The organism is Paenibacillus riograndensis SBR5, assembly GCF_000981585.1.
Classification (GTDB): domain Bacteria; phylum Bacillota; class Bacilli; order Paenibacillales; family Paenibacillaceae; genus Paenibacillus_AQ; species Paenibacillus_AQ riograndensis.
This window is the reverse complement of record NZ_LN831776.1, coordinates 418,701-534,043: the sequence shown is the minus strand read 5'-3', so window position 1 is coordinate 534,043 and position 115,343 is coordinate 418,701. Positions and strand designations below refer to the sequence as shown.

General features: G+C 52.3%; 103 protein-coding genes (1 of these 103 only partly in view). 21 read left to right on the top strand and 82 right to left on the bottom strand.

The features are described 5' to 3' along the window. The 7 genes from PRIO_RS02405 to tnpB all read left to right on the top strand — a co-directional run. Window positions 1-260, top strand: the final stretch of a protein-coding gene (locus tag PRIO_RS02405) for a TPM domain-containing protein (protein ID WP_020430829.1). Its footprint begins 2,002 nt before the window's first position; the window shows 260 of its 2,262 coding nt (coding positions 2,003-2,262); the start codon falls outside the window, past its left edge; the stop codon is at window positions 258-260. A 375-nt stretch (window positions 261-635) separates the two neighbouring features. Beyond that, the gene (locus PRIO_RS02400; protein ID WP_039790235.1) at window positions 636-1,820 is read left to right on the top strand and encodes an acetyl-CoA C-acetyltransferase; all 1,185 of its coding nucleotides are present in this window, start codon (window positions 636-638) and stop codon (window positions 1,818-1,820) included. Window positions 1,821-1,865: 45 nt separating this feature from the next. Beyond that, the gene (locus PRIO_RS02395; protein ID WP_020430831.1) at window positions 1,866-2,606 is read left to right on the top strand and encodes an acetoacetate decarboxylase; all 741 of its coding nucleotides are present in this window, start codon (window positions 1,866-1,868) and stop codon (window positions 2,604-2,606) included. A gap of 46 nt (window positions 2,607-2,652) precedes the next feature. Continuing rightward, the gene (locus PRIO_RS02390; protein WP_039790240.1) at window positions 2,653-3,321 is read left to right on the top strand and encodes a CoA transferase subunit A; all 669 of its coding nucleotides are present in this window, start codon (window positions 2,653-2,655) and stop codon (window positions 3,319-3,321) included. Then, complete coding sequence (locus PRIO_RS02385) at window positions 3,314-3,970, top strand: 3-oxoacid CoA-transferase subunit B (protein ID WP_020430833.1); 657 nt, start codon at window positions 3,314-3,316, stop codon at window positions 3,968-3,970. Before PRIO_RS02390 ends, PRIO_RS02385 begins: the two co-directional genes overlap by 8 nt. Window positions 3,971-4,161: 191 nt before the next feature. Then, the gene (gene tnpA, locus PRIO_RS02380) at window positions 4,162-4,560 is read left to right on the top strand and encodes an IS200/IS605 family transposase (RefSeq protein ID WP_144412082.1); all 399 of its coding nucleotides are present in this window, start codon (window positions 4,162-4,164) and stop codon (window positions 4,558-4,560) included. A 9-nt stretch (window positions 4,561-4,569) separates the two neighbouring features. Then, window positions 4,570-5,643: an IS200/IS605 family element RNA-guided endonuclease TnpB gene (gene tnpB, locus PRIO_RS02375; protein WP_020430835.1), complete on the top strand. Its 1,074-nt coding sequence runs from the start codon at window positions 4,570-4,572 to the stop codon at window positions 5,641-5,643. A 101-nt stretch (window positions 5,644-5,744) separates the two neighbouring features. Here the strand turns inward: tnpB and PRIO_RS02370 are convergent, their stop codons facing one another. The 28 genes from PRIO_RS02370 to PRIO_RS02240 form a co-directional block, all read right to left on the bottom strand. Further along, window positions 5,745-6,551 (bottom strand): formate/nitrite transporter family protein, encoded by an 807-nt coding sequence (locus PRIO_RS02370; RefSeq protein ID WP_020430836.1) that lies wholly within the window; start codon window positions 6,549-6,551, stop codon window positions 5,745-5,747. Between the two features lie 333 nt (window positions 6,552-6,884). After that, entirely contained in the window at window positions 6,885-7,985 is a 1,101-nt protein-coding gene (locus PRIO_RS02365; protein ID WP_020430838.1) for a toxic anion resistance protein, read from the bottom strand. A gap of 14 nt (window positions 7,986-7,999) precedes the next feature. Beyond that, on the bottom strand, window positions 8,000-8,701 hold the full coding sequence (locus PRIO_RS02360) for a hypothetical protein (RefSeq protein ID WP_046506323.1): 702 nt from the start codon (window positions 8,699-8,701) through the stop codon (window positions 8,000-8,002). 24 nt (window positions 8,702-8,725) lie between these two features. Continuing rightward, the gene (locus PRIO_RS02355; RefSeq protein WP_020430840.1) at window positions 8,726-9,799 is read right to left on the bottom strand and encodes an ATP-grasp domain-containing protein; all 1,074 of its coding nucleotides are present in this window, start codon (window positions 9,797-9,799) and stop codon (window positions 8,726-8,728) included. Further along, the gene (locus PRIO_RS02350) at window positions 9,796-10,629 is read right to left on the bottom strand and encodes an HAD family hydrolase (RefSeq protein ID WP_020430841.1); all 834 of its coding nucleotides are present in this window, start codon (window positions 10,627-10,629) and stop codon (window positions 9,796-9,798) included. Before PRIO_RS02350 ends, PRIO_RS02355 begins: the two co-directional genes overlap by 4 nt. After that, entirely contained in the window at window positions 10,626-11,780 is a 1,155-nt protein-coding gene (locus tag PRIO_RS02345; RefSeq protein WP_020430842.1) for a cysteine protease StiP family protein, read from the bottom strand. The genes PRIO_RS02350 and PRIO_RS02345 overlap by 4 nt, the downstream gene beginning before the upstream one ends. Continuing rightward, on the bottom strand, window positions 11,777-13,072 hold the full coding sequence (locus PRIO_RS02340) for a phosphoribosyltransferase family protein (protein ID WP_039790248.1): 1,296 nt from the start codon (window positions 13,070-13,072) through the stop codon (window positions 11,777-11,779). The genes PRIO_RS02345 and PRIO_RS02340 overlap by 4 nt, the downstream gene beginning before the upstream one ends. Before the next feature lie 76 nt (window positions 13,073-13,148). Continuing rightward, a complete protein-coding gene (locus tag PRIO_RS02335; protein WP_020430844.1) occupies window positions 13,149-14,357 on the bottom strand; it encodes an HpcH/HpaI aldolase/citrate lyase family protein in 1,209 nt (402 codons plus the stop codon). Window positions 14,358-14,592: 235 nt separating this feature from the next. Next, on the bottom strand, window positions 14,593-15,336 hold the full coding sequence (locus tag PRIO_RS02330) for a TerC family protein (RefSeq protein ID WP_020430845.1): 744 nt from the start codon (window positions 15,334-15,336) through the stop codon (window positions 14,593-14,595). A gap of 25 nt (window positions 15,337-15,361) precedes the next feature. Next, window positions 15,362-16,666: a TerD family protein gene (locus PRIO_RS02325; RefSeq protein WP_020430846.1), complete on the bottom strand. Its 1,305-nt coding sequence runs from the start codon at window positions 16,664-16,666 to the stop codon at window positions 15,362-15,364. 82 nt (window positions 16,667-16,748) lie between these two features. Next, window positions 16,749-17,330, bottom strand: a complete 582-nt coding sequence (locus PRIO_RS02320; protein WP_020430847.1) for a TerD family protein — start codon at window positions 17,328-17,330, stop codon at window positions 16,749-16,751. A gap of 51 nt (window positions 17,331-17,381) precedes the next feature. Beyond that, window positions 17,382-17,957, bottom strand: coding sequence for a TerD family protein (locus PRIO_RS02315; RefSeq protein WP_020430848.1), 576 nt, complete (start codon window positions 17,955-17,957; stop codon window positions 17,382-17,384). A gap of 29 nt (window positions 17,958-17,986) precedes the next feature. Then, on the bottom strand, window positions 17,987-18,583 hold the full coding sequence (locus tag PRIO_RS02310; protein WP_020430849.1) for a TerD family protein: 597 nt from the start codon (window positions 18,581-18,583) through the stop codon (window positions 17,987-17,989). A 122-nt stretch (window positions 18,584-18,705) separates the two neighbouring features. After that, window positions 18,706-19,152, bottom strand: coding sequence for a tellurite resistance TerB family protein (locus PRIO_RS02305; protein WP_020430850.1), 447 nt, complete (start codon window positions 19,150-19,152; stop codon window positions 18,706-18,708). Between the two features lie 157 nt (window positions 19,153-19,309). Beyond that, window positions 19,310-20,032 carry an amino acid ABC transporter ATP-binding protein gene (locus PRIO_RS02300; RefSeq protein WP_039790254.1) on the bottom strand — a complete coding sequence of 241 codons (723 nt, stop codon included), beginning with the start codon at window positions 20,030-20,032 and terminating at the stop codon, window positions 19,310-19,312. A 15-nt stretch (window positions 20,033-20,047) separates the two neighbouring features. Continuing rightward, the gene (locus PRIO_RS02295; protein ID WP_020430852.1) at window positions 20,048-20,695 is read right to left on the bottom strand and encodes an amino acid ABC transporter permease; all 648 of its coding nucleotides are present in this window, start codon (window positions 20,693-20,695) and stop codon (window positions 20,048-20,050) included. A gap of 99 nt (window positions 20,696-20,794) precedes the next feature. Then, the gene (locus PRIO_RS02290; protein WP_020430853.1) at window positions 20,795-21,610 is read right to left on the bottom strand and encodes a transporter substrate-binding domain-containing protein; all 816 of its coding nucleotides are present in this window, start codon (window positions 21,608-21,610) and stop codon (window positions 20,795-20,797) included. Between the two features lie 562 nt (window positions 21,611-22,172). Continuing rightward, window positions 22,173-23,048, bottom strand: coding sequence for an N-carbamoylputrescine amidase (gene aguB / locus PRIO_RS02285; protein WP_046501024.1), 876 nt, complete (start codon window positions 23,046-23,048; stop codon window positions 22,173-22,175). Between the two features lie 18 nt (window positions 23,049-23,066). After that, window positions 23,067-24,104, bottom strand: a complete 1,038-nt coding sequence (locus PRIO_RS02280) for an agmatine deiminase family protein (RefSeq protein ID WP_020430856.1) — start codon at window positions 24,102-24,104, stop codon at window positions 23,067-23,069. Between the two features lie 153 nt (window positions 24,105-24,257). Next, complete coding sequence (yfcE, locus tag PRIO_RS02275) at window positions 24,258-24,800, bottom strand: phosphodiesterase (RefSeq protein ID WP_020430857.1); 543 nt, start codon at window positions 24,798-24,800, stop codon at window positions 24,258-24,260. Between the two features lie 118 nt (window positions 24,801-24,918). Next, window positions 24,919-26,403 carry a glutamate synthase subunit beta gene (locus PRIO_RS02270; RefSeq protein ID WP_020430858.1) on the bottom strand — a complete coding sequence of 495 codons (1,485 nt, stop codon included), beginning with the start codon at window positions 26,401-26,403 and terminating at the stop codon, window positions 24,919-24,921. A 218-nt stretch (window positions 26,404-26,621) separates the two neighbouring features. Continuing rightward, window positions 26,622-26,828, bottom strand: a complete 207-nt coding sequence (locus PRIO_RS36360; RefSeq protein WP_020430859.1) for a hypothetical protein — start codon at window positions 26,826-26,828, stop codon at window positions 26,622-26,624. Between the two features lie 15 nt (window positions 26,829-26,843). Next, complete coding sequence (locus PRIO_RS02265) at window positions 26,844-27,632, bottom strand: permease prefix domain 1-containing protein (RefSeq protein WP_020430860.1); 789 nt, start codon at window positions 27,630-27,632, stop codon at window positions 26,844-26,846. Window positions 27,633-27,638: 6 nt separating this feature from the next. Then, window positions 27,639-27,965: a PadR family transcriptional regulator gene (locus PRIO_RS02260; RefSeq protein WP_020430861.1), complete on the bottom strand. Its 327-nt coding sequence runs from the start codon at window positions 27,963-27,965 to the stop codon at window positions 27,639-27,641. Between the two features lie 589 nt (window positions 27,966-28,554). Then, entirely contained in the window at window positions 28,555-29,847 is a 1,293-nt protein-coding gene (gene ltrA / locus PRIO_RS02255) for a group II intron reverse transcriptase/maturase (protein ID WP_020425999.1), read from the bottom strand. Window positions 29,848-30,476: 629 nt separating this feature from the next. Then, a complete protein-coding gene (gene pulA, locus PRIO_RS02250; RefSeq protein WP_020433561.1) occupies window positions 30,477-32,450 on the bottom strand; it encodes a type I pullulanase in 1,974 nt (657 codons plus the stop codon). A 73-nt stretch (window positions 32,451-32,523) separates the two neighbouring features. Further along, window positions 32,524-33,132, bottom strand: coding sequence for a C39 family peptidase (locus tag PRIO_RS33635; RefSeq protein ID WP_020433560.1), 609 nt, complete (start codon window positions 33,130-33,132; stop codon window positions 32,524-32,526). Then, the gene (locus PRIO_RS02240) at window positions 33,129-36,275 is read right to left on the bottom strand and encodes a PAS domain S-box protein (protein WP_020433559.1); all 3,147 of its coding nucleotides are present in this window, start codon (window positions 36,273-36,275) and stop codon (window positions 33,129-33,131) included. Before PRIO_RS02240 ends, PRIO_RS33635 begins: the two co-directional genes overlap by 4 nt. 293 nt (window positions 36,276-36,568) lie before the next feature. Here PRIO_RS02240 and PRIO_RS02235 point away from each other — a divergent pair, with 293 nt between their 5' ends. The 3 genes from PRIO_RS02235 to PRIO_RS02225 all read left to right on the top strand — a co-directional run bounded on the left by PRIO_RS02235 (window position 36,569) and on the right by PRIO_RS02225 (window position 39,102). Then, the gene (locus PRIO_RS02235) at window positions 36,569-37,384 is read left to right on the top strand and encodes a hypothetical protein (RefSeq protein ID WP_020433558.1); all 816 of its coding nucleotides are present in this window, start codon (window positions 36,569-36,571) and stop codon (window positions 37,382-37,384) included. 86 nt (window positions 37,385-37,470) lie between these two features. Further along, window positions 37,471-38,571 (top strand): glycosyltransferase family 4 protein, encoded by a 1,101-nt coding sequence (locus tag PRIO_RS02230; protein WP_020433556.1) that lies wholly within the window; start codon window positions 37,471-37,473, stop codon window positions 38,569-38,571. Window positions 38,572-38,775: 204 nt separating this feature from the next. Further along, window positions 38,776-39,102, top strand: coding sequence for a P-II family nitrogen regulator (locus tag PRIO_RS02225; RefSeq protein WP_020433554.1), 327 nt, complete (start codon window positions 38,776-38,778; stop codon window positions 39,100-39,102). Between the two features lie 160 nt (window positions 39,103-39,262). Here PRIO_RS02225 and PRIO_RS02220 read toward each other — a convergent pair whose 3' ends face one another. Beyond that, window positions 39,263-40,504, bottom strand: a complete 1,242-nt coding sequence (locus PRIO_RS02220; protein WP_039790980.1) for a DUF445 domain-containing protein — start codon at window positions 40,502-40,504, stop codon at window positions 39,263-39,265. A 475-nt stretch (window positions 40,505-40,979) separates the two neighbouring features. Here PRIO_RS02220 and PRIO_RS02215 point away from each other — a divergent pair, with 475 nt between their 5' ends. Beyond that, window positions 40,980-41,852 (top strand): Cof-type HAD-IIB family hydrolase, encoded by an 873-nt coding sequence (locus tag PRIO_RS02215; protein ID WP_020433550.1) that lies wholly within the window; start codon window positions 40,980-40,982, stop codon window positions 41,850-41,852. A gap of 169 nt (window positions 41,853-42,021) precedes the next feature. On the opposite strand, the gene PRIO_RS34585 is transcribed toward PRIO_RS02215, so the two are convergent. After that, window positions 42,022-42,189: an aspartyl-phosphate phosphatase Spo0E family protein gene (locus PRIO_RS34585; RefSeq protein ID WP_020433547.1), complete on the bottom strand. Its 168-nt coding sequence runs from the start codon at window positions 42,187-42,189 to the stop codon at window positions 42,022-42,024. Window positions 42,190-42,442: 253 nt separating this feature from the next. Beyond that, complete coding sequence (locus tag PRIO_RS02210; protein WP_046501016.1) at window positions 42,443-43,831, bottom strand: transcriptional regulator; 1,389 nt, start codon at window positions 43,829-43,831, stop codon at window positions 42,443-42,445. 202 nt (window positions 43,832-44,033) lie between these two features. Here PRIO_RS02210 and PRIO_RS02205 point away from each other — a divergent pair, with 202 nt between their 5' ends. After that, window positions 44,034-44,483, top strand: a complete 450-nt coding sequence (locus PRIO_RS02205; RefSeq protein ID WP_039790977.1) for an Imm30 family immunity protein — start codon at window positions 44,034-44,036, stop codon at window positions 44,481-44,483. A gap of 27 nt (window positions 44,484-44,510) precedes the next feature. Here PRIO_RS02205 and PRIO_RS02200 read toward each other — a convergent pair whose 3' ends face one another. Continuing rightward, entirely contained in the window at window positions 44,511-44,999 is a 489-nt protein-coding gene (locus PRIO_RS02200) for a hypothetical protein (protein ID WP_020433543.1), read from the bottom strand. A 198-nt stretch (window positions 45,000-45,197) separates the two neighbouring features. Here PRIO_RS02200 and PRIO_RS02195 point away from each other — a divergent pair, with 198 nt between their 5' ends. Then, complete coding sequence (locus PRIO_RS02195) at window positions 45,198-47,525, top strand: UvrD-helicase domain-containing protein (RefSeq protein WP_020433542.1); 2,328 nt, start codon at window positions 45,198-45,200, stop codon at window positions 47,523-47,525. Window positions 47,526-47,705: 180 nt separating this feature from the next. Here the strand turns inward: PRIO_RS02195 and PRIO_RS02190 are convergent, their stop codons facing one another. The 13 genes from PRIO_RS02190 to PRIO_RS02125 all read right to left on the bottom strand — a co-directional run bounded on the left by PRIO_RS02190 (window position 47,706) and on the right by PRIO_RS02125 (window position 60,835). Continuing rightward, window positions 47,706-47,942 (bottom strand): DUF6953 family protein, encoded by a 237-nt coding sequence (locus tag PRIO_RS02190; protein ID WP_020433541.1) that lies wholly within the window; start codon window positions 47,940-47,942, stop codon window positions 47,706-47,708. 916 nt (window positions 47,943-48,858) lie between these two features. After that, a complete protein-coding gene (locus PRIO_RS02180) occupies window positions 48,859-49,740 on the bottom strand; it encodes an alkaline phosphatase family protein (RefSeq protein WP_020433540.1) in 882 nt (293 codons plus the stop codon). 227 nt (window positions 49,741-49,967) lie between these two features. Further along, window positions 49,968-51,011: an ABC transporter ATP-binding protein gene (locus PRIO_RS02175; protein WP_020433539.1), complete on the bottom strand. Its 1,044-nt coding sequence runs from the start codon at window positions 51,009-51,011 to the stop codon at window positions 49,968-49,970. 80 nt (window positions 51,012-51,091) lie between these two features. Next, a complete protein-coding gene (locus tag PRIO_RS02170) occupies window positions 51,092-51,892 on the bottom strand; it encodes an ABC transporter permease (protein WP_020433538.1) in 801 nt (266 codons plus the stop codon). After that, window positions 51,889-52,812: an ABC transporter permease gene (locus PRIO_RS02165; protein WP_020433537.1), complete on the bottom strand. Its 924-nt coding sequence runs from the start codon at window positions 52,810-52,812 to the stop codon at window positions 51,889-51,891. The genes PRIO_RS02170 and PRIO_RS02165 overlap by 4 nt, the downstream gene beginning before the upstream one ends. Window positions 52,813-52,909: 97 nt before the next feature. After that, on the bottom strand, window positions 52,910-54,022 hold the full coding sequence (locus tag PRIO_RS02160; protein ID WP_020433536.1) for an ABC transporter substrate-binding protein: 1,113 nt from the start codon (window positions 54,020-54,022) through the stop codon (window positions 52,910-52,912). Between the two features lie 242 nt (window positions 54,023-54,264). After that, window positions 54,265-55,407 (bottom strand): alpha/beta hydrolase family protein, encoded by a 1,143-nt coding sequence (locus tag PRIO_RS02155; RefSeq protein WP_020433535.1) that lies wholly within the window; start codon window positions 55,405-55,407, stop codon window positions 54,265-54,267. Between the two features lie 116 nt (window positions 55,408-55,523). Further along, window positions 55,524-55,961, bottom strand: a complete 438-nt coding sequence (locus PRIO_RS02150; protein ID WP_020433534.1) for a MarR family winged helix-turn-helix transcriptional regulator — start codon at window positions 55,959-55,961, stop codon at window positions 55,524-55,526. A 99-nt stretch (window positions 55,962-56,060) separates the two neighbouring features. Then, on the bottom strand, window positions 56,061-56,837 hold the full coding sequence (locus PRIO_RS02145) for an ABC transporter permease (RefSeq protein WP_020433533.1): 777 nt from the start codon (window positions 56,835-56,837) through the stop codon (window positions 56,061-56,063). A 19-nt stretch (window positions 56,838-56,856) separates the two neighbouring features. Continuing rightward, a complete protein-coding gene (locus PRIO_RS02140; RefSeq protein ID WP_020433532.1) occupies window positions 56,857-57,633 on the bottom strand; it encodes an ABC transporter ATP-binding protein in 777 nt (258 codons plus the stop codon). Between the two features lie 22 nt (window positions 57,634-57,655). After that, on the bottom strand, window positions 57,656-58,684 hold the full coding sequence (locus tag PRIO_RS02135; RefSeq protein WP_020433531.1) for an ABC transporter substrate-binding protein: 1,029 nt from the start codon (window positions 58,682-58,684) through the stop codon (window positions 57,656-57,658). A 38-nt stretch (window positions 58,685-58,722) separates the two neighbouring features. Further along, complete coding sequence (locus tag PRIO_RS02130) at window positions 58,723-60,177, bottom strand: aryl-sulfate sulfotransferase (protein ID WP_046501004.1); 1,455 nt, start codon at window positions 60,175-60,177, stop codon at window positions 58,723-58,725. A 115-nt stretch (window positions 60,178-60,292) separates the two neighbouring features. Continuing rightward, window positions 60,293-60,835, bottom strand: coding sequence for a MarR family winged helix-turn-helix transcriptional regulator (locus PRIO_RS02125; protein WP_020433522.1), 543 nt, complete (start codon window positions 60,833-60,835; stop codon window positions 60,293-60,295). A gap of 357 nt (window positions 60,836-61,192) precedes the next feature. On the opposite strand from PRIO_RS02125, the gene PRIO_RS02120 reads away from it, so the two are divergent. Both PRIO_RS02120 and PRIO_RS02115 read left to right on the top strand, forming a co-directional pair. Beyond that, window positions 61,193-61,714, top strand: a complete 522-nt coding sequence (locus PRIO_RS02120; RefSeq protein WP_020433521.1) for a hypothetical protein — start codon at window positions 61,193-61,195, stop codon at window positions 61,712-61,714. Continuing rightward, window positions 61,715-62,296 (top strand): PIN domain-containing protein, encoded by a 582-nt coding sequence (locus PRIO_RS02115; RefSeq protein ID WP_020433520.1) that lies wholly within the window; start codon window positions 61,715-61,717, stop codon window positions 62,294-62,296. It begins immediately after the preceding gene. A 57-nt stretch (window positions 62,297-62,353) separates the two neighbouring features. Here the strand turns inward: PRIO_RS02115 and PRIO_RS02110 are convergent, their stop codons facing one another. The 3 genes from PRIO_RS02110 to PRIO_RS02100 form a co-directional block, all read right to left on the bottom strand. Continuing rightward, window positions 62,354-63,475 (bottom strand): TolB family protein, encoded by a 1,122-nt coding sequence (locus tag PRIO_RS02110; RefSeq protein WP_020433519.1) that lies wholly within the window; start codon window positions 63,473-63,475, stop codon window positions 62,354-62,356. 94 nt (window positions 63,476-63,569) lie between these two features. Further along, the gene (locus PRIO_RS02105; RefSeq protein WP_020433518.1) at window positions 63,570-65,036 is read right to left on the bottom strand and encodes a sensor histidine kinase; all 1,467 of its coding nucleotides are present in this window, start codon (window positions 65,034-65,036) and stop codon (window positions 63,570-63,572) included. Next, window positions 65,033-65,728: a response regulator transcription factor gene (locus PRIO_RS02100; protein WP_020433516.1), complete on the bottom strand. Its 696-nt coding sequence runs from the start codon at window positions 65,726-65,728 to the stop codon at window positions 65,033-65,035. Before PRIO_RS02100 ends, PRIO_RS02105 begins: the two co-directional genes overlap by 4 nt. 373 nt (window positions 65,729-66,101) lie before the next feature. Between PRIO_RS02100 and PRIO_RS02095 the strand changes: the two genes are divergently transcribed. Then, window positions 66,102-66,491: an SHOCT domain-containing protein gene (locus PRIO_RS02095; protein ID WP_020433514.1), complete on the top strand. Its 390-nt coding sequence runs from the start codon at window positions 66,102-66,104 to the stop codon at window positions 66,489-66,491. 557 nt (window positions 66,492-67,048) lie between these two features. Here PRIO_RS02095 and PRIO_RS02090 read toward each other — a convergent pair. Next, entirely contained in the window at window positions 67,049-68,077 is a 1,029-nt protein-coding gene (locus PRIO_RS02090) for an AI-2E family transporter (protein ID WP_020433510.1), read from the bottom strand. Window positions 68,078-68,257: 180 nt separating this feature from the next. Between PRIO_RS02090 and PRIO_RS02085 the strand changes: the two genes are divergently transcribed. Then, window positions 68,258-69,097: an SDR family oxidoreductase gene (locus PRIO_RS02085; protein ID WP_020433508.1), complete on the top strand. Its 840-nt coding sequence runs from the start codon at window positions 68,258-68,260 to the stop codon at window positions 69,095-69,097. Window positions 69,098-69,251: 154 nt separating this feature from the next. On the opposite strand, the gene PRIO_RS02080 is transcribed toward PRIO_RS02085, so the two are convergent. The 7 genes from PRIO_RS02080 to PRIO_RS02045 all read right to left on the bottom strand — a co-directional run bounded on the left by PRIO_RS02080 (window position 69,252) and on the right by PRIO_RS02045 (window position 76,749). Then, window positions 69,252-70,148: an MBL fold metallo-hydrolase gene (locus PRIO_RS02080; RefSeq protein ID WP_020433507.1), complete on the bottom strand. Its 897-nt coding sequence runs from the start codon at window positions 70,146-70,148 to the stop codon at window positions 69,252-69,254. Between the two features lie 639 nt (window positions 70,149-70,787). Beyond that, window positions 70,788-71,234: a hypothetical protein gene (locus PRIO_RS02070; RefSeq protein ID WP_020433505.1), complete on the bottom strand. Its 447-nt coding sequence runs from the start codon at window positions 71,232-71,234 to the stop codon at window positions 70,788-70,790. An 83-nt stretch (window positions 71,235-71,317) separates the two neighbouring features. Continuing rightward, window positions 71,318-72,247: an ABC transporter ATP-binding protein gene (locus tag PRIO_RS02065; protein ID WP_039790970.1), complete on the bottom strand. Its 930-nt coding sequence runs from the start codon at window positions 72,245-72,247 to the stop codon at window positions 71,318-71,320. Further along, window positions 72,219-73,232: an ABC transporter ATP-binding protein gene (locus PRIO_RS02060; protein WP_020433503.1), complete on the bottom strand. Its 1,014-nt coding sequence runs from the start codon at window positions 73,230-73,232 to the stop codon at window positions 72,219-72,221. The genes PRIO_RS02065 and PRIO_RS02060 overlap by 29 nt, the downstream gene beginning before the upstream one ends. A 16-nt stretch (window positions 73,233-73,248) precedes the next feature. Beyond that, complete coding sequence (locus tag PRIO_RS02055) at window positions 73,249-74,094, bottom strand: ABC transporter permease (RefSeq protein WP_020433502.1); 846 nt, start codon at window positions 74,092-74,094, stop codon at window positions 73,249-73,251. A gap of 4 nt (window positions 74,095-74,098) precedes the next feature. Then, the gene (locus PRIO_RS02050) at window positions 74,099-75,049 is read right to left on the bottom strand and encodes an ABC transporter permease (protein WP_020433501.1); all 951 of its coding nucleotides are present in this window, start codon (window positions 75,047-75,049) and stop codon (window positions 74,099-74,101) included. 83 nt (window positions 75,050-75,132) lie between these two features. Beyond that, a complete protein-coding gene (locus PRIO_RS02045; protein WP_020433500.1) occupies window positions 75,133-76,749 on the bottom strand; it encodes an ABC transporter substrate-binding protein in 1,617 nt (538 codons plus the stop codon). A gap of 284 nt (window positions 76,750-77,033) precedes the next feature. On the opposite strand from PRIO_RS02045, the gene PRIO_RS36355 reads away from it, so the two are divergent. Next, window positions 77,034-78,860, top strand: coding sequence for a glycosyltransferase family 2 protein (locus PRIO_RS36355; protein WP_020433499.1), 1,827 nt, complete (start codon window positions 77,034-77,036; stop codon window positions 78,858-78,860). Between the two features lie 81 nt (window positions 78,861-78,941). Then, a complete protein-coding gene (locus PRIO_RS02035; RefSeq protein WP_039790972.1) occupies window positions 78,942-80,186 on the top strand; it encodes an MFS transporter in 1,245 nt (414 codons plus the stop codon). A gap of 159 nt (window positions 80,187-80,345) precedes the next feature. Here PRIO_RS02035 and clpB read toward each other — a convergent pair whose 3' ends face one another. From clpB to PRIO_RS02010, 4 genes are all read right to left on the bottom strand, one after another. Continuing rightward, window positions 80,346-82,991, bottom strand: a complete 2,646-nt coding sequence (gene clpB / locus PRIO_RS02030; RefSeq protein ID WP_020433497.1) for an ATP-dependent chaperone ClpB — start codon at window positions 82,989-82,991, stop codon at window positions 80,346-80,348. A 380-nt stretch (window positions 82,992-83,371) separates the two neighbouring features. Continuing rightward, complete coding sequence (locus tag PRIO_RS02025; RefSeq protein WP_020433496.1) at window positions 83,372-84,358, bottom strand: DnaJ C-terminal domain-containing protein; 987 nt, start codon at window positions 84,356-84,358, stop codon at window positions 83,372-83,374. A gap of 492 nt (window positions 84,359-84,850) precedes the next feature. Continuing rightward, entirely contained in the window at window positions 84,851-85,318 is a 468-nt protein-coding gene (locus tag PRIO_RS02015; protein ID WP_020433494.1) for an Hsp20/alpha crystallin family protein, read from the bottom strand. A 163-nt stretch (window positions 85,319-85,481) separates the two neighbouring features. Beyond that, window positions 85,482-86,048 carry a GNAT family N-acetyltransferase gene (locus PRIO_RS02010; RefSeq protein WP_020433493.1) on the bottom strand — a complete coding sequence of 189 codons (567 nt, stop codon included), beginning with the start codon at window positions 86,046-86,048 and terminating at the stop codon, window positions 85,482-85,484. A 102-nt stretch (window positions 86,049-86,150) separates the two neighbouring features. Between PRIO_RS02010 and pdxR the strand changes: the two genes are divergently transcribed. Further along, window positions 86,151-87,563: a MocR-like pyridoxine biosynthesis transcription factor PdxR gene (pdxR, locus tag PRIO_RS02005; protein WP_020433492.1), complete on the top strand. Its 1,413-nt coding sequence runs from the start codon at window positions 86,151-86,153 to the stop codon at window positions 87,561-87,563. 130 nt (window positions 87,564-87,693) lie between these two features. Here pdxR and PRIO_RS02000 read toward each other — a convergent pair whose 3' ends face one another. The 10 genes from PRIO_RS02000 to PRIO_RS01955 form a co-directional block, all read right to left on the bottom strand. Next, window positions 87,694-88,527: a protein phosphatase 2C domain-containing protein gene (locus PRIO_RS02000; protein WP_231869922.1), complete on the bottom strand. Its 834-nt coding sequence runs from the start codon at window positions 88,525-88,527 to the stop codon at window positions 87,694-87,696. A gap of 31 nt (window positions 88,528-88,558) precedes the next feature. Further along, a complete protein-coding gene (locus PRIO_RS01995) occupies window positions 88,559-89,122 on the bottom strand; it encodes a GNAT family N-acetyltransferase (protein WP_020433489.1) in 564 nt (187 codons plus the stop codon). A gap of 2 nt (window positions 89,123-89,124) precedes the next feature. Then, a complete protein-coding gene (locus PRIO_RS01990; protein ID WP_020433488.1) occupies window positions 89,125-90,339 on the bottom strand; it encodes a Gfo/Idh/MocA family protein in 1,215 nt (404 codons plus the stop codon). A gap of 23 nt (window positions 90,340-90,362) precedes the next feature. Continuing rightward, the gene (locus PRIO_RS01985; RefSeq protein ID WP_020433487.1) at window positions 90,363-91,193 is read right to left on the bottom strand and encodes a carbohydrate ABC transporter permease; all 831 of its coding nucleotides are present in this window, start codon (window positions 91,191-91,193) and stop codon (window positions 90,363-90,365) included. A 12-nt stretch (window positions 91,194-91,205) separates the two neighbouring features. Next, window positions 91,206-92,078, bottom strand: a complete 873-nt coding sequence (locus PRIO_RS01980; protein WP_020433486.1) for a carbohydrate ABC transporter permease — start codon at window positions 92,076-92,078, stop codon at window positions 91,206-91,208. Window positions 92,079-92,097: 19 nt separating this feature from the next. Continuing rightward, window positions 92,098-93,459 (bottom strand): ABC transporter substrate-binding protein, encoded by a 1,362-nt coding sequence (locus PRIO_RS01975; RefSeq protein ID WP_020433485.1) that lies wholly within the window; start codon window positions 93,457-93,459, stop codon window positions 92,098-92,100. A gap of 30 nt (window positions 93,460-93,489) precedes the next feature. Continuing rightward, window positions 93,490-98,568 (bottom strand): LamG-like jellyroll fold domain-containing protein, encoded by a 5,079-nt coding sequence (locus tag PRIO_RS01970; protein ID WP_020433484.1) that lies wholly within the window; start codon window positions 98,566-98,568, stop codon window positions 93,490-93,492. A gap of 193 nt (window positions 98,569-98,761) precedes the next feature. Then, window positions 98,762-100,336: a response regulator gene (locus tag PRIO_RS01965; protein WP_020433483.1), complete on the bottom strand. Its 1,575-nt coding sequence runs from the start codon at window positions 100,334-100,336 to the stop codon at window positions 98,762-98,764. After that, entirely contained in the window at window positions 100,333-102,165 is a 1,833-nt protein-coding gene (locus PRIO_RS01960; RefSeq protein ID WP_046500991.1) for a sensor histidine kinase, read from the bottom strand. The genes PRIO_RS01965 and PRIO_RS01960 overlap by 4 nt, the downstream gene beginning before the upstream one ends. Window positions 102,166-102,326: 161 nt before the next feature. Next, window positions 102,327-103,352, bottom strand: coding sequence for a helix-turn-helix transcriptional regulator (locus PRIO_RS01955; protein ID WP_020433481.1), 1,026 nt, complete (start codon window positions 103,350-103,352; stop codon window positions 102,327-102,329). A 113-nt stretch (window positions 103,353-103,465) separates the two neighbouring features. Here PRIO_RS01955 and PRIO_RS01950 point away from each other — a divergent pair, with 113 nt between their 5' ends. Beyond that, window positions 103,466-103,891 carry a VOC family protein gene (locus PRIO_RS01950; RefSeq protein WP_020433480.1) on the top strand — a complete coding sequence of 142 codons (426 nt, stop codon included), beginning with the start codon at window positions 103,466-103,468 and terminating at the stop codon, window positions 103,889-103,891. A gap of 92 nt (window positions 103,892-103,983) precedes the next feature. Here the strand turns inward: PRIO_RS01950 and PRIO_RS01945 are convergent, their stop codons facing one another. The 12 genes from PRIO_RS01945 to PRIO_RS01890 all read right to left on the bottom strand — a co-directional run bounded on the left by PRIO_RS01945 (window position 103,984) and on the right by PRIO_RS01890 (window position 115,268). Beyond that, window positions 103,984-104,757 carry a glycerophosphodiester phosphodiesterase gene (locus PRIO_RS01945; protein ID WP_020433479.1) on the bottom strand — a complete coding sequence of 258 codons (774 nt, stop codon included), beginning with the start codon at window positions 104,755-104,757 and terminating at the stop codon, window positions 103,984-103,986. A gap of 38 nt (window positions 104,758-104,795) precedes the next feature. After that, window positions 104,796-105,788: a CehA/McbA family metallohydrolase gene (locus PRIO_RS01940; RefSeq protein ID WP_020433478.1), complete on the bottom strand. Its 993-nt coding sequence runs from the start codon at window positions 105,786-105,788 to the stop codon at window positions 104,796-104,798. Continuing rightward, the gene (locus PRIO_RS01935) at window positions 105,785-106,258 is read right to left on the bottom strand and encodes a hypothetical protein (protein ID WP_020433477.1); all 474 of its coding nucleotides are present in this window, start codon (window positions 106,256-106,258) and stop codon (window positions 105,785-105,787) included. Before PRIO_RS01935 ends, PRIO_RS01940 begins: the two co-directional genes overlap by 4 nt. Continuing rightward, the gene (locus PRIO_RS01930) at window positions 106,255-107,100 is read right to left on the bottom strand and encodes an ABC transporter permease (protein WP_020433476.1); all 846 of its coding nucleotides are present in this window, start codon (window positions 107,098-107,100) and stop codon (window positions 106,255-106,257) included. The genes PRIO_RS01935 and PRIO_RS01930 overlap by 4 nt, the downstream gene beginning before the upstream one ends. Continuing rightward, window positions 107,097-108,269, bottom strand: a complete 1,173-nt coding sequence (locus PRIO_RS01925) for an extracellular solute-binding protein (protein ID WP_020433475.1) — start codon at window positions 108,267-108,269, stop codon at window positions 107,097-107,099. The genes PRIO_RS01930 and PRIO_RS01925 overlap by 4 nt, the downstream gene beginning before the upstream one ends. A gap of 52 nt (window positions 108,270-108,321) precedes the next feature. Continuing rightward, complete coding sequence (locus PRIO_RS01920) at window positions 108,322-109,353, bottom strand: ABC transporter ATP-binding protein (protein ID WP_020433474.1); 1,032 nt, start codon at window positions 109,351-109,353, stop codon at window positions 108,322-108,324. A gap of 38 nt (window positions 109,354-109,391) precedes the next feature. Further along, entirely contained in the window at window positions 109,392-110,216 is an 825-nt protein-coding gene (locus tag PRIO_RS01915; protein WP_020433473.1) for an ABC transporter permease, read from the bottom strand. A gap of 39 nt (window positions 110,217-110,255) precedes the next feature. After that, window positions 110,256-111,266 (bottom strand): LacI family DNA-binding transcriptional regulator, encoded by a 1,011-nt coding sequence (locus tag PRIO_RS01910; protein ID WP_020433472.1) that lies wholly within the window; start codon window positions 111,264-111,266, stop codon window positions 110,256-110,258. A gap of 224 nt (window positions 111,267-111,490) precedes the next feature. Beyond that, a complete protein-coding gene (locus tag PRIO_RS01905) occupies window positions 111,491-112,477 on the bottom strand; it encodes an alpha/beta fold hydrolase (RefSeq protein WP_039790967.1) in 987 nt (328 codons plus the stop codon). A 151-nt stretch (window positions 112,478-112,628) separates the two neighbouring features. Next, a complete protein-coding gene (locus PRIO_RS01900) occupies window positions 112,629-113,549 on the bottom strand; it encodes a hypothetical protein (RefSeq protein WP_020433469.1) in 921 nt (306 codons plus the stop codon). A 17-nt stretch (window positions 113,550-113,566) separates the two neighbouring features. Then, window positions 113,567-114,733 carry a DUF4179 domain-containing protein gene (locus tag PRIO_RS01895; RefSeq protein WP_020433468.1) on the bottom strand — a complete coding sequence of 389 codons (1,167 nt, stop codon included), beginning with the start codon at window positions 114,731-114,733 and terminating at the stop codon, window positions 113,567-113,569. After that, a complete protein-coding gene (locus PRIO_RS01890) occupies window positions 114,726-115,268 on the bottom strand; it encodes a sigma-70 family RNA polymerase sigma factor (protein ID WP_020433467.1) in 543 nt (180 codons plus the stop codon). Before PRIO_RS01890 ends, PRIO_RS01895 begins: the two co-directional genes overlap by 8 nt. Window positions 115,269-115,343: the final 75 nt, after the last annotated feature.

Genomic DNA, 115,343 nt, shown 5'->3' with positions numbered 1-115,343 from the left:
TTTCCTCCTTCGTGGAAGAAGCGAACCGGCTCATACGCCAGAAGGAAGAAGAGGGGCGCCTGGCACAGCTGGCCATCCTGCGGGAGCAGCAGCGCCGGGAGGAGGCGCGCAAGCGCACCTCCTCTTCGGGCGGCTTTGGCGGCGGCAGATCATCGGGCGGTTCCTCTTGGGGAGGCGGCGGCCGCTCGTCCGGCGGGTCATCCTGGGGCGGGGGCGGCGGCAAATCCGGCGGAAACTCCTCCGGCGGCTCCAAGTGGTAGCAGCAAACATATCTTATGCAAAACGCCTCCGGTCCAGAATAACTGGCCGGGGGCGTTTTTGAGTTGAACTCTTTTCTCTTTTTATTCGTATTTTCTGAAATAACCAGAAATAATCAGAAAAAGAAAGAAAATGAGAGAACGACTTCATTATGTGAGTATACAAGGCCTTACACATATCGATTTGTAAATTTTTGTATTTATTTGAACATTGAGTAAAATAAACATTAGACTTACGATTAATCTGTTAATAAATTCCATAAAAGGCCGAAAGAAGGCGATCACATCGTAACACTCACCCTCTCATGCACCATGATCTATACCCGCATGTAATCATGTAAAGGTTTCTTAAACACAGGGAAAGGAATGTGAGGTTTTGTGAAAAAAGTTGCATTAGTGAGCCCATTAAGAACAGCTGTGGGTTCTTTTAACAACGGACTTTCAACATTAAGCGCTACAGAACTGGGAGCAGACGTGATGACGGCATGCCTTCAGCAAAGCCGCTTAGAGCCTGCATTGATTGATCAAATTTATTTAGGAAATGTCCTTCAAGCGGGCATTGGCCAAAATCCTGCCAGACAGGCGGCCCTAAAAGCCGGCATCCCTATTGATGTACCTGCATCAACAATAAACACGGTTTGCGGTTCAGGGCTTCATGCCGTCGCTTTAGCTTACAACTCTATTTTGGCAGAACAAGGCAGCGTCCTACTGGCTGGAGGTATGGAGAGCATGTCGAACGCCCCTTATGTGCTAAAGAATGCACGAAATGGCTACAAGCTTGGCAACGGTGAATTGATAGACAGCGTGGTAGCCGACGGCCTTACATGTCCCATCAATAAATATCATATGGGAATTACCGCAGAAAACATTGCCGCGAAATATAACATTTCAAGACTTGAGCAGGATGAGTTTGCCTATGGAAGCCAGATCAAGGCCAGGGAAGCCAAAAACAAGCAGGTTTTTGCAGAGCAGATTGTTCCCGTTTTGACCAAAACCAAAAAAGCAGAGATTTGGTTCTCGGAAGACGAACATGTAAGAGCAGATACAAGCAAAGAAAAACTTTCTAATCTAAAACCTGTATTTAAGGAAAACGGATCAGTTACTGCCGGAAATGCCTCGGGGATCAATGATGGGGCGGCGGCTGTACTTGTTATGTCGGAAGACAAATGCAAGGAGCATGCGGTACAACCGTTGGCCTATATCAAGGGTTATTCCCTTGTCGGCGTTGACCCTGCATATATGGGGATGGGTCCGGTGAAGGCCATTTCGTCACTGCTTAGGGAACAGGGAATTCCTCTTGAGGCCATCGATCTGTTTGAGATTAATGAAGCCTTCGCTGCACAAGCATTAGCGGTATTGAAAGAGCTGGGGATCAACCCGGAGAAGGTGAATGTCAACGGCGGCGCAATCGCGATTGGACATCCTGTCGGTGCAAGCGGAGCCAGAATATTGGTTACGCTCGTGCATGAAATGGTACGGAGATCTTCACGTTACGGCATAGCCTCATTATGCATTGGAACGGGTATGGGAATCGCGATGCTGGTTGAGAATGCACTCATCTAACACTCATCTAACACTCATCTAAAGGAAAGGGAGATTAAGATTGTTATGAATCCAAAAGAGGTTCTTTCACTGCAGTCCATGCCTGCGGCCAGCGCTAGTTACGGTCGTCCCCCCTACCGTTTCATCGACCGGGAATTTTTTATAATTACCTATGAATCCGACCCCGCTGCGATTAGACAGGCGGTCCCGGAACCTCTTCAGCCGGATGGAAGCAATACCGTTTCCTATGAATGGATCAAGATGCCTGATTCATCCGGTTTAGGAAGCTATGAGGAGAGCGGTATTGTCATCCCGTGTACCTTTCAGGGGGAACCCTGCAATTTTGTTGCCCAAATGTACTTGGATAACGCGCCTGCTATTCTTGGAGGACGTGAAATTTGGGGGTTCCCCAAAAAATGGGCGAATCCCCGCCTGAGTGTTGAAGGTACGGAGACGCTGACCGGTACATTACACTATAACCATGTCCTTGTGGCCATGGGAACCATGCCTTTCAAACATAACCTTCTCGATCAAGCGGACACGGCTGCAGCCATCGCAAAAACCCAAGTGAATTTAAAATTAATTCCCGATGTTGATGGTAGCCCTAAAATTGCGCAATTAGTGGCGTATTCTCTCGAGAATGTTACAGTAAAAGGCGCTTGGTCGGGGCCGGCCCGGTTAAACCTGATCCCCCATGTCAATGCTCCTGTAGCAGATTTGCCCGTTAAGGCGTATATCGGCGGCAAACATTTTATTGCCGATTTAACGCTGCCATACGCAAGAGTCATTCATGATTATCTCCAATAAACTTAGTTTTTTCAAAAAAAAAAAAATGTACAAGGAGTCAGAAACCATGAATAACAAGTTAATCTCCGCAGAAGACGCCGTTAAGAAGGTCAAAGACGGAGACACGGTGATGGTCGGCGGTTTTCTGGCCGGAGGCCACCCGGAACAGCTCGTGCGGGCGCTTGTCGAGACCCATTCGGCCGGTAATCTCACCATTATTTCCAATGATACAGGCACCACGGAATTATCTATATATAAGCTTGTAAAAAGCGGCAGAGTCAAGCGGATTTATGCATCCTATATCGGCTCCAATCCGGAAACGGGAAGGCTCCTTATGACCAAAGAAGCTGAGGTTAGCCTCTTCCCGCAAGGCACGTTAGCTGAAAAAATACGTGCAGGAGGTGCGGGTTTGGGCGGTGTTTTAACACCTGTAGGTGTAGGTACCATTGTAGAGGAAGGCAAAAGGAAAGTAGATATTGACGGAAGGGAATATCTGCTCGAACTGCCGCTCAAAGCGGACGTGGCGCTAATCCGAGCCCATAAGGCAGATGAAGCGGGGAATCTTGTGATCAACGGCTCCTCACGCAACTTCAATTTCGTTATGGCTATGGCGGCAGATTATGTAGTTGCCCAGACAGACGAATATGTAAAGCTTGGGGAGATTGATCCCAACCATGTCAACGTACCGGGAATATTTATCGACGCTATTGTAAAGGTAGGGGATATGCATGAATAACCGGGAATTTATTGTGAGAAGAATCGCCCAGGAATTCAAAGACGGCGATGTGGTCAACCTGGGGATTGGCTTGCCTACCATGGCGGTAGACTATATTCCGGATAATGTTCATATTATGCTGCAGGCTGAGAACGGAATCCTCGGTGTTGGCCCCAAAGCCGCAAAGGAACAAGAAAATATCGATTGTATCGATTCTGGCGGAAGTTATGTTACAACAATGAGCGGAGCTTGCTATTTTGACAGTGCGCTTTCCTTCTCCATCATCCGTGGCGGGCATGTGGACATCACCGTTTTGGGTGCCTTGGAGGTGGATAAGAACGGCAACCTTGCAAGCTGGATGATTCCAGGAAAAAAAGTGCCGGGCATGGGGGGAGCCATGGATTTGGTGGTCGGGGCCAAGCGTGTCATTGTAGCCATGGACCATGTGAACAAAAATGGGGAACCGAAAATATTAGAAAAATGCAAGCTTCCCCTGACTGCTGTAAATGTGGTGAAAACCATTGTAACCGAAATGGCTGTCATCGATGTGATTCCGGGCACAGGGCTGATGCTGAAGGAAATTGCGCCGGGCCTGTCGGTGGAAGACGTTCAAAAGGCAACCGGGGCGAAGCTGCTGGTCTCGCCAAATTTGAAGGCCATTGCCGTCTAAGCAAACCAAGCCCACCCTCCCAAATCCGGGGGAGCGGGCTTGGTTTGCCTTCTGTTTAACATTTAGCTGTCAGAATCCCCCCACTTCTCTAAGTGGGGGATGAATGTCAGCGGTCTTTCTCATCGACAATTATAACCCATAATATTACAATAAAACTATTCAGTCGTATAAAAAAATAGGTAGTGATATCAGTGGATTTGGACACAAATAATCATTCAGTATTCTCTCTTCATTATCACCTTGTTCTAGTCGTAAAGTACCGTAGAAAAGTAATAGACGGTGAAATATCTGATCGGTTAAAAGTGATTTTTGAGTCTATTCAGATGAATTACAATATCACTTTGCAGGAATGGAATCATGATAAGGATCATGTCCACATTCTTATGAAAGCTCACCCCAATAGCGATATTTCCAAGTTTCTGAACGCTTACAAAAGCGCTTCCTCTCGACTAATTAAGAAAGAATTTCCTATTATTCGTCAACAGTTATGGAAAGAATATTTTTGGTCAAGAAGTTATTGTCTGCTAACGACTGGCGGTGCACCTATTGAAGTCATCCGAAAGTATATTGAATCGCAAGGTCAGAAATGAGGTGAGCATGTGTTAAGGGCTTACAAATATCGAATCTACCCCACCCTTGAGCAGAAACACTACTTCGCTAACGTATTCGGATGCGTTCGCTTCATCTACAATAGAATGCTTGCAGATAAGATTGAGCACTACAAGCAGACCGAAACCATGCTTAACAATACACCCGCTCAATACAAAAAAGATTTTGACTGGCTGAAAGAAGTGGATAGCCTTGCTTTAGCTAATGCCCAGCTTAACCTGGACAAGGCTTATAAGAACTTCTTCCGCGATAAGAAAGTGGGATTTCCTAAATTCAAGAGTAAGAAAACAAATAACCATAGCTTCACAACCAATAATCAAAATGGAACCGTTGCGATTGAAAATGGAACGATCAAAATTCCAAAACTGAAAACTAAAATCAAAATCAAGTTGCACCGTCAACTCGTGGGACTTATCAAATCATGCACGATATCCAAAACACCAACAGGAAAATATTATGCTGCCGTATTGGTGGAAACGGGTGTCATCTCCTTGCCCAAATTAGAATCTAAGATTGGTGTTGATCTTGGACTGAAAGACTTTGCTATTACTTCACATGGCGAAATCATACCTAATCCTAAATATTTGCGAACGTCTGAAAAGCGATTAGTCAAGCTGCAAAAGGACTTGGCACGGAAGAAAAAGGGGAGCCACAACCGATATAAAGCAAGGCTAAAAGTGGCTAAGCTGCATGAAAAAATAGCGAATCAACGTAAAGATTTTTTGCACAAACTGTCCACCCAAATGATAAACGATAACCAAGTGATCGTTATGGAAGACTTGCGTGTAAAGAACATGATGCAAAATCACAAGTTGGCTAAAGCCATATCCGAAGTCTCTTGGAGCATGTTCAGAGAAATACTTACCTACAAATCTAAATGGTACGGTAGAGAATTAATCATTGCTCCTAAAAACTTTGCAAGCAGCCAGCTATGTTCATGCTGTGGCTACAAAAATGCAGAGGTAAAGAACCTGGGTGTACGTCAATGGACTTGTCCTGAATGTACTACACTACATGATAGAGATGTGAACGCAGCAAAAAACTTACTTAAATTAGCAATGTAATCTTGCAAAGATTAGGCTAGGAACTAGCCTATAAGCTTGGGTAGACTTGGAGCAGTAGCTCTATTGACCAAGAAGCACCCACCTCTTAGGTGGTGTGTAGTTCACTGCGTATCCTTGGGTTCATCATGCGGCTCATCCAGAAACGGCTTGTTCACATAATAATACATCACGCCCATCAGCACGCCTCCACCGATCAGATTCCCGAGCGTGACTGGCACCAGATTGTGCACCACACCGCCCCAGGATATCGTACCGGGATGATCCAGCACGAGGGCAATCGCAAACGTACACATATTGGCGATACTGTGCTCATAACCGGAAATAAAAAAGCAGAAGACGAACAGAACCATGGCGAACATTTTGGCTCCATCGCTTTTCATCGACATCGGGACAAAAAAGGCCAGACATACCAGCCAATTACACAGAATCGCGCGGAAGAACAGCTGCATTGCCGGGGCTTCCATCTTGTGGGCCACCACGTTCAACAGGAATCCGTTCACACTGGAGTCATAGAACAATCCTGTTAAAAAAATCAGCAGCGCAAAAGCTGTGGCCCCGAGAATATTGCCGATGTAGCTGATGACCCACATCCGCACCACCTCGGTCCACTGCAGCTTGCGTCTTAAGGCGGCATATGTGTAATAAAAGGTATCTCCGGTGAACAAATCGCCTCCACCGTACGAGATCAAAATGATGGCTGCGCCGAACGTAATGGCAGCCATCGGATACGTCATCGGCGAATGCTCCATGTAGAAGAAATTGCCGGTCTTAAACGCTACAATGACGCCGAATCCAATAAACATACTGGCCAGCATTGCCCGGGCGATGTAACGGAAAATACTTTGCTGATAGATCTTCTGTTTCTTTAGAGCTAATTTCTCAACCTGCAGCAGTGCCTCGTTCTCCATGTGACCTCCGATTTAGCTTATATTTTCAGCGGTGTGAGGCTATGTGCAGCCTCCGGGTTATTATACCCAATAAACCGCTGGAAATTGCTTGAACCACGGACTGCCTAAAAATTGTGGAGATTCCACCGGAGAACCCCGCCCTTGCCGATTCAGCTGTCATTGCCCGGATCGTTCAGCTTGACAATCGCTTCTGCCTTTTCACTGCTGGCTACGACGATAAGCACCAATACCAAACATCCCAGAATCATCCGCTTATCCTCACTTCCTCCATATGCCGCCTCAGTGACAACTTATGTGGAGGATCAGGGGATTATGAGTGGGAAGGCCGGTTTCTTAATTCAGGAAGCTGCTAAGCTCGCTGTCGTTGCCGGCCTGCTTCAAGGCCTGCGGCTGCGAGGCTTCATTGAGTCCGAGGCGGTTGTTCAGCTGCGTGTTGATGGCTGTCATTTTGGACGTATAATCCTGGCAGCTCTCAATAATCCGGCGGTTGGACTGTTCGGAAGTATCCAGGGCGCTCAAGAGATCGCCAATGGCCTGATTAACCGCCTCAAGCGACATAGAAGGCTTGGAGAGCAGCTCCGTCGTTTTTTCCGTAGTGGTACGCAGCAGACGCGCATTTTCCTTGAATTGATCCTCGATGGTCTTATTTGTTGCTTCCACCGCAGAGATGACATTCTCCTGATCCGCCAGGGACATGGCGATCATCGCCGAGACGGTAATTAGGTTCGAAGTCTTATCAATCGCGTTGTTTACAGAATCGATCAGCTTGTCGTTGTTGTCATTGATGATATCCGTAGCGGCAATCGCCTGGTTGTAGAGGAGAATCATTTCCGTCATGGACTGGATACGGACCATTACCTTGCGCAGGCCGCGCTCCAGGTACGCCTTGCGGAACTCATTCTCCGGCTTGGCGATTTCAACCTCGAACAGCTCCTTCAGCTTGTTGCCGAAGGCGATTTTGGTCTGCAGGTTGTAAATCTCCTCCATGGAGGTGCGTTTGAGCTGCCGCATATTGACGATGCTTTCTTCCAGTGTATCCCGGCCGTCACGCAGCCCCGTTACGATGGCATCGATGTTGGTGCGGACCGACTGATACTTGTATACATAATTCTTGAGCGGGCTCTTGCGCAGCATTTTGCCAAAAAAGCTGACGTTCTTGCTCTGCTGAAGCGTCTCGCACTCATTGCGCAGCTTCATAATCATGTTCGGCACTTCCACCCGTTTGCCGGACATCAGATCATTCACCGGGCGGTCCAGCAGCTTCAGGGTTTGCCCTGCCTTCTCCTGCGTCTTTACTCCCAGCTTGCCGATATCATCCATCAAGGAATCCAGGGCAACGGTATCCGTTTTGGCGACCTTCTCAATCAGCTGCGAGGCTTCTTCGACAACCTTCTGCTCATCTTCTTTTTTGAGCTCAATCAACTGCGTGGACATGGGTTTCCCTCCTCCTATAATTCGGAACTGCTGTACCGCTGATGAATCAGCTCCGCCTTGGTCTGAAGTTCCATCAGGTCTTTATGCTCGATCGTTGAGGCGATTTCCGATATCTTGGAATCAACATCCCGCAGGCCGTTCAGCAGCATTCTCCGGTTTCTTGTTTTGGCTTCTCCGCCCAGGCGCAGAAACGGATTGATCACACCATTAAGATCCTTAAGCACCAGCCTGCGGACTGTATGGTTAATCTCGCCGTTGCCCAGCTCCTGTAGCAGCGGAATTACGCGCTGGAGCCTGGCGAACAGCGCCAGCGACTTCTCGACAATCTCATTGTCGAGCGTATCCTTCTGCCCTTCGGAGATGATCATATCCTCCAAGATGCTCAAATACTCCACTACCGGAGCGAACTCCGCGCTGACCCCGGCGCTTCCCTGCCCGGCAGGAGCCTGTCCTCCGGCAGCAGCGGCCCCGCTTGCGGAACCACCCCGTTCCGGGTTCCCCGCTGCGGAAGACAGGGCGGGCGCTTCCTGCTCCTGGCCGGCAGGAAGCACCTCTGCCGGCAGATTGATGCGGTTCCGCCCCCCGCCGATCACCGCTGCACCAGCACCGGCCACCGGCAGCAGCAGAGAGATTAGCTCGGGTACAAAAGCGCTCGTCACCAAAGCAACTACATAACCAGCTCCAGTGTACAACAATACTTTCCATTTCAATTGAATTGTTCTCACCTCTTGTGAGCGGGCCTATGAACTGCTGCCGCTCAGGTTCACGGCATCCGTGACCACGGACTCGCCGTCTATTCTCATAATCAGCGGCTGCTCAACATGGCTGGCCAGCACATTGCCGGTGAATTCCGCTGGCTGCACCTCGCCGCCCAGCGCGCTTTTGACCGCCAGATAAGGAAAATTAATTCCGGACAGGCAGGAGATATGCAGCCCCCCGGACATCCGGGGATTAATCTCCAGCAGCTTCGGAACCCCGCCGGTGTATTTCATTTGGATATTGTAATTGAAGGGAATGCGGTAAACCCCGGCCACCCGGGAAGCGATATCCTCCAGCTCCGGGATATGCTCCATCAGCCGCAGGCGCCCGCCCGCCTTGCGGCGCGGCACCGCCGCCAGCAGTCTGCCGTTCTCATCGGCCAGGCAATCAATGCTGTACTCAAAGCCTTCGAGAAGCTCCATCACCATCAGATTCGGAAAAGAATCCACGCTGGAGAGTATGCGGCGGGCTTCCTCAAAAGATATGTACGGCGTAACATGGCCAAAAAGATCCTGCAATGGATTGCGGTCATTATTAATAATACGGAAGCCCAGCCCGCCTTCGGTTTCGGTCGGCTTGAAGCAGACCTGATGTCCCCGTGCTGCAAGATCCTCGTAAGCCGCCTGGAATTGCTCCGCTGTGCTGACCACATGGTAATCCGGGATCGTCATGATTCCGGTTTCTTGGACACTCTCATAGAATTTGCCCTTGTCCATAATCTTCTCCAGCAGGTCCAGATCACGGCAGACCAGCACTTTCGTGCCTATGGCGTCAAACATAGAGGCATGTAAGGCAATATCCAGCATGTGCAGATGAGGGATAAAAATATCGATCTCATTGCTGCGGCAGAAGTCTACACAGAATTGCACATATTCAATTCCTTCAAGCGCAGGCTCCGTTCCGGCAACATCAGCGCCCTGCAGCGACATATGCCGGATATCCGGATGGGTGGCAAAGATTTGAACAGGGATACCATCCTCGTTATTGCGGATGAGGTTCATATAATGAAAAGCCACGGAAAACCAGCGGTTAAAATAGATGTTTACCTTTTTCATTGTGGCCCAACTCCTAGTGCTGCCAAATTATTATACACCCTCTGCACATATTCCATAATCTCATCCCCGGCAAATACACCGGCCTGCTTCGTAAAGGGATACGCTAATTTTACTAGACCTGCCTGCTGTTCGGCAAATATTTCTCCATGGCAAGGAGCGATTGCGTAATCGGCGCTTGCCAGCAGACTCTTGTCCAGCAGAGAGTCGCCTGACGCAACCATCGGCCCGGAATCGGCTGTGCGCCGCACATGGAGGATGGCATCGCTTTTGTTGACTGCCTCCGGAACCACGTACAGCTTGCGGCCCTGAAGCGAAAGCTTCCACCCCCATCCGTTCAGATGCTCCGCCAGCCGTGTAATTTCATCCATAGGCAGCAAATCACGGTGAACAACAAACGTGTAGAACAGCTCGTCGCAATACCGCTCACTGATGATCCATCCGGTCCGGACCACCGACCGTACCAGCCTTCCGGCTTCCTCAGCCGGAGCAGAGCCCCGTTCCACCAGTCTGCCTACAGCAGCGCGCCATTCCTGGTCCACAACACCGTTCACCAGAATATTTCCGCCGTTGCTGGTTATCGCATAATGAGGAATAACCGTCTCCTGGAACAGATTAATTCTTCTGTACTGAGCCATGGTACGTGTAGTAACCGGCATAAACACGATTTTTGCCGCAAGCTCCTTAAGAAGGTCCAGCGCATGCTGTGAAATATAGGAGACCGTCCTCCCGTCTACAACCTCTGCCGGGACAAGACCCGGAGAATCCCCGGGAACACCAATTGCACTCGGGGAGTAGATCAGGGTGCGGTCCAGATCGCTGGCGTAGATCATTCGCCCTCTCCCTTCAGCGGCTTGATAATCCCGCAGCAGGAATACGTAAGGCCAGGGAAAACCTCCACCGGAACGCCACGGTCCTCCGCCAGCAGCAGAATATGGCGCAGATTCGGATTATCCATAGTATCGACAAGAATTTTCCAGGGTACTCTGCGGAGCAGCACGCGGGTGGTCTCGCCGACCCCGGGCTTCACCAGATTAATGTCTGCTATGCCGAACGTTTCCTGAATCTTCTGAATATCACGCAGGCCCTGCCAGGTAATCTCAGGGGGAGATGCCAGCATTCCCGCTGCGATAGCCACAGCCTCTTCACTAACTGAAGGATAATACGGTGTAATGGCATCGATAAACACATTGGATAGATCTGTTTCCAGCCACTCCCTGTAGAATTTTGCCCCATGGAATTCATCAGGCCCGATGAGGTCGTCCCGCAGAACGGTGCGGCTCATCAGGCCGGACACCGTGGAGTTCAGACACGCGCTCGGAATCAGATAATCTTCCCGGGTGCCGAAGGTACCCGAGCAGTGGCCCGGATCGGCAAGCACTGCCAGATCATCGCTAAGCACAATACCATATTTCTTATACATGCTGCGGCAGGCTTCTATCAAGACCTGGCGGATAGCCCCTTTGCCGGTCCAGCCGTCGATGAATTGCAGCTTCGCATCCATTCCATGCTGCTGCAGCATATAGAGGATAGCGTTCTCATCGATGCCTTTGCCCCGGATAATCGATATGCTGTAATGAGGCAGCTCCACCCCGTAACGCGCAGAGATATAACGTTTGACCAGCACACCAATGGGAGTGCCGGCTCTCGCCAGAGATACCAGGACCGTACCTTCGGTTCCCCTCTGAGCTACAATCATTTCTGAGACCGCAGCGACCGCCAGTGCTACCTTCTCTGCCGATTGCTGAAGCGTCTCATGGAACAACTCAATATATTGAGCGGTCGGCTGATATTCAACAGGAAGCATTTCAGAATAATGCACACCGGACTGGATGGCTGCTTCCCGCTCTGTGGTCCCGCGCTCCAAATGCACATCACTGAGATCCTTAAGCAAAAAAGTGACATCAGACGGGGGATAGCTGCCTAGCGCCACAGGCGGGGCAATTTTTTTATTCATGATGTTATCCGGATCTGTTCCCTTCATCCGGTCAACCCTCCCTCTTCCGAATCAGAGGCCAGGACGACGAGATGCACCTTGCTCCCCGCCAGCCGTTTCAAAATATCCGTCATTGGATCAATCCTCCGGCGGGGCACGTCACGCTCAAGAAGCACAAAAATCTCATCATACTGGCCGGGTTCGACATTGTAGATATAATTGGTAATCCCCGGGTCCACTGCTGACGGATAGGCTGCCGCGCAGTGGACACCGTAATCGGAACGCCGATTGGGGTGGATCGGGCTGCGGGTAGAGGACTGGTACCTGACCCCTTCGCCCATCTCCGCCGCAATTCTCATCGGCAGATACATGAACTCGCCGACACCAAGCACGAGTGCAGTTCGCCCTTCACGCAGTCCGCGAAGCTGTGCGGCCGCCTGCGCAATTCCTTGATCCAACCGCTTGTTATCCTCTGACCCTAATCCGAACCGTCCGCTATGCTTCAGATAGGGCGACGGGTTAATCTCGCCAGAGGAATCAACGGAGGTCACATTCAGCCGTTCAAGACCATCCTGCACATAGGTGAGGATCACCGGGGCTTCAATGGCAACGGAAGGCTTTCCTCCAGTCTCCACCAGGCTCAGCTGAGGCGTACCTTTTACTTCAATCGTCCCCTGCAGCAGACTCAAAGCCCTGATGCGGATACCCAGCTCCTGCTCCAGATCACGGTAGGCCTGAATGTTGGCGCTGCTGCGCCAATCGAGAAGGGAGGCAACCACATATTCCTTGCGCGGGAACTTGGACTGGATGTCACGAATGGTATTGATCGCTGTATTGCCGGTAGTAATTTCATCATCTACCAATACAACAGGCTCTTCCCCGGACAGCAGCTCAGCATTCAGGGCATAGCATAAATGATCAACCGCATGGGAATGCTCTTCTTCAAAGCTGACCGCCGATACAAGCTCCGGTATGTCTTCACGGGTAGTATGAATATAGGATGCATCCTTGGCAAACATGTGGTACATGCTGTGGCCCAGGGCCGTTGCCGTCTCGGCAAAGCCGATGAACAGAACACGCTCCGGGAGCACCAGCCGGGCACCCAGCAGATCACGGTAAGCCGCCTCTGCATACTCCGGATGAATCAGTCCGTGAACGGCTTGATTTAGCAGCTTGTCCATCTGTCCGCCGTCCGCTGCCTCTCCGCCCATCTCTTGATAGAGCAGCAGTGCCAGCGCGGCACCGCTGAGCAGCGGAGTATACGGATGGACAGGGATGTGCTTTCCGAGCACTTTGCTGACAAAAAGAAAGGAGCGTTTCTTGTTAATCCGTGCCGCCATCGCGAACAAGGCATGGACCGGAATATGAAAAGGGTTGGAGGTTTCAGTAACCGTAACCTGCAGGTTCTCAACAATATTAAACGTGTGTATATTCGTTCTCGGGCAATAATCCGACAAAATGCTGTTGTTCATGTAACACCCCGTATATTTGAGATCGTAGTAAGACACGTTTCGCCCAGTTCAAATGGGGCTTAATTTCATTCATCTTGTTGTAATACTCGCTTTTGAACACACCACGGCTGCCGTCATTGCTCCCGACAATACTTAAGGCGTCCACATATTCCTCATGCATCACCGTATACATAGCCTGCACAGGTCTCAGGTGGGAGGGGTGAATGATCGTCTTGCCGACAATCCCGTTCTCCTTATCCAAAAGCACTTCACGAAAAAGCCCGTCCATTGCGCTGGTAATATAGTGATTGCGGATTTCGCGGCCCTGCTTGCCATAGGTGTCCTCAAAAGGAGTCTGCCGGAGCTGCGGGCGCAATACCCGGTGTCCCTTGTTAGCGAAATATTCCCATACCGGTCCCGAGATGACATAACCCTCATCCACCCGGCCGAACACATTGATAATATCGGAGATGCAGTCACGGATCGGTGTCAGATCATAAATGCTGATATCCGGACTGCGCCGCAGCCCGAACAGACTGGAGAAATCCGTTGCCCCGATGCGGACATTCAGTACATACTCACGATATTCATTCAACAAATCGCGGATACCCAGCAGCGTGTCGAGCCGGCTTTCCCGGTAGATGACCGGTGCACTCTCCAGGATCGGCATGCCGTACAGCACAGGAGCCGAATAGCTGCGGGAGCTGTTATAATCCGCTATCGACTCGAAGTATTCCACTCCGTTCTCCAAGGTGAATTTGGGAAATACAAAGCCGGTCAGCATGGTAATTAAGGTGCCCAGACGGAAAATCAGCTGCTGCAGCTGCTCCGGATTACGCACACGGACAAACAGCAGCGGGAGACTATTCCTTAAATCCGGCTCATTGTCAGCATAGGCCGAGAGGAACGCAAGATGTCTCACAATAGATTCCTCGGCAAAATCAACTTCACCGTCGCCAATGGCATCCTCCAGATCCATGATCACGGTTACCAATCCCGAAGACTTAAGCTTCAAAATATCTTCAGCGACACTGGGACGGGTAGCCGGCATATATAGGGCTGCTCCAACGGCATACGCCAGGAGCTCCTTATCCGTGGCAGGGTTAAATGAGACAGGCGGAGAGTAGAATAAGGACATTTCTTGTTCTTTGGTCAGGTAATCGAAGTATCTCAAGGCCTTTCCCCCTTATCGGTTCACGAAGAAGCGCTGCAAAAAAACGAATAACCTCTCCTTATAGAGAGCAGTAGAACCGGCTGCGCCGTCCTCTCGGGGACGGCATCCGGCTTTCTCAAATACAAGCAAAGGCCATGCTATTATCTATACGATTACCAGGCAGAGGAGATCCACCTTCCCTGTGGACGTCTCCCTTGCCTATAAAACTATACTGGAACCGGGACTGCCGCTTCAGTTAAACCTTACGGTTAGCCTCTCTTTTTTTCTTGCCGGAGCTGTACAAAATTGTTCCTACAAAGACCGCAATCAGAATCGTGAAGAACACCACATGCGGCATTTCATAGCCAAAGGCTCCAGCCAGCATCTTGCCGGCAATTATAGCGATCAGCAGAAACGCCGTCTGCTCCAGTTCAGGGAATCTGGCAATGAGCTTCAGGAACAGCTGAGCCACACCGCGCATCATCAATACACCGAGTATACCGCCCAGGAAAAGTACCCAGACTTCATTGCTAAGACCAAATGCAGCAATGACACTATCGATACTGAACGCAATATCCATTAATTCAACCAAGAGTACAGTCTTCCAGAAAGAGGCGCCTCTGTTCTTCGTCTCGCCTTCCTCGCCACCGCCTTTAAATAATCCTTTGTAGGCAATATAGAAGAGGTACAGCGCGCCTGCAACCTTAACCTCCCAGAATCCAATCAGATAGGTCCCGAGGCCAATAGCCAGGAATCTGAATAAATACGCACCCAGAATCCCGTAGAACAACGCCTTCTTTTGCTGCTCTTTGGGTAAATGCTTAACCATAACCGCCAGTACGAGTGCATTGTCTGCGGAGAGCAGGCCTTCCAGCAGCACCAGACTCCCAATGATTCCCCAGCTTACAGGGTCAGAGAGGGTGCCTACAATATCGCTCCACGAGAAGAAGTGCCCGTAGTTGTCACTTATACTCCTAAAAAAATCGCTGAACCAGTCCATTCCATCTTGCCTCCGGTAAAATAGTTTATTTACTGCCTGCTACCCAGTGCAGGCCCCATCCATATGCCTGGTCCATTTCGCGATGCCCGCTGAAATATTGCACGAGCCTTTCAATACTGAACGTTTCATTCCCGACATTCTGAACCATGGCTATGGCGCACATGCCCTTCCGGTTGTTATGCTCGTCCAAATGGACAATAATATCCGGCCCGCCGCCTTGAGTTATGGTAACTACACCATCTGCCTCGGACCAATGGGTAACACCTTTGTAGATAAAAGCAAAAATTAAAATTCTTTGGATTTCCGCAACCTTACTCCCGTTTATACGCAAGTTTTCTCCAGAGGTTACGGAGCCTGTCCGGTCATCTCCATCCAGCATCACAAAGGGCGGCTGCTGAAAATGGCCAAAGGCATTGCCAAGCGCCTGCACAACGCCCTTTTGGCCATTTTTGAGTTCATAGAGACAGGCAAGGTCCAGATCCACGCCGCCCTTGCGGCTGAACAGCCCGCCGCCCTGCTTCTGATTCCAGTTAAGGTTGACCAACACTTCACCCAGACCGGCGGCGGATTTCTTCAAGTTAATCGAATCGCCTTTTTTCTTCAGCTCAATCTTCTTCAGGTTAAGATTCAGCGGCGCAGAGGAAGAACTCTCCTGCCGCCCGGAAGGAGGCGCAGCCGATCCAGCCGGCGGCTGGATCACCGGTATCACCGGTGCCTCTGTTTGCGCCCCCTTCCGTTCTGCCATTTCCGTCTTAGGTGAAGCCGGGGGCGGCTCCTCTGATACCTCGATTCCATAGTTGCTGCAGAGCGCCTGCAGCCCGCCGTCAAAACCCGCCACAATGGCGCTGAACTTCCATTCACCGCTGTATCTATATAATTCTCCTACTACGACAGCCGTTTCTACGGAGAATTGACTTCCAAGATTACATCGCAGGATTTCCGAGCCTGTCGCCTGATTCAGAATCCGGCAATGAGCTTCACTCATTTGCCCGAAGCTTTGCTTGCGGTTGTCGCCGTCATAAAGTGTAAGCGTAAGTGCGATTCTCATGATGTCCGGGGGAATCTTGTCCAGTTCGATTTCGAACTGCCTGAGGCCCCCTGAAGCCTGGCCCGGCACGTCCTTATACCGGATATAGGATGTAGACGGATTATTATAAAAGATCAGGTCATTATCCCCGCGCACCTTGCCCTCAGAACCGAGCAGGAACGCAGAGGCGTCAATTTCCATCGAAGAAGGGGCATGCCAGGCGATCTCTGCAATCATGCGTTGGAGTCCCGGATTGCCTTTGGTCAGGTCTGCTTTCTGCCCTTTAACCACTTGAGTGCTCATTTTTACGCCACCTTTTGAGAAGCATAAATCTTCTAATATTTATAAAAAGGGCAGGATCGCTAAGATCCCGCCTTTGAAGCTACTATTGCGCGTCAAGTCCGTAGTTCCTGCACAAGGCACTAAGGCCGCCGGCAAACCCGCTTCCCACCGCCTGGAACTTCCAATCCGCACCGTGGCGGTAGAATTCACAGAATACAACGGCCGTTTCTGTTGAGAAATCCTCGCCCAGGTCAAACCGCAGAATCTCACGGTCACTGGAAGCATCCACGACACGCACAAATGCATTGGAGACTTGTCCAAAGTTCTGGACCCTTGCCTCATAATCATAAATGGTTACTGTAATGCCGATACGCTGAATATTTGCGGGAACCTTGCTGAAGTCCACAAGGATCTGCTCGTCATCCCCATCGCCTTCCCCTGTACGGTTATCCCCCGTATGGGTTACAGATCCGGAGCCGCCGGAAGGATTATTATAAAAGACGAAATCATCCTCACCTTTGGCTTTGCCATCCTCATGGAGCAGAAATGCCGAGGCATCCAAGTCAAAATCCTTGCCGCCGCTATATTTGTTCGTATCCCAGCCGAGTCCCACTACTACCTTCGTCAGACCCGGATTGGTCTTGGTAAGATCAATCCGCTGTCCTTTGGAAAGACTGATCGTCACTGGTAACAACCTTCTTTCGTGAATAATTTCATTTATCGGAAGCCGCAGGCTTTATTGCAGCCCGTAATCGCGGGTCAAGCCGGCAAGACCGTCCTTGTAGCCGCTGCCGATGGCATTGAATTTCCATTCTGCACCGTTGCGGTACAGCTCGCCTACCACTACGCCGGTTTCAATGGAGAAGTCTTCACCCAGGTCAAACCGGATCAATTCTTCGCTGTTCGCATCATTTACAATACGCACATAAGAGCGGGAGACTTGTCCAAAGTTCTGGCTTCTGGCCTCAGCTTCATAGATCGTAATGGTAAATGCTACTTTCTCAACATCTGCCGGAATGTTCAGCAGATCCACTTGAATTTGCTCATCGTCCCCTTCACCTTCACCTGTGCGGTTGTCACCGGTGTGTATAACGGAACCGTTCTCGTTCTGCTTGTTGTTGAAGAAAATGAAGTTGCTCTCTTTATCGACTTTACCGCTGGCATTGGTCAAAAAGACGGAAACGTCCAAGTCGAAATCTTTACCGCCGTCGTATTTATTGGTATCCCAGCCGAGACCGACTGTGATTTTGGACAGACCCGGATTTGTTTTGGTCAGATCGATTTTTTGCCCTTTGGATAAATTAATCGCCATGAATAGAAACCTCTTTTCTTATATTGGAATTAGATGTAGCGTTCAGCCAATTGGTTGATATGTGCTGCGTGTGCTCCCTCACCGATGGCGGCAAACTTCCATTCTTCGCCATGTCGGTAGAGCTCACCGCAGATCAATGCAGTAAAACCTGTGTAATTGTCCGTCAGGTTGAACTTGACCAGTTCACTGTTGCCTGACGCGTTCACAATCCGGATGTACGCCGATTTAATCATCCCGAAGTCCTGCTTGCGGTTCACGGCATCATAGATATTGACTACGACCAAAACCTTGTGCACATCGGCAGGAATCGCCTTCAGATTCACCTTAATCTGCTCGTCGTCCCCGTCTCCCTCGCCTGTCAGGTTATCCCCGGAATGGACAACGGAGCTGTTCGCATTCTGCTTGTTGTGGAAGCAGACCAGGTTCAGCTTGTTGGTCAGCTTGCCATTTTCGCTCAAGAGCAGCGCCGATGCATCGCAGTCGATGTTTGCCTGCTTCTTGACACCGAAGAATCCGCGTGCCGGCTCAGCGGGGTCCCAGCCAAGCCCTACAATGACATTGGACAGCCCGGCATTTCCTTTTGTTAAATCAATCTTTTGACCTTTTACCAAATTAATACCAGCCAAATTTACGTACCTCCGTTTCGAAAAGAATCGCAGCTAAAAATCTAACTTGTGGGTGTTATACCAGTGATACGACACAGAAGCAATTACGTTTCATCCGTTTCCCGGTAAATTTCAATCTGGTGTTACAGGCTGAATTCGCCTGGACTGAGTCCCAGCACGCTGCAAATATTCCGTACCACTGCTTTTTCCTGCTCGTCAAAATCGCCGTCAGCCGCACCGATAGCAGAACATACGCCTACAATAACACGTCCGATTTCCGGTTTGTTGCTAAACTTGGCAATGGATTTCAACGCTTCCTGTTTGCCGATCTCCGGAGAAAATTCGAAATTGCTGACGTAGAAATTGAATTGGGCAATGACATCTCTCATGTCAAAAACCTTCAATTCGTTGCTGAGATTCATGTACCCGGCCATTTTGTTTTTTTCGCTTTCCTCAATTTTGCCGTCGGCTGCGGCAACCAGGGCGCAGCCCGCGACAACAGCGTTCATGAAGTCTTTATTTTTGAACTTTTTCACCTGTTCAGTCAGTCCGTTTTTTGTGGTGTTCAACCAATTTTTAAATGTGCTCATCGTATTCTCCTTCTATCATTGTAAGTTATGATAAACAAAAGATATCCCCGAGCCTCCTCTCAGCCGTTTCGACAAATATTTACTTAATGTTCCAACTCGTAACCCTTCCCCCTCTAATATAACCGATTAATCGCCAAGATTCTACTTTGCCAGGATTTCACAACACCTTGGATAAAAAAGCCCGTGTACGCTCATGCGACGGATGGCTGAACAATTGCTCGGGATGTCCCTCCTCGACAACTGCCCCCTGCTCCATAAACAGCACCCGGTCCCCCACTTCGCGGGCAAATCCCATCTCATGGGTAACTACTACCATAGTCATCCCTTCACGGGCCAGTTCCTTCATTACCGCAAGCACCTCACCGACCATTTCCGGATCAAGCGCAGAGGTAGGCTCATCAAACAGCATGATCTTTGGCTCCATCGCCAGCGCACGGGCAATGGCCACCCGCTGGGCTTGACCGCCGGAGAGCGAGGCCGGATACGCTTCGGCTTTTTCGCTTAAACCGACCTTATCCAGCAGCTCCAGCGCCTTCCGGCGCGCTTGCTCCGCCGGCCACTTGCGGACCCGGACCGGGGCGAGCATGATGTTCTCGATCACTTTTTTGTGGGGGAACAGATTGAACTGCTGAAAAACCATGCCAAGCTCTGTGCGGATATCGTTAATCCTGGTGCTTTTGGCCATCAGGGATGTGCCTTCAATCATGATGTCGCCCTCTTGCGGCTGCTCCAGAAGATTCAGGCAGCGCAGAAAGGTTGATTTGCCCGAACCCGAAGGTCCGATCACCACCACAACCTCCCTGGCGTGAATATCGACGTTAATATCGGTCAGTACCTTATGCGCTCCAAATGATTTATGCAGATGCCGAACTGAGATCATAGGCTCCATGTGCGGTTACACCTTCCGTTCAATATAATTAAGCAGCTTGCTAAGCGAATATGTAAGAATGAAATAAATGAGTGCAGCGGTCAAATACGGTTCCCATATCCGCAAGTACTGGCCTTTCATCGTGTTGCTCCAGTACATAATCTCCGGGGCGGCAATCAGCGCGAGCAGCGAGGAGTCTTTTACCAGAACGATAAATTCATTGCCGAACGCAGGCACCATCCGTTTAACCGCCTGCGGCAGAATGATAAACCGCATCGCCTGAGCTCTGGTCATCCCCAGTGACACCGCTGCCTCCCGCTGCCCCGGGTCAATCGACTGGATACCCGCCCGGAAGATCTCGGCTGAATAGGCCGCTGAGTTCAGAGAGAGCGCGACAAACGAGGTCATCAGAACATTAGTGCTGCCGTAAAAGGCGGGGATCACCCCGAAGTGGACAATCAAAATCTGCACATACAAGGGAGTCCCGCGAAAAAAGTTGATGTAACAATGAAACGGCCAGCGGAAGTACGCTTTTGGAGCCATTTTGCCAAAGCCGATACCCAGCCCCAGGATGGAGCCCAAGATAATCGAGACGATAGATACACCGATTGTAAAGGCCGTACCCCTGAGCAATACCGGCAGATAATGAGCTATGATGTCAAACCTGATATCCATAGAACTCTTCCCTTCTCTTCTGCTTGTTTCTGTCTCTCTATTTCATAAAAAGAAGCATGCGCAATAGCAATCATTACGCATGCTCAGTTATTCCTGCGCTTACTCCGCGTTCAAAAGGGTCTGGGTATCCGGCTCTTCACCGAACCAGGTTTTGTAGATTTCGGCATATTTGCCGTTCTCGATAATTTTTTTGATCGCCGGGTCCAGCTTGGCCTTCCATTCACTGCCCTTCGGATACAGGATGCCGTAATATTCCGAACCAAAGTTCTCTTTGTCGATGATCCCCGTCAGCTTCTCATTCGGGTTGTTCTTGATGTATTCATTCACGATGGCGATATCCGCAACCACCGCATCCGCTCCACCGCTGTTCAGCTCCATCAGGGCCACCGCGTTGCTGTCAAAACGCTTCAGGTTGCCGTTGTCCACCCCCATAATTCCGCTCATCAAATCATCCGCCGTAGTCGCCGCCTGCACGGCAACCTTCTTGTCCTTCAGGTCAAGCGCATTCTTGATATCGCTGCCTTCCTTAACCATGATCATGTTAGTGGATTCAAAATAAGGAATGGAATAATCATAAGTCTCCTTACGTTCATCTGTAATGGACACCGAAGATAACCCGGCCTGGTATTCCGTGCCCTGCTTCACGCTGGACAGCATGGTGTCCCAGCCTGTGTTCGTAACCGTGTAATCGATACCCGCTTCTTCCATAACCGCCTTTATGAAATCAATGTCGAAGCCCTTAATCTTATCGGTATCCATATACTCCATCGGCGCATAGCTCGCGTCACTGGCGAACTTGATCGTCTCCCCGCCAGCGCTGCCGCTACCCGACTTATTGCCGGAGCCGCAGCCTGCTATTGCAAGCACCAATAATGCCACAAAAGCTGACATCGCCCATTTCTTTTTCATCCCCATTTCCAATCCCCCTACTGATTTGTAAGATAACTTAAGGAGATTTTATCAGATTAAAGTGGTGATGACAATTAACTTTTCGTATTTATGTTATATTATATAACATATTATTGCTGGATTGTAACATTTGCTGTTTTACCCCTTCCTGAAGAACCCTGTATGAATCGTTCGGCAACCCCAAGCGGAGAAAGAGTCACTTATTTGTTTGAACCCCCCTCGAATTTGGCGAAGCCAAATTGAGGGCTCTTCTCCGAAATTTCATCGGCTGAAGTGCCGCGAATGATCGGCATGAATGTCTATTGCATTCTCTGCAGCAGAATGAGATTCAACGCAGAATCAGAAGTATTCTGTTGCACAAAGTGCAGTCATGCAGAGAATCCACTTGTAGTTCTCCTGCACCGCCTATATCATCTGAAGTTTTCAAGATATCCGCATGTTCTTGCATGGCCCCATTTCCCAAATGACAAAAAAGACACCGCCGGAAGATAGTTATCTTCCCGGTCGGTGCCTTTGCTTATGCTGCGGTTCCCAAATGGGTTCTAATGGTCTTGCCGCTTGCTTATGCTTAAAACGTTAAATCTCCGTCATATGATGCGATCATCCGGTACAGCTCCGGCCGCCGGTCGCGGAAGATTCCCCACTCAATCCGGCCAACCTCCAGCGCGTCAAGATCGAATTCGCTGACCAGTACAGCCTGCTCATCCCGCCCGGCTTCAACGATCTTGTTGCCCTGCGGGCCAGCGATAAATGAAGAGCCGTAAAAGTTAATACTGGAGTCCTCATCCGTTTCTTCTCCGATCCGGTTCGAGGCTACAACAGGAATCAGATTCGCCGCAGCATGCCCCAGCATGCAAGTCTGCCAGTGGTCTTTAGAATCAATCGAGCCGTCCTGCGGCTCGGAGCCAATGGCCGTAGGGTAGAACAAAATTTCCGCACCCATCAGGCTCATTACCCGCGCTGCCTCCGGATACCATTGATCCCAGCAGACGCCTACGCCGATTTTGGCATACCGGGTGTTCCACACCTTAAATCCGGTATCCCCGGGATTGAAGTAGAACTTCTCCTCATAGCCAGGGCCATCCGGGATATGGCTTTTACGGTACTTGCCCAGCACTGTGCCATCCGCATCAATCACGGCCAAGGAGTTGTAACGGGCATAGTTTTTCTTTTCATAAAAGCTGATCGGCAGCACCACTTGCAGCTCCTTAGCGATAGCTTGGAAGTGGTTCACCGCTTTGTTGTGCTCAAGCTCGGTGGCATAAGCATAGTAATCGGATTTCTCCTTTTGGCAGAAATATGGGGTTTCAAACAGCTCCTGCAGCAGAATAATCTGCGCACCTTGGGCTGCAGCTTCTCTAACCAGTGTTTCCGCCTTGCGGATATTCTCATCAATGTCGCCTGAACAGCTCATTTGCGTCGCGGCTACTTTTACGTTTCTCACAGTTCTGTCCTCCTTGCATTAATAAGATGATCTCCCGGCAGGCATCTGCTGGGTGGTGCAGTGTACATTGCCGCCTTCACCAATCACGGCCATTCCGTTCACTGTACGGATTCTGCGGTCCGGGAACAGTGCAGCAAGCTTCTCTTCGGCAAGCGCATCCGTCTCAGCAGCGGAGCCTCCGAACACCGGCAGGATAATCCCGCCGTTTACAAAATAAAAGTTCAAATAGCTGAGCGTCAGACGGCTGCCGTCATAGTCGGTACGAGGCGGCTGCTGGATGGTGACGATCTCCAGCTTCCGGCCTTTGGCATCCACGGCATTCTCCAGAATACGCAGATTCTCCCGCGTAATCTCATAATTCTCGTCCTGCGGATCATCGCAGACCTGGATGACTACCTTCCCAGGTGCAGCGAAGCAGGCAATATTGTCAACATGACCGTCCGTTTCATCCCCGCTTAGGCCGCGCTTCAACCAGATGATGGTCTCTGTGCCTGTATACTTCCGCACGTATTCTTCGATTTCTTCCCGGTCCAGCTCCGGGTTGCGGTTTTTGTTCAGCAGACATTCCTCGGTCGTAATGAGCGTTCCCTCACCGTCTGTATGGATGGAGCCGCCTTCCATAACCAGCGGAGCATCGTAACGGGTAACCTGGACCTGCTCCAGAATCTGCGGAGCCACCTCATCATCAAGATCCCAAGGCGAATATTTGCCGCCCCAGGCATTGAATTTCCAGTTCACGCCTGCAAGAGCGCCATCCGCACCCTTTACAAAAGTCGGGCCGTTGTCACGCAGCCAGGCATCATTATGCCGGATCGGCAGCAATGTAACGTTGTCTCCCAGAGCCAGCTTCTCTATCTGCTCGAGCTCTTCGGGATTAACTATCACGGTTACCGGCTCGAACTCGGCAATGGCCCGGATAATCTCGGCATAGCCGGCGCTCACCGCTGCATAATTATCCGGAAATATCATGGAAGCCTGGACTGGCCAGGAAATAAATGTGCGTTCATGTTCGCCCCATTCCGGCGGCATTGTATAGTTTAAATCTTTGGGATACATTCTTATAATTACCTCTGCTATTCATATTTGGAGCGGGAAAGCCGTCCCCTGAAAGCTCCTTACCCATCATACAATAATATGGAGGTGCGCTCAATTGCCGGACAAGCAAAATCCCCCTGGGAAAATCAAGGGGGATTAGGGCCAGGCTATATTTTACAGCCGAATCTGCTTCACTATCTTTCCGGCAAAATCCTTGATGATGAATTCTCCATTCTCCAGGATCGCGTAAGAGTTGGGATTGTTCTCTTTTGGCAGCGAGATCGAGCCGGGATTCAGCACCGTGATACCTTCTTTGACATCAGCCACCGGGAGATGGGTGTGCCCTTGGATGAAAACATCGCCCGGCGCAAGCGGGGGCAGATTATCGATGCTGAAGCCATGCCCGTGGGTGGCATAGATCTTCCGGCCTTCATGAAGGATCAGCACATAGTCGCCCATCATCGGGAACTGCAGCAGCATCTGATCGACCTCGGCGTCACAGTTGCCGCGCACGGCCACCAGCGATTTGTCGTAGGCATTCAGCCTGGCGGCGACTCCCTGGGGATCATAACCATCCGGCAGCGGATTCCTTGGCCCGTGGTACAGGAAGTCGCCCAGCACAACAAGCGTATGCGGCTGCTCCTCCTCCGCCTTTGCCAAAGCCTGCTCCAGCCAATACAGCGATCCGTGGATATCCGAAATGAACATCAGTTTCATGATCCATTCTCCTTTTATATGAACTATGTATCTATTTATCTTAACCTGCAAAGGACCGGAAACGCAAAGCGGACGCCCCGCAGGGCGTCCTGAATCACAGGTTCTTATCCAGCATGACTTAAGGCAGATTCGAAGAACCCGTGAGGAACCGGTCCACTTCCCGTGCAGCCTGCCGCCCTTCGTTAATCGCCCATACCACAAGGCTCTGGCCGCGCCGGATATCCCCTGCGGCAAACACGCCTTCCACATTTGTCGCCTGCGCTCCGAACTCTGCCTTGGCGTTGGAGCGCTCGTCACGCTCCACTCCAAGCTGGCCTAGCACTGTCTCTTCCGGTCCGGTGAATCCCAGAGCGAGCAGTACAAGCTGCGCTTTGATGACTTCTTCACTGCCCGGAACCTCAACCGGCACCATCCGGCCCTGCTCATTCCGGCTCCATTCAATGCGCACAGTATGCAGCTCCTGCACATGTCCGCCATCGTCTCCCACAAAACGTTTCGTGTTCACCAGATACCGGCGCGGATCTTCGTGATACAGCGAAGCCGCTTCCTGCTGGCCGTAGTCAACCTTCAGCACTTTCGGCCATTCTGGCCAAGGGTTGCCCGCCTGGCGGGTAAGCGGAGACTGCGGCATAATCTCCAGCTGGATCACACTGCGGCAGCCGTGGCGGATGGAAGTCGCCACACAGTCCGTGCCTGTATCCCCGCCGCCAATGACGACCACATCTTTGCCGGCCGCCGAGATGTATTCGCCGTCAGCAAGACCCGAGTCGAGCAGGCTCTTCGTATTCAGCGTCAGGAACTCCATCGCCTGATGAATGCCCCGCAGCCCGCGACCTTCCAGCGCCAGATCACGCGCCTGCGTGGAGCCGCCGCAGAGCACCACTGCATCATGCTCCTCCTTCAGCTGCGATGCGGGAATATCTCTGCCGATTTCGGTACGGGTAACAAAGGTAATGCCTTCTGCCGCCAGCAGATCCACGCGGCGCTGTACAGTCTTTTTGTCGAGCTTCATGTTCGGGATTCCGTATGTCAACAGGCCGCCGATGCGGTCCGCACGTTCATATACGGTTACACTGTGTCCGGCCTTGTTCAACTGCGCGGCGCAAGCAAGGCCTGCCGGGCCGGAGCCGACGATGGCGACCTTTTTGCCCGTACGGGTGAGCGGCGGCTGGGGAACGATCCAGCCTTCCTCAAAACCTCTGTCCACTATGGCTTTTTCAATCGATTTGATGGTGACCGGCTTGCCGTTCATTCCCACGGTACATGCGCCTTCACAAGGCGCAGGACAGACACGTCCGGTAAACTCCGGAAAGTTATTCGTCTTGTGCAGCCGTTTCAGGGCTACCTCCCAGTTGCCGCGGTAAACCATATCATTCCATTCCGGAATAAGATTATGCAGCGGACAGCCGGAAGCCATCCCCGAGAGCAGACGTCCTACATGGCAGAACGGCGTACCGCAATCCATGCAGCGCGCTCCCTGCTCCCTCAGCTTCTCCTCATCCATCGGCTGTGCAAATTCATTCCAGTTCTTAATCCGTTCCAAAGGCTCGCACTCCGCAGGAGTCTGCCGCTGATATTCGAGAAATCCTGTTGCTTTACCCATACCTGTCATCCTCCGAGTCTCTCTGATTGGCCGCCGTATATTTAAGGGCGGCATTCTTGCCCCATCCGGCTCCAAAAAGACAGTACTCTCTGTCACCGATAGATCATTTGTCACTGTAAAGCAGCAAAGCAAAAAGCTGTGAGAAGGCGGGTTGCCGCCTGAAATGCCTTCATATTATCATCTATCCTCTACAGCCTAAATGAGTAATGTCACATTTTTTAAATAAAATTCCGGGGATGGGTAAAGCGATTATAATACGCTATTTTTCCTTGGCTGCATGATGTATAAAGTTGTATCACACTCAGCAGAATCACGGTTACCGGGAACACGATCCAATTGACATCCCAACTCCCAAAAACAAACCTGCTGATCAGGAAAATGACAACGGGCAGCGGCCGGATAATGGCTTCAGCGCTGCCCATCATGGCCCGGTTCTCCTCTTACTTTTTCCGGGTGTATTCCCCCTCTTTAAGCAGAAAGCTGAAGCTCTCCTTGATGTTTCCATAGTATATGAACAGAAAAACAGCCACGGCAATCATTGCGAGTAAAAGGACCGCGCCATAACCGGAAGAATCGTTATTGATGAGAGACTCCGCAATAACCGGAACGGGACTTAATACACACAGGCATACGCCCATCACCAGGGACAAATTATACGTAGAGGCATATGCACTGCTCCGCTGCTGAATCTCGGACCGCAAATGGTGCGGCAGGTTAAAGCCTTTGTTCAAATACTTATATTTCTCCAGCATCATGCCGCTGAATATGAATAGTCCAACCGCAAGAGCCACCAGTATAAGCAAAGCAACCACACCCAGGATTCCTGCAGCGTCTTCCGAAAGGATTCCTTGTAGAAAATCGTTCTCAGCCAGGACAACGAGCAGAATCAGCAGCGCAGGCCCTATGAGGCACAGCATCCCACCAATCCCTATCATGAATCCCGCTTTCTTCTTGGCAACCATGTAGCCCCAGGTATCCTCGGGTGCAAGCACAGGAAGATTGTTTTCCTCATCTTCAACCGCAATATCAAGCTCTTCCATCAGTTCACCGATGTTGCCGAACTCGGAAATCACGATGCCAATGGCTTCATTTTCGGTTTTGCCTTCTTCCTTGAGCTCATGATACTTCTCTTCCATGCTCGCCAGCAGGTCCTGCTTAATCCCCTCCATCTGCACGGTCCTGGGGAGCGCGGCAAACATATTGTTCAAATAACTGTTGATAGTGTCCATTCCTGATCACAGCTCCTTAATGAATTTATTTACAACTTCCTGGGTAATCAGCCACTCCGCACATTTCTCATGGTAATAGGCTAGCCCCTCCGGAGTGATCCGGTAGTAGGTACGCCGCTTCCCCTGTGTCTCATTCTTATAAAAAGAGCATATATACCCGTTCTTCTCCAGCCGGGTAAACGCTGAATAAAGGGTGGTTTCCTTCATAATATATTTCTCATCCGACAGCTTCCTGATATTCTTGGCGATCTCGTAACCATAGGATTCTCCGTCCAATAGCATGTATAAAATAAATGTATCGTTGTATCCGCGGATCACATCGCTGCTGATCAATGACCTTCCTCCCTACTTCATCTGTCGTACTACACCTGTCGTAGTAATTGCATTGTAGCATAATTACTACGACAGGTGTAGTATTAATTTTGGAAAAATGAGCCTGTTTTTTCTGGCAGGCAGAAACGGCTTTGCCGCCCTTTAAAAAGACCGTACCGTTTCAGCCCTCCCTGATTGGTCCGGCAGATCGGCGCAACTTTAAGTGGAAAAAGGTTAACTAATTTGTCCCGGCACCCTGTTCTCCAAAGATTAAGTGGAAAAAGGTACACTAATTCAGCTCATTTCCTCCCTGACAAGGTGATAGGGGCCAATTAAGTTTCCTTTTTCCACTTCAATCTCACAATTGTTGATTTTGGGGAGAAATAAGTTCCCTTTTTCCCACTAACGCTTGCGAAGAAGGCGGTGAGCAATCGCTAACCCTTCTGCACCGCCTACAACTTGTCATTTCGGGTTTCAAAGTGGCCCTCATTTTCACCATGTATAATTTCTAGAGTAAAGGGCTGGTGCAACCCAGCCCCTCCTCATCAAACCGTACGTGAGGTTTTCCCTCATACGGCTTTCCGATGTTCGTCATTCATGGGCATGCAGATTACAATAGCGTTTTTAGTCCATATTGGATGGTCAAATATTTAACTTCTGACCTGGACCTCATCCATCTCCCGCGTTGTCTCTTCTTCGCGTACCACCGGGTTAATCTTTGCAAAATATACCAATCCAGTTTCGCTAATCTCTTTTGGCTGTAGTTCGTGTAGTAATAATTTCTCCATCCTTGAATCTTTGGATTGAGCCATTCCACCTGTTCCGCCAACGTTCTTGAGCGCATGCTCGGAGGGGCTAATCTTTCTTTGACCACGCCTCGGATGCGCTCCTCTGCCTTTTTCGTTAGCCATTGCTGTGTGGTGTAATATACCTTCCCTTGGGAAGTTTCTGCTTTCGTTTTTCGATGGTGCATTCCTAAAAAGTCGAATCCTTCGTCTCCTGTCCACAGGCCTACAATGCGGGTTTTGGTCGGATGTAGAGTTAACTCCAGACGTTCCATGATTCTGCTTATGAGCTCATAGGCATGTTCGGCGTCCTTTTTCGTTTTACAGACTACGACGAAATCGTCTGCATACCTGGTCAGTTCCCCCAATCCACTTCCGTGTTTCTCCCATAGCCGGTCAAAGTAGTTCAAGTAGATATTCGCCAACAGCGGTGAGATGACGCCACCTTGTGGTGTCCCTAAATCGGAACGCCTCACGTTTCCTTCTTCCATAACTCCCGCCTGAAGCCATTTCCGTATTAACTTCAAGATTCTCCTGTCATTGATACGCATCTGTACCAGTTTCATGAGCTTCTCTTGATTAATGTTGTCGAAGTAACCTTGGATATCGACGTCGACTACCCAATTTCCTTTGCGGTTGCAGGCTTTCCGGATTCGTTCCAGCGCTCCTTTCGCACTTCGCTTCGGGCGAAATCCGAAGGATACTTCTTCGAAGTCTGCTTCGAAGATGGGCTCAATCACGAGTTTGGTTGCCATCTGTATGACTCGGTCGCGCACGGTGGGTATGCCCAGCGGCCTTGGCTTCCCGTCTTTCTTTGGGATATAGTGCCGCCGCACAGGCTGCGGATGGTAGCTGCCTTCTTTCAATTCTCGCTCACAGGTCTTAAGGAAGTTCGTTTCTCCTCGTTCCTCGATGTCTGCGAGCGTCACGGCATCTACTCCTGCTGCTCCCTTATTCGCTTTCACCCGTTTCCAGGCTTCACACAGCACATCCGGGCGGTAGACCTTGTCATACAGCGCATGAAATTTACGCTTCTTGTTCTCCTTGGCCGCATGACCTAGCTTTTCTTGGAGTTCTTGAACTTTTTCCTTTGGTGTCGTTAGCCCTTTGGCATTCACTCACTCGTACCTCCTCCAAAAGCATAAACAAAGCAGGGCTCCTTCCCTCCCTAAGGTTATGTTGTCCTTAGGTTCTTCGGTATTATGAGCCCCTCGGACTCCCTTCCCACAGACGGTTCATTTCATCTTTTGGACTTATAGAGCGTCTCTTTACGGGTTTCTAAAAAAAAAATTCCTCCCGTGTGGGGGAGGGTCTCCCCAGTTCACTGCGTCTTCTTTCCTTCCATGCCGATCCCCATACGCCGGAGGATTCTTCACTGCCGTTCCAAGTTCTCTGCAGCTTCCGTGGTCTTCACCCGTATAGGCGAGGCTCGACTTCCTCTCTCCCCCCTTGCGGGGCCTTTGTGACGACGCGGCAGGATTCACTTCATGTTACGGCCTAGCAGGTTGCTCGCCCTGTCTCTGACCGGACTTTTGTCGATGCGCTTCTACGCACAGATTTCGCCGTACGCAGGCATCCCAGCTACACGGGGGCTTGGCCCCTCCCGTGACCGGACTTTCACCGGCTAGAAGATACGTGCTTTCTGGGCACGCCCGATACAACAAAAAGACTGTCCCGTGGGCAGATGACTCTACCCATAAGACAGCCCTTATATTCTTCGCTGGACGTGATTTCGGCCTTAGTTCGGCTAAGCCTGAACAGCCAGTACAACCATTCCTATCCCCTTAACAGTCAGCCGCCCGTCTGTATGGAACTCCGCCAGCTCTTCGCCGAGCAGCGGCTCCCAGCCTCCAAGCGGCGGCAGCGCAAGCGTTGCCCCCTTCAGAATGGTATTATAGACGACGTACAGATGCTGCGCGTCATCGCCGCCGGCGTGCTCCCGAAGGGTATAGGCTATGACACCCGCAGGCGCCTTCTCAAAAAACAGCTTCGCGCGGATTTCTTCGGCACTGCGCAGTCGAAAGGCAGGATGTGCCCGGCGCAGTGCGATGAGCTTTTTCATGTAAGCAACATCGTCCGCATACGCGGCACAGCGCTCCCAGTCCAGCCAATTGATCTCGACCGGTGACCTGAAGCTGTTCTCCACCCCATCTTTGGTGCGCAGAAATTCCTGTCCGGCATGAAGGAACGGAATTCCCTGGCTCGTCAGGACCATCGCGGAGGCCAGACGGTGCATCGCCCGGTGCTGTTCGTTGCTGGCTTCAGGGGAGGACAAGACGATTTTATCCCACAGGGTATGGTTGTCGTGGCACTCCATATAATTCACGCATTGCCGGGGTTCATCGGCAAATTGGCCGGTTGTCTGTCCGTACACTACTCCCCCGGTAATTCCTGTCTTTACCGCCTGCTCCAGTCCCGATCTGCCGCCGATAAAGCCGGGGTCATCCGGCAGGAAAATGTTGCCCTTCACCGCATCCCGGTAACCATCGTTGAATTGTCCGATCCCCGGCAGCGCATCTGCATTGCTCTGATTAGCCAGCCGTTCCATGGCAAGCTCGGTCTCCATGATCCAACCCTCGCCGATAGTCATGATTGAAGGGTCGATTTCGTCCAGACGTCTGCGGACTTCCGCCATTGTATCAATATCAATCAGGCCCATCAGATCAAAACGGAAGCCGTCCAAGTGATATTCCCTGGCCCAGTAGAGCACCGAATCCACAATAAAACGGGACATCATTATACGCTCCGAAGCCGTATCGTTGCCGCAGCCCGAGCCGTTGGAAAGACTGCCATCCCGCTTATAGCGCAGATAATAGCCGGGAACCAGCTTGGTAAAATTCACACGGTACCCGTCATAGACATGGTTGTAGACCACATCCATGATCACGCGCAGACCCCGGTCATGCAGCGCCTGGATCATGGTTTTGAGCTCGGTAATGCGCAGGCCCGGCAGGTAGGGGTCTGTTGCATAAGAGCCCTCCGGCGCGTTGAAATTCTTCGGATCATACCCCCAGTTAAAATGGGGCTGATCCAGCTTGGTCTCGTCCACGCTCTCTGTGGAGTAGTCGTAGATAGGCAGCAGCTGAATATGCGTCACCCCAAGATCGGCGATATGATCCAGTCCGGTCAGTATTCCCCCCGGCCCCCGTGTTCCGTTTTCGGCGAGACCCAGATATTGCCCTTTGTGGGCAATCCCGCTCGCCGGATGAATGGACAAATCCCGCAGGTGAAGCTCATAAATAACCGCGTCCACAGGATGAGCCAGCGGCGGGGCAGTTAGCGGCAGCTTATCCTCAGCCCACCGCTCCGGGTCCGTCTTGCGCAGATCAATAATCGCCGCTCTGTCCCCATTTACACCGACAGCCCGGGCATAAGGGTCCGCCGCTTCATTCCACTGCTCCCCGATACGCACGCGGTAGGTATACAGCTTGCCTTCCAGATCACCGGAAACCGTCAGCCTCCAGGTCCCCCGCACCTCGCGGACCATAGGCAGGCGGCGGCCGGCAGTCTGCTGCCAGGAGTCATACAGCACTACCTCCGCCTCCTGGGCGGTAGGCGCCCACAGGCAAAATGCTGAGCAGGCCGGTGTATAAGCGAGGCCAAGATCATCTCCGTCATAGCTGAACAGCATGTCAAAATCCTGGTCGAATACAGAAACCCCGCTGGTAGCCGCAGGATCTCCGAAGTAGATAGGTTCTTCCATTTCCCTTTGTACTGACATCCAAATATTCCCCTTTTCCCCTTATTAATTGGATATTATACCCTGATCAACAAGTTGGTGCAAACGTTTGTACTCAAGGGTCTATATGCAAAGCTACCATGGTGAGAATGCTCCGGTTGGGCAAATAAGGAATCCGGCGTTCCCGGCCGGGGGTAAATCCTCCATTCTTATGGCGCATGCCATTATCCTGGACAATCAGCACAGGTCCCGCTGCCGCATCTGTCATATCGTAACCGCTTCCCAGCACCCAATGATAATCATAGGCATAGCTTCCCCTCCAGCGGAGGCTGAACCATTTGTCGAACTTCACCGCTACCGGGCGCTTCGCGTCAATCTCGGCTTGGTACCTCTGCATATTATTAAAAAGGGATACCGAAAACGGCTTGCCGTTCTCACGCGGAAGAGCAGCCCCCAGGTAATCCTGCAACCCTTTGGCAAAACCGCGTGCACTCATCCCCCATGGAGTCCCTCCGTGATGACTGTATATATAATTGATATGCGCCGCCTTGGATTGGAAATGACCTGCTCCAGGAATTAAGCTGCAGCCTCTCCGCGTGTGCCAATATTCCATTAAGGCGGCCATGGTCGCCGGGCCGCAGGCAGACCCGGGCGAAAATACGCCCGGTTCCCACTGTGTGTACGGCTCCACATTCAGCCGAATTCCGGTTTGTTCCTCTCTCATAGCGATATCTTTTCCATCCGCTCCCGGAGTATCCGCTCGATGTCGGAAGAGAGAAACGGCTTGCTCACGAAGTCTTCCATGCCTACAGCCAGGCACCGCTCCCGGTCCTCCGGTCTGGCATATGCGGTTACCGCAACGATGAACGGCTGGTGGTTCAGCGGTGCCTGCTCCCTGATGCCTGCAGCCGCTGTCAGCCCGCTCATCACCGGCATTTGCACATCCATGAAGACCAGATCATACGGCTGCCGGAGAACGGCCTGCAGCGCCTGCTGGCCGTTCTCGGCAAGATCCGCTTTATACCCCCGCTTCTCCAGCATCGTCAGTATAAGCCTCTGATTGACGGGATGGTCTTCCGCCACCAGAATCCGCAGGGGCCCATACTTCGCTTCAGGCAGCCCGGGGATGAGTCCTCCGGCAGGCAATAAACTCCCGCTCCCCGCCTTCCGGCCCGCATAGGCGGCAGTATTTTCACCGCTATCCGGCGTATATAAAACTTCTGCCAGCTCATGATCCTCCGCCCCGTTCTCTTCCCATTCCCCACCGGGGTCGACAGGAAGCGTAAAGAAGAATTTTGATCCTTTTCCTTCCACGCTCTCTACCCCAATCGCACCGCCCATTAGCTCGACAAGGCGTTTGCAGATCGCAAGTCCCAGGCCTGTCCCCCCATACTTGCGGTTAATCGACGGATGCAGCTGGGAGAAGGATTGGAAGAGCTGCGGCTGCTTTTCGGAGGGAATACCGATTCCGGTATCGTGCACACTGAACTTCAGGCTGAGCTTCTTCGCATTCGGGCAAAATTCTGTTTCTACGCCAATCGAGACCTGTCCTTCCTCGGTAAACTTGACGGCATTGCTCACCAAATTAACGAGCACCTGACGCAAACGGTCCGCGTCGCCCATAATCAGCTCCGGCACATCTTCCGCTATGCGGCTGGACAGCAGGATATTTTTTTCCTTGGCTTTGGGTGAGAACAGTTCGGTAACAATGCCCATCACGGACTCCACACTGACCGGCTCATGCATTAGGGTCATTTTACCGGCTTCGATTTTGCTGAAATCCAGAATCTCATTGAGAATATACAGCAGGGAAGAGCTGCTCTGGCTGATGATCTCCGCATAACCGCGCTGTTCCTCATTAAGGTCCGTTTCAGCCAGTAAATCCGTCATGCCAATAATCCCGTTCATCGGGGTCCGCAACTCGTGGCTCATCACCGCCAGAAACTCCGATTTGGCCTGATCCGCCTTCTCGGCAGACTCCTTCGCACGGATAATTTCCTGTTCATTGGTAATATCCCGGAATACCACAACCGCACCTTTGCGCTCTCCTTTGTCAAACAGAGGTGTTGCCTGATATTCGGCAAGAAAACTTGACCCGTCTTTGCGCCACAACACCGCATCCATACTCCGCTGGGACTCTCCTGCCTGAATAACCCGGATCAGCGGGGAAGCTTCCATCCGGTAATGAACAGCGTCAGACGCCGTTTGCCCGATATGGTTCAGATAGGAGCGGCCCATAATTTCGTCCTGCTCAAACCCCAGCATATGTGCACCAGCCGGATTGATGAACGTGATCCTTCCCTCGGTATCCAGTCCGAATATGCCTTCCGACACCGCATTCAGAATCAGCGTGTATTCATTGCTCAGCTTCTCGATTTGCTCGGTATACCTGATGCGCTCGGTGATGTCGCGGGAAATCCCATACACCCCCACTACCTGCTTGTCTACGATGATTGGAATGTTGAGCGTATTGATTTCGACCAGATGGCCATCTTTATGGATCAGTGTCAGATCATAGCTCTGCGGCTCTCCCTGGCTGGCCAGTTTGAAATGATGCAGGGTCTTCTCAATGTCCTTCTCATGCACAATGGGTCCAAAATACATTCCGATCAGCTCATCAAGAGTATATCCTGTCAGTTCCTCCAGATTGGCATTGGCCGACAAATAATCCCCGTTCAGATTCATGGAGTAGACTGCTGACGGATTATATTCGAAAAGGGACTTGTAGCGCTGCTCGCTTTCTCTAAGCTGCTGCTCCATCTGACGCCGCTCGGTAATATCCTGCATCATGCCGATAAGCTGCACCGGCTTGCCGGTAGGGCCGCGCGTAACATCCCATTGAATGTTTACCGTAAGCAGCGTTGCGTCAGGAAGAACCAGGCGGTAGGAGGATTCACCGGATTCCCCCTTTTTCACCGCCCGTTCAACTCCCGCTTTCAGCAGCTCCAGGTCGTCCGGATGAACCAGAGACAAAAAGGTTTCGTATTTTACATCCGTCCCCGTGCTATAGTGCAGCATACGCTGCAGTTCCTCCGAAAACACCAATCTGCCTTTGGATAAATCCCACACCCATGAACCAATCTTCGCCACACGCTGGGCGGCTGCCAGAGCCTCCTCATTCTGCTTGCGGCTGGTCACATTGCGCCCGATACCCATGATCCGCACAATTTCATTATTCTCATCATGGATTACATGAAAGGAGGTCTCGAACCACAAATAATGTCCGTCTTTATGGCGCAGCCGGCGGATATAGGTTTTGCTCTCCAGCAGACCTTGGGACTGGTCCATCCCTTCAACATCATCAGGATGGTAGAACTCCAGCCTGTTCCTGCCAACTATCTCCTCTGGCGCAAAGCCGATCTGCAGCTGTGAGGAAGGAGATATGAAGCTCAACGTTCCATCGGGCAGGGTGAAGGAAATCATCGTCTGGTCATCTTTTATAAATAAATCATACAGATCACGGCTGTCCACAGTCAGCTGATCCGCGATTTTGCGGTCGGTAATATCCTCGGCGTAGACAATAATATGTGAACAAGCTTGCCCCGCCGCAGCCTTCACGAACGTGAGCAGGAGCCACACCGTGCGGCCGGAGCGGGTTAGAAATTTCTTTTCTTTGACCAGAGAACGCTCCGGGGAGGAGGCAAGCTCGCCGATAAGAAGATTGATGTCTATTTGCTGAATTCCCTCCTGCTGGGCAACAGTGTTGTGCAGCAGGCCACCGGCCAGAAACTCCTGTTCACTGCAGCCGAGCGTATGGCAAAAAGCGGGATTCACCTTCAGCCACTTGCCCTCTTGAGACAGTACTCCCGTTCCAAGCGGAGACATCAGGAATGCATAATCCAAAAGCTCCCTGTTATCCTCATCCAATTCAGCCTGGCCTCCTTCACACGAGCCGCTGCTTTTGCAGACTCTCTGTTATCTATTACCCCAGTATACGCTAAGAGAAGTGTGGAAAGAAATGAACAGGCCTGTTTCAGATCAGAAAAATTTAAAATTGAAAATATTGACGGATATAGGAGATTAATCTATAGTCTAGATAAATATTTATTCGTGTCCTGTTGCGCTGGAAGCACCCGTAACGAAGGCTTATTTTGCCTTTGCTGCGGGTGCTTTTTTGTCTTTTTATACAGGCTTGCGGATGTAAAAAAAGGAGGAGAACGATGACTACCCTTAAGACTTCTGTTCTGACACTTCTATCACTGTTGCTTCTAACGTTGCCCCTGGCAGGCAAAGCTGCTGCTTCCGGGACGGAGCTGACCCCTTCAATCCAGGCCGCTTTTGATTTGACAGCTGCCGTTGCGGATTCATCCTCAAGAAGCAAGCTGAACAGCCAGTATAGCGAGCTATCCGCATTATCAGCACAATATAACAGCAGAGAAGAACAAATCCGTAAGCTTCATGAGAGTAATGCGCAGTCACTCCTGACGGTGAAGGAGAAGATCAAGAACATTGATCAGGACACCGTGACCCGGCTAACCGCAGCCGTTGTCAGCACCAAGGCCCGGTACCAGCCGCTGTTTGACCAATACAGTGCGCTTAACAAGCGTATATCCCTGCTTAGGGGAATGCGGGACAAAACCTTGAATTCCGTGCTGCGCGCCCAGTCCGATGCCATGAAAATTGTCGTCCAGATGGCCCGCCAGGACATCCGCGACCAAGAGGCCCGGCTGAAGGCCGCCAAAGAAACCCGGACCAGGAAAATAGCTGCGGCACGCAAAACCCTTGCCGGGATCGATAGTCCGCAGACGTCGATCAAATCCCAGAAAAGTGTGATCTCTTCCCTGAACAAGCGCTTGTCTGCAGATTGGAGCGGCTTCAAATCGGCCATCCGCAAGCAAAATCCTTCCCTGACCAGCCTGTCCCTGAATTCACTGCTCTCCGGTCACCGGCAAATTGCAGCCGGCAAGCAGAAGATCATCGAACTGGAACAAAAGGTTGCCGGTGTAATCGCCGCAGCTTCGAAGCAAATCACTTGATCCTTCTCGTGAATGTGTCTTCCCCCTGCCCGGCGGCATATGTTAGGTAAGAGGCTACAGCTATGGGGTGAAGGAGGCATATACCTATGCATATCTGCATGATTGCACCGGAGCAGTTTCCGGTGCCGGGAGACGGCTCTGTGGAAATCTGCATCTGGGCGGTTGCCAGAAAACTGGCCCGGCGGCATAAAGTAACTATCGTGAGCAGAAAGGCTCCCGGACTTCCTGACACCGATGAACAAGAGCAGGTGCGTATCGTGCGCCTGGTCTCAGGTACGCCTGCACGTTATCTTGCATCCGTTCTGGACTATCTTGAAACAGAGCATTTCGATGTTATACAAGTCGATAACCGTCCGCTCCTGATGTCCTCTATCAAGCGCCGGCATCCATACACGCCAGTTGTCCTGTTCCTTCATTCCCTGACTTTTGTCCCTGCTGAATCGAGAATTGCACGCAGCCTGGCGAGAGCCAATCTTATCGCTGTCAACAGCCGCTCCCTGCAGCGCAAGCTCGCCCGCCGCTTTCCCGGCCTGGGTGGAATCATCCGCGTCGTGCCGCTCGGCGCCGATTTAAGCCGGTTCTCTCCGGCAGAGCTGCCGGAGAAGCAGCAAATGCGCCGGCTGTACCGCCTGTCTCCGGTATTCACCGTGCTGTTCGTCGGCCGGGTTATTCCGCGCAAAGGCGTTCCTGTGCTGATTAGAGCCATGCGCCTGCTTCATAAACGCTTGCCGGCCCAGTTGATTATCGCCGGCCACGGCAAGCCGCTGTACATCCGGCAGCTTAAAGCCATGGCCCGGCGCCTGGGAGTCCGGGCTGTTTTTATCGGCAAGATCGCCCATGAAGATATTCACGATCTCTACCATGCGGCCGACGTCTTTGTCTGCCCGTCCCAGCGGCATGAGTCCTTCGGGCTGGTCAATGTAGAAGCCATGGCCTCCGGACTGCCCGTCATCGCCTCGAACAACGGCGGCATCCGGGAGATTATTGTATCGGGCCATAATGGATATCTGGTGCAGCGGTACCGCGAAGCGTCACCGTTCGCCAAAGCCCTGCTGCAGCTCGGCCGCGATCCGCAGCTTACAGCCAGAATCGGACTGCAGGGACGGAGGGACGCGCTGCAGAATTTCGGGTGGCAGCATACGGCAGCGGCATTGGAAGAACTGTACCGTTTTCTTTTGCTGAATTAACAGAATGCTGTGCTGCCGCCCGCTTCTGTTCTATGCGACACTATGTACAATGGAATTTGTGACCTTATTCGCAGGATGCAGCTATAGTTAATATTATACTCAAATTGTAAGCGTTGCCATCAAGCGAATAGGTCACCATTAAGGCCACCCAGACATTGGCAACCCCCTACAACACATTCTTCGCTGTAGAAAGGGTGCATCGTTATGTTAATGATCAAAGCTATAGTAAGACCCGAGAAAGCGGATGCAGTCATGGCTGAACTGCTGCTTGCCGGCTTTCCCTCCATCAGCAAAATGGATTTGCTCGGCCGCGGCAAACAAAAGGGAATTCAGGTCGGAACCAATCATTATAATCAAATCTCTAAGAAGCTGCTGATGATTGTCATCAATGACGATGAGAAAGAAGATGTCATCAGCATTATTATGAGAACAGCAAGAACCGGTGAGCAGGGCTCCTTCGGTGACGGCAAAATCTTCGTGCTGCCTGTGCAGGAAGCCTATACGATCAGCAACGGTAAAAGCCAACTGTAAAGCTCTTAACCATATTCGGAAAGCAACTGACAAACAGAAACGGCTGCACTGTCCTTCCGTGGACAGCGCAGCCGTTTTGAATGTTGGGGTTGAGATGAATCAGAATCTTTGGTCCAAGAGGAACAGCTTGCTGATTCCAGGTTGCCGCCGCTCTTACTGTTCAAAACAACTGGAATACCGTAAGCACCAGACCTACGACAAAACCGCATACCGCACCGTTGACCCGGATCCACTGCAGATCTTTGCCCACTTTATCCTCCAGCATATTCACCAGACTGGCATCATCCATCAAATCCAGGTTCTCCTTGACCAGAAGCCCCACCCGGTAATGGTTGGCTTCGACGAAGCTGATCAGAGAAGCACGGATGCGTTCTTCCCATTCCTGTATCCACTGCTGCTCCTTGCCGATACGGCGGGCCAGCATGGCATACAGCCCAAACAGCTTGCGTCCGCCCGCAGACCGCTCTTCTTCCAGCCAGGCAACCGCCTTGCCCCGGAAATGCTCAAGCTGCTCCCGCAGGAACGACGCAGCTGCTTCGCTCTGAAGCTCGTTCAGCCCCCACTCCTTAATGGCAGCGATCCGCGCCTCGTCATTCACCATCTGGAAGATGGCCACCCGGATTTCCCGGATAATCTCCTCGCGGTAAGGGCTGTCTTCGCTGCGGAAATCGTTGATCCCGGATTGCACCATGCCTTGCAGCATTCCCCCCAGCATCTCGGCATCCACGAAGCCGACGAAAGCCTGAAAAGCCATCCCCTTCAAGCCGCCAAGCTTCACCTCGGCCAGCTTCTCACTGGCGATCTTGCCCAGCATCGCCCGGGTCTCAGGACGTTCAACCCAGCCAGAGATCCCTTCAAGCGCGAAATCCAGAGCCGCGACATCCTTTCCGTCATTCATAAGCTTGGTGACGATCGTATCCACGGCCGTTCCAAGCTTGGCTTCACGGATATATCCGGCTGCAACCGACTGGATATAAGGTACCGCCTGTTCCACCGGCAGCTTCTGCACGAAGGCGCTGACCTGTTCCAGCATTTCGGCTCTCGCTTTTTTGCGGGCGAACAGCCGCGTCAGCATAGTGCTGCCCAGCGATACTATGCGGATTTTGCGCAGCTTGTTCTCAATGCTCGCCTTATTCAGCAGCTCGTTCTCCATCGCGGAGATCAGGGACTGAATAATTTTGTCCCGGTTCTTTAAGAGCAGGGAGGTATGCGGGATCGGCAGACCCAGCGGATGGCGGAACAATGCAGTCACGGCAAACCAGTCCGCGATCCCCCCGACCAGTCCGGCCTCAAAGCCTCCCCTCAGCAGAACAACTGCCAGATTTTCCGGCAAAAATAGTGTAATGAGAAAACCGCAGGCCATAATCGCCAGCGAAATCGTAGCTAAATTTCTGGATTTCATTTCAATCACAGTTCCCCCTAAAAGTAATGTGAGCATTGCTTTCTGATGCTGTAGTCATAATTAAATGCATGCTAAGTGGTCCGCCTTATATTGTACCACGACGGAACTCTTTTCTGAAAATCCTCCCCTCTCACAGCAAGCAGCCTGAAACCAGGACATGTAGATGGATTTTTAATTTTCAGAGAATTAATGATAAGATACAAGCAATAATTTCATCGGCCTTGCAAAGAACAACCCCAAGCTATATGAGATGAACTTAAAAATCCATGAAAGGGTAGAAGTGCGGAGGGGAAGTTTGGAACTGGAAGAGCGAATGCGTCCGCCTTTGTCACCGGATTTCAACCGCGAAAGGCGGTTCAATCAAGAAATCTGGGGACAACAGCGGCTGGAAGTCCAAACATTCCCCGCAGTTACGACCATACCCCTCAATGTAAAACTAAAGATTATAGCTTATATTGAAAAGGAGAACTTCAACATGCTGATTGCATTGGATATGGACGGAACACTGCTGAATGAGGAGGGCAAGATCAGCCCGGAGAACCGCGAGGCCATTGTGCACGCCCAGAGCCTGGGCCACATCGTGATTATCGCTACAGGCCGCTCTTACATGGATGCGGAACGGCAGCTCCGGCTGGTGGATCTGGAATGCCCTGTGGTCAGTCTGAACGGAGCGGTAGTGACGCTGCCTGACCGGACGCTGGCAGCAAGCAAGCCGCTGAATAAGGAGGATATCATTCCGGCTTTACGCTGGATGAGCGGGATTCCTGAACTGTATTATGAGGTATACACCGAAGATAACGTATATGTGGAGCTTGACAAACGGGTGCGGCTGGAGAAGCTGTCCGAGCTCAACGATGAGGCTGTACCCGGGGAGCTCCGCTGGCTGCTGAAAGCTATGATCGCCAAGCAGTTCCAGCAAGCTTCTGTCACCTATGTAGAGAGCATGGAGGAGATTTGGAGCAAAGACGAGTATGTAATTTTTAAAACGCTGGCTTTTTCGCTGAACCGGGAGCTGCTGAAGGAAGCCTCCACACGGTTCGCGGCAATCCCCGGACTGATTATTACTGCCTCGCATGTAAACAATATCGAGATCAACCATAAGGATGCCAATAAAGGCTCGGGTGTGGGAATGCTGGCGGCACATTACGGCATTCCTGCCGAACAGGTGGCTGTTATGGGCGACAGCTATAATGATCTGCCGATGTTTGAAATGGCCGGCTACCGAATTGCCATGGAGAACGCCGCACCGATTCTGAAAGAAACGGCCGACTTTGTAACGGGGAATCATGCGGAGAATGGTGTAGCTGAGGGTCTGCGGCATCTTTTGGAGAAAAGAAAAGGACAGTGAAGCGAAGTCACTTAACGTTTGCCTGCCCCAAACTTGACAAAGCAATATATTGCACCTATGTTCACTGCCAGCAGGATCAAAAGGACCCACTGCTGCGTCGTAGTCAGTGTTGTGAGAATTGGAATAAACACAATCTCCCACCCTCCTTATCAAAAGATTAATATACAGATCAACAAACTGTTTTTTGGGAGCTGTACTGATTAAGCAGATGATCCAAAGCAACAGATTGTTCGATAACTTTGGGATGCGTCAAGAAGCCATACTTTTTCAGCGCCTGATGCAGCTTCTCCCTGGCGTTTTCTACATGAAGCAGCACCATCTTCTCATTGTTTAGCATAGTTCCACCCCCTTCATGTAATATTTTAGTACAAGCTGTCAAAATGCGGAATTTCAGCTAAGTGAAAACTATTGGACCGCGGCAAAAGAAAAGAACCGGATGTTCCCGGTTCTTCTCTTCTGCCCTTACCACTCAGTTCGAAACCATGGAAAATGCTAATTATTCTCCTAAACCATGAGTCATAGTTTGTAGCATAGCCTGTGCTTGAGTCGAGGAATCACTTACCATTGAAGTAATGATGATGAGTAAGATACTAGCTAAGGATAACCATATAGCCATCTTTTTCTTCATTTATCCGTTGCACCTCACCAATTAAATTTGCATACGCATTCCTTTGTTGCTGCCCTGCTACTGAGCGGTATTTTTCAAATAGCCCCACACACTTTACTATATATGAGTCACTTCTAATTTTAATTGATGATTCCAAACTCTCTAGTAGGTAAAATAATCCATTATCCCATTTTTTCTTAGTCAAATAATACACTGCTAATTCTATAAGAAATTGGGTATATCTATCACTCACTAGTTGCTGATTAGCCTTCCTTGAGCGACTGCTTTGTCCTTTATAGTACAAATGTGTATTGAACTTTATAAGAATATCATCGACATTAAATTTATAGCGGTTAGCAGCCTGTATTATTTTAAATAGTGCTGGAAAGATTTCATTTTCCCGTGACTCTACATAATTAATATATTCTGGAATTATTTCTATATCCCCGGCCGTTAAGCGATACAAATATGAATTAGCTGTTGCCCATTCTTTAAATTGTTCCATAACTCTTTCTTCTTCTTTACTCGCCGGGAGTTCTACCCAACTTGTATCTGAATATAACGAAACAAAGTGTAAGGCCCTGCTGTGGTCTCCAGTTTCATCACAAGCCGCTGCTCTTAACAAATAAGCGTATAACTTATAATATATAAGTGGCCGATCCGGCTGCTTCTGTGTCTTGTTCTTCTTCCTGTATTTATATTGGGCATCCGACTTCCTTCCAAGTCTATCACCCAACTCATCCACCTTACTCCAGTTGTGTAGCGAGGCAAACACATCCGCCAAATGCTTAAGTGCATCTAATTGATCCGCTTCATCCAACCGCTCTACATAAGACTCAAACTGATTGGCTAAGCGTAAATTTTCATCCTGGTCTTCACACAAACCAATTCTAAACAACCGATACTGGCATAGAGCGAGCCGCTCGGAATGCTGATACTTCTCACTTTCCGCCACACCTTCATACAACAGCGCAGCAGCTTCAGACCGTCCCTTGGCATAAAGCTCCTCCGCTCTATCAAACAGGGCAGGAAGGTACGACAGGTTATCTGTAACAATCCGGACCACACGACGAATCGAATCCAGCTTACCTAGTTCCGCACAACGCTGCAGCAGCGGCCCCACACGCCTCCAGTCCGAGGAACCGTCAACGATGTAATTATCTATGTACAGGTCGTAATAATAGCCTTCGGCAAGCCCCATGGCCCTGGTAACCCGGTCCAGTTGCTGCATAGCAATAGGACGGCGTCCGTGGAGCATATTGCTGAGCGTTCCGGAATGAATGCCTGACCGTTCGGCAAATTGTGAAATTGACAGGCCTTCTCTCCTTATATATTCCTCCATCTCCGCCAATATTGTGGGTGCAGGCTCCATTTCGCGACCACCTTTCACACTTAAACCCAGTAACTAGAATAATATTCCTATTATTATACAGAATATAACAGCGGTCAATACTCACTATCGGACTTTTTGAACACTCTGGTGACTCTGCCGGGGGACAATCTATAATATGTTAAAATGTTGGTATATTGAGGATTGTAAACCAGACTAACATAGGGGGAATCACAAGTTGAATATGTATCCTGGGATTGCCCAGTTATATCATAACCGTCTGCTGCGGACGGAGCTGGAATGCGAGGCCTTTGATCTGGCGCTGGAGGGGTTGGCCGGGGACATGGAGGATGCGGTGATCCGTCAAATCTTCTACGTTTTTGACGACGACACCGAGCAGGAGGAGGTTATGTTCGGACTTGTCCATTTCGTGGAAAGCTACCAGATGGAGATGTACCTTACCCAGTTGCTGGAGTCGCTGCCGGACATGCTGGAGAATGCACGCAACTGGGCCATTGTGCTGAACCGGAGGATCCTTGAGGATGATCTCTGCCGCAGAGAGTACGCCGATATCGCTGCCGGCATGACGCCAAGGATCAAGAGATCGCTGGCTTTTCTGCTGGAGGAAATCAAAGAGGACAACCCGAGGTTATACGAGCGCAAGGTCAATGCTGTCCTTGGACAATTGGAATGAAGACCCCCTCCAGCCTGGCGGAACCAGTCAGCGGAGCTTGAAGGTTTTTACGATTTTTGGCACATCGTCATTTACCATGCTGGACAGGATGCGGATGGGTCTGCCGTATCTTTTGTAATCATAGTCATCGCCTCTGGCATTCAGGAACTCTTCAGGCAGCTCGCTGGGAAGCGCATAGGCATAAATCCGTCCATTGCGCACAGCCATCCGGATGATCGGGGACTCATCATAGCCCTCCTCTATCCACTTCTTCAACGTCATCCTGTACACCAGCAAAGTGAGCGCCGATTCATAAATCTTCCCTTTGTATTTAAAAAGGAAATACACAGCGTACTCCGCATCATCCAACCGCCGGGAGCTTCTTCTAATCACTGTGTAGCATTTCCATCTGCGGGGGAGCCTGATGCTGAAGCCATACTTGGAGTTACGGTAGAGCAGTGTTCTGGGCGAACCTGCGCGGGGAACGGAACGGTTCCTTTGTACAGCCGGCTTTTTGATCCGGGCAATAGGCTTCATCGCAATCACACCTTTTCGGAATGAATTTCAGTACATACGTATATTAGTCAGAATATTCATACACCCAGGAGTGTGACACCAAAAACTTGAATAGTATTGTTTAGATTACAGGACAGCGGCGCGAGCGGGATGGTATAGTATAGATCGGCTAAAATTTTATTTATCCCGCAATGAAACAAACGAAGGTGAATCCATCCAATGAACAAGCTTTTATTTCACAATATACCGCTCGGGGCTACCGGCGAACGCATTCCGCAGGCGAAGGTCGCTTCTGCCCGGACAAGCCGCGAAATGGTGAAGCCCGGAGACTCCGATGCGGCTTACTTCCGCAGGCTGGAGGAAGGCGGTATTCTGCTCAACTCCCCGCAGATCGCGGCGGTGCGGCATCATCAAGGCCCATTGCTGACACTGGCCGGGGCAGGCTCCGGCAAAACCTCGGTACTGATCTGCAGAACCGGGTATTTGCTGTCCGTCCGGGGCATCTCCCCAAGCCAGCTGCTGCTGCTGACGTTCTCCAACAAAGCGGCGGCGGAGATGCGTGAACGGATTGCCCTGCTGCCAGGCGTCCGCGAGAGCGATGCCGCGCGCCTACAGGCGCGCACGTTCCATTCTTTTTTTCTCTATTTCCTGCGCCGTCAGGGTCTTCAGCAGGAAATCTTCAATGAGACGCGCCGCCAGCACATTCTGCTGAAGCAAATTATGCGCGAGCTGGGTCTGCCTAAGGATGCCTATCCGCCGGAAACCCTGCTTGCTCTGCTCTCCACCTGCAAGATGAATCTGGGCGAGCCGGAGAAGCTGCCGGAAACCTCACCCGCCGAGAAGGAAATGAAGGCGGTCCTGCTGCTGTATGAGCAATGGAAGACCGACAATTTCAAAATCGACTTCGACGATGTGCTGCTGATTGCCTACCGCATGCTGCGGGAGAAACCTGCACTTTTGCTGGAGCTGCAGATGAGATTTCTGTACGTGATGGTCGATGAGTTTCAGGATACCAATGCATTGCAGTATGAGCTTGTCAAAATGATCGCCCACCCGCAGCATAATCTGATGGTGGTCGGGGATGATGATCAGACGATCTATTCCTTCAACGGAGCCCGCAGCGAGTTCATTCTGGAGTTCGAGAAGCTGTATCCGGGTGCACGGGTCATCACGCTGGATATCAATTACCGTTCCGGCCCCGCAATTGTCGGCCTCGGCAATGGCATTATCCGCCACAATATGCGGAGGCGGGCCAAAACGCTGCAAGCGGCCCAAGGCAGCGGCCGCCAGCCCCGGTACCTGCGCCCGCAGACGGCGGACGAGGAAGCCGAACAAATTGTGGAGCATATCTTGAGCGAGGTAGCCAGCGGGGCTAGAGCATACAGTGATTTCGCCCTGCTCTACCGTGCTTCCAGCAGCAACCGGGCCCTGCTGGAGCGGCTGCTCCTCCGCGATGTCCCCTACGTCGATTACGGAGAAGGCCAACTGCTCTACGAGCATTGGCTGATCTCTCCGGTATTGGATTATCTGCGTTTGTCGCTGAACCGGCGGAACTTCGCGGCAATGGAGAATATCCTGCCGACCCTATATCTGAACCGGGAAAAGGGCATGAACCACATCCGCCGGATGGAGGCCGTCCAGCCCAAGCAGGGCCCGCTGATCCACCTGCTGTCTCTGCCGGGAATGGAGGACTTCAAAAGCGGGAAATTGCGTGAACGGCTGGAGCTGATCCGGGGTCTGATCCGGCTGACACCGGTGCAGGCGATCCGCCAGATCCGCTCAGGCTTCTATGACTATTTCATCGAAGCCAATGAACGGCATCAGGCCACTCTCCACCGGGAAATGCTGAAAGAAATGCTTGATGAGCTGGAAGCCTCGGCGGAACGGTTCGACAGCCTCCCGGGGTTTCTGGAGTTCATCGGTAATGTGACCGAACGCAACGAGCTAAGCCGCCAGCCGGGACTAAAAGAACAGGGGAACCGGGTTGCCCTGATGACAATTCATAAGTCGAAGGGGCTGGAGTTCCCGGTTGTTTTTCTGATCGGTGCGTCAGAAGGCATCCTTCCCCACAGTTCCGCACTGGAAGGTGAGCGGTTAAAGGACAGGAAGACATCCCCACCACCAGGCGCGCGGGACAGCAAAGTCATTGCAGGCAATACCGCTGGCCTCGCTGCACTTGAAGAGGAGCGGAGGCTGGCTTATGTGGCCGTGACCAGGGCCCGCGAAGAGCTGTTCATCAGCTCCCCGGCACGGCACCGGGGCAAAAAAGCAGAAGTCTCCAGATTTATGCTGTCCGCCTTCCGTTCTGCGGTGCCAGCGGCTCCGGCTTCTGCAACTGTTAACAGAATCCCGGCGGCAGTGCGGCACATTTCCGCCAGTTCCTCCAGGGGGAAAACACACACTGTTCCCATCTGGAAGTGCACCGGCGGCAGCTGTCCGGGCTGGACGCGCATGAAGGCAGGGGGAGCCGAGGATCACCTGTCCTCCAAGCCCTGCCCGCTCTGCAGCTCTCCGATGGAGAAGAGCATGCGGGAGGTCCCCGTGTGATCTTGCCGGAGGTAAGCGCGGAGGGACACCGGATCTGATGGACTATGCCTTGTATTGCATCCTTTCCTAAAAGACAAAAAAGACCGTCGCCATTATAGCAGCGGTCTTTTTTGTATGGTATAGAAACTGCCCAGGGCGCCCGATCCGGCACCGGCAAAACATACTATACGGGCCTTTTTTTCAGGTCCAGGCCCATAGAAAACCATCGCGGTCCCAGGCGATTCTCCCGCCATGCAGCTTGCGGAAAGCCTTCTTCACATCCTTGGACAAGGAGGCGTTCCCGTTCTCATTCACAAACACAAACTGCTCGCCAAAGTTGGCCTTCACATATTCTATCGCGGCGGTTTGGTACAAGGTTCCCGTAAAACGGATCTCCTTAACCATCCATTCCGCTACCTCTTGTGCGGTTGCTTCCATCCAGGTACTGCTCCTTCCTGTAAATCCCTCTAAAATGCCTCCCCATTATAGCATGAATATAGCTGCCCGGGAGGCCCGCCGGACGGTTCGTTGGGTACGGGAGGGATCACACAGAAGGCGCTGGCTTAAGGGATTGGGTGGTGGGTTGGATGGTAGTGGGCGATGGGTTTGATGACGGGTTGGATGACTGAACTGGATGATGGATTGGTTGGTTTGTGGTGGGTGGGTTGGTAGTGATGATTGGTTGGTTGGTTGGTGGGACTACATTAATAGAACTAAAAAACTTTATGAACCGTGCACTCACCCCTAGCGGGAAAAGGTTCATAATTGAACTCGTTACGCTTATGGAAGTTCCTATGTGGGAAAAAGTATCACTAATTCAGCTAAAAGTGGCCGTATGCGACGGATATGCACGAATTAGGTGTACAAAATCCAACTAAAACCTGCTGTAGCGGGGATTTTCAGCAAATTAGTTTTACTTTTTCCACTTAGCTGTTGTTCATGATGAACTTCATTGCGTTCCCCCAAGCTTTCTAGCTCTCCAGCTCAGCTCATATAGGTATGAGTGTATTTTGTGCAACAGAATGCCATCCTACAGACACAAATTATCATTCTAATGCACTTCATACAGCAGAATTTCTATAATCCGCTGAATTTTGCCTGAATCCTTGATTTCTAATGTACAAAGTACAATAGAATCTGTTTTGGGGCGTTTTTTGGGGACATCTGCTGTACAAAGTGCAATTGAATGGACTTCGCCCGATAGAAAAGCGGGCCAGAGACTGTTAAGTATAGCGTCAGAGCTAATCTTATGGCTTTGACAGCCATTCCATGCTCATTCACCTAAGGCTTTCTTCCTGAAAATCTAAGGTTGAACGCTCTGCCAGCCGCAGCCTCATCGCATAATCCGCAGGCATCACCGCTGCTGCTGCAATGCTGATGCTTCCTCCTGCGGCTGCGGGGCTGGCGGTACCACCGGCGGCAACCCCTCTTTAGTCATCGCCGCTGAAGGCTGAATGCCAAGGCAATAGCACATTAACGGAGCAAGCCGCAGCTGAGGCAGCGCCTGGATTTCTTGTTCCGGCGACAGTACCTTTTCCCCAAAGGCATATAAAGGCACATGCCGCTCCGCCGGAGTGACCCCGCCGTGGCAGCCGTTCGCATTCATCCCATGATCCGCAGTAACCAGCACCGTATAGCCCTGCTCCATCCACTGCGGAAGCAGCGTGGCGAGCAAGCCGTCTACCCGGCGGACCGCCATCTCATACTCCTTGCTTTCCCCGCCGTGGCGATGCCCGGCATCGTCGATATTCATTGTATGAATATACAGGAAATGCGGGTCGTAGGCGGCCCGCAAATATTCAGCATCTGCGAATACATGGCTGTCCGGGTAATGATCCTCGAAATAAAAGCTGCCGTGCTGAATCGGCTTCAGCACATTGTGCTGGTGCCGGTCAGCAACCGGATGAAAAGGAGCCGAGCTGTACAGCTCGCTGACCCAGTGATATGCGGCAGCAGCCGTACGCAAATTAGCGGCAACGGCAAGATGGAACACACTTTGCTCACGGCTCAGTCTGACTATATGATTGGCGGTAATTCCATTTCTCGATACCGGTGTGCCTGTCAGCAGCACCTCATAGAGAGGACGTGACAGACTTGGCAGCTCTGACTGCACTTTGTAGCACGACAGTTGCCCCTGCTCCACCAGATGCTCCATGTACCCCAGATACTTGCGGGCAGCGTCATAGCGCAGCCCGTCGAGCACAACCACAATTAGCTTGTTAGCTGTTTCCGTCATGAATATCTCCGCCCTCCATAGCATCTTAGCTTGCTGTAGACCATACGCATGCAGTGGCTCTTGCCCTGAAATTCTCATTACACAACCAGTACCCGCAAATTGCTGCTGTACACAAAATAGATATGAACTGGATTCACCGTTTGCTCCACTCTTAGCCTGCCTTGATGCACAAGCTGCCCTTCAATAGCTAATTCCCCCAGCTACTCTCACTGCTATTTATGCCATATCTATGCCCCTTCCTGCTCCAGATGCAGCAGATGAGCAGGATCAAGCAGTAGGGTCACACGATCCCCTTCCCGCACCCGCAGCCAGCGGCCGTCATTCAGCAGGTCTACCGTAAGATGAACGCCTTCAGCCACGACAGCAGCCCGGATGATATTGCCCAGAATCGACACGGCCTGGACCTGTCCGCGCACATCCATCATGCCATCCGCATCATCCTGGATCGCTTCACCTTCGGCCAGCAGGGTCACCGCCTCGGGGCGGATGGCGAAACGGTCGGAGCGGCTGTCAATTCTGCGGAACAGCTTGAGCGCCTCCGCCCGGTTGAAGACGTTGTAGCTGCCCATGAACCGGGCGGCAAATTCCGTGCGCGGCGCAGTATAGAGCTGCTCCGGCGAACCTTCCTGAACCATCCGCCCCTGGTTCATGATGCAGATCCGGTCCGAGAGGATCAGCGCTTCCTCTTGGTCGTGGGTGACGAACAGCGTCGTCATGCCGAGCCGCCGCTGGATATCGCGGATTTCCGCGCGCAGATTCTTGCGGATTTTGGCATCGAGCGCGCTGAGCGGTTCGTCCAGCAGCAGCAGCTTGGGCTGGACGGCCAGCGAGCGGGCCAGCGCCACCCGCTGCTGCTGTCCGCCGGACAGCGACTGCGGATAGACATCGCGCTTGTCTTCGAGATCGACCAACGCCAGCAGCTCTTCGCACCGGCTGCGCCGGGCGGCCGGAGCAACGCCGCGCATACGCATCCCGTATTCCACATTCTGACGGACCGTCAGATTGGGGAACAGCGCATAGGACTGGAACACCATGCCCACGTCCCTGCTGCGCGGAGGGAGCTTCGTCAGCTCCTTGTCTGCGAGCAGAATGCTGCCGCTGTCCAGCTCGGTCAGTCCGGCGATGCAGCGCAGGAGCGTGCTTTTGCCGCAGCCTGAAGGGCCCAGCAGCGTAACAAGCTCTCCTTCGCCAATATTTAGATCGACGCCAGCCAGCACCGGGACATCGCCAAACCTTTTACGGATGCCTTGCAGCTTCAGATAATCGTTCATTTCCGTAGCCCTCCCTATATAAATTGGACTTTTGATCTTCATATTAGGTCTCCGCACTTTACCTTTTTATATAAGAAGCCTTACTTCGCCTGCCCCTTAATCTTCATCCCCAGCTTCATCAGCACTGCTGACAGCAGCAGAATAAATACAAAATAGGAGATCGCTATCGCACTGGCCAAATGCCCGCTTTCACCGACCCGCCGGAACAAATAAACCTGAATCGTCTGGATGTGCCCCCCGACCAGCATGTTCGTCAGCACGAACTCCCCAAACAGCACGGAGAAGGACAGCAGCGCAGAGACCATAACCCCCGGCCAGATGTTCGGCAGAATCACATTTACAAAAGCAGACCGTCTTCTGGCCCCGAGCAGCTCGGCGGCGTTCAGCAGCTCTACGGCGGATACACTGAGCAGACTGTTGCGGATGCCCTGATACATATAAGGCAGTATGACCACAAAATAGGCCCCGACCAGCAAATAAGCGGTCCCGGAAATGTCGAAGGGGCCGGAGGAATAAGTGCGGATGAGGCCCACTGCCGCCACCACTCCCGGCACCGCATAAGGCAGAACGACAATCCCCTTCATGAAGCTCTCCCAGCGCGGGAAATACACTGTAATTACAAAAACGGCCGGCAGCATAACGGCGAGACTGAGCAGCACGCTGATTATACACAGATACAGTGAGGTCCACAGCGCCTCCAGAAACCGGATATCCTGGAACATGTCACGGAACCAGCCTAATGTCCAGCTGCGGGGAAGCAGCGTATTCTGCCAATCCTGGGCAAAAGCGTACAGCCCCGTTGCCAGCAGCGGCAGCAGCAGATAGATCATGAGCAGGAGCATGAAGGTACGCGGGGCAACCCCCGCCTTACGTATATTCATTGTCCTGCCTCCTCCCGGACAGCAGGCCAGCGCCGTCTGAATAAACCGCTGCTGCGCTCCCGCCTGGCCGGACTTCTGCCGCCGAACCCTTCCATCCGCCGCACCATCCGCTGATTCAGAAACACCGCCAGCAGCGTGCTCAGCGCCAGCAGAACCGCCAGGGTACTGCCCATTTGCGGCTGGGTCACCACATCACCGGCGACCAGCGAGCCGATGCGGACGGCCAGCAGATTATAGTTGCCGCCAACCAGCGCATAGGCGGTGGCATAGGCTCCCATGGCATTGGCGAAGAGAATGCCGAGCGTTCCGAAGATCGCCGGAGAGAGCACGGGCAGCCCGACCGTTTTCCAGAACTGCCAGGCCCCTGCTCCCAGCAGGGCTGCCGCCTCCCTCCATTGCTCCCTGATGCCATAGAATGCCGGGTACAGCAGCAGTAAAGCCAGCGGAATCTGGAAATAGACATAGACCAGAATCAGCCCGGACCAGCTGTACAGATTGAAGCCGTCAAACACGTTCCAGCCCCACTGCTTGAACAGCAGCGTGAACACGCCATTGTTGCCCAGCAGAATGATATAGGCAAAGGCCAGCGGGACGCCGGCAAAGTTCGAGGTCATATTGGACAGCATCAGCAGCCGGTCCCGCACCGCAGGGGCAAAGCGCGTGATGCAATACGCGCACACAAGCCCTACAGCCAGCCCGATCAGGCTGGAGAAGACGGATATCAGCAGGCTGTTCTTGATCGCCTGCTGATAATAGGCACTGCTCAGGGCATGCCGATAGTTGTCCAGCGTGAAGCCCGCTCCGTCTGCATGGCGGAAGCTGCCCGTCAGCATGGAAAAGACGGGCACTACCTGAAACGCCAGCACCATCAGCACGAATGGAGCCAGGGCCAGGATCAGGCCGCGTTGTCTCTGTTTCATCCTGCATGTTCCTCTCGTATGGAATAGCAAGCGGGCGCCTTTAGGCTACTGCTAAGGCGCCCCTCATCTCTTCTATAACACCCGCTTTCAGAAGCGGTTAGTTCAAATGCACAAGCACGCGCTCCTGCCACAGCTGCGGAAGGCTCTTCGCGGTTTCTTCCCATACTTTATAGTCGCCAACCGGCTTGGCGTTGACATATTCCTCTTTCGGAAGCAGCTTAGCGGCTACATCCTCCGGCAGCTTCACACTGTCACGGATCGGACGGGCGTAGCCTTTGGCCAGATTAATCTGGCCTTCGTCGCTGAGAATGTACTCACGCGTCAGCTTGGCGGCATTCGGGTGTGGAGCCCATTTGTTAATGACCGTCGCATAGCCGCTCACCACGCTGCCTTCCTTCGGAATCGCCACGTCAAATCCGCTCTTGTCGATCTGATCCTTATAGTTCAGCGCGTTGAAATCCCACAGCAGCGTTACTTCCACTTCGCCCTTCTCAATGTTCGCGAGAGAAGCCTCGGCATTGGAGAGACGGCCCTTCTTCGCGAGCTCCTCAAAAAACGCAATTCCCGGCTCAATATTCGACTCATCTCCGCCAAAAGCAATCGCTGCAGCCAGCACAGCCATCTGCGCCTGCGCCGCCTTGGTAACATCGCCTACGATGATTTTATAGCTGCCGTTCTTCAGATCCTCCCAGCTTTTTGGCGGGTTAGCCACAAGCTTCGTATTGGTCAGGAAAGCGATGCTGCCCTGATAGCCTACAATCCAGTTGCCGTCCTTATCCTTGGCCCAATCCGGGATCTCGTCCCAGTAGGAGGTTTTATAGGGCTGGGTTACCCCCTTATCCACCGCAACCGGACCAAAGGCGATGCCCACATCGCCGATATCCGCCGTCGGCTTATCTTTTTCCGCTTCGAATTTGGCAATCTCCTCCGCACTCGACATATCGGTATCGGTATGTGTAATTTCGTATTTAGCCGTAATATCATTCCAGGTATCCTTCCAGTTGGCCCAGGAATCCGGCATGCCTACACTGACCACAGCGCCTTCTTTGGTAGCTTCCGCTTCAATTTCGCTTAAGCTCAGCTCCTTGGCTGGGGCATTGCTATTCCCTTCATCAGCTTTGGCTTCCGAGTTGGTACAAGCGGCAAGCAACAGGACGAGCAAGGACAACAGCAGACCCATGGACAAGAATTGCGTGAATCTCTTTTTCATGATTTCCCTATCACTCCTATTTCTGATTTGCGGGCTTCATCTCTGATCCAAGCTGGTTCTCTGCCCAACTGAAGTATAGGGGGCCACTGTTCGCCAGGCATTAAGTGCAATAGTAACATTTGTAAAATACCCCCACAAAGCGGGGCCTTTATATGGAAGCTGATCCATGCGCTTTGCGGGAACCCCAATAGTTCCTGCCATAAAAAACAACCGCCCGGACGCCGGGCAGTTGCTGTGTATCTTTATATTGAGCTTAGCTGTCCGGGCTGCATGCGCAGTTCTCTCATGAACCAGTCCAGCATTTCCGGAAAAACCTCATCCAGATAATTCATCGTACAGTGCTCGGCATCCTCCATATATTTCAGCGTCTTTTCCCCTTTGGCCCAGTTCACCATTTTATCTGCATGGGTCTTGGGCGCAGGCATCACCTCATCACGGCCCGCATGGTAAAAGAGCAGCGGCGAGCGCAGGGCCGGAGCGTCTCCAATATCATAATTGAACTGCGGGAGCGCCGCTTCCAGCGTTTCACAACCTGTTATATAGGTAACTCCCCGCTGCCAGATCGGGTTAAGCTCCTTCAACCCCCGGATGCCGCCGATATAAACCAAACCGCTGTTGCCCACCGTACATTTCACCCGGGGATCGCGGGCTGCAGCCTCAGGTGCCAAATATCCGCCCAGGCTGAAGCCGACGAGTCCGATTCTTCCGAGGTCGATCCCGCACGGCGGCTGCTGTTCAAACCAGTCGATGACGGCCGATACCGCCTTATGGTAATCCCGGGCATCGAATTTCAGCGAACTCCACATCTCCCCCTGGCCCGGTCCGTCAAACGTAAAAAAGTTAAAGCCCTGCCGGTTAAACACCGAGCCGAAATGATGCCCTTCCGCTTCCTTAATATTATCCATGCCATTCACAAAAATAATCAGGGGTCTGCCTTTCGTATCTGCTTTTCGCAAATAGCCCGGGATGGAGACTCCGCGATACGGAATATCCACCCGGACAGGCTTCTCCGTATCGTTATACAAAGAGATTGCCTGGACATAGCTGTTCCTTGCCTTTTCCTGTGCAGCTTCTTTCTGCCGGCTGTCAATAAAAAAAATATGCTGACCCGCATGGTAGCAGGCCACCGCTTCATGGAACAAGGCTCTGGCTTTACCCTCGCTGCCTTCCGCGAGCGCCTTTTCCGCTTTGCGGTACACTTCATCACCCTCCGCTGTCCAGACCTCACACCACTTGTGCCAATCACTGACCCTCGCCACTACTCTTCTGAGTCTTCCATAATCTGTCCCAAACAATAGAAACCGGCCATACCAGCGCTGATACACTCTCTTTTCATTAAAAATAAACCGGAATGCGAATCTTTCCTTCACCGTCAGTTCCGTCATGATCGACCATTCCTTTCGTGGTTGAGATTTATATAAGTTGAACTTTAGATTTTCAAGTTCAACTTATATAGTAGTTATATATATAATAGCTATAACAACCATTTAGATAAAAAAATTTATTGCGCGTTCCGGCAGATTTTCTCCAAGGTATGAATGAATTGGGCTAACTCTTCATCCGGGATGTCCCGCTTAAATTGTTCATTTAACTGCTGCACATGGGGGATAAGATCAGCGAATATTTCTTGTCCCGCTGCCGTCAGATAAATCTGAAAACTCCGGCGGTCCTTGCCATGCGCTTCGCGGGCCACATATCCCTTCTTCGCGAGCACATCCAAAATACGCGTAACATTTGTCTTGTCCTTGAAGGTTTTGGCGGCAATCTCGCTCTGAATGACTCCAGGCTCCGCATACAGCACATTCAGCACGGTCCATTGCTCGAAGGTCAGATCGTAGCCCTTCTCCATAAAAATGGCCAGCATCCTGCGCTTGATCAGCACCTCCCCCTTGATAATCTGGAACCCGATCAGCTCTGTATAATCAAATTCATCAGGCATAACCTCACCGTCCTCAACATGTTGTCACAGCTATAGTAGCTGTAACAACATTTATTTGTCAAGGACCTTTGCCCGCAGATGGCAGGATTGTCACCCGTTTTATCTTCTCCGCGCCGCCACACTCACCACGCCGTAGCGATAAAGTGCCTTCCGGCCAAACCAGCCGAACAGCCGGTCTGTCGCAAAACCCATGAACCCCAGGCAGAACAGCCCGACAAAAATCCAGTCTGTACGGAAGAACAGCCGTGAATTCCAGATCAGATAACCTACACCTTCGTTCGAAGCAATCATTTCCGCGCCGATGATGGCCATATAGGAGGTTCCCATCGCCAGCCGCACACCTGTAAAGATATAAGGAACCGTAGCCGGGACAATCACATGCAGCAGAATCTGCCACTCATTTGCCCCCATGCTTCGGGCCGAACGGATCTTATCCTCCTCCACCGACATTACACCGGTTAAAGTGTTCAATATGACAATGAAGAAGGTCGCATACATGATCAATGCAATCTTCGACTGCTCCCCGATGCCGAACCAGACCAGGAACAGTGTAATGAAGGCAATCGGCGGAATGAAGCGGATGAAATTCAGAAAAGGCTCGGCAAAAATGCGGATAACGTTCACTTTTCCGATAATCAGCCCCGCCGGAACAGCCAGCAGGCTGCCCAGCACCCAGCCGACAAGCACGCGGTAAAAGCTGATGCCGATATACTGCATCAAAGTGCCGTCTTCAATCAGTTCCCGCCCGCCTTTCAGCGTGGCCCACGGCCCGGGAATGACATCAGGGCCATATAATAGGGCGCCAAGCTGCCAGATGCAGAATGCGGCAAGCCACAGCAGGGAGACGGACACCCATTTTTTCTCCACCCATTTCATTTACAGTCACACCCCGATCCTATTCTTCAAAATGGCTCTGAATTTGGTTGTACAGCGCGTAAAGTTCCGGTGAAGCCACATCGCGTGGGAAGGGCAGCACATTGTCGTAGATATTGGTGATATTGGAGGAAGGGCCAACGGACATGATGCCAATGCGCTCGCCCAGCAGCAGCGCTTCCTGAATATCATGAGTCACGAAAATAACGGTCTTATGCGTCTCGCGCCAAATATGGACCAGCTCCTTCTGCATCGTCCGCCGGGTCATCGCATCCAGTGCGCCAAAGGGCTCATCCATCAGCAGAATTGCCGGATCATTCGCCAGTACCCGGGCCAGCTGCACCCGCTGCTTCATGCCGCCGGACAGTTCCTTCGGGAACTTGTCTTCATGCCCGTCCAGCCCGACCAGCCCGATATAGCGGTCCGAGATGGCCCGGCGCTCCGCTTTGGGTGTCTTCTTCATCCGCAGTCCGAATTCCACATTCTCACGCACGGTAAGCCAGGGGAACAGGGAAGAGTCCGCCTGCTGAAAAACAACCGCCCGGTCCCGGCCGGGCTTATCCACCTCCACGTTGTCCACCCTCAGGTTGCCGCCGGATTTGGAGACAAAACCGGCAATCATGTTCAGCAGCGTCGATTTTCCGCAGCCGCTCGGACCGAGCAGCACGAAGAACTCACCGCCTTTGATCACCAGATTTACATCCTTGATAATGTAATGAACATCCCCGGCCGCAGATTCGCTGTAGCTTTTGCGGAGCTGCTCGATATGAATGGCATTCTGCCTGGCAGGTAAAGACATGGGGCACCTCCTAAAGTTTGGATTATTTCGTGTACGTCACTTTATCCGGCAGCGCCTTCCTGAGCGGCTCCAGATCCAGCTTGCTGTCCAGGTCAAAATCCTGTTCAATAATGCCTGTATCGACCATATACTTCTTCTGCCCGGCAAGGCTGTCATATGCGGCCTGCGTAAATCCGACCTTCCAGGGGTTGACCGGCAGGTCCTTCAGCGTGGCTTCCTTGGGCTGCTTCACTTCCTTGAACATCAGGTCGGCCACTTCCCCGGGATGCTCCTGGGCATATGCCGACGCTTCGTCCACCGCCGCCAGAAATTGCCCGATTCCGTCAGGGTTGGCCTGCACAAAGGCATTCCCGGCCACAAGCCCCATGCCCAGCCGCACCGGGGTTTGGGACATGTCGGTCAGCTCATGCACACCTTCAAGCGCGGCCAGCTTGCCGGTCAGCGCCGATCCGCTGAACCAGGCAGCATCCACATCGCCCTGCTTGAGTGCGATGAACGCTTCGTCGAACGCCCCCTGACCTGTCAGCGTCACATCACTCAGTGCAATGCCCTGCTCCTTCAGGTATTCATCCCACAGATAGGGCAGAAAAGTGCCGCGCATGAAGCTTAGGTTCTTGCCCTTTAGATCAGCGGCTGACTTGATCTCATCTTTGACGTACAGTTTCCATACCGCCGCTGCCTGATCCGTAGCCTGGCCGGCCGAAGCAATAATGGAGTACTCACCTTTGGCGACGGCGTTCAGCACGGGAAAGTCAGCGCCGAAGGCGACATCCACCTGCTTGATGAAAAGCGCATTCACACCTTCCGCTGGAGTACCGAAGTTGATGATTTCCGCATCGATGCCGTGTTTGGCGAAGATGCCTTTGTCCAGCGCGACCCGGAAGGTCGGGTTGGTATTGATGTCGGCAATTTTTATCTTTAGCGTCTTTGGCTTGCCGCTGTCCGCCCCAGAGGAAGCCGCCGCGTCCCCCTTGGAGCTGCAGCCTGAAAGAACCAGAACCAGAGATATGGATAAGAGCAGAAAAGCAGAGCCGTACCATGACTTTTTCAATATTATGCACCTCTTCGTTATGGATTTTCCTGATCGCTCTAACTGGTTCTCCGGCCGCCGCCCTCATCGGCAGTAGCCACACAAGCGGCCCCCTCCATAAAAGGCAGTGTTGTCGCTACACTTACTATAGAATCCGACCCTTTCGGCGCAGCCCCCGGCACTCTGAAGGTGGAGACATCGATCGGCTCAATGGCAGTTTCCTGCGGCTTTGCCAGCTGCGGCACCCAGGCGTAAGGCACCCGGTAGGAACGGTAAACCATGTTCGTATTTCTGCGGTCAGTGTAAGGGGAAATATACTCCCACACCAGTTCATGCTCCGCCGTTACCTCGAACAGGCGGCCATTGGAGCCTTCGGTAATCAGCGTGTTCCCGTTCGGCAGGCGCTGCGCCGAGCTGATATACGGACTGTAGAACTTATAGGAATCGGTCGGAACAGAGAACCCTGCCTCTGCGGAGGTATACTGCCACTCGATCTCCAGTGTCACCGGATTGATCTCCAGTACCCGCGAGTGATCGCGCAGCGCGTTCTTTTGCCCAAAAGGCGAGGAGGGATTCGGGAGGCCGTATCCGCCCCAGCCGCCGTTGTCGAACACCAGCAGATTGCCTTCCCCCGGCAGTCCCTTCGGAATGATGTGGGCATGATGCTGGCCGATAATCCAGCCGATATGCTGCACTTCCGGCAATGAATAGTCCGGTCCCAGCCGCCAGACGATAGCCCCGGTGCGCTTGTCGGTAATCGCTATAATGTTCGCCTCACGTGCATCCCAGATAATGTTGTCCGGATGGAAGCGCTCATCTCCCTGATCATAGAATTTGTTCGGCCCCACATACGAAGCCGAGTTGATATGCAGCCAGTCGCCTACGCCGCCGCCCAGATCACCGAAGGAACGCGTGTTGGGATCCCGGAACAAGACATTGCGTGCAGCCTCGTCGAAACCCAGCTCATCAAAATGGTCACTGGCCGCCCATTCCCAGACCATTTTGCCTTCCCAGTCCACTTCGATAATTGTGTCATCCAGCAGCTGCTTGTCGGAAATCTGGGGGTTATGCAGATTTTTATGAGCTAAAATCAGCGTTTTTCCGCTGTTAGCTGAAGGTTCAAGGCCAGGAGCATAGTAGCCAACCGGATTTCCCTCCCGCTGGTAGTCGTGATGCTGGCGGGCGTACCACAGCGGCTCATAGCCCGGGTCCTCAATATGCTCATAGCTGTTATACTTCCAGACCACATTACCGTCCCAATCGACCTCGACCAGATCGACATTGTCCTGAATGCCGAATTTCGGATCTCTTCTGCCCGTACTGCCCAGCACGTAGCCTCCGGGGAGGATTTTTGCCGGAAAGCCGATCAGCCCCTGCCACAAATGCACCTCCTTGCCGCTCATATCGATCAGCACAACCCCTTCGTCCCCCGCCTGGAATACGGTGTAACCACTCCATGCCTTGGCGGGATTATATACCGTCGCTCCTGTCGGATATACCGTCGAATGTCCCATGATCATCTCTCCTTAAAGTTTTGTAGTGTATACACCCTTGAGCCGCTTCGTACAAAACCCGCTTCAGAAACATTGGCTTAAGTTTTGTGAGCCGCTGCTTCCGTTTTCAGCAGCTTCAGTAGCTGAGATAATTTTTCTTCGCGGCTGTCCGCGGCTTCTGTTCAGGTGCCTGCGGAACAGGGGCTTCGGCATTCTGCTGTGCCAGCTTAAGCAGGGTCTCCGAGAATCCCTCCAGATTGCGGATGATCCGTTCATAGAAACGGCTCTGCTGCTCAAGCTCCTCTTCCGTGAACCCCTCGAACAGAAGCGTAATACATCGTTCCCCAATGCTGCCGTTGCGCTCCACCATCTCCCGCCCTTTCTCCGTAATGCCCATCAGCACCGTCCGCCGGTCATCCTCCTTGCGCCTGCGCACCGTATGCCCGCCTGCCTCCAGCTTGTCGCTTAGCGCCGTGATGGCACCCGAGGTGAAATCCAGCTGCTCCGCAAGATCACCAAGCCGCTGCTCGCCGTCACGGATGATCTTTTGCAGAATCAGCATGCCTGGCAAAGCAATCCCCTCCACGCTCACACGGTCGCGTTCCTTCACAAATCTGCGCACCATTTTGCGGAACAGATAGTCGGCCTCCTGCAGCCGCTCCCACTGCTTATCATCCATGCTCTTCCCCTGCCTTCCACTCATAGACCAACTATAAAAGGCCCCCGAAATTCCCCCTGATGCGGGGAGATCCTCGGGAGCCTTTGGCGGTCCAATCAGCTCGGTTATTATTTTCGCGGTTATTATTTCACTGTTCATTTAATTATCAGTGAAGGATTGCTGTTATCATATACCCCTTTATTCACACCTGTCAAGTGCGAATTTAACTCAGAAAATTAACATAGTACGTATTTTCTACAGTTCAACGTTTAAACATGAAATACATACATATACTATAAATGGGGTTCCAAAAGTTCCATTGGTTCCTTTGTTTCTGGAAATTAATATGCTAAGATGGGAGTGAGGAGGTTGATTGATATGTCCAATGTTCTAAGAAATGTAAATCTGCCGAAATCTACCGAACGCCGCCTGCACAGCGAAGCTGAAATTACACTTGCAAAAATAAGGCTGCTTATGTCTGAACTGAAGCTTCGGGAAGAGCAAATTGTCTCGCTGCTTTCTGAGGAAGCCCTTAGAAAAGTCGATGCATCGATTCTTTCGGCAGATCAGATAAATTCCTTTGACCCTACGCCCGTAACACTTAGTGTTCCGGAGTATCTTTCAGTTCGGGACGTTAGCAAGCTTACTGGTCTAGTTCCTCAAGTCGTACGTCGCCATTGTGCAAACGGTAAATGGGAAGCTGAACAGGTTGCCGGTGAGAAAAGCACATGGAGAATTAAACCTGAACCTTTTATGAAGCTTTCAAACTGGGCGACTTTTCTAAGGGAACGCAGAGAAGAACTGGAAAGCTCAAAAAAACTAGCGGATCATGCTCTGGCTCTTTGGGATGGCGAAGGTCCTGTCGACTATGGACCAATTGAGGAGGGAGCCAACGAATAAATGTCGGCGTATCTGTTAGACTCTAATCTTTTTCGCTACACACACGATGACAATAAAGCATATCAGAAAGCGGCAAAGGAATTTTTTGCTGCTGCCAAACTAGAAGCTCAGAATGGACAGTCAATCATTTTACTCAGTGCTGAAGTGAAATGCGAACTTGAAGTTCAAATGCATACCCTTAAGGACAGGGACCAGCGTATTATAAGTAGCATGCTCGAGGGATATTTGCCAGTGAGTGCAAATCTCTCGGTTGACCTCGAGCATGAACTTCGAAAATTCAGCAACTACATACGTTCTACCAGGTTCGACGGCGTCTTCAAAGACCCTCATTATAAACTGGATTACTTACGCGCCTCCGATGCACGGATACTCGTTGACGCATACTTGAATGATGCAATACTAGTAACTGCAAACATAAAAGATTTTATTTCTTACTCAGTTTTCTGTGGACCAGGAGAACAGAGGCTTTATGATTTCCTAAATAAACGCTATGTCGAAGTATCTTCAGAAGCCAGGATGGCTATTGAAGCAGACCCTTTTTACCTATCCATTCAGTCAAAACTAGAAGCATTGCAGCCTTAAATTGAAAACAACAGCAACCCCGCCATATTTGCGGGATCCCTGTTGTTATTTCACACATCAAGACAGCCTTACAACATACGTAATAAACTGATACACATTATCCTTCAGCACTGAAACGGAAGCCAGCAGCTTCTTGCCCGAGGGGCTCCAGCGGAGCTGGTCAGCTACCTCAATGTCATTCAGCACTGGCGTCTGCTCCCCGGTCTCCACTTCAGTAATGAACAGGCCGTCCTGGTCCTCGGCAGCGCTGGCGGCAGTGGTTGCATAAGCCAGCTTGCTGCCGTCCGGCGACCAGCTGGTCCCGAAGATCTGCTGGCCCACCGCCAGCCGGGACTGCTCGCTGCCTTCACTGTCGCAGAGCAGCAGCACCATTTCTCCAGGTTTTACCCGCTCGACAATCGCCAGCCTGCTGCCGTCCGGTGACGGGATAACCCACAGTACATTCTTTTTCAACACCTTGGTCTGCTTGGTTTCCGTGTCATAAGCACTCAACTCGCTGTCTTCCCCTGTGACATATAGAATCCGGCCGCCGGTTTGAACCACCTCATGGACATAAGAGACCCCGGTCTTCACCACCGTTTCCTGCTTCCCGTTCACGTCCGCTTTTACGATGGTCCCCTCCATATCCGGGTAGATCACATGCTCATTGTCCGCCCAGCTCCCCTCCTCGCTTCTGAACTCCGCATCGCTTACCTTCACGGACGCTCCCGTGGCCAGATTCATAATGAAGCCAAGACCGGTAGCGTCATAGAGCTCTTTGTAAAAAAGCTGCTTCTTGTCCGGAGACAGCTGGGCTGCTCCGTAATTTTTCTCACCCTCCTGCAGCGGCGTTTCGGTGCCCGAGGAGAGCGTACGGAGATAGAGATTATGCGGATAACGATCCTGTCCTTCCACTGTCTGCGGGGAGAGATTGCGGTTTTCCTTATCCACCACGATCGCATCCTCACCGGCAAAATCCGTCCCGCGAACGCCCTCAATCTTGTCGATGCCCTCCAGCTTCAGCTTCGTGTAGACCGATTCGCTGGTGTTGTCTATGACTGTGATTTTCTGGCCGGATTTCTCGACCGTCTGCCGTGTTCCGGTATTCTCCGGACTGCAGGCAGCCATGGATAGCAGAACCGTACTGCACAGCAGAATCATGCCCGTTTTTCTAAGCCTGATCTTTTTATACGAATTCATAGATGGTTCCCCCCAGGTTGTGTTGCTCCCAGCATACCGGATGCTTATTTCCAAACAACTCACCGAATGTTTCCAAGTTGTAAACTTAAGCTCTTCAGGATATGACGGGAAAAGACAGTTGAAACGCCGTTCCCTCACCGTCCGGCTCCAGCAGTTCAATGGTTCCATTCTGCTTCTCCACCAGATTGCGGACAAGAGACAGCCCCAGTCCCGTACCGCCCGATTGTCTGGAGCGGTCGCGGTTGACCGTGTAGAAGGGCTCGAAGATTTTGTCTCTGGACTCTGACGGGATGCCAATGCCGGAATCTCTGACGGTGATCCAGACCCGGTGATCCCTGACCCTGCCATGAAGATGCACCGTCCCTTGCGGGACATTATATTTGATCGCATTATCCAGCAGGTTGATGAAGATATGCATGAAGCTTTCTTTATCGATCCAGATATGCGCAGGCTCGGCATCCAGTGTAATCGTCAGCCCATACCGCTCCGCCTTGCCCTTCATGCGGCTGCAGATATCCTGCAGTACGTCCGCTACCTCCAGCAGCTCAGCCTGGGACTCAAAATCATATTTCTCCAGCGCCGTCAGCTGCAGCACCTTCTCCACCATTTCATAGAGCCGCTGGGTCTCCTTGGCAATGCTGAGCTTAGCGTCGGACAGCAGCTTGGGATCATCATCGTACATATTCAAGAGGTCGACATAAGCCTTGATCGAAGTCAGCGGCGTCTTAAATTCATGGCTGATATTGCCGATGTACTGCTTCTGCTGCTGCTCCAGCGCCTGCAGCTTCTGCACGGCGAGCTGCAGCTTGCGCTGCTCCTCATCCTTCGCGGCAATGCTGCTGTCGATCTCCCGGCTCATGAAGTAGATGCCTTCGGCCAGCTCGCCCAGCTCATCCTTCCGCTTCACTGGCGGAGCAGAGATATATTCGGCGCGGCGGATCGATTCCGCCGCCTTCTTCAGCCGCCCGATCGCCGCGGCGGCCTTGTTGAAATACAGGTAGCCGCCAATGAAGCTCAGGACCAGGACAGCGGCGCCTGTGGTCAGGAAGAGATTCAGCAGCGTCCGCTGAAAGCTCCGGGCATCCTGCAGCGGATACTCCAGCTGCACTACCCCCATCTGCTGCTCCGGCCCTTGCAGCGGGGCCAGATAGAGCAGGGTATCGCCTGAGCTCTGGTAGGCGATTTTGTTCTGCAGCGCATAGGCCAGCGCATCAGCAGGATTTCCTACCGCTGCCGGTCCTTCCCTCTGCAGCGATGTCCCTACCTGCTGTCCTTTTGTATCGTACAGCGTCACCTGCAGCCCGGTGAATCCGGCCAGCTCTGCGGCCAGCGCCTTCCCCCGCTGCTGCATGAAGGCCTGCGGCGTAAGGCGGGTGCCGGTATAATACGTCTGTTTAACCCGCAAATTGACTGTTTTGACATGCTGGGCAAGCAGGCCCTCGATCTGCGCCTGCTGGTTCAGCCCGACTCCGCGCAGCACAAAATAGCTCAAAATGCCAACCGATAAAATAAGCAGCACCGCCAGGAACAGGCTGAATTTCAGCTTGATGCTGATCCTCATGCGAAGCTGCCCGCCGGAACGGCCTTATAGCCGACCCCATAGACGGTCTGGAGGATATTCTGGTAGGGCTCGCCCAGCTTTTTGCGCAGCCGCTGGATGTGGATATCCACCGTGCGGGTACCTCCGGCATAGTCCATCTCCCAGACCTGATCCAGCAGCTCTTCGCGCATATAGACACGCTGCGGATGGGAGAGCAGCAGGAGCAGCAGGTCGAATTCCTTTGGTGTCAGCTCCAATTGCTCCTCCCCAAGCTGGACGGACCGCCGTTCTGCGTGAACCCGCAGCGCACCGTATTCGATCAGCTCGCTTTTGACCTCGGCCGTATTCTTGTCCAGCCTGCGCAGCAACGCCTTCACCCGGGCCAGCAGCTCGCGGATCTCGAACGGCTTGGTCATGTAATCGTCCGCGCCCAGCTCCAGGCCGACGATTTTATCAACGATATCATTTTTGACGGTAAGCAGTATGATCCCGATGTCATCACGGTCCTCCAGCTTGCGGCACACATCATAGCCATTCAGCTTCGGCATCATCACATCCAGCACCATCACATTCGGATGAAAAACCTGCGCTTTGGCAAGCGCCTCCTCGCCGTCCCCGGCGGTATCCACCTCATAGCCTTCACGCCGGAGGGCGTAGGCAATCGCATTTACAATCCCCGGCTCATCATCAACTACCAGCACTTTTTTGGTCATTTGAGGTTCACCTCTTCCGCTTGCGGTTATTTATTTCATGGCCCAGAGAATCACCGGTGAACTCATGCTCCCCAAGTTAATCTATGGCACCAAGAGCCTTTTACCCTGCTTGTTCTTGATAAAAATCATACCGGAAAGCCGCACACTTCCAGACGTGCCCAGCGCTGAAAAGTTCCCGTTGGCTAAAAATAGTTGAGCCCTTCTCCTGATCATAAACGTAGTATCGGGGAGAGATTTATTCTTTAGGTTATCTTAAAGAACAGTTAAGCTTAACCTCAGCTTTGCCGGTTAGAATGAAATTAAGCCTAAAGCTCCTAACTGCCGTAACTAATGACCCTGACCGATATAATATAATTTGAAAAGAGGATGAGTGATGAATATTAAACGAGTGATGATTGTCGGGACAATGATTGTAGCCATCTCCTTTGGAGGGACTGCCTGGGGCAAGCCCGCCGTCAATGCGAGTCCAGTCGCCAAATGGTCTGCTACCAGTGTAGCCGATAAAGATGATTTATTGAAAGCATTGAATCAGTCCTCCGATGAGGAACTGTATGATGCGCTGTATGACGGCAAGTCTCTAATGGATATCGCCGAAGAGAGTGGCGGGAATATTGCAAACGTCATTGATTTGCAGGTGAGCCAGCTCACAGAGCAGTTGGATCAGCGCCTCGCAAGCGGCAGCATTACCCGCCAGCAATATGCCGCGCAAAAGGCTGAACTGAAGGAGATCGTAACACAAAGTGTGATGACCTCGTTCGGCTGACAGAGGGTACATACACCCTACACATTATAGTGTCTGGAAAAACAGGCTGTCCTCTCCGCAGAATATCTGCTTAGGGGACAGCCTGTTTGTTGCCTGCGGCGGCCCATGGCGGCACCTACAACGGCATTTTTGCCGTTGTTTCATGCCCGGCGGCCTGCGGCGGAGCCAACAACGGCACTTTTGCCGTTGTTTCACGCCGGCGGCCCGTGGCGGCACCAACAACGGCATTTTTGCCGTTGTTTCACCCCTGCGGCCCGCCGGTGGCGGCGCCATCCCTTTTGCCACGGCTACGGCTTAAAAGTCTGCTTCACTGAACCGCTGCCCTCATCGGCTCCATCTCCACCCCGGCCCCGCATACCATCTTGCAGCCCATGGACTCCATGCGGCTAACCGCTAAAGACGGATAACTGATCAATCGAAATCCTCCCATTATCTTTTGACTGCCACGGTAATTCTTATCTCCAGACAAACTAAAAAAAGCGGCATTCAAACTAGAATCAGTCGGAATGCCACTTTTAATAGTGTATAAAATTAAATTTGCTATGTCTTGGTGCGGACTACACTTCCGGCTTCTCCCGGGTAATATCCAGAATATCAAGGAAAAAGACGAAAATGGGAATACCGAGGATCAACCCCCATACGCCGATATAATGCTCGGAGAACAGCAGCACGATAAAGGTGTAGAACATGGGCAGGTTCATTTTGGAGGACATCAGCTTCGGATTCAGGAAGTAGCCTTCCATGAAATGCAGCACGGCAATCAGTCCCAGCACATAGAGCGTCATCGCCAGTCCGCCGATATTGTACGCGATAATACATAGAGGAATCAGTGAAATCACAAATCCTACGACCGGAATCAGGCTGAGCAGGAAGATCATAATCGACAGCGCGAACAGATACGGGAACGGCTCAAAAAAGAAGCCAAGTATCCATAAGCCGATTACTGTAAACATGGTATTGAACAAGGCAATGAGAATCTGCGCTTCTATAACTTTGCCGAAAGAAGAGATGAATTTCTTGCCGAAGTACTCCAGTTCCACATAGAACCAGGAAATTTTGCTGTCTCTCAGGCGGGAGGTGAAGCTCACAATGCGGTTTTTCTCCAGAATGAAGACAAAACTCAGAATGGTTGCTAAAACGAAGGTGGTCCCCCAGTTGCTGATTCTGAGCACATACCCAATGCCATGGGTCACATAGGACTCATAGTTCAAATCCTTCAGCTGATTGAATATGTATTGAGTAACTTCGTTCTGCGGGAGATCATCAGGGGTTAGAGTGGTCAGAAAATCAGTTAATTGCTTAATCTGCGTAAACACCTTGGGCAGATATTTGACGAGCGCCAGCACGATCATCGTAATTAGAGCAAGGTATAAAACAACAATAATAACCTTGCTGTTCACCTTGACATATTTGCCGATCCGCTTGGACAGCAGCACCTGAAAGCTGTTCATCACATAAGCAATCAGAAACGTCAGCAGCACCAGGTTGAGCATATCCCGGATACTGTACAGCAGCAGTGCAATCAGCGCCAGAATCAAAAAGCGCCGGATTGTTAAATTGGCATAATAACGCTTAAACACATCCATTATTCCTCTGTTCCTCTCTATTCGCTTGCGATTAGGACTTTATATACAGTCTACAGTACCGAAATCACTTATAGCAACTGGAAGCCCCGGCAAATCTGCGAAAATACAAACTTTATGTCGGACATGCCGATGTCTGCCCTATGTGTGCTATAATGTGTGGAAAAAATGGAGGCATCCAGTATGGGTAAAATTATCTGTATCACCGGCGCTTCATCCGGCATCGGCCTCTCCTCGGCCCTGAAATTCGCCAAAGAAGGCTGGACCGTCTATGCCGGAACCCGCAACCTGGAGCGTGATCAGGAGCGGTACCGCGAAGTGGAGCATCTGACATTCGTAGAGCTGGAAGTCACGAAACCTGAGAGCATTCAGCGGGTCATCGGCCAGATTGAGCAGGAGCAAGACAAGCTTGATGTGCTGTTCTGCAACGCCGGATTCGGCTACCTCAGAGCGCTTGGGCAAGCCCCGGTAGAGGATATTCACCGCGTGTTCGACACCAATGTCTATGGCGTCATGCATACGATCCGGGCGGCGCTTCCGCTGCTGCGCAAGACTGGCTACGGGCATATTGTTGCCACCTCCAGCGTAGGCGGACTGGTGGGCCAGCCCATGAATGAGATCTACTGTGCGAGCAAGTTCGCACTGGAAGGCCTCCTTGAAAGTATGGCTACATATTACAAGCCACAGTTCAACATTGACATCTCCCTGCTTGAGCCAGGCGCTATCGCGACGGAATTCAACAACACCGTGCTTGGGCATGTATCCGAAACCGGAGGAATACTCGATGACGAATACAAACCGGTTATTGAGGCATACACCCAGGCATTCCTCCAGCGCAATGTCGAGCCTCAGACGGCAGATTCTGTAGCCGAAGTCATGTGGAACCTGGTGCATATGGAGCCCAAGCCGCTCCGCATCCGCACTTCGGAACAGGCGGAGAATTTCGTCTCCCGCAAAGTAAGCACAGACCCTACCGGTCTGGAGGGTGTGCTCAGCACCCGCAAAATCCAGTTGAATATGTAAGGGCGGTGCGAACGCAGACGAATCGGGGTATGGATTCCCGCAGCGGTGGCAGACGAAGCGCGACACCAAGCCCGGTACCGGGCTGTAGTCTAACGCTACCCCAGGCCGCACGTACTCTTCGGGCTGGGCCAGGGAGCACGGATTGCAAAGGATGTCACCGCAACGGTTCCTGAGAGATGGCGGCCTGATCCACTGCAGCGCTGCCTTCGGAAGAACCGGCAGTTTCTCCGGTTCCATAGAGCTCCCGCTCCAGGAGTTCCTGATTGCTGCGGTGAAATTTACGCATATTGCGGGGGAAGGCACAGCCCGCTATGAGGCGGTCTGCCGCAGCCTGATCCCCGGCTGCGACAGCTGCCCGCAGGCTGCGGATGTAGCCCAGTCCCGCTACCCTGCGGCACTCGATCTCCAGCAGACTTTCGGCTGCCTCCCCATGTCCGGGGATCAGCAGCGGAACAGGATGCCGGGCTATAATCTGCTCCACGCTGTCCAGCGTAGCTTCATAGGCAGTGCTGCTGTCATAAATATAAGGAAACTCCACATCCGATAAATAGTCTCCGGCAATGAACAGTCCGTGTGAATCCACCACCGTAAACAAACCGTCATTAGTATGACCGGGTGCAATATAACCCGTAAGCCGCAGCTCCCCAAATACCATCTCCTGACCATCCCGTTCCATAATATGATCCACTACAGGATAGGCAATGGCATAAGGTCTTCTCAGGTAGTAATCATCATCAAAGGTGCGGATTTCTTCCAGAATCGTTGCCCGCGCTTCCAAGCTTTTGTCTGTAAAACCTCTGCTGGCAATAATCTCCGCCTCCGGGAAAGCCCCATACCCGATAATATGATCAAAATCAGAATGAGTGAACAACAGCAGCAGACGTTTTCCCCCAAGGATGCCGCTGACATATTGCCGAATCTCCGCTACCTCGCGCGGCAGCCAGCAAGGATCAACGACCAGCACATGTTCAGCACTCTCAATAACCAGTGAATTGGTCTCGTAAAGCTCACTCTGGAACAATGTAATTTCACTTCGCTTCCACTTCAGCACTTCGTTACCTCCTTGTCTTTTAACTGTTACCCCGAGCTGCAGACCCCTATTGAAACGCGAACCTGAAGTGAAAAAAGGAAACCTAAATCGGGCAACTTGCAGCCGACAAGAGCAATAGTGGGAAAAAGTAGAACTAATTTGCTTCAAATGACCCATATTAGCTGAAATCCCCTGAAATAGGTGGAGAAAATCCCACTCAGAACCTCTGCAACGGCAAATTCAAATGAATTAGTTATACTAATTCCACCTGCTTCCACATACGTGCGCGGCTCCAATTAGCCCGGCCTAACTTTACCAGACTATCCTCAAACACTTTCCCGTATAGCTAATATTTTCTTCTAACAGCTCTTGCTGCTTTTCCGCTTCTTATCATACGTCTATTGTACAGCGTGCGTTTCAGACGGTAAAAGATTTACACAGCCAACTTACCGCTTACAACAGAACTAATATATAGCCAATCACCGAGCCAACATACAGCCACATCAAAATCAACATAAACCCAACGGACACAACCTGTTGCCCAGGACTACAACGGAGGAACCGCCAGCGGTAAATCAGTACCAGGAAAGACTTACACTTCCCTGCGTCAAACTGCCCCGCTGGCGCAAAGCCGGCGGGGCAGTTCATCTTCACATTCAATTATCTCCGGATAGGTTCAATCCGGTATACGCCAGTGCCTTCTGTGCCTGAAGGGCCGCCTGTAATCCGCCAGCCGAAGGAGAGCACGGATTCCAGTCTTTTATGCTCAGGCTCAGTCAATGTCACTTCCGCCGCTTCCTTGCCTTCCTCCAGCTCCAGCCCGGCCTCCTTGCCGAGGGCAACGAAAATCCAGCTGCGGATGCCGCGAATCGTATTGTACTTGATCTGGTAGCCTTGTATCACCGCCTGCCGGAACACTTCCGGCTGCTCACCCGCAAGCTGGGTCAGCTGGGTATAATCAAAATGGTATTCACTCTCATCTACCGGCAGCTCGCCTGCCTCTACTCTGCGGAGCAGCTCCTCATCGGACCAGCCGAGGGAACGGAGTGATTCTACCAGCAGCGCATCCCACTGCGACAGCTTTACCTTGCTTAGCGTCTCTGTCATTTCAAAACCTCCTATTTTACCTTATCTTTCGTCCCTGTAATCTCAAAACCCCCCACTATGGTTGTGCATGGGTGCGGCCACACTCAGTCAACAGCCACATAGTGGCCGGGGCTTACTTCCCTGAGCACTGCCCGGGCATCCGCACCGCTTCCTCCCGAATAACCTTCCAGCCTGATTCTCCGGCTGCCCTTGCGCGGATCAGTCTCCAGTATAGAGGACAGCAGTGCTTTGGTGTAGGGATGAAGCGGATTGTCATACAATTCATCGCTGTCCGCTACCTCAACCAGGCGTCCGGCATACATGACGCCGATGCGGTCCGAAATATGCCGGACCATTGACAGGTCATGGGCAATGAACAGATACGTCAGACCGAATTCGGACTGAAGGTCCTCCAGCATATTGACGACCTGGGCCTGAACGGAAACGTCCAGTGCCGAAATCGGCTCGTCGCAGACGACAAATTCAGGCCGGACCGATAATGCCCGCGCAATGGAGATGCGCTGGCGCTGGCCACCGCTGAACTCATGGGGAAAGCGGTACAGATGCTCTCTCTTTAGTCCTACCCGTTCCAAAAGTGCCGCAGCCGCTTCCTTGCGCTCTTCCCCCTGGTAGATGCCGTGGATTTTCATCGGCTCGCTGATCAGCTCCAGCACATTCAGACTCGGATTCAGCGAAGAATACGGGTCCTGAAAGATCGACTGAATGCGGCGGCGGAAAGGCTTCAGCCCCTTCTCCCCCAGCTTGCCAAGCGGCTGGCCATCGAAGAACACTTCTCCGCCAGTATAGTCGTATAGCCGGAGCAGGCAGCGCCCGACCGTAGACTTGCCGCTGCCGGATTCGCCTACCAGCCCGAAGGTTTCCCCTTGGCGGATCTGAAAGCTTACGCCATCGACTGCCTTCAACACAGCAGTATCGCGTCCCCGCAAATCCTTGCCTTTGGAGAAGTGCTTCTGGAGGTTATTCACATCTACCAATACTTTGCTGTCACTCACCGGAAATCCTCCCCTCGGCATAAGCCGCCTGATTCTGCTTCTCCTCGGCCAGCCAGCACATGGAGCGGTGGCCCGCAGCGAGCTCTACGGTAGGCGGGCGCTCGCTGCAGCGGCCAAAAGCATGGGGGCAGCGCTCCATGAACGGACAGCCGGGCGGCGGGTCGAGCAGATCGGGCGGTGTGCCCTCAATCGGAATCAGCCGCTCGCGCGAGCCTCCGCCGCGCTTCGGAATGGAGCGCAGCAGGCCTTGGGTATAGGGGTGCTGCGGCCGGTAGAAGATATCCTCTACCGTACCCTCCTCCATAATCAGCCCTCCATACATGACAATCACGCGGGTGCAGACCTGCGCCACCACACCAAGGTCATGCGTAATCAGTGCAATCGCCGTCTCGGAATTTTCCTTGAGCTCCTTGAACAGGTCCAGAATCTGTGCCTGTATCGTGGCATCCAGTGCCGTCGTCGGCTCATCGGCAATGAGCAGTTCCGGCTGGCAGGACAGCGCCATCGCGATCATTACCCGCTGCCGCATCCCGCCGCTGAATTCATGCGGATACTGCTTCAGCCGCTGCTCCGGGTGCTGGATGCCTACCTGGCGCAGCAGCTTGGCCGCTTCGGCAAACGCCGCCTCTTTGTTCAGCCCGCGGTGCCTGCGGATGACCTCCGTCAATTGCTGGCCGATTTTTTTCACCGGATTCAGGGAGGTCATCGGGTCTTGAAAAACCATCGCGATCCGGTTGCCGCGCAGACTCCGCCACGCTTTCTCCGAAAGTCCGGTCAGACTCTCGCCGCGAAACCCGATATTTCCGGCTGTTATGCGGCCCGGAGGGGTAATCAGCGACATGATCGCTTTGGCTGTGACGCTTTTGCCGCTGCCGGATTCCCCGACAATACCTACCGTTTCACCGGCATCTATATGAAAGCTGACCCCCCGGACGGCCTGGTTCTCCCCATCCCGGGTCGCGAACGAAACCTGTAAATTCTCTACAGACAGCAGCCGCTTTGTCATGATGTCTTCACTCTCCCTATCTCCGCATCAGCTTCGGTTCAAAGCCGACACGCAAAATGTCACCCAGCACATTAAAACTCAGCACAGTCAGCAGGATCAAAAGACCCGGAAACAGCGCCAGATAAGGCGCCTGGGCAATATAGCCCTGGGCGCTGTTCAGCATGCTGCCCCAGGTCGCATCCGGCGGCTGCACCCCGAAGCCGAGAAAGCTCAGCGACGATTCCATCATAATCGCCGAAGCGATATTGTTGGTCGCGCCTACGATAATGACCGGCACCAGGCCGGGAAGAATATGCCGCCAGATAATGCCGGAGGCACTTTGGCCTGAGGCTTTGGCGTACAGCACATATTCGCGTTCCTTGATCGTCATGGTCTCGGCCCGGACGACCCGGGCAACGTTCATCCACATCAGGAGGGCAATAATAATGATAATGTTGCCGACGCTTGGCTTCAAATACACGCTGAGCAGCAGCAGAATCAGAAAGGACGGGATCGACAGGACCACATCCACCATCCGCATCAGCAGATTATCCAGCCAGCCGCCAAAGTAGCCGCTGAGTACACCAATCGTTACTCCAATGCCGGTTGCCACGATCATTGAAGCGAAGCCGACCAAGAGAGAGATACGCCCGCCATACAGCGCCCTCGCCAGATAATCGCGGCCATAGTCGTCCGTTCCGAACCAGTGACCGGCACCGGGCGGCGTGAGCCGGGCCATGGCGTGCATCGCATTCGGATCATAGCCGGACAGAAAGGCAAACACTGCCCCAAGCGTGAAGACTGCCAGAATCAGCACAGCGGCGACACCCAGACCGTTGGCAAACAGCTCGTCTTTTACATTTTTCCATTTACTGCGGTTCATGAGGTCACCCCTTAAGTTTGATTCGTGGGTCCACGAAGCTGTAAAGTATATCCGCCGCCATATTGCCAAAAATCAGCATCAGCGAAGAGAACAGAGTGATCCCCATGATCACCGGGTAATCCATTCCCTTGACCGCCGTCATGCCCAGCGAGCCAATGCCCGGCCAGGAAAAAACCGTCTCCGTCACGATGGCGCCCGCCACCAGATCGCCCATGGACATCCCGAGCAGCGTAATGACCGGAAGCAGCACATGCTTCATGACATGCCGGAACAGGATCGTCGACTTTTTGGAGCCGAAGGCATACTGAATCTGCACATACTCCTCCTTCAGCTGCCCGATCGTACTCGAACGGATATAGCGCACATACCCGGCGAGGAACCCGAAGGCCAGCACCGAGCAGGGCAAAATCCCATGCTTCAGCACATCCGCTGCGGATTCCACACCAATCGTGCGCATTCCCATGCTGGGAAGCAGGTGCAGCTTGATTGCGAACAGATACATCAGCAGAATCGCCAGCCAGAATAAAGGAATGGAGATTCCGACATAGGAAATAAAGTTAATCAGCTTGTCGGCCCAGCGGTTGCGGTTCGCGCCGGCAATCAGGCCAAGTGGAACCGCCAGCAGTACAGCCAGCGCAATCGCGCTGCCCATCAGACCCGCCGTTGCCGGCAGACGCTCCAGAATCTGCCCGAGTACAGGCTGGTGATTAACCAGGGAATACCCGAAGTTCCCTTTAGCCATTTCTTTCAGCCAGATAAAATATTGAATATAGGCCGGTTTGTCCAGTCCCAGGTTGTGACGGATACGCTCAATGTCATCCGCATGCATATTCGGTGTAACAAAAGACAGCACCGGATCTCCCGGCGCCAGCTTGATCATGGTAAAGCACACTACTGACACAAAAAACAGCATCGGCAGTGTTTGCAGCAATCTTCGGACGATGAGTTGTCTCATACGCAGCTTCTCCCGCTCTCCAGCGGCAAAAAAATAAGCCGGGCGGCCCAGCTTATTTTTTCCCGCACTTATTTTCCCCGCGTTTACTTCTGGTAGATCTTCGACAGGTCTTCGAAAATAACAACAGGCTTCAGCACCGCTTCTTCAAGACCGCCGTAGTTCTTGGATACAGCAACAACGGTTTTGGTATAAGCAATAGGATAGATCGGCGCATCCTGGGCGACGAGCTCCTGCGCTTTTTTGTAAATTTCCGCACGTTTGGCTGTGTCGGCTTCACCCGCACCTTCATTCAGCAGCTTGTCGACTTCCGGGTTCGCATAATGCGAATAGTTCGAAGACGCTCCAGAGGTGAACAGAATGCGGTAGGCATCCGGATCATAGCCCATAATATAGCCGGTCAGGGCAAGTTCATAATCGGTAGATTTCAGGTCGATGAACTTCTGCACCCAGGCCGAAGAATCCATACTCTGCAGTTCAACATCCACGCCGATAGCCTTAAGCTTCTGCTGCACGTACAGCGAGATGGCTTCCTGCGCCTTGTTGCCGCTCTGTACGATAAATCTCAGCTTCAGATTGCTGACCCCTGCCGATTGCAGCAGTTCTTTGGCCTTGGCTGGATCGTTATCGTAGGTAGGCACATCGTTAGTGAAGTATAGTGCATCCGGAGTCAGGAAGGACTTGGCCGGATCGGCATATTCGCCCGAAGTGTAGGCGGTCTGGATAATTTCATCACGGCTGAGCGCCAGGGACAGGGCTTGACGGACTTCTTTTTTGGCCAGGGCACCGGTGTCACTGTTCGCATTGAACATCAGATAGGACAAGCGTCCTTCGGCGTAAGGCAGGATTTCAAAGTTGTTGGTAGCTTGAATCGTGCTTACATCCTTCGGATCAAGGTATTGCACATTAATCTCGCCATTCTGCAGGGCCAGGTTCGCAGCATTTGTATCCTTGGCAATCCGGTAAGTGACCGAATCCAGGTGCGGCTTGCCGCCGAAGTAGTTGTCGAAACGCTCCAGCGTCAGATATTCGCCTGCCTTGTATTCTTTGAACTTGAAGGGACCGGAGCCCACCGGAGCAGCATTTTTGGTGCTTTTCTCAATATCAGCCTCATTCTCAAAAATATGCTTGGGAATCGGAGTTACCTGCACCAGCGTAGCTTCAAAGGCCGGGCTGACCTGCGGCAGCTTGAATTCCACAGTGAGATCGTCCACCTTCGTGGCTGTGATCGGTTTGTCGTTAATCAGGAAGTTGGCCCGCAGGAAGCTGTTCTGCTTCTCATCCAGAATCTTCTCGATCGTGAACACTACGTCATCGGCTGTAAGCTTCTCCCCGTCATGCCAGGTAAGTCCGCTCTTCAGCTTCAATGTATAGGTAAGATTATCGGCAGATGGTGTCAGGCTGTCCGCCAGATAAAAGGTTTTCTTCCCATTGTTGACCTGGAACAGCGGCGCATACAGCGCCTGGTCAATGGTCAGGCTGACACGGTCGCCCGCATAGTTCGGATTGAGCACTACCGGATCGGCTGCAACTCCGATAATCAGGCTTCCTCCATCTTTCGGCCCTTCGCCCGCAGCCGGCTGCTGTGATTCCGCAGGTGTACCGCTTGCTGCCGGTGATGCTGCGTTATTCCCCCCGGAGCACGCACTAATCAAAAATGTTAACAATACTATAGCTATAACCCCAGATAACCCTCTACGCATATCTTTCTCTCCTCCATTGTCTATGAGCAGCTTCACTCTTTGTTTTTGAATTATATATCGGAATACTCGGAATTACAATGGCTTGGAATTAACATAACTGTAACACGCAGGAAACCGGCCAGCAGGCCCTGCGAGGCTTCCCATTCCCATGGATGGGTGTACAACCTTCCGCCCCAGACCCAATCTTTTACCGGAATCCGCTAAAATAAGGGTTAGTCCAGTACTTCTGTAAATATATTGAATACATATAACCATTACACCTCTTTGTACTGGAGTGGACCATAATGAGCGAGAGCAAGAAGCGGGTGCTAATCGGCAGCCCGATTCACCAAAAGCCGCAGATTCTGCAGGAGTTCCTGGACTCACTGCTGCGCTTGCGGCGCGAGGGTCTGGAACTGAATTTCTATCTGATCGATGACAACGACGAGGAAGAATCCAGCCGCCTGCTCGGTACCTTCGCAGCCGGCGGAAATGAAGTCTTCCTCCAATCCTCCGGGCTTCATGATGCCTATATCCGCAACGATATCACCCATTTCTGGAATTCGAACCTGGTCTGGAAGGTGGCGGGCTTCAAAAACCTGATGATCCGGCGGGCCGAAGCCTTCGGCTACGATTACCTGTTCCTGATCGATTCCGATCTGGTCCTGCACCCGGACACTCTCCTGCATCTGATCGGAACCGGCAGGGATATTGTTTCCGAGGTGTTCTGGACACAGTGGCAGCCGGGAACTATATTGCAGCCTCAAGTCTGGATGCATGATGAATACAATCAATGGGATGCAGAACCGGGCGAACAGCTCAGCCAGGAAGAGATCAATCGCAGATTCCATGCCTTCCTGGCCAAACTGCAGGTGCCGGGTATCTATGAGGTCGGCGGTCTGGGTGCCTGCACCCTGATCAGCAGCCGGGCCATTGCTTCAGGCGCAAGCTATGACCGGATCCGCAATATCTCTTATTGGGGCGAGGACCGCCACTTCTGTATCCGCGCCGCCGCTCTGGGTATCCCGCTGTATGTGGATACCCATTATCCCGCACTGCATCTGTACAGAGACAGCGACCTTGACAAGGTGGCGGATTTTATCCGGCTCACGACGGCGGCGGAGCCGGAAGACCCGTGCAGGAAGGCCGCAAATAATGAGAGGACGGCAGAAGACGTTCAGGAATCTAAGGCCGGAACAGCGGAAAAGGCGGACGTCCCGGAGAGAGCGGAAGCCAATACGGCGACAGCGGCAGACGCGGAGCAAGAGCAAGCGGCACCATCCGCCGCCCAGGGCGAGACCCTGCCTTGGACGGAGGCTGAGGCCCGGGAGCGCCTGAGCAAGGACCCGCTGCAGCAAGAGGAGACAGGCGGCCAAAAAGCCGGCCGGGCGGCGGCTGAATTTGCCGCAGCTTTTACAGAGCGGGGCACTTCCCCCCGGCCGAAGCTGACCTTAACCATGGTGGCCAAAAATGAAGGCCAGCGCTTCCTGCGGCAGGTTCTGCAGATGCACCGCAAGTACATCGACGAGGCCGTTATCATTGACGATGGCAGCACCGATGACACGGCTGATATCTGCCGCGAGGTTCTGCAGGGTATTCCGCTGCGCCTTGTGCGCAACAGCGTCTCCAAGTTCAGCAATGAAGCCGAGCTGCGCAGGCAGCAGTGGGAGGAGGTTGTGAAGAGCGATCCTGAATGGATTCTCAATCTGGATGCGGATGAGATTTTTGAAGACAGGTTTGCCAGTGATATCGACAGCCTGCTTCGTGAAGAGAGCTGCGACCTGTTCTGCTTCCGGCTGTACGATTTCTGGGACGACCGGCATTACCGTGAAGATGAATACTGGCGCTCCCATCTGCGGTACCGGCCTTTTCTGCTCCGCTACCGTGAAGATTTCAACTTTGCGTGGAATGATCTTCCGCAGCATTGCGGGCGGCTGCCGGAGAATATTTTTGAGCTTCCCCATCTGTTAAGCAATCTGCGGCTGAAGCATCTGGGGTGGTCCAAGGCGGAATACCGGCTGGATAAATACCTGCGCTATATGCTGCATGATCCCGATGGGCAATACGGCTGGAAAGAGCAATATATGTCCATTCTTGATCCGCATCCAAATTTGGTTCCTTGGACAGAGTGAACGGTGGTATAATGAGCCTCATGCGGTTTGACCCTTAATCCGGCGCACTTAAACTTCAGGAGGTACATTTTGAAAGCTGACCTGTCTCTTAATTCCGCTTCATCAAAACGCAATTATACGCTGCAGCTGCTGACCGTATTCATCGGCTTTCTGGTCTTCGGCTTTTCTGAGAATATCAAAGGTCCTGCCATTCCGCGCATCCAGAGCGATCTGCGGCTTGATGAGATGCAGCTGGGCACCCTGCTGTCCCTGAACTCCCTTGGGTATCTGCTGGCCTGCACGTTTACCGCCCTGCTGATCCGCAGGATCGGCATCAAGGCAGTCAGCCTGCTCTCCTTCGGTTCCATGGCCATATCCGGTGTGTTCATCTTCCTCTCCCATAGCTATCCGGCGCTGTCAGGATCTTTTTTCCTGATGTATATCGGCAACGGTATGCTGGAGATCGGGCTCGCCGTGCTCGGGGCAAGAATCTTTGTAAAAAATACGGGAACCATGATGAACCTGTCCCATTTTTTCTACGGCCTCAGCTCAACGGTTGCTCCGCTGCTATCTTCCGGATTGATGACCGTGACGGTATTCGGCCACCTGCTGGATTGGCGCGGCGTGTACCTGCTCATTCTCATGCTGTCGGTGATTCCGATGCTTCCGGCTTTTCTCGGCAAATTTCCGGGGGACACTACCCTGTCGGAGCATCGTATCCCCCTCTCGTCGATCTCCCGTGATCCCGTAATTTGGCTGATGGTCGCCATACTATCCTTCGGTGTCATTTCGGAACTGGCTGTTGGCGGCTGGCTGGTCAATTTCCTGGAAAAAGCCTACGGCTGGGACACGCCGGCTGCTGCCGGCATGCTGTCTGCGTTCTTTCTCTGCTTCACGCTGGCCCGGCTTGTGCTCGGCCCTCTGACGGACAAGATCGGTTTTGCATTGTCGCTGATTCTGTTCTCTGCCTTCACGGGCGTCTGCACCTTCGCTGCGATCCTGGCAGGAGAACCCGGAGCTGTCCTGTTTGCCGTCGCCGGCCTCGGCATTGCGCCGATCTACCCGACAGTTATGGCGCTGATCGCCGACCGCTACCGCAATGGAAGTGATACGGCAATCACCTTCGTTGTCACCCTAATCGGTGTAGCCAGCGTACTGGGCAATTACTTCATCGGTGCGATCACCGAGTGGATCAAGCAGGTGTTCTCCTCCGGGCAAGAGGACGGCATCGGGCTGCTGCGCGGGCTGCAGGCTGGCTACAGCTTCATTGGGCTATGCGCCCTGCTATGTTCCCTTTCGGCTTATCTGCTGTACCGCCATTTGAAGACAAGAGGCCAGTTGATGTAGGCAGTTTAATGGACAAAACAAATAAGCGCCCCAGCCTTACGGCTTGCGGGCGCTTGTTGGTGTGGAGCATATAACCCTTACGAGAGGGCTTAGTTTGGCCGTCTAACTGTTCTTCCGTACAATTATTTCGGCTCTGAAAGTGCAGCCTTTTATGGTGCATTATTGCACCGAACCCAACGCCTCCGCAGACTTCGGATGGGTAATCGATACAGAGAGTTCCCCTCCGGCTTCGTTGACCTCCATCACTGAGCCTTCTTCCGCCTCACCGGCGATCAGTGCGCGCGCAACACGGGTCTCCAGACTACGCTGGATGAACCGTTTCAGCGGTCTTGCACCGTATACCGGATCGAAGCCTTCCCTGGCGATAAAACGTACCGCCGCTTCGCTAAGCGCAAGGCCAACGCCGCGCTCAGCCAGACGTACGCGCAGTCCGTCCACCAATTTGACAACAATCTGTTCAATCTCATCCAGTTGGAGCGGCTTGAACATCACAATGTCGTCCACACGGTTCAGAAACTCCGGCCGGAAATGGCCGCTCAGTTCCTTCATGACCCGGTCCTTGACCGCATTCGTAAGCTCCCCGTTGTCATCGGTCCCCTGGATAAGATGCGGCGAGCCGATGTTCGAGGTCATGATGATAATCGTATTCTTGAAGTCTACCATCCGGCCCTGTGAATCGGTCAGCCGTCCGTCATCCAGCAGCTGCAGGAGGATGTTGAACACATCAGGATGGGCCTTTTCCACCTCGTCCAGCAGCACGACGGTATATGGCTGGCGGCGTACCGCTTCGGTGAGCTGGCCGCCTTCCTCATAGCCGACATAACCAGGAGGCGCACCGACGAGACGGGAAACGCTGTGCTTCTCCATATACTCCGACATATCAATTCGGATCATGCCGTCTTCGCGGTCAAAAAGCGATACCGCCAACGCTTTTGCCAGCTCCGTCTTACCTACCCCGGTCGGGCCCAGGAACAGGAATGAGCCAATCGGCCGGTTCGGGTCCTTGATGCCCGCTCTCGCCCGGAGCACAGCATCGGCTACCAGCCGGACAGCCTCCTCCTGCCCGACTACCCGCTCATGCAGCGTATCCTCCAGCCGCAGCAGCTTATCCCGCTCGCCTTCCACGAGTCTGCTTACAGGAACGCCAGTCCAGCGGGATACAATATCGGCGATTTCCTCTGCGGTCACAGCCTCTCGCAGCAGCCGGCTCTCCTGATCCTGGGACGCCGCCTCCTCCGCTGCCTTGAGCTGCCGCTCCAGGTCAGGGATAATGCCGTAGCTCAGCTCGGCAGATTTATTAAGATCGTAAACCTCCTGGGCATCTACCAGGTCCTTACGGGCCTGTTCCAGCTTCTTTTTCAGCTCACGCAGCCCCTGAATGGCTGACTTTTCCTTCTCCCAGCGCGCCGTCATGCCCAGGTGCTTTTCCTTGAGATCGGCCAGCTCACGCTGCAGGGTCTCCAGCCGGCGCTTGCTGGCGTCGTCGGTTTCTTTTTTGAGCGCCGCTTCTTCGATCTCCATCTGCATCAGGCGGCGGGTCACTTCATCCATCTCGCCCGGCATGGAATCAATCTCCGTACGGATCATCGCACAGGCTTCATCGACCAGGTCAATCGCCTTATCCGGTAAAAAACGGTCCGTAATATACCGGTTCGACAATACACCGGCGGCCACGAGCGCGCTGTCATGGATTTTCACCCCGTGATGGACCTCGAAACGTTCCTTCAAGCCGCGCAAAATCGAGATCGTATCCTCCACATCCGGCTCGCTGACCAGCACCTGCTGGAAGCGGCGTTCCAGCGCCGGGTCCTTCTCAATATATTTGCGGTATTCATCCAGCGTCGTCGCACCGATACAGTGCAGCTCGCCGCGCGCCAGCATGGGCTTCAGCATATTGCCTGCGTCCATCGCGCCTTCCGTTTTGCCCGCGCCGACAATTGTATGCAGCTCATCGATGAAGAGGATGATCCGTCCGTCGCTTTCGCGGATTTCCTTGAGCACCGCCTGCAGCCGCTCTTCAAATTCCCCCCGGTACTTGGCCCCGGCGATCAATGCGCTCATATCCAGCGAAAAGATCGTCTTATCCTTCAGCCCCTCCGGCACATCCTTGCGGACTATCCGGTGGGCGAGCCCTTCGACAATCGCTGTCTTCCCTACGCCGGGCTCCCCGATCAGCACCGGGTTGTTCTTCGTTTTGCGGGAGAGAATGCGGATCACCCGGCGGATCTCTCCATCGCGTCCAATGACGGGATCAATCTTGCCCGCCCGCACCTCGGCCACCAGATCGCGGCCGTATTTCTCCAGCACCTCATAGGTTGCTTCCGGCTCACGGCTGGTCACACGCTGATGCCCGCGGATCTCCGCAAGCACCTCCAGCAGCTTGTCGCGCGTCACGCCGCGGCTGGTAAACAGCCCGCGCAGCTCCCGGTTCCCGCTGCTGGAATCAGACACCATCGCCAGCACAGCATGCTCCACCGCCACAAATTCATCCTGCATCTGCGCGGCTTCCTTCTCCGCCTGCTCCAGCACAGCGATCAGCGACGGCGATGCATACCGCCGCATTGTCCCTGCCCCGGAGCCGCTGATGCTAGGCTTCCGCTGCAGCAGTGCTTCCGTACCCTGCAGCAGCTCGGGTACGGGAATATTTATCTTCTGCAGCAGACGCGGCAGAAGACCCTCATGCTGCTGGAGCAGCGCCTTGAGCAGATGGAGATTGTCAATCTCCTGATGCCCGGCGGCCGCTGCCAGCGACTGCGCTGCGGCAACCGCCTCCTGCAGCTTTTGCGTTAATTTGTTGAAGTCCATCTCCTTCATCACCTTTCAGTATTTTGCTTGTTCGCCGGCGCTTGGGCGGCGGCCCGCGCCGATGGCATGCCTGTTTGGGCGGCCGCCGGGCGCCTAACAACGGCACTTTTGCCGTTGTTTCCGCCGATCACGGCTGCGCCGCGCCTAACAACAGCACTTCTGCCGTTGTTTCAACCCATCAATAGCTGCCTGTAGCGAAATCAAGGTTACTTTTACCTCTCATTTCCTCCTATCGCCCGCCTACACCAAATCCAAAGGTACTTTTACCTCTCATTTCCTCGTACCGCCCGCCTGCGGCAATTCCGCCGTTGTTTCCGTCAAGCCCCGCCGGGCTAGCGCCCGCCTGGGTATGGGCGGCGCGCCAGCTGCCGGCATTGCGCTTAGCCCATCGCGGCTCTGCGACGCGAAGCCCCCGGGCCCTTCCGTCTGGGCCCGGCCTGGAAGCTGCCAGCTTCGGCCAGCTGGCGGTACAGCTTTTTCTCCGCCTCGGTCAGCCCGGCGGGAATCACAATCTCTACCGCGAACAGAATGTCTCCGTTCGCGCCATTCGGGCGCTTCAGCCCCTTGCCGGAGAGGCGCAGCGTTTGACCGCCCGCCATCCCGGCCGGGACCTTCAGCTTCACGCTGCTGCCGTCCGGCAGCGGAACCTTGGCTTCGCCGCCGAGCACGGCCTGCCAAGGTGCAATCTCCACTGTGCCGTACAGATCTCCGCCGTCCGGTTCGTAAATGTTATGCGGCAGCAGATGCAGGGAGATCAGCAGATCACCGTCTTGCCCCGCCCCATTCCCGCTGCTGCCGGGAATCCGGATAACCGTCCCCTCAGCAGAACGCGGCGGAATGCTGACGTTCACATCCTTGCCGCCCACCTGGACCCGGATGCTGCCGCCTTTATATGCTTGCTCCAGCGAAACCTCAAGCTGCGCCTGCATCGTGCTGCGGGCCTCGCCGAATGGGCTGCCGCTGCCCGAAAAGAAGTCAAATCCCGCCCGGTCCGCCGCACCCCGGCTGCCAAAAAACATTCCAAACAAATCATCATCGGGAATACTTCCGCCAAAGGAGGAGCTTCCGCCCCACCCCGCGCCAAAAGACGAATCCCCATACGCCGACGAAGAAGCTCCGCTGCGCCGCGTCCCGCCCCTGGCTGCGCCGCCGAATCCGTAGCGGAGCTCCTCATCATAGGCTTTTCTTTTTTCATCATTGCCCAGCACCTCATACGCTTCCGCCGCTTCCTTGAACTTGGCTTCCGCCTCCGGTGCTTTATTGACATCGGGATGCCATTTCTTGGCAAGCTTCTGGTAGGCTTTTTTGATTTCCTGCTTGGAGGCCTTTTCCCCTACACCCAATGCTTCGTAATAGTTTGCCGCCAACGGTATCTCCTCCTTTCATAAGCTGAGCCGTACCATCCATCTGTTCTTTATTATTTATTACCCTGTTTTCCGGCCTGATTATATCGCTGCTTCCTTCCCATTCGCTTGCCATTCAGTCCATTTACCTGCACATCCAAGCCTATTCTCCCTAAACCAAGATTATCCTCGGGCAACCCCACCAAGTGGAATCTGCTGCAATAGATAAATTTCAATTCCGTAAAAAGGCGCACCATAGCCGGAATCCCCACTACAATGCGCCTGTATGATGGTGCTATATGAAAAGCCCGGTGAATCCGCTGTTCCTGCAGGGATCTTAGAGGGAACGGCGCTGGCCGCCGGCCCGGGAAACCCTTTTACCAGCCGATCCAGCCGGACTTGAACCTCCGCTTCTACTCTGCGGCGATGCAGCAACGCGCTCCGCTTCCCCCGGAGGCCTGCCGCATAGCGCCGCATTAGCCAAATTCCTGTTTATTGAAGCTTGTAATGAAGTTTTTATTGAAGCTGCTCTCCGGAAGAACCATTATCCTGAATCTCAATGCGTTTGCCTAACGACTTCTGCTGTTTCGGTACCGACAGAGTCAGTAAACCGTCCTTCAGCGAAGCGCGGATTTCATCCTCGGCAACATCCTGTACATAGAACCGGCGGACGTACTCCCCATACCGGCGTTCTCTGCGCACCACCTGATGGTCTTTGTTTTCTTCACTGTTTTCTTCCTTGCGTACCGCCTTGATCGTCAAATAAGGGCTGGCGTAATCAATGTCGATTTCTTCTTTTTTGAAGCCGGGCAGTTCAGCCTCAATCAGATACGCCTGCTCGCTCTCACGGATATCCGTACGGAAGGACATCGTGGAGCTTTTAATGGGTGCAAAAAAATCATCATTGAACACTTCATTCAGGGACTTGGCCAGCACACCAAAAGCATCATCTCTGCGTTTTCCAAAAGGAACCAAATCAAACATTTTACATTCTCCTCTCATTTGACTTTGACTTTATTTGACCTATGGCTTCATTATAGCCCCCCTCCCGGGGGAAGACAAAACCTGTATAAGCCGAAAAACCGGGAAAATCCGGCATTTCAGCTCATTTTTTAAACCAAATTTTAGTGTTTTTCACTTTTTGACCTTATTTGACCTTCGTGGATATGTAGCGCTCCCGGTACTCGTTCTCCAGCATGCTCATCATTATCACATCATGGTACTCATGGTTATAGAAAAGTGTCTGGCGCCGCACACCCTCCCGGACAAAACCAATGGACTCATACACATGCGCTGCGCGTTTATTATATGCGTAAACCTCGAGTTCAATCCGGTGCAGATTCAGAATTCCGAAGCCGTAGTCAAGCATCAGCAGCAGCGCTTCCCGGCCGTAACCTTTTCCCTGATGGGCTTCGTCTCCGATAGCGATCCGCAAATTGGCCGTACGGTTATTGCGGTCCATATCCTGGATGGCAATATCGCCGATGGTCTCATCGTTGTCCTTAAGGGCGATCAGCAGCAGCACCCCGCTGTCATCTTCCGCTTTGCGCTCAATATATGCCGCGATCTGCTCCTTCGTAATATGCTTCTGCGTTCCCGTAAGCCTGCGGGCCTCCGAATCGTAGAACATATGGTAATACAGCTCGGCGTCTTCCCCGTTCAGCGGGCGCAGATACACCTTTTCCCCCCACAGCATGCCTGAGTTCCTACTCATTCTCTTCATCCCCTGTCGTTAATGTAGCTCTATGATAAGGTACAATTGTATACTTACAAATAGACAAAACCGTCCTTTTTCGAAGGACAGATAGGAGTTCCTATGCTGCTTGTCCCGAATCTTAGTGACACTGACAGAGTACCTTACTACATACAGCTATATGACTATTTCAAAAAAGCGATCATCAGCAGCTCGCTGCCAACGGGCACCCGTCTGCCCTCCATCCGGATCTTGGCCGCCCAGCTTCAGCTAAGCACCACTCCGGTAGAACTGGCCTACCAGCAGCTGCTGTCCGAGGGGTTCATCGTGAGCAAGCCGCGCAGCGGATATTATGTACAGCAGGTGCATGGGCTGGGCGGAGCCGCAGCAGAGCCAGACCGCTCACCGCTGACGCTCCGGCCTATTACCCCGCGTGATTCCCGGACCTACCCGTATGATTTCCATATCTCGCGAAACGACTTCTCCCTCTTTCCAGATAAAATATGGCGCAGCCTCTATCAGGAGCAGCTGGCCAATCCTGATCTGCTGCAATACGGCGATCCGCAGGGAGAACCTGCCTTGCGGGAGAGCATCGCCGCTCATTTGCGGCAGTTCCGCGGGCTGCGCTGCACAGCAGAGCAGGTTGTGATCGGCGGCGACCAGTATACGCTATGCTCGCTACTGGCACTCCTGCTTCAGGAGAAGGCGATGAAGCTTGCGATTGAAAATCCGGGATACCACCTGCTTCCTGCGGCGTTCCAGCGGCATGGCTTTCAGATTTTGCCCCTTCAACTGCAGGAAGACGGGCTTGACGTAACGCAGCTATACGCAAGCGGAGCGAATGCCGTGTACCTCTCGCCTTCCCACCAGTTCCCCCGGGGGATGGTAATGCCCATTGCGAAGCGGCTGGCGCTGCTGGAGTGGGCCCGGGCGAACAACGGCTATATTATAGAGGATGATTATGACGGGGAGTTCCGCTATCATGGACGGCCGATTCCCGCCCTGCAGGGACTTTTGGAAGACAGTCCGGTGATTTATATGTGCAGCTTCGCCCAATCGCTGGCCCCGGCGCTGTGTATTCATTACATGGTGCTGCCCAAGCCGCTTGTGCCGGACTATCACCGCCTGAAAAGCGAACTGTACCTGGAGCATTCCGCTTCCCGTCTGAATCAGATTGCGCTGCATTATTTCATGGAGAGGGGGCACTTTGCGAAGCATCTGCGGAGGATGCGTCTGGTCTACCAGAGGAAACATGATCTGCTTCTGAACGCGATCCAGCAGCATTTCGGGGAAACCGCAGCGGTACACGGTCAAGGGGCAGGCTTCCACATTCTGCTCGCCCTTCGCAGCGGCGGCAGTGCCCGCCAGCTCGCAGAAAAGGCCGCAGCGGCAGGTATCCGTGTTACGCCCATGTCCTATACATGGTGGAGCGGGCCGGAGCATGATGCGCCGGAATTTATTCTGGGCTTCGGCGGCATTGCCGAGGAAAGGATTGAGGAAGGCATCCGGCTTCTAGCCGGGGTGTGGGAAATATAGAGTAAAAAATTTACAATGAAATATAATGCATTTTTTACTGAACAAGCTTGAAAAGCTGTTAGCCGAATGTGACGAACAGCCGCAGGGCGCCGGCATGACCGCCGGGACTCTGCGACTGTTTTTTCAGCTTCTAAAAATCCACAATAACAACCGACTTGTCATCCGACTTTTTATGGCGCGGATACTGCGTGCAGAGCGGATCCTGGTCCTCCAGACCGGTGAGATGATCCATTTCGTTGTCGATGCCCCAATCGTCCAGCCGGGCAAGCAATTGCTCCCATTTATGCGGATCGTCAGCATGCTCGATGAAATGAAACATTCCGTCAGACAGTGCATATAATCGAACGAGATTCGCTCTGGAAATCCGGCCGTATTCCACAAACTGCCCGAAAGCCGGATCGCCGTTCATAACTGAATAACCTGCCAGCGTATTCGCCAGGCTGCGATTGGTTTCCGCCATCCGGGTGATGTGTCTACCGACTTCTTCCCCGGTTGCGGCCGCTGCCGTAAGCCGCTGCTTCTCCTGTAGCGTGCCCCAATCGAACGGTGCGACCTGATTACGGGTCAGCACGCGGACCGTTCCGTCCTTATACCGCGCAAACAGCATACAGTCGCCGCATTGAACAAAGTCTACGAAAGTTTCGTACACTTTGCATACGGCGAACACGGCTCCCCACAGCTTCCACTTGTACGCCAGATCGACTCCGGCCTCGGCCATCTGCTGGCGCAGCCTGTCATTCGCCCGGAGCACCGCTTGCATAAGGCCGTCCTCCGGCTCGCTCGCCTGCAACCCGTCAGCGAGCAGCCGCGCCGCAATATAGCCGCCAGAGCGGCCGTTAGCCCCGCTATCTCCGCCCATAGCGGATACGCCATCAATCACGCCGTAAATGTGGCAGTTGGCGTGAACAACAATGGCGTCCTCATTCGGCCTCTCCGGATTGCCCGGCCGGGTCCCTGCCCGCACGTTCAAATCTGCTAAGACCTGCCTTTCCATATCATTCTCCTCTTTCTTCCAGATGTAAGCCAAGTTTCCGATAGACTTGCTCCCAGCGCTTCGGATGGTTGTCATGCTCGTAAACGGGGTTGAAATTTAGCTTCTTGTAGATTTTAATCGCCGGCAGCCGAAAATCGTCCGTTTCCAAAACCGCGTGCCGGCGGCCGTCTTCCCGCATTTGCCGCAATGCGGCGAGGCTGGCGGCATAGCCGAGCCCTTTGCCCCCATGGTCCGGATGTACTCCGACCATGTGCAAATAACCGCACGCCTCCCCCCACTTCGGCTCGTGCCAGGCGGTTGCTGTAGCGGCGGGAATGTCGCCACAGCAAATAAATAATACCCGTTCGGCCCGAAAATAAGCGTTCCCGCCGATTTGTTCCGCAAAGCTGCGGGTCCATCCGAACGACAATTCAACCAACCGCTCCCAATGCATGTCATCGCCCGGTTCGAAATGGCGCAGCCGGTACCCTGCTGGCAGCACGATATCAGGCAAATCGGACAAGCTGTCTCTGCGCATGACCAGCTGGGGCAGCTGCTGTTCCTCCGGTGCTCTCTCCCCGTTCATAATTAGCCTCTCCCTTCTTGCTTACCCCTGTTTCTTGCAAAATCAGGGATAGCGAGCGGCTTGCCGCCAGCCGCAACCGATTCCATCGACAACGGAAAAATGCTGCTCCACGTCACCGCATCGTACACGTCGATTGCCGGGGAACGCTGCTCTGTAATGGCCGAAGCAAATTCCTCCATCACTAGGAAATCCCCGCCGCCGTGCCCGGATAAGGAAGCGTGATGCGCCCATTGCTTCCATAGCGGGTGGTCGTATTCCGGCCGGTAGCGCTCAAGCGATTCCCACTTGTCCGCCCCATCATCCGCAATCGGCGAACGGTCACGCAGCCAGATCAGATCGCCTTCCTGGTCATGGCGGGCCGACAAATAAGCGCCCGCTGTCCCCTGCAGCGCATAATGGCGCATATTATGGGGCCGAACAGACGTCCAGTCAACACGCAGCGTAATAAGGACGCCGCCTCGGGTACGGACGGCCGTTACTGCGCAGTCCCCCTGTTTCCAATACCCGTCCTGGGCCGCCGGGTGATTCCCGCCAAACTGCTCATGGAAATATTTCCGCAAGGCACGGGAGTTGGACACGTAAGTGGATATGCTCTCCAACTGGTCCCCGCCCTGCTTGTTCACTGCAATCCACCCCGCAAGCGGACCAAGCGAATGGGTCGGATAGTTCATGCCGTTATAGGTATGATGGAGTTGCCCGCGCCAATTCAACGAACCGTCCGGCTGATGGACGAGCGCACGCAAATCATGGATATAGCCTCCCTCCATATAGGTGATTTCGCCGAACAGACCTTGCTCCGCCATATGCCGGATCATTAGACTCGTGCGTGAGAAGCAATAGTTTTCCGCCATCATGTAGACGAGACCGGTCTGCTCCACTGTCTCGACAAGCTCCCATGCCTCCTCCACCGTATGAGCGGCGATCACTTCGCTTAACACATGCTTACCCGCCTTCAGCGCATCGATAGACTGCCGGGCATGCAGCAGCATCGGACTGGCCAAAAATACGGCGTCGATGTCCGGATTTTGCAGCAGCTGCTCATAGTTCTGATAGGTTTGAATCGATGGATATTGCTCCTTCCAATTGCTCAATATCCGGTCATCCACATCACATATCGCCGCCAACCGGATTCGATCGGCGATCCATGCGAGCAGGTCGTAAAAGCGGCTGCCTCGATTGCCGCCTACAATCGCTAAGCGTATCGGCTGTTGCGTCATAGATAGCACCTCTGTTTTTTCATTTATTTGACGGAACCGGTGACAAGTCCTTTTCTAATATATTTTTGCAATCCGATATAAATGAGCATCGGCGGCAGTGAAGTCATGAACAGCCCGGCTAACAGCAGCGGATAATCGGTGTCGAACCGCTTCAGTATCGTGGCGACCGCGACGGTCATCGTTTTCAGTTCATCCGATTGCAAAAAAATTAACGGCGTAAACAAATCGTTCCACCAGACCGTCGAGTTAAAAATCGCCAGCGTCATGATGCCCGGTACCGACAATGGGATAATCAAACGCCATAACGTTTGAAAATAACCGATGCCGTCGATCTGACTCGCCTCCAGGATTTCATTCGGAATGCCGCGCATTTGCGATGTCAGCAAAAATACGTTGGACGAAATGCTCGTAATCGCCCACATCAGGATGACGGACAGAAAATGGTCGACAAGCCCCCATTGCGACATCAGCAAAAAGTTCGGCACGATAAACGTGATGCTCGGGATCGTCATCGTGGCAATCATCAGCAAGTAGAGCGCGGACCGGTACGGAAACGACATTTTGGAGAACGCATAGGCTGCCGGAATGGAAAGTGCCATCGTCAACACGAAGGCAACAGCCACACAAAACAATGTATTGCCGAATAAGCGTAACACGTCAAACTGCAAATAAAGCGCCTCGAAATTAAGGAAATTGAACGATTCGGGAAACCCGCCGGGATTTTTGAAAAAATCGACCGACGTCCGCATGCTGTTCATTCCCATATATACAATCGGATAAAAATCAACCACCGCGATGGCGATCAGCACGATGTAAATGATGCTTTTTGTGAAAAACGACTTCTTGTAAACCATAACGTTGCTCCTTTAATTCTCAAATCGGCTGGACAGCCTTAGTTGCAGCCAGGAAACGAACAACACAATGGCGAACAACACGATGGACAAGGCGCTTGCGTAACCGAGCTGATCCGGCGATTGGAAAGCTTTGATATAGATCATATAGTCGATCGGTGTCGTTTCCAGCCCCGGGCCGCCTCTGGTCACGGCATAAACAAGCGAGAACAGCCCGATAAAGCAATAAATGACGTTCGTTACGGTAAAATAAGCGATCGTCGGCACCAGCGACGGAATCACAATATGAAACAAACGTTGCCACCAGCCGGCTCCATCGATGCTTGCCGATTCGAAGATTTCAGGCGAAACGGACGATAGCCCGGATAAGAAAAGCAGCACCCCTTGCCCGAGCGTCTGCCAGTAAAAGCAAAAGATCAATACCATAAACGCCGTCGGCGTATAAGCGAGCCATTCCGTGTCACCCCCCGGCAGGCCGAGGGCGCCAATCCATTGATTGACGACCCCGGACGGGGAGAACATCGACTTCATCAGCAGCCCGACAACCACCGAAGAAAGAATGGTCGGAATATAATAAAGCGAGCGGAAGAAGCGCCAACCAGGCATCTGTTCGAAGAGCAGCACGGACACGATCAACGAAAGGAGCAGGATGCCCGGAATCGACAGCAGAAAAATTGCATTGTTGCGCAGCAGGGTCCACAGCTCGCCATTCGTGAAAATAAACTTGTAATTGCTCAGTCCGATCCAGCGCGCCGTATTCCCGTCCCACTTCGTAAAGCTGTGCAGGAACGTATTGACCATCGGGTAGAAGATGAAAACGGCAAGCGCAAGGAAAGCAGGAGCGAGCGACAGATAACCGGACCATATTTGTTTTGTACGATAATGCATCGGGTTCAACCTCTTGGTTTTATTTTTGTGCGATGATCTCGTCGCGCTTCTGATCGAGCTTGGACAAGAAATCTTCGGCGGAAAGCTGTTGCTTAATCACCAGCGAATTCAGCGAGCTGATATAAGACGACAATTCCGAAGGATAGATATTATCCGGCCAGAATATCGTGCTCTCCTCGTTTGCCCACTGCTGCTGCTGAACAATGAGCGGATCGTCGGTCAGCTTGCTGACATCTACGTTTTTCACGTTAAGCAGCTTGCCGTACCCGTCTTTGAAGCGGGCAATTTGCTCTTCCTCGCTCAGCAGGAACATAATGAACTTCAATGCTTCCTCCGGGTGCTCCGATGACTTGGATACAACAAAATCTGCTCCACTGCCCCCGACACCGCCGTTATGCACAAGTGCGGATTCGCTGAAATCAGGAATTTTCATCATGCCCAGCTTATCGCCAAGCGCTGCCCGCGCATCCTTGATGTAGCCGAAGCCGCCGAAAATAAGCGCCACCTTGCCGTTGTAAAATTGCGTTTGCGGCTGGTCATTCGTGACGAATCCGTTTTTGTACAGCTGAACGTATTGCTGAACGACATTAAGCAGCTCCGGATTATTGAACTTCATTTTTCCGTTCGTGATGTCGTTAATGCCAGCCGTGCCGACCATTTGCGCGAACCAATAATCAAGGAAGTAGACAAAATCGCCGTCATCGCCCATGCCGATCGGGGTAAAGCCTTTGTCCTTGATCTTCTGCAGCATGTCCATAAACTGCTTAGCGTTGTTCAGGTCCAGCTTTTCCGGATCGATGCCTGCGTCAGCGAAAAGTTCCTTGTTATACAAAATGCCGATCGTACCATCGCTGCCGTCGGGAACCCCGTAAATCGTACCGTTGTCGGCAAAATTTTCGGTCGCTGCGTTCCAGCCTGTCAGCGCATCGATCTGTTCCTGCTTCAGGTACTGATCCAGCGGCTGCAAATATTGCTTCAAATCAAGCGTGTAGCTGCCGGACCAAAGATTCGTAATATCCGGACCGTTCTTGGCGATGCCGGCCGTCTGGAACTTGGTCATCGCGTTCGTGCCGTCCGGGATATCCTGGATATCGATCGTAATGCCCGGATTCGCCTCTTCATAGCGTTTGATCGCCTTGTAAATGTAGAAGTCTTCCTTCCTCTTCGTTTTATTGTTCGCATCAATCGTCGGATACGACGTATTCCAGAACACCAGCTTGACGTTTTTCGGTTGGCCGCTGCCCTCCGCTTCCTGGGCTTGCGGGGAAGAAGCGCCGTCAGACGACGCTCCCCCTCCCTGGCTGCCGCTGCTGCAGGCCGAGAGCAGGCCGATGCATAATACAAGCAGCATGATAAGTCCGTTTTTTTGCCATTTCATCATTTGTTTCTCCTCCCGATCACCCTGGATCATTTAACGATCCCCGGTAATCATGCCATAGTATCGTGCCATCCAATACGGAGCGTTGAACGCGTTCCCGTAATCCCACACCTGTTCATTGCCCCCGTCGTCAAGTGCGAACATGCTGTCGCCGGGGCGCGTTAACGGACGTTCGTCAGGCGAAACCGCAACCTTCCTGGTCGGATCATCCTTCACAGCCGTTTGCACATGTCTGCCTTCCTGTCTTCTTGTTCTGGCAACAAACAGGTCGCCTTCCTTAACAGGCTGCTTGATGTATTGCCCTGTCGCAGGGTCGTATACGATCCCGTTGGCCGCAGGAACACCTGCACTGGTGATGAGACCTCCGTCCGAAGTTCTGTCGTTATAACCGTCGTCGGCATTGGTGATCGCTTTTGTTACAAACCACGAAATATCAGTGCGGCCGGTAAGATTGACGTAATAATCCGTCCGGTCGATCGGCGTCCGTTTCAGCACCCATGCCGCTTTGTCCACATCGATCACTTTCTTCTCAGGATAAGCAAGCTGGTAAATATAATCCCACAGCGGTTCGTCCTCGTACTGCATGTTGGAGTTGTACCAGTTGTCGAGTCCTTTGCGAATCATGAACGCAATATCTCCGTCTTCCGGCTTTTCCGGAATGGTGATCAGATTGTAGAAAGTGAACATCGCCTGCCGCTCGTCCGAATAGTTGTACCAGGTGAACGGAGACGGGTCGCCGTCTCTTCTACTGGCGTAATAATAGCTCGCCCAGCGCTGGTTCAACCGGTTCATGTATCCTTTGGCAGTCCCGCTCTGCGGCGGCATTACAACGTCTGCAAGCTCTTTGACGCCCGCAAGCGGTCCTTCCCCTTTAGTACCGCCCACTACATCGTTATAAGCATCCGCATTTTCAAATACGGACGGATACACATAGTCCCTGGCCACCTTGCGATACTCGTTCAGGAACATGTCGTTGCCCGTGATATAGGCAGCCGTCTTGAAGATGGTCATCAGCTCTGCCGCCCGTAGTGCGGTGTCCTCGCCGGCGTCTTCGGTGCGGCCGAACGTGTAGGCTGTGTACTTTCCGTGAACGGTCGGCTGCCCGGTAATATCGGTGATCGTGTAGCCGTTGTTGATAATATGCCGTGCGAACTCTCCCGCCGCATTGGCAATCAGCCGTCCCAGCTCGTGATCAGCGTTCGGTCCGGTGCCCAGTGTATCGTAAGCAATTTTGTACAAATACATATGTCCAAGAATTTCGTCGGCGCTGGTATCGCCCTTGTAGTACAAGTCCTGCTCGGTTGCACCCAGATCGGTAAAGAGCTTGGCAAGTCTTTCGGGAATACCGTTCGCGGAATTGACGACCGAACCGGCAAATTCGCCCCAGCCTTTCTTTCTAACATCACTATTCCCCGTATTTGTCGGGTCTGTCAACGAATCCGTCGTATTGTAAGAATAGCTGTTGCCGTCAACCGTCAAGCCTTTTTTATAGAAAATGCCGTCCCAGCTGTTATGCTTGTCGAAGCCTTCCTTGTCGATGCCCATCGTCCGGCTGATAAAGCCCTGAATCGTTCGTTTCTCGGTCTCCGCCGGTCCTGCATACACATAATCGGCAGGGTTATCCCGGTTCCCTCCTGCCCGCAAATAGGAGTAGCTCATCGAACCGACATCCATTGTGCTGTATGGCAGCATCCGGATTTTGGACTCGATTTGCCCTGCGCGTCCCGTGACGTACATGAGCAACAGATCGGCTTCGACGGATCTTGTCGCCCGCGCGCGTGCCTGTTTGGCCTGCTCGCTGTCTGGATTCCGGGCTTCCTCCACTGCGGTACGGAATAATTCGCCGGCGATGGCATCGGCTGTCCATAACCCGTCGTTATCCGTTTCATACCCGCGGCGGTTTCCTGGCGAGCCGCTGCCTTCGGACAAGAACGGGAGGGCGATTTGACCGCCAGGACCGCGTCGCAGGTTATTGGCTTCCAGATTATCGCTCATGATCTGCGCTTTTTCTTCATAGCCCAGCGGGATCATTGCGATATGGGATACGCCGCTGCCCGTTACGGCCCAAATGCCGTTGTTCCCGTCGGATGAGATAAACTGGACATCATCATCAGGCAAATAACGGTGTGTTGCGAACATTTGCACGACGTCGCGCGAGTATGCCTCGTTCTGGTTAATGCGGACAACACCCTTGCTTGTGGCAATCCATACGGTATAGGTGGCATCCGTAACACTGAGTTTGTCATTCGCCGCATAGGTCACGTCCGTGACGCTGAATTTGACATCTGCAGCATCAACGGGCAGGATTTCACCGGGAAGTTTCCCGTTCAATACCGGAATCGACTTCTCTGTAGGCGCCGGAATGACGCCGTTAATATAGTCCTTCACTTCCTGCGGCAGTGCGGGATCTGTTTTCGCGTACTTGCTGACTTCCTTTTGCAGCACTTGGCCCGCGGCCGCAGGTGTAATGCCTGCCAGACTGACCTTTTGCGCCGTTGTTGGCCTGTGCGAAATATCGATCGGGTCCAGAGGTTCGAACTGAGCCGGATCGGGGTCCACGATCACCCTGGTCCTTACTGTCTGGCCGTCTACCATAGCGGATATGACCGTATTGCCAATCACTCTGGCGGTCACCATGCCGCGGTCGTCAACGGTCGCCACTTCTGGCGACAGCGAGCTCCAATTCGTTGCCGATTTACCCGGCGCCATGATGGAGGCAAGGTCTGCCGTATTATGGATGCCGGCGTTCAGCGTCAGTTTGACATTATAATTGGCTACGATCACCCTGGCTGCATCGCTTCCGTTCCCGGACGTTACGCGAACAGTTTCGACGCCGGGAGCCATTGCTTTAATTGCGCGTCTGTTGCCGTTGTCGTCATCTTCCTTAATGACGCCATTCGCTGGTATGCTCCAATCCGCCTCGGCATCTTCCGGCGCCTTGACATCCAGCCAGGCGATTTCATCTTTGAACAGCACGATATCATGTCCGCCTACGATCTTGACCGCTCCGCTAGCAGCGTTATAGTTCGCCGCAACTTCCCCGGAGCTAAGCGGACGGGAATAAATCTTCATATGGTCGATCGCACCTTCAAACAGATGGATCACATCGCCGTAGGCTTCGACATCGCCGCCGATAATCAAGTCGTTCGTTTCGTTGATCGGGAGCGGCCCCCCGGTTTTGTTGCTGCCGGCCAAAACTCCGTTCACGTAGAGCTGAATGGAACCATTGGCATACCCGTGTGCCGCATCTCCGTCATATACGGCGGTGAGGTAAAACACTTTTCCCTTCACGTCCGCGATTTCACCCGACTCGGCCGGATCGTGCGAATTTTGGGTGTCAAACACAAACTTCTTGTCTTTAGCAGAGTAATAGAGATACATTCCGCCATTCTCGTAGTTGCCGATAATGTGGTACTCGTCCTTAGACAAATCGCTGTCAGGCGAAATATAAAAGGCGGTCTCAATCGTAAACGCATCCTGCTTGAACATACTGCTGTTGTACTTCACCCGTGCGACAGAACTCGGGATTCCCCGGCTGCCTGCTCCGTCAAGGACAAGCACTTGCTTGCCAAACTTGGAATCCTCCATCAGCTTGGCGTTATTCTCAAGCACGGCATTGTTTTGGTTGATGGAACGGTCTTTCACAACATTGCCCGCTGCGTTCTTGAAGTCCATGTCCAGAACATCCGCTTGCTGCGGGTCGTAACCTGCCGGTGCAGCCGAAGTTCTGAAGGCTGCGGTTATCGTCTGCGACGATTTTCCGGACGCGTCGACAGCTTTGATGGATACGGCATATTCCGTATCGGGCAATAACCCTTTTGCCGCAAAAGAATGGGTCTGAGCCTCGGCAAATGGCGATATAACGAGCGGTGCTCCGATCAGCTTATCATTCGCGGTTATTTCATAATGATCGACGCGCGTGTCGTCCACGGCCTTTGGCCATGCCAGTATGGCAGATACCGCGTTGACGGAAGATACCGTCAGCTTCGCCCCCGTCTTGAATTCGGGATTGCGGATATCGGTCGAATATTGTTTTGCCGAACTCACGGGATTTTTCAAATTAATATTGTATGGCTCTCCGATAACGGCTCCGTTCTGGTCAAGTTCTCTTCTTTCGATGACAACTTTGTCGTTATACACCTTAACCAGCAAGCCTTGCGATAATTTTTTGTCCAAATAAATATCGTCGTCGTTGCTGTAACCGTGCCCCTGTACGAACGCGGTTGCGCCGTCATTTACGCGTATGAATCCGTCGTCCGCGTTGATCGTATTGGGGTGCTCCAGCGTATAGTGCGTGTGCCCGGTAAACACCATGGCATTCGGATGCTTGGCCATGACCGTTTTAAATTTGGCATACTCGGCCGGATTTTTCCAACCTGCACTTTCGCTGCCGTAGGTCGTATCCCGGTACGGATAATGAGTAAACACAAATACCGGTTTTGCAGGGTCGGCCTTCTTCCCTTTCTGATCCGTGCTGATCTTCTTCTCAAGCCACTGGTATTTGGCGTCGGACATGGCGCTGCGGTCATGATCCATCACAATAAAATGGTACCCCTTGACCCAAGTGTCGTAGTAAACGCCGGCATTTTCTGTCTGCGGGTTGACGGCTTCCACATCGTTTCCTTTCGCTTTCATACCGGTCTTGTCATAGAACCGTTCCGCCGCTTTATACTTATCGCCGCCAAACTCTTCGCTTGCGTAGTATTCATGGTTGCCGGGAACGATGACCGGCTTGGCCCCTTTTATTTTATTTTTATTCAAAATGCTCATGGCCGTGTCGTACTGTTCTACCTTCCCGCTATCCACCAAGTCGCCGTTAACCACTACGGCATCATATTTGATGAGCTTGTTATAAACCGCTAAAGCTTCTTTAAATTTGGCGGCTGCATCCACGGAAACATCTTCAATGCCAATATGCGTATCGCTCATGACAGGAAAAGCAAGAACAGGAGGCTTAGTTTTCCCCTCAGCCTTTGTAGCGTCCAACAGGAAGGCCTCTTCCGGGCGGGGCCCAGCGGCAAATGCGTGCATATCGGGACTGATCATGACAAAAACGACGATAGCAGTAATCCATACTTTCATAGTCCGCGTGGCAATCTTGCCGGCGTTCATTTTAACTCCTCCTCGTTTATGTTGTTCAACTTGTACAGTTCAGATTATAAGAGGGATGGGGCAAGGGGGACATGACAGGAAGTGACCGATCGTTTATCTCTTTATATGATGTTTGCCGGATTGCAGCAGCAGCACTTCATCAACGAAATGTAAAAAAAAGCGGCCGGATTATCCGATTGCCGCCTTTCATTTATCATTTTGTGGCGCGTGGCTCGTAGTTGACGAACAGGGACGGCGATGCGCCCCGCACCTTTTTAAACATGCGCGTGAATGAGCTCAAATTCAAATACCCGAGCTTCTCGGATATTTCCGTTAAGCTTTTGCCGCTCTGCATCATGACGATTGCAAGCTCGGTTTTTTCGTATAAAACGAATTCGGTGAAGCTCATTTGGCTGACCTCGCGAAACAACCGGCTCAGATAGGATCTGTTGATGTGGAAGGTGTCGGCAATTTCTTGCAGGGAAATTTCCTGCTGCAAATGATTTTTAATATATTGTTTAACAAGCACGACTATTTTCGTTTTATCGTTGACCGAGTTGGTCATTTCCAGCTGGCGCTCGGCTCTTTGCATATCGGCCAGCAGCAGGGAGACAGTCTGATCGAGCTTCTGGGTCGCGTATATTTGATCGACCAGCTGATGGTTGGCGATCGGGTTTCCAGCCGCCAGTTCTTCGCACGCAGACCAAATGCGGAACAAAAATTCCGTAAACATATTTTTAACAATATGGGGATGCAAACGGGGGGAGCGCTGCAGTTCCTTCAGCAGATCGGCCAACATAAGCCTTGTTTCGGCAAAGCGCAGTGAACCGATCATGTCGTATATTTGTTTTTTCGCTTTATGCACCAGCTCGGACAGCGTTTCGCCAAGCTGGCCTTCCCCGGTGTAGAGACGTCCTTCCGCGTCATAATATTGATGCTGGAGCAGCTCAACCGCTTTGCGGTCATAAGCCCGCCACTCGTGCGGATGGACGAATGAAGCGCTCCAGCCGACGGAAAATGCGATGCCGGCGTTTTCTTTTACCGTATCCATCCACTGGATCATCTCCGAGACCGCCAATCGGTCGGACACAATAAAATGCCACCGCTGCATATGCATTTCTTCCACGCTGCCCAGAACGTGTTCTCCATGCTGCTGCATGAGCAGCTGCCCGATCTGCTGTCCCATGCTGCGAATGTCTGCATCGGAAAGCTTATGATCGGCGGGCGGGCGGACATCGAGCTGCATGACGCAGGCTATAAACCGTCCAACCGGCCGGTTCACATTCATTTGCGCAAGCTGCTGCCGAATTTGCCCGGAATCGCGCAGCGATCCGTTCAGCCAGCTGCGGTAAAAATCCTCGGCGGGCATAGCGGCGGCGGCATCCTGCAGTCCGGCCTTATCCACAGATGTATCACGCAACCGCTCCAACGTTATATTTTGCAAAATATCGCATAGTTCTTTCATGTCCAATGTCGATTTTAAGATAAAATCAGTCACCTGGAGTTTAATTGCTTCGCGCATATATTTCATATCCTGATGGCAGGTCAATACGATAAAATGCGTCCCGCTCCCATGCGTCTTGGCAAAACGGATAAATTTCAGCCCATCCATCTTGGGAAGCTCGATGTCGACAAGCACGATGTCGGGAAGATGCCGTGTGAACATGTCGCAGGCTTCCGCTCCGTCTTTGGCCTCGCACACCAACTCCAGCCCGAGTGACGACCAAGGAATCGATTTTCTTAAACCAAGCCGCACCAGGATTTCGTCTTCAACAATCATCACCTTCATATCGGGCCCCTTTCTTGCTCGTTGTCTGTCGTCATCAAAGGCAGTGTCATTGTCACTTCCGTAAATTGACCGTGCTCGCTTGCGACGCGAATGCCGAAGCCACTGCCATACTCCAATCGGAACCTCTGCTGCAGATTGATGAGACTTAGCCCCGAGGACCGGCGTGCCCTGTGCTGCTTGCGCTCTGGTTGGAACAGCCGCTGCAGCGTCGCTTGATCCATGCCGTTGCCGTTATCCGTTATGCGAAGGATTAGAAGCTCGTCTTCCGTTTCTGCAACGACCCGGATCCATGGCTCTTTGTCAAAAGGAGCAGCAAAGCCATGCATGATTGAATTTTCCAAAATGAGCTGCAGGGTAAACTTCGGAATTTGCGCCTGCATCGCCCGCTCGTCCAGCTCCAGATTCACCCGGATTTGCTGCATCGACCGGATCTCCTGAAACCGTACGAAGCTCATCGCATAATCCTTCTCCTCCTCCAGTGTGCTGTACAGCACATCGGTATTCCTTAGTGTATAGTCAAGCATCCGGGTTAAAGAAAGGATCGCCTCAGCCATCTGATTGTCACCGTTCAGCACAGCCAAAAACCGCAGCGAGTTCAACGAATTATGCCAAAAATGCGGCCGCATCTGCTCCTGCAGCCGATGCAGCTCAAGCTTCCGCTTCTCGTTTTCACCACGCTTGATCGTTTGGAACTGCTCCTGAATCTGCTCGAAAAAGCGGAAAATGCCGCGGTTCAACGTTTCGATTTCCTTGAATCCCTTGTAAGCATACGTCTCGGGCGTCTGCCCTTGGCCCGCCTTTCTTACGATCCGGGACAGCTGCGCGATCGGCAGCGTCACCTTCAAATACAGGACGCAGAAGAAGGCGGCAATCAGCACGACCGAAATGGCGGTCGTAATCGCCGTCGTATGCCAAATATTCATGCTGTCAGAATGGAACGAATACATCGGAATAAGTGAGAACATCGTCCATGGCGTCGATGAAATTTGCTTGTAAATAAGGTAATACGGGGAGCCTGCCCACGAAATATTCTGCGTGCCGTGATCATCGCCCCGCTTCAGAATCTGCGTGGCTGTACTGAACAATTCGGCGTCTTCCTGCAGCGGTTTCAGCATATTTTCGTTGCGGAACAGCAGTTGACCCTCTCCCGAAACGATGAATACAGCGTTCTGCGCATGAATTTGCGCACGGTTCAGCAGCCGCTCGATCAATGACCCGTTCATTTCGATAACAAGCAGGCCTAACGAACGGTTGTCGCGGATGATATTTTTACTGACATAGAGGGCGTTGGAAGAGGCGCCGGACGAGGAGTTAGTGTGAAAGTCGGCAGTGACATTCCAATGAAGGTAGTCGTTGTCAAGCGACACCCGTTGGTCGAACCACGGAAAAGAAGAGACGATTGTTCTTATCTCATGCTCCTCCCAGACATTCAAGGAGGGGTAGGCATATAGCTCGTCCGGATTAAGCAGCACCTGAATATTCAGCGGCAGCCGCAGCCGGTAATACTCGGAGAAAGCTTTCATCCACTCCTCCGTCATTACCTTTCGTTCCGCCGGGTCCAGCTTGAAGGTGTTGATCAAATCAGCATTATTGGACAAGGTGCGGGCAAAATCGTCCATATAGCTAAGATCATTCGTGATGTTCACCGACAGCGAATCCATATTATCGCTAATCATTTGATTTACTTGCGTTTCGATCGTTTGCGTCGACTGCTTGCTGAGCAGGTAGCCTTGAAGGGCAACGAGGCACAGGCTTAGCAGCGATATCAATACAAACAGCAGCAGCTTCCAGCCGGAAAACACCGAGTTGAGTTTTTTCTTCCAGTTCAAGTTGCAGCTCTCCCAGTCTATCGCATGTAGTACCCTTAATTGTAGTAACCTACAATTAAGACAATGCGAATAGCGGGTTAAGAGTTTGTAAACGGAAAAGAATAATGATTGAAGTTACAGATTCTGAACAAAGAGAATATGAGGAGGTACCCGGCACCATCCTACTTATATTTCGCCAGCATCCCGGCAAGCAGCTCCTTCACCGCCCGGACCAGCTCCTGCGGCTCCTTCACCGCAGCCTCATTGCAGAGGCCAATTACGAACCGTGCGAAGAATGGCAGGTCTTTGTGCGGGATATCTCCTTCCAGCCAGCCGGTGCCGTCTTCACGGATATGCAGCAAGGATGACGACCACAGCTCAGCCTCACAAGCCTGAACACCTTCATCTGTCAGCCCAATGTAAAGCCTCGTCCGCTCATTCTTCTTGCTGGTCGCCCGTTCCCGCTGCTTACTTATCTCCAGTCCGGGTTCTTGTTGCAGACCCGTGTTCCCTGCCTGTTCCAGATTGCTGCATGACTCCTTATTGCCTAGAAGCACATGCCGCAAATCCAGCGGCGCAGGCCCGGACACCGCATAATCAGCGGTATGAATCCGGTCACAGCGGAACACGCGGATGCCGCCCCGCAGGAAACAATAGGCCGGGCAATACCACAGCCCATTGCTGGCATAAATACCGATCGGCTGGATGGCCCGGTCCATACGTTTGCCTTTCGTTTCATAATCAATCTGCAGCACCTTCTGTCCTGTGGCGGCTTCCAGCAGAATAGCGAGATATGGAAACTCCGCCTGTCTGGCGGGGGTCACGAAATCAATCCTGTGTTTCATCTCGTCAATACGGTCGCGGACATCCCCGGACATATAATGATAAAACTTCTGCAATGCGGCTACAGACTCTTCCTTGAAGGGCAGGTACTTGTAGTGGCGCAGGGCATGGCTGGCAAAAAAGATCGCCACCGCTTCCTCCTCCGTAAACGCAATCGGCGGGAGGATTCTTTCGTTCAACACCTGGTAGCCGCCATGCGGCCCCACTTCGGAATATAGCGGAACCCCCAGCTCCCCAAGCTCCTGCAAATCCCTGAGGATGGTCCGCGGGGACACGCCGAACTCCCCTGCCAGCTCTTTTACAGTGAATTTTCGCTTGCGGTTGACGGTCATCATCAGATCCAGCAGCCGTTTGGATTTTGACATAGCATAGCTCCAATAATTTTTTATTTGTGACAATACTTGTCACTATTATACCCTACAATGAACTTATAGCCCAGCTCTAGCGGGCAAATTCAACAGCAGGGAGAGATTGGAATATGACATTACAGCTGAACCCTTTTATACTGCTCGACGGCCATGCACAGCAGGCGATTGAATTTTATCAGGAGGTGCTGGGGGCTAAGCTGCTCTTCAAGCAAACCGCCGGAGAAGGGCCGCAGAATCCCGATGCACCGATGTCAGAGGAAGCCAAGGCACGCATTGCCCATTCTGTGCTGCGTGTGGGGGAAACAGATTTTTTTGTGGCTGATCTGGAGGAGGGACTGGTGCTGCATCCGGGCAACGGCATCAACATCTGCATCACGGCTGACAATACCGCAGAGGCTGAGCAGCTGTACCACTCTTTACAAAAAGGCGGCCACGTCGAGATCGAGCTGGGTCCCACATACTTCAGCCCCGCTTACGGCATGGTCACCGACAAGTTCGGGGTAGCCTTTCAAGTGTTCACGAAGCGGGGAAGATAAGTACTCAAAGTGAGGTTTTGGGCTTGATGCAGATTCCGCTGCTCAAGCCTTTTCTCCTGTTTGCAGGTTAGTTTAGATCGAGGTCAATAAGGTCATGCTTCATTGGCTCTCGCCTGCTTCAAGTCCGCCAATGCCTGCACATTCCGGGCCGTAATGGAGGCAACGCCAAGATCGGCGTAATGCTCCATAAGCTGCGTTTCGTTCACGGTCCAGACATACACGGGCAGCCCGGAAGCACGGGCGCGCTCCATAAACCAGGGAGTCACAACTTCATGATAAATGTTGATTCCAAAACAGGAAGCCTCCAGTGCCTCCCGGCAGGTCTGTTCCACCGCAAACTCATAAGGCAAGGTTCTGAAGAGCCGGATGTCTGCATTAAGCAGCTTTCTGAGCTGAGGCTGTCTGCGCTGTGCCAACAGGGCACGCTCCTTTTCGCAGCCTGACAGAAAGACCTGTTCCAGCATGTCTAAGCTATGGACCAGTTCTGCGGCAGCGTCCACGGCTTCATCCACTTTCAGATCGAGATTGGCGATGGTTCCGGTCGGCTTGATTAGCCGCAGCATCTCTTCCAGCGTGCTGAAGGTCATGCTGCCCTGCTTGCCGGCATAATCTACTGCGACCTCCACATTTTTCAGCTCGGTAAAATTCGTCTCTGAGATGCTGATGCTCCGCCCCGCTGCCGTGGTCCAGATATCATCATGAGCCATTACGGCAATTCCGTCTTTCGTCACCCGCACATCGTCCTCAACGATATCCGCTCCAAGCTCAATCCCCATCCGCACAGCGTCCAGGGTATTGTCCAGCGTCTCCATGCAGCCGGTATGGGCTGTTATGAACGGGAAGGGTTTCCTTTCTTCTGCCTCCATCTCCGATCCCTCGCCTTCTTGTTGGATAAATTCTTTATTCAATCGAAATATATGGCATTCGTAAACGCAATCAGCGTTCTCACACCCTGAATAACACCCCACAGCTCGGCGCGCATCCACAGCAAGCCTTGAACGGAGATTTCAGCATGAAGCGGAAACTGCTCCGGCATCGCGGCCTGCTCGGACAATACGCCTAAATTGCTCTTCAGACTGACCGTATATGACTGCTCCGGCAAATGCCAATGCTCATGGCGGGAGGTGAAATCCGCCAGAACTTTAACAGACGCCAGCCGTTCTCTTTCGTCGGAGCTACTTACTGCATCACCGATTTGATACACTTCCCCGTTCACATTCACTTGCAGATCAAGCCTGGGTCCCAAGGTGACGGAAGCCCGGCCGGAAGACAAAGCTGCTATCGCCCGTTCAGTAAAAGGCGCTTCCCCCTCTTGAATCCGCAAGTAGGTCACGGATAAGGGGGCATCCGTCCGCTCCTGGAAATGCCAGTCCCTTCCCGAAGTAGCGGCAAGCCGGAAACCTTCGTTCAATTTGTCCGTCCACAGCCGGTATGCACGGATGTTGTTTTTCTTCACCGGGGCAAAGGTCGTGGACCAGACCTCGATATAATCGATCTCGTTCCAGTCGCGGATTTCAAACTCCCAGAAACAGCCTGTACACATCGGACTGCCCGGACGGAAAGGATGAGCCATGCCGGCAAGGCCGCCCTGCTCATGAACCCGGGCCAGTCCGGCATGGATATCTCCCGGCCCCACCTTCCGCCAATCCTGGTAATCCTCGATCCCGATTGTAACCATGTGACCGAAGAAAGTGGTCCATTCCATACCCGGGATAATCAACAGTCCGGTTTCACGTTCAATCTGTTCCTTGTGCGCCAATCCTGCCATCGTATTGTGGTCGGTCAGGGCAATACAGTCAAACCCAAGCGCTTTGGCCCCCAAAGCCAGCTCGTCCAAAGACTGCCTGCCATCACTGTGGAACGTATGCGTATGAAGCTCACAGGCTATCCATGTCATTTTGCCGCCTCCTCTTCCTGCCAGATTTGCAGCGAATATTCACAGTAGTCAGTTACGATGGCATGCAGGCTTAAGGTAACCTCCCACATTCCCGCCACGATATCCCCGCAGACAAGACCTGGAGAGGCTTCATATCTGGATACATGCAGAACCTGCTCCGGATCATGCCGGTGCGCAGCACCAAGATGCCCATTGGGGCTGTCAACCGAGACCGTAATCAGATTGTTAAGCGGCAAATACGATTTAAAGTGCGCTTTGGCCTGTGCTATGGTTTCTTCTTCAAAATAGAGATCAATACTGTGCTCGATCAAAGCCCGCGCTTTCTCCAAATCCTCCAGCTGCTTGGGGCCGTACCTAAAATCGATCCCTAGCCGCCCTCCCGCCGAAGTCAGAAAGAAGCGGTGGATAATATGCGATTTCGAGCTTGCAGGTGTCACTCTACCCTGGGCATCCAAGATTGCCGTCTTCATGACCGCCGCACCCCTTCCTCTTTAATCATGGAAAGCACATAGAAGTATCCGATAAACGAGCATAACAGGAAGGTGAAGAAGGCCAAGGCTGCAGCAAGCTGACGGTCCTGGAAAACACCGAAGACCTGCTCCATAGACACGCCGAGCATTTGCGGAGCATTGGGACCCACCAGATAAGGCGCTGTAAAGGAACCGATCACACCCATAAACACGAAGGTGACCGCCACCAGCAGTGTCTTATAGGTCAATGGAAGAATTAATCTCCAGAAAATCCGGAGCCGTCCTGCGCCTACATCCTTGGCGCTTTCAATAACGGAATCCGGCACGGACGATAACGCGGAGCCCAGCAGCATCGTAGTAAACGGAATATTGAACCATAAATTTGCAATAATGATTCCCTTCATGTCGTAAATAATCCGTGGAAAGCTGTCCTGCCCCAGATGATACAAAATCCGCGCCGCCCAGCCATGATTGCCGAGCAGCTGCATCAGGCCGTAAGTAGCAATCACGGTAGGAATAAAGATCGGAATCATGTACATCCGGCGGATCCAGCGCACAGCAAAGCCGTTATTGAAACGCATATAGACCGCAAGAACATAACTGATAGCCAGTACAAGCAGGGAAGAAATCACGGTGATCTCAAGAGTAAAGATGATGTTGGAGCGCATCAGCTTGTCCGTAAACAAAAATTTATAATTGGACAGGTCGTAGCCGCCCCCATCATTCGTGAGGCTTTCCTTCAAAGAGCCTATAATAGGCAGGACGACGATAAACACCAGAATTAGAAAGGAAGGGAGCACCAGGGAAATCCCCAGCAGCCCCCTTTTTGCTTGTCTGCTCATTGGGCAGCAACTTCACTTTGCCATCTTTGATTGATATCCTTGCCCAGATCCCCAAGGCTGAATGTCCGGTAGCCTTCGGACACGCCTTTGAAGGAGTCCTGGATGTCTTGCGGCATATTGGACAGCTTAATGCCCGGGAAGCCCTGCATTTTATTCACAACCTCTGCCTGCGCTTCAGGCGATAGCGTGAAATCGAGGAATTTGTACACCGCGTCTTTCTTGTCAGAAAGCTTAGGCACCATCAGATAAGTAGGGCCGCCATTAAAGCCTGGCGTCACCTGCTGCATTTTGGTGGAAGCCGGCAGCTGCCCCTTGGCGATCTGATCCAGAACCATATCCGACCAGGCTGGAATCATGTCAACTTCGCCGCTGGCGAGCAGGTCGAGGGTTCCCTGGTTTTTCTTCGGATAAATTCCTTTTCCGTATACATATTTACCAAGATCCTTCAGCAGATCAAAGCCTTGCGTCCACTGGCTCTCAATGCTTGGATCGGAGTTGTGGATGGCCTCTTCCGGCAAAAATTTGTAGATGGACGTAATCACAAACGAGCTGCCTGAACCGCCGGTAGACGGATCATTGTAGGCGAACTTCTCCGGATTGGCACGAATCCAGTCGTAAAGCTCGTCCAGTGTTTGCGGAGGCGCAGTAACTTTATCGCTGTTATAAGCGAGAACTACCGCAGACGAACGGTAAGGAACGGCCAGGTTGGATACGTCTTTCATGGTTTGCTGGTCAACGTTATTCAAGTTAGCAATCGAACCGGTGCTGAGCGAATCCCACAGATCATCATTTTTGCCTTTAGTAACGTCATCAATTGAACTTTCATAGAGATCAACACCGCCCGAGCCCTTGCCCGCCTGCTTGGCAGCCATGATTTTATCATAGGTAGGCTGAGCAGCTGTACCGGAAGCAACGTAGACCGGGTTAACCTTAATATCCGGGTTCTTCGCTTCAAACATCGGAATCAGCGTTTTCCATAAATCATCCACATTTTGCGAACCAGTATAATAAAAAGTGAATTCTGTCGATGAAGCGGCTGGAGCTGAAGTGGAATTTCCGCCCCCGTCCGCAGCGGATTCGGCCTTTTTATCAGAGCCGCAGCCAGCCAGCACAGCACCCGCCAGAACCAGACCTGCCGTCAGGGATAGAGCCTTTTTCTTATTCAACATACACAAATGCCTCCTCAGGATTTATGAATTTATAAAAGTCTTGGAAACGGATTTACACTTGCGGGTACGCTAAAATTTTTGAGAACTGGACGGAAATCTCTTGACCCTGCTGCAGTTCCTTAACCTTGTCACGGGCCATGAAGGCCCGGATCACGCCATGATTCCGGATGTCGGCAGAAACCTCGGCATAATGCCCAAGCACCATAATTTGTTTAATGATTCCATGAAGCCCGCTTCCTGCTGAACTCTCCAATACAATATCCTCGGGCCGAACCGCTACAGTGACTTCACCTGTAAGGCCTGCGGCATTGGGAAAGCGAAGCGAACCTACTTGAATGCCCTCTTCAGTGATCACCCCCTTCATAAAATTCATTTTCCCGATAAATTGAGCGACGTATAAGGATTTCGGCTCATCATAAATTTCCTGCGGTGTTGCAATTTGCTCGATCTGTCCATGGTTCATGACTACGATTCGGTCGGAAATGGACAATGCCTCTTCCTGGTCATGGGTGACAAACACCATCGTCAGTCCAAGCTCAGCCTGAATTTCCCGGAGCTCCTCACGCATCTCGTGGCGCAGCTTGGCATCCAGGGCGGAGAAGGGCTCATCGAGCAGCAGGACCGCCGGCTTCAGCAGCAGCGATCTCGCCACCGCAATACGCTGCTGCTGTCCGCCTGACAGCTGCCCGGGATATTTTTTCTCCGAGCCGGGCAGCCGGACCAGCTCAAGCACCTCTGAAATTGCTTTATCGCGTTCGGCCTTCCGGATTTTCCTGATCTTGAGGCCAAAGGCCAAATTCTCATAAACCGTCATATGCGGCCATAAATTATAGCCCTGAAACACCATGGATGTCGGCCGCTTCTCCGGGGGCGCGCTCAAGACGCTTTTTCCCTCGATCATGATGTCGCCGGAGTCCGGGTCCAGGAATCCGCCGACGCTGCGGAGCACCGTCGTTTTACCGCAGCCGGAAGGGCCAAGCAGGGTGATCATCTCCCCTTTCTTCACATCCAGTGAAATATCGGTGACACCGTCGCCGGTTTTGTACCGTTTCGTCAGCTTCTGTATCGATAAATGAGCCTTCATAATGACCTCCTGTCAAAGTGACTGCGGAATTACGCCTGTTATTTCATCTGGAACCCGCTCGACAAAACATCTGCGCTGACGAATTTCTGAGCGGCAAGCAGCAGAATCAAGGTCGGGGCTGTCAAAATAATGGAAAACACTGCGCCGGCATAAGCGGGATAATCCGTGATAATGCCATACATAACCACGGGCATTGTTCTGAAATTAGGCACCCCTACAAGATAGGTCCCCTGCGCTTCATCCAATGAGCTGAGGAAGGTAAAGATGGATGCGACAATAATTCCCGGCATCGCCAGCGGAAGAGTAATGCTGCGGAAGACGCGGAAAGGGCTTGCTCCCACATCCCTTGCCGATTCTTCCTGGGCCATATGGACATTCCGGAAGGAAGCGGTCGGAATCCAGGTCATATACATCAGCACGTTGATAATATGGATGAGCACCACTCCCAGGAGGGTGTTCATCAGGCCGATTTTGTAGAACAATACAGCGATCGAAACATATAGGCCCATTTTGGGAAAAGCGTGTGTCAGCAGAAATGAGAACAGGAAGAAACGGCTGAGCGGGAACCGGATCCGTGCGAATGCATAAGCTGCAGGAACGCACAGCAGGATCGACACGGCGGTGACGATAGCGGCAATGCCGAATGAAAGTCCAATCGACTCGGCAATTCCGTCCCGGGACAGCACAAAGGACCACCATTTCAGCGACCACTCCCGGGGAAGCGGGTCCGGATAACTCCAATTTCCGGTGAACGCCAGGATCGCCAGATTTAACAAAGGTCCCATAAAGAAAATCACAAAGGCGGCCAGCAGCAAAAACTCGATGATTTTTTTGGGGCCAACAGCTTTTAAATACCATCTCATGCAAGCGTTTCTCCTCTCGGCATCGGCATCACGCCGTTATTAGAAGCGTCGGGTGGAGTCGCGGATCACCAGCTGCGGTTCCAGCTCGACCGCTGTTTCCTCTACCGGCTCATGCCGGATCAGCTTGTCCAGCATCACGCAGGCCAGCCTTCCCATCTTCTCCGTATCGACTCTCACCGTAGTTAGTGAGGGTGTCAGAATGGATGCAACATCATTATCATCGAAGCCCATAACAGCCACCTGCCCGGGAACACTAACGGAATGCTCCATAAGAAACTTCATCGCCCCCAGTGCGATCATATCGTTGGTGCCGAAGACCGCAGTGTACGCCCGGCTTTGGAAATGCTCCCAATGCTCTTTCATCATCCGATAGCCCTCCTCAAAGGTTGATGACAGCAGATAAGCAATATCGGATCCGCCAAATTCTGCCCTTTGCCCGTTCATATAAGAACGGAAGCCCTCCAGCCGGAGATGATGGCTCCGGTGGGACTGCGGTCCGGCGAGCATGAATATCCGCCGGTGCCCGAGTCCGCTCAAATGCCGGGCGGCCTCCAGGCCTCCGTCCTGGTCGCGGTTGACGATATGAATGACACCGGGAACATCCGTGGACCCGTTCACCATGATGTACGGAACGCCAAACTTGCCGATGTGGTCGATCACATTCTGTTCAAGACGGCTGATCAGGATCAGCCCATCCACTCTTTTCTCCAGCATAAAATCAGCGGAGCGCAGCGACATCTCATGATCGGTGGTCACAAATACCGAATAGTTCATAGCGGAAGCCGACGCAAGAATGGCATCCAGTATTTTTCCGTAAAAGGGATGCGACGCAACAGGATACTCCCGCCGATAGATCAGTACGCCGATATTGTGCGTCCGCTGCGAAACCATCGCCCGCGCAACCGCATTGGGTTTGTACTGAAGCTCCTGAATAACTTTAAGCACTTTGTCTCTTGCTTCCTGGCTTGCATATCCGCTGCCCGAAATTACCCGGGAAACTGTAGATTTGGATACACCAGACAGCTGCGCAATCTCTTTGATATTTCTCACGGATTACCCTCGCTTTCTCTGTGAGACCGTTCCCATATGAGATCGTTCCCACATCAAACAGATTAACTACTGAATGTAAGTCCGGTATTAATGAAAAGGTTCAATTTCGTAAAGCATTTTTTTGGGTTTTACGTAATTCTTAAAGAAATACGCAGAGTTTTTTGCAAAAATAAAAAAGACGACTCTTCATCCGGAATTCAGAATGAACAATCGTCTTTTGAACTTCACAAAGGGCGAGCCGGGGTAGCACTTAAGAATGCATTCACATCATCGGCTATTTTCTTATAGTGTGTCCAGTGCAGATAATGATGCCCTTTTAATACGATAAGCTGGTGGGTGCGTACATTCTTGAGCTGCTCTTCGTAGAAGGTGATATTGGACTTGCCGTCTTCAGTTACCTTATCTATCTTGGGCGTAAAGATTATTACAGGCAGATTGGGCGAAAAGGTCATTTCTTTCGTTGCGTTGATGTTATGCTCCATTTCTTTGGCTTCATTTACTACGTCTTTATTGTACGCATTCCAGGCTGTAATCATTTTGGTCAGTTTGATGTTCTCATCAGAATACGTGCCTTCGTCCGCCTTCGGCAGGAAATCTGACGGATTGATAAAGGTTGCAAGTCTGGCTATACCGCTTGGTGCAATCAGGCTCATATATGCAGGGATCTCCGGTACAGATTCCTTGAAGTACTCCACGGCCTGCGGAAGGGTGATATCAATTCCTGCAATCGCTTCGATTTCATCGGGATATTTATTGGCATAATACACACTGTAGATGCCGGATGCAGAGTGGGACAAAAGCGTGTACGGGCCCGGGATGCCCGCTTGCTGCAACGCGCTGCGAAGTTCCCCGACGATGTTGTCCACAGTCCGCTTTGCATTGGTCTGATCGCTCCAGCCATACCCGAAGGGCTCTACGACTACCACTTTATTTTGTTGGGCCAACTCATTCAGCAAAGGTTCGTAATCCAGCACAGGTGCGGCTGTGCCCAGCCCGGGTAACATTACAATTGTGCGGCCCTTTGTTCCCTTCGTGTACACATGCATTTTTTTGCCCTTCACTTCAACATACTGGCCCCATGCCGGATATTGCTTATGCTCATACATTGTCATTATGCCGTTACCCGACATAACTATAAGCAGGACTGCGGCTACAAACAAAATGATGTTCCTGATTATTTTCAGCCACTTGAACTTTTTCTTCGTTTTCATAAAATGAATAGCCCCTTTACCCAATGATGGATGAATGAAGATGATTGCTTTCATACCCTCTCTTCATTTCTTCATTGTAAGGGGCTTAGTTTAAATGCCGGGCCAGGGGCTGTTTAAATTTTGTTTAAAATAAGTTTGCTGGCGGCAATGCCTATTTCAGAGGAATTTTGATTTCCAGCTGCTTGTAATAATTTTTAATTACATTCCCCTTGGCATCCAGCTTATATAACCCTTGGTTGCCCTTTTCAAACACCGCTTGATAGGGTCTGATTATCAGAAATTCTGCGTCCGGGCCGATCGCCCCGTACAATAAATCTTGAAAAATAGTACCCTTAATAGCGTCCTTGTTATATGCATCAGATTCCATTGCGATCATGTCCAACTCATTTCCCAGGTTGTCATAAATGTCATATCCAATATTATGGGCTTGCTCGGGTACTCCTTTTACCGCCAATGCAATACGCACAGAGCTCTCTCCTGCAGCGATTCGGGTGGTTTCGATTTGAAATGGGCTGTCAGCCTTTGGAGCAGGCGGCTGAATGTTCCGCACCACTCCTTCCTGCTTAAAAGGAAGCTTCAGTACGTACGGCTCTTGCACACCTTGAAGCTTGACATTCACGCTGATTTCAGAGGCGGCGGTCAGGCTTGCCTGTTGTTCTTCATTTAGCCATCCGATCGGCAATATAACAACCGCTTTGTTGATATCCCCATCCTTGCTCCAGCGCGGCGACTTCAACTCGATCCCTCCCGGTTGAGTGATCTTGGCATCTATATCCACTATTGTCCCTTCTGCAATATAAGGTTTGCCTTTAGCATTTAAGGTTATTCCTGCGATATTTCCTGAATACAAGTTTCCCTCGCGGCTCAGATTGAGTTTAATATAATTACCGTCAAACTGTGCTTTGCCTTTCAAAGTAAGCCCATCGTGTGAATCCGAGGCTTTCGGTGTATTCAGGATAGCTTCGGCGGTTGGCTGAGCCCCGGATGCATAGGTGGCGGCCGGCATTCCCAACGCTCCAAGGCATACGGCAGCACTTACAATTACAGCCAATTTCATTGTCTTTTTTCTCATGATATCCATCTCCTAAGTTATTGTTGGACTAGCACGTTAATCTCCAGGCCCTTAATATAATGCTTCACAGCGTTCCCGGAGCTATCTGTTTTGTACAACCCATACTTTTTCTTAGGGTCCTTTAATTCATTATAATAGGCCCGGATGGTGAGCATATTTGGGTGTTTGCCGAACGGCTCTGTAAGCAAATCCACATTACGCGACCTATCGGAAGACAGGATACCTGATTGATGTGTACTTTCCAAAATCTGTCCCTGTTCATCCATTACTTCAAAGTCCGTTAGTTCAAAAGCTCTGCGATTTCCGTCTGCATCTTGTTCAAGCGTGAGTGACAGACGGGTCGTTAATGGACTGTATTCCAGCCTTTGCAGCGTCAGACTCCATCCATCTGCCTGTACGCGTATACCAGGGGTGTCAATTATGTTTTCTGTAACCCTCCGTGCAGGAATTTGGAGAATGAACGGTTCATCAATGCCTTCTAAGCCAATGGTTAAGGTCAGTACAAACTGGTCAGGAAAGGGTTTGGTCGAGATACCCAAATTCGAAGAATCTACCAGCTCAAAAATAGCTGTATTATCCTCCTTCCCGCCTATCCAGCTTAGATACGGTATAGCTTCCCAATGGCCAACTGCAAACTCCTCCAGCGGAACCCCGTCGATCAATACTTTTGCAGATGAAATTGTGCCTTTCTCCTGAAAAAGCTTCCCATCCGGGCCCACTGTAACTCCGGTCAGCTTATCGCCCAGCCCTTCCTTTTCCCCTTCACGCTTCACTGAGAATGCCAAACGGTTGCCGTCAAATACAGCCTCTTCGGCAGATAAGGTGATCCCTTCATGAGTATCACTGCTGTTTGGACGGGAAATCAGACCCAAACTCTGGGCGGCCTGCAGCCCCAGATCATCTGCCCGTTCAAAAATACCGCCTACCCACGGAAGCTGCTTCAGCGCATTGGCTAACGCTGGCGGATAGATTGCCGTCAGCATAACACTGAGCAATATTGCCGCTGCTGCAGCCGCAATTTTTGGATATATTTTTCTTTTCTTTTTCTTCACGCCAGAATCCTGGACGATTGTGGCGAGCGATGCATAAATTGAATCCTGCCGCGTTCGCAGTAAAGGAGGAAGCTCCTGTGTATTAGCCTTTCTTAGCTCCCTGAGCTGCTTTTCTAAATTTTCATTATTCATGAGCAAGACCCTCCTCCCGCACAGGCTGTATCTGTTCGGATAACAATCGGCGTGCGCGGTGAAGCCGTGCCCTGACCGCTCCTTCGGAGATGCCAAGCACACCCGCAATCTGCTTAATGGATAAATCCTCATAGTAGAAAAGCACGATAGCCAGCCGCAGGGATTCGTCCAGCCTATTAATGCAGCTTTGCAAGTCCACGTTCCTTGAATCTTCAAAATGTGCATAGGAAGCGGCCGTTTCCTCAGGGATTTCCGCCACAGCCACAGTTCGCTCACGCATACGGAGCAACTGATTGCATTCATTAATCAGGATGCGGATCACCCAGGTTTTGAAAAACTTGGGCTGCTTAAGGCTCGCGAGTCCTTTATACACCTTCAGTGTCGTTTCCTGAAGCGCATCCGCGCAATCTTCATCTTGTGTCAGAATGGTTTTGGCTAATCGGTACAACTGTGTTTCCAGTTGTCTAAAAAGACGGATAAACGCTTCGTGGTCGCCTTTCTGCGCCTTTTTGATATCCAGTTCGTTGTCCAGCAAATGATTCTTCCTCCTTGAGGGCCCTCTATATAATTAGATGGGCAAGACACCCAAAAAGTTATTTTCAAGGAAAAA

Bases quoted from the DNA above. Each gene is read 5' to 3' on its own strand.
- PRIO_RS02200 (WP_020433543.1), bottom strand. From the start codon at position 44,999: ATGAAGCCTATTGCCCGGATCAAAAAGCCGGCTGTACAAAGGAACCGT.
- PRIO_RS01970 (WP_020433484.1), bottom strand. From the start codon at position 98,568: ATGAACGCCGGCAAGATTGCCACGCGGACTATGAAAGTATGGATTACT.
- PRIO_RS02340 (WP_039790248.1), bottom strand. From the start codon at position 13,072: ATGGCGGCACGGATTAACAAGAAACGCTCCTTTCTTTTTGTCAGCAAA.
- clpB (WP_020433497.1), bottom strand. From the start codon at position 82,991: ATGGACTTCAACAAATTAACGCAAAAGCTGCAGGAGGCGGTTGCCGCA.
- PRIO_RS02095 (WP_020433514.1), top strand. From the start codon at position 66,102: ATGAATATTAAACGAGTGATGATTGTCGGGACAATGATTGTAGCCATC.
- PRIO_RS02270 (WP_020430858.1), bottom strand. From the start codon at position 26,403: ATGGGTAAAGCAACAGGATTTCTCGAATATCAGCGGCAGACTCCTGCG.
- PRIO_RS02150 (WP_020433534.1), bottom strand. From the start codon at position 55,961: ATGCCTGATGAATTTGATTATACAGAGCTGATCGGGTTCCAGATTATC.
- PRIO_RS02330 (WP_020430845.1), bottom strand. From the start codon at position 15,336: ATGGACTGGTTCAGCGATTTTTTTAGGAGTATAAGTGACAACTACGGG.
- PRIO_RS02355 (WP_020430840.1), bottom strand. From the start codon at position 9,799: ATGAAAAAGGTAAACATCTATTTTAACCGCTGGTTTTCCGTGGCTTTT.
- PRIO_RS02395 (WP_020430831.1), top strand. From the start codon at position 1,866: ATGAATCCAAAAGAGGTTCTTTCACTGCAGTCCATGCCTGCGGCCAGC.
- PRIO_RS01980 (WP_020433486.1), bottom strand. From the start codon at position 92,078: ATGCATTATCGTACAAAACAAATATGGTCCGGTTATCTGTCGCTCGCT.
- PRIO_RS02190 (WP_020433541.1), bottom strand. From the start codon at position 47,942: ATGGAAGCAACCGCACAAGAGGTAGCGGAATGGATGGTTAAGGAGATC.
- PRIO_RS01925 (WP_020433475.1), bottom strand. From the start codon at position 108,269: ATGTTGAATAAGAAAAAGGCTCTATCCCTGACGGCAGGTCTGGTTCTG.
- PRIO_RS02060 (WP_020433503.1), bottom strand. From the start codon at position 73,232: ATGACAAAGCGGCTGCTGTCTGTAGAGAATTTACAGGTTTCGTTCGCG.
- PRIO_RS01975 (WP_020433485.1), bottom strand. From the start codon at position 93,459: ATGATGAAATGGCAAAAAAACGGACTTATCATGCTGCTTGTATTATGC.
- PRIO_RS02235 (WP_020433558.1), top strand. From the start codon at position 36,569: ATGACTACCCTTAAGACTTCTGTTCTGACACTTCTATCACTGTTGCTT.
- PRIO_RS02130 (WP_046501004.1), bottom strand. From the start codon at position 60,177: ATGGGACATTCGACGGTATATCCGACAGGAGCGACGGTATATAATCCC.
- PRIO_RS02010 (WP_020433493.1), bottom strand. From the start codon at position 86,048: ATGAGTAGGAACTCAGGCATGCTGTGGGGGGAAAAGGTGTATCTGCGC.
- PRIO_RS01930 (WP_020433476.1), bottom strand. From the start codon at position 107,100: ATGAGCAGACAAGCAAAAAGGGGGCTGCTGGGGATTTCCCTGGTGCTC.
- PRIO_RS02165 (WP_020433537.1), bottom strand. From the start codon at position 52,812: ATGAAACAGAGACAACGCGGCCTGATCCTGGCCCTGGCTCCATTCGTG.
- PRIO_RS02155 (WP_020433535.1), bottom strand. From the start codon at position 55,407: ATGACGGAACTGACGGTGAAGGAAAGATTCGCATTCCGGTTTATTTTT.
- PRIO_RS02220 (WP_039790980.1), bottom strand. From the start codon at position 40,504: ATGAAATCCAGAAATTTAGCTACGATTTCGCTGGCGATTATGGCCTGC.
- PRIO_RS02370 (WP_020430836.1), bottom strand. From the start codon at position 6,551: ATGGAGAACGAGGCACTGCTGCAGGTTGAGAAATTAGCTCTAAAGAAA.
- PRIO_RS02055 (WP_020433502.1), bottom strand. From the start codon at position 74,094: ATGAACCGCAGTAAATGGAAAAATGTAAAAGACGAGCTGTTTGCCAAC.
- PRIO_RS01950 (WP_020433480.1), top strand. From the start codon at position 103,466: ATGACATTACAGCTGAACCCTTTTATACTGCTCGACGGCCATGCACAG.
- PRIO_RS01905 (WP_039790967.1), bottom strand. From the start codon at position 112,477: ATGAAAACGAAGAAAAAGTTCAAGTGGCTGAAAATAATCAGGAACATC.
- PRIO_RS02350 (WP_020430841.1), bottom strand. From the start codon at position 10,629: ATGATCTACGCCAGCGATCTGGACCGCACCCTGATCTACTCCCCGAGT.
- PRIO_RS01940 (WP_020433478.1), bottom strand. From the start codon at position 105,788: ATGACATGGATAGCCTGTGAGCTTCATACGCATACGTTCCACAGTGAT.
- PRIO_RS02090 (WP_020433510.1), bottom strand. From the start codon at position 68,077: ATGGATGTGTTTAAGCGTTATTATGCCAATTTAACAATCCGGCGCTTT.
- PRIO_RS02145 (WP_020433533.1), bottom strand. From the start codon at position 56,837: ATGAAATGGGTGGAGAAAAAATGGGTGTCCGTCTCCCTGCTGTGGCTT.
- PRIO_RS33635 (WP_020433560.1), bottom strand. From the start codon at position 33,132: ATGAGAGAGGAACAAACCGGAATTCGGCTGAATGTGGAGCCGTACACA.
- yfcE (WP_020430857.1), bottom strand. From the start codon at position 24,800: ATGAAACTGATGTTCATTTCGGATATCCACGGATCGCTGTATTGGCTG.
- PRIO_RS02125 (WP_020433522.1), bottom strand. From the start codon at position 60,835: ATGGATGATAAGCAGTGGGAGCGGCTGCAGGAGGCCGACTATCTGTTC.
- PRIO_RS02105 (WP_020433518.1), bottom strand. From the start codon at position 65,036: ATGAGGATCAGCATCAAGCTGAAATTCAGCCTGTTCCTGGCGGTGCTG.
- PRIO_RS02280 (WP_020430856.1), bottom strand. From the start codon at position 24,104: ATGTATCCCAAAGATTTAAACTATACAATGCCGCCGGAATGGGGCGAA.
- PRIO_RS01955 (WP_020433481.1), bottom strand. From the start codon at position 103,352: ATGTCAAAATCCAAACGGCTGCTGGATCTGATGATGACCGTCAACCGC.
- PRIO_RS02345 (WP_020430842.1), bottom strand. From the start codon at position 11,780: ATGAAGGGAACAGATCCGGATAACATCATGAATAAAAAAATTGCCCCG.
- PRIO_RS02140 (WP_020433532.1), bottom strand. From the start codon at position 57,633: ATGTCTTTACCTGCCAGGCAGAATGCCATTCATATCGAGCAGCTCCGC.
- PRIO_RS01985 (WP_020433487.1), bottom strand. From the start codon at position 91,193: ATGGTTTACAAGAAGTCGTTTTTCACAAAAAGCATCATTTACATCGTG.
- pdxR (WP_020433492.1), top strand. From the start codon at position 86,151: ATGCTGCTTGTCCCGAATCTTAGTGACACTGACAGAGTACCTTACTAC.
- PRIO_RS01920 (WP_020433474.1), bottom strand. From the start codon at position 109,353: ATGAAGGCTCATTTATCGATACAGAAGCTGACGAAACGGTACAAAACC.
- PRIO_RS02160 (WP_020433536.1), bottom strand. From the start codon at position 54,022: ATGAAAAAGAGATTCACGCAATTCTTGTCCATGGGTCTGCTGTTGTCC.
- PRIO_RS02265 (WP_020430860.1), bottom strand. From the start codon at position 27,632: ATGGACACTATCAACAGTTATTTGAACAATATGTTTGCCGCGCTCCCC.
- PRIO_RS02110 (WP_020433519.1), bottom strand. From the start codon at position 63,475: ATGAATTCGTATAAAAAGATCAGGCTTAGAAAAACGGGCATGATTCTG.
- PRIO_RS02085 (WP_020433508.1), top strand. From the start codon at position 68,258: ATGGGTAAAATTATCTGTATCACCGGCGCTTCATCCGGCATCGGCCTC.
- PRIO_RS02050 (WP_020433501.1), bottom strand. From the start codon at position 75,049: ATGAGACAACTCATCGTCCGAAGATTGCTGCAAACACTGCCGATGCTG.
- PRIO_RS01935 (WP_020433477.1), bottom strand. From the start codon at position 106,258: ATGAAGACGGCAATCTTGGATGCCCAGGGTAGAGTGACACCTGCAAGC.
- PRIO_RS02210 (WP_046501016.1), bottom strand. From the start codon at position 43,831: ATGGAGCCTGCACCCACAATATTGGCGGAGATGGAGGAATATATAAGG.
- PRIO_RS02070 (WP_020433505.1), bottom strand. From the start codon at position 71,234: ATGACAGAGACGCTAAGCAAGGTAAAGCTGTCGCAGTGGGATGCGCTG.
- PRIO_RS01900 (WP_020433469.1), bottom strand. From the start codon at position 113,549: ATGAGAAAAAAGACAATGAAATTGGCTGTAATTGTAAGTGCTGCCGTA.
- PRIO_RS02300 (WP_039790254.1), bottom strand. From the start codon at position 20,032: ATGATCTCAGTTCGGCATCTGCATAAATCATTTGGAGCGCATAAGGTA.
- PRIO_RS36355 (WP_020433499.1), top strand. From the start codon at position 77,034: ATGAGCGAGAGCAAGAAGCGGGTGCTAATCGGCAGCCCGATTCACCAA.
- PRIO_RS02230 (WP_020433556.1), top strand. From the start codon at position 37,471: ATGCATATCTGCATGATTGCACCGGAGCAGTTTCCGGTGCCGGGAGAC.
- PRIO_RS01895 (WP_020433468.1), bottom strand. From the start codon at position 114,733: ATGAATAATGAAAATTTAGAAAAGCAGCTCAGGGAGCTAAGAAAGGCT.
- PRIO_RS02180 (WP_020433540.1), bottom strand. From the start codon at position 49,740: ATGACGGAAACAGCTAACAAGCTAATTGTGGTTGTGCTCGACGGGCTG.
- PRIO_RS02325 (WP_020430846.1), bottom strand. From the start codon at position 16,666: ATGAGCACTCAAGTGGTTAAAGGGCAGAAAGCAGACCTGACCAAAGGC.
- PRIO_RS34585 (WP_020433547.1), bottom strand. From the start codon at position 42,189: ATGCTAAACAATGAGAAGATGGTGCTGCTTCATGTAGAAAACGCCAGG.
- PRIO_RS02195 (WP_020433542.1), top strand. From the start codon at position 45,198: ATGAACAAGCTTTTATTTCACAATATACCGCTCGGGGCTACCGGCGAA.
- PRIO_RS02385 (WP_020430833.1), top strand. From the start codon at position 3,314: ATGAATAACCGGGAATTTATTGTGAGAAGAATCGCCCAGGAATTCAAA.
- PRIO_RS02305 (WP_020430850.1), bottom strand. From the start codon at position 19,152: ATGAGCACATTTAAAAATTGGTTGAACACCACAAAAAACGGACTGACT.
- PRIO_RS01965 (WP_020433483.1), bottom strand. From the start codon at position 100,336: ATGAAGGTGATGATTGTTGAAGACGAAATCCTGGTGCGGCTTGGTTTA.
- PRIO_RS02120 (WP_020433521.1), top strand. From the start codon at position 61,193: ATGTCCAATGTTCTAAGAAATGTAAATCTGCCGAAATCTACCGAACGC.
- PRIO_RS02170 (WP_020433538.1), bottom strand. From the start codon at position 51,892: ATGAATATACGTAAGGCGGGGGTTGCCCCGCGTACCTTCATGCTCCTG.
- pulA (WP_020433561.1), bottom strand. From the start codon at position 32,450: ATGTCAGTACAAAGGGAAATGGAAGAACCTATCTACTTCGGAGATCCT.
- PRIO_RS02015 (WP_020433494.1), bottom strand. From the start codon at position 85,318: ATGTTTGATTTGGTTCCTTTTGGAAAACGCAGAGATGATGCTTTTGGT.
- PRIO_RS02045 (WP_020433500.1), bottom strand. From the start codon at position 76,749: ATGCGTAGAGGGTTATCTGGGGTTATAGCTATAGTATTGTTAACATTT.
- PRIO_RS02290 (WP_020430853.1), bottom strand. From the start codon at position 21,610: ATGGGGATGAAAAAGAAATGGGCGATGTCAGCTTTTGTGGCATTATTG.
- PRIO_RS02205 (WP_039790977.1), top strand. From the start codon at position 44,034: ATGTATCCTGGGATTGCCCAGTTATATCATAACCGTCTGCTGCGGACG.
- PRIO_RS02315 (WP_020430848.1), bottom strand. From the start codon at position 17,957: ATGGCGATTAATTTATCCAAAGGGCAAAAAATCGATCTGACCAAAACA.
- PRIO_RS01915 (WP_020433473.1), bottom strand. From the start codon at position 110,216: ATGAGATGGTATTTAAAAGCTGTTGGCCCCAAAAAAATCATCGAGTTT.
- PRIO_RS02215 (WP_020433550.1), top strand. From the start codon at position 40,980: ATGCTGATTGCATTGGATATGGACGGAACACTGCTGAATGAGGAGGGC.
- PRIO_RS02175 (WP_020433539.1), bottom strand. From the start codon at position 51,011: ATGAACGATTATCTGAAGCTGCAAGGCATCCGTAAAAGGTTTGGCGAT.
- PRIO_RS36360 (WP_020430859.1), bottom strand. From the start codon at position 26,828: ATGATGGGCAGCGCTGAAGCCATTATCCGGCCGCTGCCCGTTGTCATT.
- PRIO_RS02100 (WP_020433516.1), bottom strand. From the start codon at position 65,728: ATGACCAAAAAAGTGCTGGTAGTTGATGATGAGCCGGGGATTGTAAAT.
- PRIO_RS02365 (WP_020430838.1), bottom strand. From the start codon at position 7,985: ATGTCCACGCAGTTGATTGAGCTCAAAAAAGAAGATGAGCAGAAGGTT.
- PRIO_RS02225 (WP_020433554.1), top strand. From the start codon at position 38,776: ATGTTAATGATCAAAGCTATAGTAAGACCCGAGAAAGCGGATGCAGTC.
- PRIO_RS02065 (WP_039790970.1), bottom strand. From the start codon at position 72,247: ATGCCGAGGGGAGGATTTCCGGTGAGTGACAGCAAAGTATTGGTAGAT.
- PRIO_RS02115 (WP_020433520.1), top strand. From the start codon at position 61,715: ATGTCGGCGTATCTGTTAGACTCTAATCTTTTTCGCTACACACACGAT.
- PRIO_RS02390 (WP_039790240.1), top strand. From the start codon at position 2,653: ATGAATAACAAGTTAATCTCCGCAGAAGACGCCGTTAAGAAGGTCAAA.
- PRIO_RS02295 (WP_020430852.1), bottom strand. From the start codon at position 20,695: ATGGATATCAGGTTTGACATCATAGCTCATTATCTGCCGGTATTGCTC.
- PRIO_RS01945 (WP_020433479.1), bottom strand. From the start codon at position 104,757: ATGGAGGCAGAAGAAAGGAAACCCTTCCCGTTCATAACAGCCCATACC.
- PRIO_RS01995 (WP_020433489.1), bottom strand. From the start codon at position 89,122: ATGAACGGGGAGAGAGCACCGGAGGAACAGCAGCTGCCCCAGCTGGTC.
- PRIO_RS01990 (WP_020433488.1), bottom strand. From the start codon at position 90,339: ATGACGCAACAGCCGATACGCTTAGCGATTGTAGGCGGCAATCGAGGC.